Genomic DNA, 112,390 nt, shown 5'->3' on the forward strand with positions numbered 1-112,390 from the left:
CCTCTGTTCTTCTCGCTCAAAGTTCTCGATCATGCGGGTCAGCAGCCGCGAGAGCTCCTCGCGCTCGGCGACGCTCATGCCCGCGCACGCTATCTCGTCAACCTCCGCCCCACAGCAGGCAACGCGCTCGGCGGCCTCCCAGCCGCCGTCGGAAAGCCTGACCTCGAGCGCACGCCGGTCCCCCTGCTTGGGACGGCGCTCGACGAGCCCCGACTCCTCCATGCGCGTCAGGACGCCCGTGACCGTTGCCCGGTCCATCACGCACGCCCGTGCGATGTCGCGCTGAAGGCAGCCCTCGTGCTCGGCCAGGTGCTCGAGAACCTTGGGCTGGCCCGGCATGAGGCCAAACGCCCGCGTGCGCGACGTCATGGCGCGGTTTGAGTGGTTGAACGCCATGAGCAGCAGATGGTGGATCGTGTCGGTCTCCACGGTGCCTCCGCGTCAAGGTTGTTAGGATAGCAACGGTTAGTATACTAACAGTTATCGGGAAGATGCGTGCCGACCAGTTGAAGCCCGTCGTGACAACGGGCGGCCTTCGTGTGCAGCGGGCCGCTATCGCAATCTACATGGCGCCCTCCGCCCATGCGCGCAGCTCGTCCGCATCCAGGCGGCCGTTGAGCAGCCGGCCCTCGAGGACCGTGGCTTCCGGCACGAGCGCGGCCATGCGCTCCGGCGCGCGCCCAAGGCCGCTGCCACCGCTCGTGGCAAACGGGACAACGGTCTTGCCGGCAAGGTCGTGGGCCTCGGTCTCGAGGAAGGTATCAATGATGCGCGGCTCCACGTACCACCAGATGGGGAAGCCCACGAAGACGGTGTCATACGCGTCCATGCTGTCCACGCGCCCGGCGATGGCGGGGCGGCTGCCCTCGTCCGCCATCTCGCGCGAGCTGCGGCTGCTCTTGTTGTTCCAGTCGAGGTCCGCGGGCGTGTAGGGCCGCTCGGGCGCGATCTCAAAGAGGTCGGCTCCGATGGCGCCGGCAAGCTCGCGCGCGACGCGAGCCGTGGTGCCGGTGGCGGAGAAGTACGTTACCAGAGCGCTCATTATGCTACCCTTCCTTTACGTGACGATACGTCACTTGTAAGGATACCCAACGTCGCCGGCGTCGAGCCGTGAAAAGCAGCGCGCCGTCAGGCTGCGCGATGGCCCGCTCTGCGCCGGCGGGCTCGAATCGTATGGGGGCATGCATGATGGACGGCCGCTGCGAGGCGCGTGGATTGGCGGGGCCCACCGCGCCCGTCATCTACGTCATTGACTCGCCGGAGCACCCGATGGACGTGGCGGTGGCCGCGGAGGGGCTGCGCTCGCGCGTGGTGAGCGTGCCGGTTGCGGACTGGGGCGGCGCGCTCACGCCGTGGCCCGCCCCCGCGCTGCGCCCGGGCGAGAAGGACTTTGGCGGCCGGGCGGACGAGACGCTCGCTGCGCTTGCTCAGGAGCTCGACCGTGCGTCCGGCCCCCGCGCCATCTGCGGTTACTCGCTCGGCGGACTCTTTGCGCTCTACGCGTTCGTGCGCGAGCCGCGGCTTGCGGCCTGTGCCTGCCTCTCGGGCTCGGTCTGGTACGAGGGCTGGGTCGACTGGCTGCGCGCAAACGCACCAGACTGCGCCGGGCGCTACGCGTTCTTCTCGGTGGGGAAGAAGGAGAAGCGCGCGGGTCTGCCGTTTCGCCACGTGGAGGAGGACCTTGCCGCCTGTGCGGACGTTCTGCGGGCACACGGGTGCCAGGTCGAGGCGGCGCTCGGTCCCGGCAACCACATGCAGCACGTGACCGAGCGCCTTGCGACGGGCCTTGCCGCGCTCGACACGTTTCTCGCCGACGCCGGGCGGGGCGGCGCGGTCCGTCCCTAGCCTCGCCGTATGAAGTGCATGACGAGTGCCACCATCACCTCCTTCTCCTCCGGCTTTGACTCGGCGATGAGGATGGTCATGGCCACGAGCGCGCTGTCGTCGATGGCCTTCTCGCCCGTGGGCGTGAGCAGCGCCCCGTTTCGGTCGAGGAAGTACAGGAAGACCGCGGCGGCGATGCGCTTGTTGCCGTCGAGGAAGCTGTGGTCCTTCACGACGAAGTAGAGCAGGTGGGCCGCCTTCTCCTCGAGCGTGGGATAGAGGTCGTGTCCGTCGAAGCTCTGGAAGACGTTGCCGACGGCACCCCTGAACGAGGCGTCCTTCTCCACGCCAAAGAGCGTGCTCTCTCCGCCAAAGCGCAGGGAGTCGATCACCTCGCGGCACTCCTCGTAGGAGATCGCGCGTGTGGAGGGCGTGCCCTCGGGCGCCGTCACGCGGAGGTGGTCGTAGTCGTCCAGCAGGTCGAGCGCCCCGGTGTAGCTCTGGACGATGTCGAGGATTTGACGGGACTCCAGGCTCTCGGGGACGCGCGCCATGATCTTGGTGACCCGGCCCAGCTGCTCGAGCCGCCGCTCGTTCTCCGCGTGGCCGGTCACGATGTAGCGACGCAGCACGTCTGTGGCCCAGCGGCGGAACTCAACGCCGCGTACGGACTTCACGCGATAGCCGACGGAGAGGACCATGTCGAGGTTGTAGTGCTCGGTCTGGTACGTCTTGCCGTCGCGGGCAGTTGTCGCAAATTTTGCGACAACTCGATTCTCGGACCCCGCAAGCTCCTCCCGTAGCGCGTTGGCGACGTGCTTGCCGATGGTCTTGACGTCGCGCCCAAAGAGAGCCGAGAGCTGCGCGCGGCTCAGCCAGACGTCCTCTCGCTCCGGGTCGAGCCTCACCGGCAGCTCAATCGCCCCGTCGGCCGACTCAAACAGTACGATGCCCTTCCCTGCGTCCATGCGTGCCTCCGTTCTGCCGCTCCTTCGGTAGAACAAACGTACGCTATGGACCGGATAGTAATTGACCGGGGGTCGCCGCGTCGTCAGCCGCGCAGCGCGTCCACCACGTCCGCCGCGCTTGCGTCGAGAAGGACGCTCCGCTCGGCGATCTCCGCCGGCGCGCATGCCTCGCCAAGGTTCACGCAGGCATAGGTGGCATGCGGGTTCTCGGCCGCCATGCGCCAGAACGGGAACTTGATGATGACGGGGGTGTTGCCGCCCACGCCAAGCTCCAGAAGGATCAGTCGCGACCCCCGGTGGCGGCGAACGAAGTCCTGGTAACGCGCTGCGGCGGCGTGCCAGCCCTCGTCCTCCACGAAGGTGTCGTCCGCGCGCAGGTTCATGGTCATGGGCGCACCGCAGATCGGGCAGCGCGGCACGAGCTCCGCGGGCACGCGCATGTTGCGCTGCTCGGCGACCATGCACCGGACCTGCGCCTCGTTGTCGTAGGTGCGCGCGTGGCACGGCACGCTGCACTGCCAGAGGCCGTAGTCGCCCTGCGCGTAGAAGAGCCGTTCCTTAGGGAGGCCCGCGCGCTGGAAGCAGTGGTCCACGTTGGTGGTGAGGACAAAGAGGTCCTTCTCGGCCAGCAGCTCAAGAAGCTGCTCGTAGAGCGGGGTGGGCACCGGGTCGTAGCGGTTGATCTTGATGTGGCGGCTCCAGTACGCCCAGCGCTCCTCCTCCGTCGGGAACGGGAAGAATCCGCCGGAGTACATGTCCGGGAAGTCGTACTTCTCGATGAAGTCGGAGAAGTGCTCGCAGAAGCGTGCGCCGGAGTACGTGAGTCCGGCGGCCGTGGAGAGGCCGGCCCCGGCGCCCACAAGCACGGTGTCGGCCGCGTCAAGCGCCGTGGCGAGCCGCTCGAGCTCCGTCGAGAAGCTCCTGGTAGATGCGCTGGTCAGCGGGGAGAAAAACATCGAAGATCACCTTGAGCCCGTGGTCGTTGTTTGCGAGGTGGTCGAGGACGGTGCGCACGGCGATGCGCGCAGCCTCCTCCTGCGGAAAGCCGAAGACGCCCGTGGAGATACAGCAGAACGCGAGCGTCCGGAGCCCGCGGCGCGTGGCCTCCGCTAGACATGCCTGGTAGCAGTTGGCGAGAAGGTCCCCATCGTGCGGCGTCGGCCGTCCGCCCCGCACGATGGGCCCCACCGTGTGGAAGACGAGCCCGCTCGGCAGGTTGTGTGCGGATGTGACCTTGACCTGGCCCGTGGGCTCCGCGTGGCCCTGCGCGGCCATGAGCTCGGCGCAGTCCAGGCGCAGCTGCATACCCGCAAACGTGTGGATTGCGTTGTCGATGCAGTGGTGGCCGGGCACAAAACAGCCGAGCATTTGGTCGTTGGCGGCGTTCACGACGGCGTCCGCCGCGAGGCGCGTGATGTCCCCGCGCCAGAGGGCCACGCGGGAGAGCGCGGGGTCTGCGGCGTCAACGGCCGGCAGCGCCGCCGCGTCCACCGCCCCGCCGCGCTCGCGCAGACGCTCCGCGAGGTAGGCGTCCTGCACGGCCAGCACCTCTGCCGCCACGGGCGCGGGCGAGCGAACGTTCATGAGCGCGCGCAGGAGGGCCCGCTGGCCGTCGGTGCCCTCCGGCACCACGATCTTCTCGCCATCCGCGCGCTCGGCGAGCAGTGCCTCGATGAGGTAGATCCTGCGTTTGTCCTGGGTCATGACCGTCGCCCCGCCCTTCTTGCCGTGTCGCTACTTGCTCACCACGGAGACGCGCTCGCGCACGTGCTCGCCGCTCTCGAGGAGGTCCACGATCGCGATGGCGTAGTCGGCGTAGCTCACCGTGGACTGACCGGCAGCGTTGAGCGTGAGCTCCTCGCCGGCCAGCGTGTACTCGCCGGTGCGTGCGCCGTCCGCCTGGAAGTCCGCGGCGGGGGAGACGTAGGTCCACGCCACGTCCGCGCGCTCGCGCAGGTTGGCGAGGGCGGCGCCGTGGGCGGCCGAGAGCGGCTTCCAGTCCTCGGGGAAATCGGGCCCCTGGTCAACGGTGGCGGCGTGCTCCGGGTTCACGAAGAGGCTGCCCGCCCCGCCCACGACGACGAGGGGCGTGGGCGTGCCGGCCACGCAGTCAGCCAGGTGGATGGCCACGTTGGTGATCGCGGGGATGGTCTCGGGCGTCCAGCCGCCCGCGGCGTCCACCACGGCGTCAAAGCCGACGAGGTCGGCGGCGGTGAGCTCGAGCGCGTCCTTCGCAAGGGCCTTCTCGGCGGCCGTGCGGTTCTCGCCGCGCACGATGGCGGTGACGTCCATGCCGCGTTCCACCGCCTCCTTCACCACGAGCTGGCCCACGCGACCGTTGGCGGCGACGACGGCGACCTTGAGGTTCTTCTGGGGCATTGCGGTTCCTTTCTCTTGCGCTTTTGGGGACAGCGGTATAGTCTCTCCATTGGTGCACAAGAGAAAGTAGGCACAATAAAGTGCGGTAAGTACCTTTTGGTAACTATTGGTGGTGAGCAGCGATGAACGAGAAGAACTTCAAACAGCGAGAATGGCCGGCGTGCCCGGTGGAGACCACGCTCTCGCTCATCGGCGACAAGTGGAAGGTGCTCATCCTGCGCGAGCTCCTGGGTGGGACCAGGCGCTTCGGCGAGCTTCAGCGCGGCGTCGGACGCGTCTCGCAGAAGGTGCTCACGAGCCAGCTGCGGGCAATGGAGGCCGACGGGCTCGTCCGCCGGGAGGTCTTTGCCGAGGTGCCGCCGCGCGTGGAGTACTCGCTCACGCCGCTGGGGGAGAGCCTCGCCCCGGTGATCGCTGCGCTCAAGTCCTGGGGCGAGAGTTTCAAGGCGCAGTTCGCGTGACGTGACGCGTCCCAGACGAGAACGCGATCTTGTCGCGTCAGAGCAGCGCGGGCTGCAGGCGGCGGAGCGGCCTCTGCGCGCCCTGGGTCACCGTGTCCTCGGGGCGCAGGTGGCCCAGGAGCAGGGGCGACTCCGGGTCGTGCTGCGTGCGGTAGTTCCGGAGCGCGCGCTCGGGGTCCTTGTTGGCGTAGCAGTAGCGACAGCCGTTGGGACAGGAGTCGTACGCGCCGATGTCGCGGCTCTCGATGCAGCCGCAGCCGGCGCGCTGGCCCTTGTGCTTGCGCGGCGCGAACTTGATACCGTTGGCGGCGCCCAGGATGTCGAGCGTGGTGCAGCCGCTTGGGTGGATGCCGTAGGCGCTCCAGTCGCCGTTGGAGCCGCAGGTCTGGAGCCAGATGCCGTGTTCGGCGGCGATGGCCCCCATGCCGCGAGCGAGCCGGTCCATGTCCTCGGGGCCGATGGGGGCGAGCTCGGGCATGTTGAACCGCAGCTTCTTGTAGAGCTCCACGAACGAGAAGATGCAGCGGTCCACGTGGCCGGAAAGGCGGCCGCACAGGTGGTCGAACGTTTCCAGATGGCGCTCCACGGTGTAGGCGGGCGTGAGGAGCACCGGGTCGTAGCGCCAGGCGATGCGCCGCGCGCCCACGATCTTCTCGAGGTCGTAGAGGGTCTCCACGGAGTCCTCGATGCTGGGGACGCGCGGTTCGACGTCTGGGCCGTAGGCGGTGATGGTGTAGTGGAAGTAGGTGTTGAAGCGGCCTGTGATCTCGTGCAGGCGCGGCAGGATGGGCGCGTAGTTCTTGGAGCAGAAGATCACGACGTCAACCACGTCCGGCGTGAGCTCGTAGCGCGTCACCTTGGTGGGGAAGAGCGGGTTTCTTGCCAGCGCGAACCCCTCCTCAAAGCGCCTGAGCAGCCAGGGCGTGTACCACTGCGCGGTGTCCGTGCGCGCGCCGGTGTTGATGATCATGCTGCCCCCTCGTAATACCCTCTTACAAGAACAAGTGTTCTTACCATGATAGCGTGAGGGGCGTGTCGGCTCAACCATGTGGGCGGGCCCACGTCCGCGATTGGCGCCTCGCAGTGCGACGCGGAGGCCCCGGAGCCCGCATGATTTGGTGAATGGATAATATACTAATATACGAAATCGGCGACCTACTCCTGATGCCCGTGAAAAAGTACCCAACAGATGAGGCTCTAGGAAGCACTAACAGGGGTTCTCCGTTTCGAGCCTCATCTGTTGGGCACTTTTTTGCGGTGTGCTCAAGTATGGGGGTACAACCCGTCTGCACGTTATCCTAGATTCGTGCGCGGGGCAGGGAAAAGGTGCGATGGCGCCCGCACATTCGTAGAGAATCGAGGCGGAATGGCGCGCCAAGCCCCCTAAAAACGACGGCTGCCGACGAGAGGGGAGACATGCTGGGTCGTAACAGCCGGGCGGGCATCGCGCTCGCGCTTCTTGCCGCGGCGCTCTACGCGCTGAGCACGCCGTTCTCAAAGCTGCTGCTTGGCGGCGTTGCCCCCAACATGATGGCGGCCCTGCTCTACCTGGGCGCCGGCGCGGGGATGACGGTCCTTGCGCTCGGGCGCCGGGCGATGGCCCGCGGGGATGCCGCGGCGGGTAACCCGCTCGTGCGCGAGGACGCGCCCTACGTGCTCGCCATGATCGCGCTGGACGTGGCGGCGCCCATCCTGCTCATGGCGGGGCTCTCGCTCTCCTCTGCAGAGACCGTCTCGCTGCTCAACAACTTCGAGATCGTGGCCACGGCCGTCGTGGCGCGCCTGGCCTTCGGGGAGCGGGTCGGCGGGCGGGCGGCCCTGGGCATCGGCGTCATTACCGTGGCATGCCTGCTGCTCTCGTGGGACGGTGCGGGCGTGAGCCTCTCGACGGGGTCGCTGCTCGTTCTGGGCGCGTGCGTGTGCTGGGGCGTGGAGAACAACTGCACCAACCGCCTCTCGGAGCGCGACCCGGTCCAGGTGGTCGTTGCAAAGGGCTGGGGCTCGGGTGCCGGGGCGCTCGTCGTGGCGCTTTTTGCGGGGGACGCGCTGCCAGCGGCCGCTGACGCCGTCTGCGCGCTGGCGCTGGGCTTTGTTGCGTATGGCCTCTCAATCGCCTGCTACGTGCGGGCGCAGCGCGAGCTCGGCGCCGCGCGCACGAGCGCCTTCTACGCCGTGAGCCCGTTCATTGGGAGCGCGCTGGGCCTCGCGCTGTTCCAGACGCCGCTCGCGCCGACCTTCGTTGCCGCGCTCGCGCTCATGGTGGTGGGCACGTGGCTCACCGCGCCGCGCCTGTAGTTTAGGGTAGTTTGGGGACGGGTTATTTCTCTCAGAGTTTTTGGGACAGGCCTGGGGCGCAGCATCGCCCCAGGCCTGTCCCAAAAACTCTGAGAGAAATAACCCGTCCCCAAACTACACTCCCGCCGCTCCCGGCCTATCGGCGCATGTAGAGCAGCGGGTAGGGGCGACTCTCCTCGTCCGTCTCGGTGCGCTGGTACGTGGAGAAGCCCATGTGCTCGTAGAAGCCCACGGCCTGGGGGTTCTGCTCGTTGACGGTGAGCTCGGTGACGCCGAGGTGCTCGATGCCGTATGTGAGGAGCATGCGGCCAAGCCCCTGCCCGCGCACGTCGGGGTCGAGGAAGAGCATCTCGAGGCGCCCGCCCTCAACGCCCATGAACCCCACGGGCGCATCCTCCCTCTCGGCCACGACGAGCGTGCCCACCCCCGCGAGGGCCTGCGGGACAAACGGCTTGATCTGGGCGACCTCCGCGTCGGAGAGAAACGCGTGCGTGGCGCGCACGGAGCGCTCCCATACGGCGACGAGCTGCTCGACGAGTCCTGGCGTACGGTCGGGTGCGGTACGAAGCTGAACGTTGCAAGACACGTGGGCTCCTTTTTTGGAAGGTGTCTGCTGAGATGGGGCTCAGGCCCCGCCGTGCATGCTACGGGATCCGGGCGCGGCGCGGCCAATCTCCCCGCGCCCGTTAGCGCGTCATGAAGAAGAGGGCAATGTTGCTCGCGAGGGAGAGGACCGGCACCACAAAGCAGAGGAGCGTGCCCGTGATCGAGCAGAGCATACCGATGGCGGTGGTGAGGTCCTTGCGGTAGTCGGCCTTCTTGGCCTTGCGCGCGAGCACGATGCCCGCGATGCCCACAAAGCCTCCCACGACCTGCAGCCAGATGAACGGGGTGAACGCCGTGGCAAGCGAGAAAACTCCGAGCACGATGGAGGCGATGTCCATGGGACCTCCCGGGAAGAGTCAGCCAGTAACGTCATGATACGGCAAGCGCCGCCCTGCGGGGCAGGAGCAAAACGCGAGGTCGTTGACAATGACCCTGCGTCGTCTCGTAGTGTGGGCCAAAGATGCGGGCGCAGCAGGCGCCCTGTAAGAATCGAGGAACGCGCATGACACGAAGAGGCTGGCCGCGCACGACGTGGATGTGCTGTGAAGCGGCGAAATGCTGTCTTTGAAGTAGCAATTTGGGTACGTGTTAGCTGACTGAACAAAGAGGGGCCCTGTTCCCTGGTGCGCGGGCGTTTCGCCGGCGTCGCGGGGAGGGGCCCGAGGGGAGGGCTACGATGCCAGAGTACTGGACCGTTGGGGAGCTTGCGCGCCGCGCTGGGGTGACGGTTCGGACCATTCAGTTCTATGACCAGCAGAAGCTGCTGGCGCCCTCTGCGAAGGGCCCGCAGAACCGGAGGCTCTACTCCGAGGAGGACGAGCGGGAGCTCCAGCGAATCCTGGTCCTCAAGTTTCTGGGGAACTCGCTCTCGGACATCCGGAGGGTCGTCTCGCACGAGCTCGACGGCGAGGAGCTCGAGGGGCTTATCGACCAGCAGGTCGAGGTGCTCGGGCATGACCTCGCGCGCCTCATGCGCCGCATGGCCGCGCTCCGCGCGATCCGCCGTCGCGTTCGGCAGGGGGACGACCCCGACTGGGCCGAGATCGCCCTCACCATCGACCCGTCCGGCTCCCAGCCCTCCGCGATGCGCCACTCCCAGCACGAGAGCGCCGGCGTGGGGACGGGCGCGGTCGCGAGCGGCGAGGGGGGTGCCCAGTGGCGCGGCGTCATCGTGAGCGCCCTCGGCCTCATGGCGGCCGGCGTGCAGCCCGACGACCCGTGGGCCCACGAGCTTGCGGCTCGCTACCAGGCCCTTTGCGAGCGCCTGGGGAACCACCTCCCCAGAGAGTTCATCCCGCTTGACGGGAAGATGCACGAGGACGCCGTCGCGGGGGATGACACCATCGAGGAGCTCCGGCGCTCCGTGGACGAGTATCTCGCGCTGGCGGGGGCGCCGGCGGCGGCCGTTGCGCTTGCCGGGCGGGAGTAGCCGCCTTCCGGTGTCGCCGCTTTCCGGGCCTCACGGCGCGGGCGAGAAGTACCTCGTGTGCCCCCAGGGCGTGGCACCATGTGCCCCCAGGGCGTGGCGCCTCCGGGGCCCGCGGGCTCAGGAGGGCCCCATCCCCGGAAAGCCCGTCTGGCGCAGCGCCTCGTAGAGGACGATCGCCGCTGCGTTTGAGAGGTTGAGCGCGCTGATGCGATAGTCCTCCGGATCGACGAAGTTGCCGCAGACGTCCTGCCTGAGAAGCGCCCTGTGGTCTTGTCCCTCCGCCGGCGCCCAGTCGTCCGCGTCCCCGAGCGACTGGGCGTCGGCCAGCATGGGGATGCGCTCGCAGCACGTGGGGTGCGCGGCGAGCAGCCCCTCGGCAAGCCCCGTGCTTTCCCGGCCAAAGACGAGGAAGTCGCCCGTGGCGTAGCGCGCCTCGGCGTAGGTCTTCCGGGCCTTTTTGGTGAGGAGGTGCAGCCGCGCGTCTGCGGACCTCGTCGCGAGGTCGTTGCGCGCAAGGAAGTCCTCCCAGCTCTCGTAGACGGTCACGTCGAGGCTCCGCCAGTAGCCGAGCCCCGCGCGGCGGAGCGCGCGCTCCTCGAGGGAGAAGCCAAGCGGCCCGACGAGATGGAGCCGCGACCCTGTGACCACGCAGGTCCGGCCGATGTTGCCGGTGTTTGCCGGAATCTCCGGCTCAACGAGCACAATGTTGAACACGGCATCCCCCTCCCGCCGCCGCGCGGCGCATCCGGCCGGCCGGCGCACGGGATGGATTTGCGCCCGCCGACTCCCGCTATACTGGTCCGTGCAACGAAAGCTGACCCGAAGGGAACCACATGATCAAGGACCTGGTGCACGACGAGGCCGTTCTTTCCGTTCCGTGCGAGCCCGCGACCGTTGAGGACGCGGCCGTCGCGCAGGACCTGCTCGACACCCTCGCCTCGATCGAGGACGCGGCCTGCCTGGCCGCCAACCAGATCGGCGTGACCAAGGCCATCATCGTCTTCCAGGACGAGAGTGGCAAGGCGCACGTCATGTATAACCCGCGCATCCTCATGGGCCTTGCCGCCACAAAGGTGCCCGAGAGCTGCCTCACGCACGAGGAGGAGACGCGCGTCACGCGCTTCGCCAAGATCAAGGTTGCCTTTGACGAGCTCGTCGACGGCGCGTTCAAGCCGCGCAAGCGCGACTACCTGGGCTGGGAGGCCCAGATGATCCAGCACATGGTCGACCACTGCAAGGGCAAGCTGATCTAGGTGGCCGTCCGCGCCGCCTCCGCGGCGCCCGACCACATCGAGGTTCGCGGCGCGCGCGTGCACAACCTGCGGGACGTGAGCGTTGACGTGCCCCTGAACGAGCTCGTGGCCGTGGCGGGCGTCTCCGGCTCCGGCAAGAGCTCGCTCGCGCTGGGCGTGCTCTACGCCGAGGGCTCGCGACGCTACCTCGAGTCTCTCTCAACCTATACGCGCCGGCGCATGACGCAGGCGGGCCACGCCGCCGTGGACGACGTTCGCTACGTCCCGGCGGCGCTCGCGCTTCACCAGCGGCCCGCGGTCCCGGGGGTGCGCAGCACCTTTGGCACCATGTCCGAGCTCCTCAACAGTCTGCGCCTGCTCTTCTCGCGCGTGGCGAGCCACCGCTGCCCGCACTGCGGCTCCTACGCCCCTCCCTCGTTCGCCGTGGCCCTGGACCAGCCCATCGTCTGCCCTGCCTGCGGCGAGAGGTTCTTTGGCCCTGGCGCCGAGGACCTTGCGTTCAACAGCGGCGGCGCCTGTCCCACCTGCGAGGGGACGGGCGTGGTCCGCACGGTCAACGAGGCCGCTCTCGTGCCTGACGAGAGCCTTACCATCGACGAGGGCGCGGTGGCCCCCTGGGGCAGCCTCATGTGGGACCTCATGAAGCAGGTCTGCGGCGCCATGGGCGTGCGGACGGACGTGCCCTTCCGCGAGCTCACGCCTGAGGAGCGCGACATCGTCTTCCACGGGCCGGCCGAGAAGCGCCACATCCTCTACAAGTCCAAGAAGGGCGACGACTTCGCCGAGCTTGACTTCACCTACTACAACGCGGTCTACACCGTTGAGAACGCGCTTTCCAAGGTCAAGGACGAGAAAGGCCTCAAGCGCGTGAGCCGCTTCCTCACGGAGGGGCCCTGCCCGGACTGCGGCGGAACGCGCCTCTCGGACGCGGCGCGCGCCCCGCGCGTGGCGGGCATCTCCCTTGACGCCGCTGCGGCCATGACGCTCTCCGATGCGGCGGCGTGGGTGTCCACGGTGCCGGCGGGCCTGGACGCCGAGCTGCGACCCATGGCGCAGAGCATCTGCGAGTCCTTCCTGCACACGGCGCGGCGCCTGCTGGACCTGGGGCTCGGCTATCTCGCGCTCGACCGCGCGGGATCTACGCTCTCAACCGGAGAGCGCCAGCGCGTGCAGCTGGCCCGCGCCGTCCGCAACCGCACGACCGGCGTGCTCTACGTGCTCGACGAGCCGTCGATCGGCCTTCACCCCGCCAACGTGGACGGCCTTCTCGGCGTCATGCGCGACCTTCTGGCGGACGGCAACTCCGTCGTCATGGTCGACCACGACGCGCACATCCTCGCCGAGGCCGACCACCTCATCGAGCTGGGCCCGGGCGCCGGCGCGGACGGCGGGCGCGTGGTCAGTCAGGGGACCGTCGCCGAGGTGGCGGCGGATCCGGCGTCGCGCATCGGCCCGTACCTTGCGGGCGAGAAGGACCGCGCCCTGCGGCCCCGCGCGGAGGAAGGCGAGCTCTTCGACCTCGGGCGCATCGCGTTGGGGACCGGTACGCTCCATACCGTGCGCCCGCTCCACGTGGAGGTACCGCGCGGCAGGCTCGTGGCGGTGACGGGCGTCTCGGGCTCGGGAAAGACGACGCTCGTGCTGGAGACGCTGGTGCCGGCGCTTGCCGCCGCGGCGGCGGGGGAACCGCTGCCCGCGCACGTGCGCTGGGTGGACGCCGAGGGCGTGCGACGCGTGAACCTCATCGACGCCACGCCGATCGGCATCAACGTGCGCTCCACCGTGGCCACCTACGCGGGCGTCCACGATGAGCTGCGCCGCGCCTATGCCCGCACGGAGGAGGCGCGCGCCGCCGGCTACAAGGCCGGCGACTTCTCCTACAACACGGGGTGCCTGCGCTGCCCCACCTGTGACGGCACGGGCGAGGTGTCGCTTGACGTGCAGTTTCTGCCGGACGTGGACATTCCCTGTCCGGACTGCCGGGGCTCGCGCTACGCCCCGGCGGCGGACGGCGTGCATCGCCCGCGCTCGGGCGAGCCGGCGGGCACCGGCCTCACGCTGCCGCAGCTCATGGCCCTCTCCGTTGATGAGGCGCTTGACGCATGCTCCGACCTGCGGCGCGTTGCCGCGCGGCTTCAGGTGCTGCACGACCTGGGCCTGGGTTATCTCACGCTCGGGGAGGCCACGCCGGCGCTCTCCGGCGGCGAGGCGCAGCGCCTCAAGCTTGCGAGCGAGATGGGGCGCGCGCAGGACGACGCCGTCTTCGTCTTTGACGAGCCCACGATCGGCCTCCATCCGCTCGACGTGCGCACGCTGCTCGGCGTGTTCCAGCGGCTTGTTGAGGCGGGCGCCACCGTTCTGGTGGTGGAGCACGACCTCGACGTCATCCGCTCTGCGGACTACGTGATCGACATGGGGCCCGGCGGTGGCGAGTCCGGCGGCCGCATCGTCTGCGCCGGCACGCCCGAGCAGGTCGCCGCCTGCCCGGAGAGCGTCACCGGCCGCTACCTGTAAAAAGAGTCGGGCGCGGAGCCGCGAGGGGGGGCGGTGCAAGGGGGACAGTCGGTGCAAGGGGGACAGTCACTTTTGCACAAGTTCTCAGTGTGCAAAAGTGACTGTCCCCCTTGCACCGACTGTCCCCCTTGCACCGCCCCCACCTCAGCAGCGATGGGCGCTGGGGCAGATGTCCTCGAGGACGCAGCCGTCGCAGTGCGGGCTGCGCGCCGTGCAGGTGTCGCGCCCGTGGCGGATCCACTGGTGGTTGACCGGCCCCCAGAGCTCGCGCGGCAGCAGGCGCAGCAGGTCCTGCTCGGTCTTGAGCGGCTCCTTCTCGTGCGTCTTGGGCGAGAGCGCGAGGCGATGCGCGATGCGGTTGACGTGCGTGTCCACCGCGATGCCCTCCACGATGCCAAACCCCACGTTCATCACGATGTTGGCCGTCTTGCGCCCCACGCCGGGCAGGCGCGTGAGCTCCTCCATCGTGTGCGGCACCTCTCCGCCGAACTCGCTCACGATCATCTGGGCGCACTCAACGCAGTGTCGTGCCTTCGACTTGTAGAACCCCAGGCTGTGGATGTACTCGGCGATCTCCTCGGGCGTGGCCGCCGCCATCGCCCCCGGTGTGGGGAAGCGCTCAAAGAGCGCCGGTGTGACCTTGTTGACCTGGGCGTCCGTGGTCTGTGCGGAGAGCAGCACGGCAATGGTCAGGCGAAACGGGTTCGCATGGTCAAGAAAGCACTCGACCGGGCCGTACTTCTCGTCAAGGCGGCGGCACACCTCGACGGCGCGCTCCACCTTGGCCTTCTTGGTCTCTCGGGGCATGGGTCCTCCCTCCCGCGTTCGTCCCATCATACCTGAGGGGCTCGGCGCCCGGCGCGTGCTAGCCCTGATACGCGTCGAGGGCGGGGATGAGGTCGCCCACGGAGTCGAGCATCCAGGTGCCGCCCTCCTGCCGGTAGCCAAAGCGCTCGTCGCGCTTGACGGCAACGGGGATGCCCGCGCCGCGCGCCGCCGCGATGCCGGCGTCGGAGTCCTCAACGGCTACGCACGCCGAGCCCGGCAGGCCGAGCAGCCCCAGCGTGTGAAGGTAGATGGCAGGGTTGGGCTTGGACTCGGTGAAGTCCTCTCCGCTCACGATGACCTCAAAGCACGTCGTGAGGCCGCAGTCGCGCACGACGCGCTCGATCTTCTCGCGCCGAGACGAGGACGCCAGGGCCACGCGCACGCCGCGTCGCCGCAGCTCGGCGATGGTCTCGCGGACGCCGGGGTTGATGAGCGTGCCGTAGTCGGTGATCTGCTCGAACGCCTCGCCGGTTGCGGCGGAGGGGCCGAGCTCGAGGTCGCGTTCGGAGAGACGAGGCGCCCGCGACCACCAGAGCCCGATCATCTTCTGGTAGATGCCGCCCGCCCCGCCCGCGAGCCGGTGCAGCTCCTCGTCGGGAATCTCGAGGCCGCGCTCGCGAAAGAACGCGCGCAGCACGTCCTGGTAGGCACGCTCGGTGTCCACGAGCACGCCGTCCATGTCAAAGATGACCGCCTGGGGGTTCATGGGGGTTCCTCTCGTCGCTTTTCCGCCGCATATTCTAGCGGCTCGGCGGCGAGCGGTCGGGTTGCGCGGACGGGCGTTTGCGGGACGTTCCGAGTACGTTTTGCGAGAAGTTCAAAATAGGTTTGTGGTAGAGTGGCAGCATTGAACTTTTTTGCGTGAGAAGTTCAATTTTGACCTGAAATTGAACTTTTTGGAGGGATGCATGGAGCAGACCGTCTTCTCGGAGCGCCTCAGGCAGGCCATGGCCGAGAAGGGCCTCAAGCAGGCCGACCTTGTCCAGGCGGCCGCCACGCGTGGCCGCAAGCTGGGAAAGAGCCAGGTCAGCCAGTACGTGAGCGGAAAGGTCGAGCCTCGGCCCGGCGTCTGCTCCCTGCTTGCCGACATCCTGGGCGTTGACGCGAGGTGGCTCGCAACGGGCGAGCGCGCGCGAGCTTCCGCGCGGCCTGAGACCGCGAGCCAGCCCGCCTCCGCCACCACCCGTCAAAGGAGCACCTCAATGCGCGAATTCAAGAAGTCCGCCAAGCTCGACAACGTCCTCTATGACGTCCGCGGCCCCGTCGCCGACGAGGCGGCCCGCATGGAGGACGAGGGCGTCCGCATCCTGAAGCTCAACATCGGAAACCCGGCGCCGTTTGGCTTCCGCACGCCGGACGAGGTCGTCCACGACATGCGCCAGCAGCTGCCCGAGTGCGAGGGCTACTCGGACTCCCGCGGCCTTTTCTCCGCCCGCAAGGCCATCATGCAGTACGCGCAGCTCAAGCACCTGCCCAACGTGAGCATGGACGGCATCTACACCGGCAACGGCGTCTCCGAGCTCATCCAGCTCTGCATGAACGTCCTGCTCAACACCGGCGACGAGATCCTCATCCCGAGCCCCGACTACCCGCTCTGGACCGCGTGCGCCACGCTTGCCGGCGGCACGGCCGTCCATTACCTCTGCGACGAGCAGGCCGAGTGGACGCCCGATCTTGCCGACATCGAGTCCAAGGTCACGAGCAACACCAAGGCGATTGTCATCATCAACCCCAACAACCCCACGGGCGCCGTCTACCCGCGCGAGGTTCTCGAGCAGATTGTGGAGATTGCCCGGCGCCACCAGCTCATGATCTTCTCGGACGAGATCTACGACCGCCTCTGCATGGATGGGCACGAGCACGTCTCCATTGCGGCGCTGGCGCCGGACCTGCCGTGCGTCACGTTCTCGGGCCTCTCCAAGTCTCACATGGTGGCCGGCTACCGCATCGGGTGGATGGTCCTCTCGGGCAACAAGCGCTGCATGAGCGACTTCATCTACGGCGTCAACATGCTCTCCAACATGCGCCTGTGCTCCAACGTGCCCGCGCAGTCCATCGTTCAGACCGCTCTCGGCGGCTACCAGAGCGTGGAGCGCTACGTGGAGCCGGGAGGGCGCATCTACGAGCAGCGCAACTTTGTCTACGAGGCGCTCAACGCCATCGACGGCATCACGGCGGTAAAGCCCAAGGCGGCGTTCTACATCTTCCCCAAGATCGATGTGAAAAAGTTCAATATCACCGATGACGAGCAGTTTGCCCTCGACCTGCTGCACGAGAAGCATATCCTCGTGACGCGCGGCGGCGGCTTTAACTGGTCGGAGCCCGACCACTTCCGCATTGTCTACCTGCCCCGCATGGAGGTCCTGCGGGAATGCATGGAGGATCTGGCCGACTTCCTCGAGCACTATCGCCAGCGTTAGGCCAAAGGCAAGGGCTCGGAGCCGCCCTTTGGCCGCGGTTTTAAATGTTAGGTACTTTTTCGGGCGCCTCTCAAGTACTGCTTGGGAGGTGCCATTTTTCTACCTGCGCAAATAGGAGCCTATAAATGTTGGGTACTTGCCCGGCGCTCAAAAAAGTGCACAACACTCGCTGAGACAATGCGCGTCGGCCCCGAGGCGACCCCGGAAGCCCTTCCGCCCCCCCCGAGGCCGGCGAGGGCTCAGCCAAAGACTCGCTCCACGCGCCATACGTCGTCAAAGCTGATGCGGGTGCGCACGACCGTGAGCTCGCGCGCCGCAAGGTCCACGCTCGTGACCAGGCCCTCCCGCGTAACATAGGCCCCGTCGGCATAGTGCGTCACGCGCACGAGCTCCCGCGGCCGTATCCGCGCGAGCTCGGAGGAGATGCGTGCCGCGTCCTCCTCGGAGGGGTCGCGCCGCGGCTCGACGACGCGCTCCTGCGCGCGCACGAGGTCGTAGTAGCCGGTGAGCGCCGCGAAGGGCATGAACTGCGCCGCGCGGTCTGCGTGGCGCCCTGACGGCGAGGATGCCCCGGGGCTACTCATGGTGCCCTCCCACCTGCCGGTTGCGCTCGCGCGCCGTTGCGCCGGGGCGCCAGCTGATACCCCGTACGAGGGCGTTTTTTCCAAAGCGCCGCTTGACCGCAATGGTTGCCTCGGCGAGGCGATGCTCGGCGGCCTCGGCCTCGGGGCTCGAGAAGAGGGTGAGCTCGGCGAGCTCCTCCGGCACGAGCCCGCCTACGGCAAGGTTGAGCCTCCTCACGCCGCGGTTGGGGTCCACGATCTCAGAGAAGAGGGAGAGGAAGGCGGCCGTGAGGGTCTCGCGCGAGTTGGTGGCCGCGCCGATGCCCCGGGAGGCGCTCGCCCCCTCGCCGTGGCGCCCGACGACGCGCGTTCCGTGCTCCCCCGTAAACGTTTCCGCCGGCATCTCCGAGGAGCTCCGTTCCCCAAGCTCCTCCAGCGGCCCCCGCTCGCGCGCGTACCCCACAAAGAGCGAGACGTGGTTGCCGGCGAGCCCCTTCTCCACGAGGTCGAGCGCGAGGGCGTCCACCATCTCGCGCAGGACCACCCGTGCCTCCTCGAACGCGTAGTCGCGCATGAGGACCTGCCCGGAGCACACCGAGCGCGCCTGCGGGCGGTACGCGTGAATCTCCGCCATCGTGCAGGGCTCGATGCCCCAGGCATGGTCTATGAGCAGCTCCGCATTGATGCCAAATTCCTCGTAGAGCGCCCGCTCGGGCAAGAGGGCCACCTCGCCCATGCACCGTGCTCCCATCGCCTCGAGCCGTCGCGCGATGCCGGGGCCGATCCCCCAGATGTCCGTGATTGGCTGGTGCGGCCAGATCAGGCACTTGTAGCGCTCCTCGTCGAGCTCGCCAATGTTGTCTCGCGCGTGCTTGGCGGCGACGTCAAGCGCCACCTTTGCGAGGAAGAGGTTCGTGCCGACGCCCGCGGTGGCGCAGACGCCCGTCTCACGGCGCACCATCTCGATGAGCTCGACCGCAAGCTCGCGCGCGGTCTTTCCGTAGAGCGCGAGATAGGGCCCAACGTCGATGAAGACCTCGTCCACCGAGTAGACGTGGATGTCCTCGGGGGAGAAGTACCTGAGGTAGCTCGCGTAGATGCCGGCCGAGACCTCCATATAGCGACGCATGCGCGGCCGCGCCATCTCGTAGGTGATGCCGCGCGGAATCTCAAAGACGCGGCAGCGGTTGCGCACCCCCGCGGCCTTCATGGCAGGTGAGACGGCAAGGCAGATGGTCTTCTCGCCTCGTTTGGGGTCGGCCACCACGAGCCGGTGCTCGAAGGGGTCCTCCCCGCGGTCGACGCACTCGACGGAGGCGTAGAAGCACTTGAGGTCGATGCAGAGATAGGAGCTCCCCATGGTCCCTTCCAAACAGGCGTTCGTGTCATAGGACCATGATGCGCCGCGCCCCGGACACAAATTCACGCGTCCGGGGCGCTCACAATTTCGGCAACACTTGTTCGGTTTCATACGGGGTGGCGTGCGAGGGGCGTGCGAAGGGGACAGGCACTTTTGCACGCCCTGCGTGCAAAAGTGCCTGTCCCCTTCGCACGCCCCTCGCACGGCCTCGGGCCTAGAGGTCGTCGACGAGGGCGGTCGCCTTGGCGTAGGCGGTGCTCTTGGCCTCGAAGAAGTCGGTCTTCACCATGTTGGCGTTGCTGTACTGGGAGACCCAGGCCATCTCCGCCGGCTCGCGGTCGCACCCCTCGAAGAGCGTCCCAAAGCCGAGCGAGTGCCAGCGGAGGTTGCCAAGGTAGCGCACGTACTCCTCGACCATGTCGCCCGTAAGGCCCGAGATCTTGTCGCCGATCACGTAGCGCCCCCAGGCGATCTCCTGGCGCACGCCCTCCTCGAGCATCTCGCGCAGGACGTCAACGCGCTCGGGCGTGAAGAGCTGGGGCTCCTCGCGCTGGAGCTCCACGATCATGTTGCGGAAGAGCCACAGGTGCGTGTTCTCGTCGCGGTTGATGTAGCGGATCTCCTGGGCGCTGCCGGGCATCTTGCCGTTGCGCGCGAGGTTGTAGAAGAACATGAAGCCCGAGTAAAAGTACACGCCCTCGAGGATGAAGTTGGCCATCATGACCTTGAGCAGGGTAAAGGCGTCCTTGCGCTCCATGAACTCGTTGTAGCGCTCCCCGATGAAGGTGTTTCTCGCCAGCAGGCGCTCGTCGGTCTTCCACTGGTAGAGGATGTCGTTGCGCTTCTCGGGCGAGCAGATCGTGTCGAGCATGTAGGAGTAGCTCTGCGAGTGGACGCACTCCTGGAAGGCCTGGATGTGCAGGCACAGGTTGACCTCGTTGGCCGTGACGTACTCGCCCACGTTGGGCAGGTTGGCCGACTGGAGCGAGTCCAGGAACACGAGAAACGAGAGGATCTTGTCGTAGGCCGCGCGCTCCGCCTCGGAGAGCAGGGGATAGTCCTTCACGTCCTGGGAGAGGTTGATCTCCTCGGGGATCCAGAAGTTGTTCATCGCCTGGCGGTACCAGTCGGAGACCCAGGGGTAGCGCAGGTTGTTGAAGTCGTTGAGGTTGGTGGTGTTGCCGCCGATCATCCGGCGCAGCCGCACGTCCGTGTCCCCCTCGGGGTTGAACAGCGGCGTCCTTGTAAGCTTCTCGGTCACGATGGCCTCCTGCGTCTGGAAACGGTTGTAAGGGTCCGGCTTGAGAGGCCGCTAGCTGCTGCAGCTCTCGCACTCCTCGACCTCGAGCGACTTGCTGCGCACGTAGTAGATCGTCTTCACGCCCGCGCGCCACGCCTCGAGGTAGAGGTCGAGCACCTGGCGCATGGTGTAGTCGTTGGTGATGTAGAGGTTCACCGACTGCGCCTGGTCCACGTGGCGCTGGCGCACGCCTGCCGCGCGCACGCTCCAGCGCTGGTCCACGAGGTGGGCGGGCTTGTAGTACCAGTAGGTCTCGGGCGAGAGGTCGGGCGCCACGCGCGGCAGCATGGATCCCTTCTTCTCCTCGAGGAAGAAGCGGCGCATGACGGGGTCCACACCGGCCGTGGTGCCGGAGATGATGGAGGTCGAGCTCGTGGGCGCCACGGCGAGCAGGTAGGCGTTGCGCAGGCCGTGCTTGGCCACGCGCGCCGCGAGCTCGCGCCAGCGCTCGGACGCGTAGCCGCGCTTCTCGAAGAAGGCCCCCGTGGCCCAGTCGCTGCCGGGGAAGAGCGGGTAGGCGCCGCGCTCCTCGGCCAGGCGCTCCGAGGCGTCGATGGCGTGGTAGGCGATCCGCTCGAAGAGCTCGTCCGCAAAGGCGAGGTGCTCCTCGCTCTCCCAGCGGATGCCGCGTCGGGCGAGCAGGTGGTGGTAGCCCGAGACGCCGAGCCCCACCGAGCGGTAGCGACGGTTGGTGAGCCGGGCGTAGGGCAGGGCGTAGAAGTTGAGGTCGATTACGTTGTCAAGCGCGCGCACGGCGGTCTCCACCACCTCGGCGAGCACGGCGTCGTCCCCTACGGGGATGCGCCCCAGGGTGAGGCTCGCGAGGTTGCAGACCACAAAGTCCCCGGGACGGGTGGTCGTGACCACCACGGTCTCCCCGCCCTCCGTCACGACCTCGCGGCTGACCTCCTCTATGGCGGAGGTGTTCTGCGCGATCTCCGTGCAGAGGTTGGAGCAGTAGATGACGCCCGCGTGCGGGTTGGGGTTGGCGCGGTTCACGGCGTCGCGCATGAAGGCGAAGGGCGTGCCCGTCTCGACGGCGCTCCGGAGCACCAGGCGCACGACGTCTTTGATGGAGATGACGCGCTTCTTGATGCGGGGGTCGGCCACGCAGTCCCGGTAGCGGCGCTCCCACTCCTCGCCAAAGCTGTCCTCGAGCGCGTAGCCCTTGTGCGTGAGGACGTCGTGCGGGCACATGAGGTACCAGTCCTGGTCCAGGTCCTCCTCGGCCATCCGCCAGAAGAGGTCGGGCCAGCAGACGGCCGGGAAGACGTCGTGGGCCTTCATGCGCTCGTCGCCGTTGTTGGTGCGCAGCTGCAGGAACTCCGGCAGGTCGCGGTGCCAGGCGTCAAGGTAGACGGCCACGGCCCCCTGTCGCATGCCGAGCTGGTCCACGGCCACGGCGGTGTCGTTGATCACGCGGATCCAGCGGGTGGTGCCGCCCGCCACGCCGGAAAAGCCGCGGATGGAGCCGCCCTGCGCGCGGACCTTACCGAGGTACATGCCCATGCCGCCGCCGTACTTGGAGACCTGGGCAAAGTTGTCGATGCTGCGGTAGATGCCCGTGAGGCTGTCCGGGACGGTGTCGATGAAGCAGCTGGAGAGCTGGTGCTGGGGCTTGCGCGCGTTTCCCATCGTGGGCGTGGCCATGGTGAGGCGCAGGGTGGAGAGGGCGTCGTAGAAGCGGCGGACCCAGCCCATGCGGACCTCGGCGGGCTCCCCCATGGCAAGGTGCAGCGCGATGCCGAGGAACATCTCCTGCGGGCTCTCCAGCGCCACGTGGTCGTGCGAGCGGATCACGTAGCGCTTGAGCAGGAGGTCGAGCCCGGCGTACGTGAAGAGGTCGTCGCGCTCCGGGCGGATGAGGGCGGCCGCGCGCTCAAGCTCTGCGGGGGCGTAGCGCTCGAGGATGTAGGCGCCGTAGAGCCCCTCGTCCGTGAGGTGGCGGACCTTGTCGGCAAAGCCGGAGATCCCGCGGCGCGCGCAGGCGTCCGCGATGGAGCGCCGCGCGGAGAGCGCGAGCAGCCGGCCGGCGACCATCTCCCAGCGGGGAGCCTCCTGGCTCGTGAGCTCCACGGCGGAGCGGACGAGCGCGGAGAGCCGCTCGTCGGGGATCATGCCGTCCTTGAGGAAGCCGCGCAGGCGGGCGAGAAGGGCGGGCAGCGCGTAGGCCTCGTCGGGATAGTCGCGCTGGACGCGGGAGAGGACGTCTGCGAGCTCCCCCGCGAGCCCGGCGTCCTCGCCCGCGACGGCGCGCACCACCTCCTCGCGCGCCGAGCGCAGCTCCGAGCGGCGGTGCCGGTAGAGGATGTAGCGCTTGGCGGCGTCGTAGTGCCCGCGCTCCATGAGTGCGCGCTCCACGAGGTCCTGGATCTCCTCCACGCGCGGCCGCTCGCCGAGCCGGCGCTCGACGGTCGCGAGCACGGCCTCGAGCTCGGCGCGGGGCGGGACGGCCTCGGTCTCGGCAAAGGCGCGCGCCACGGCGGAGACGATCTTCTCTCCGTCGTAGGGCTCGCGGCGACCGTCGCGTTTCTCGATGATCACGGGGTCTCCCGTCTGTCGTCGTGGTTGGTGCGCCTAATGATAGTAAATAGGTGGCAATTTGGGGTGGACGGTTCGTGAACGCCCGGCGCGCCCGTGGTACGCTTCGCGCATGAGGGCGTGGAGAGGGGTCGCATGAGGGCGTTTGTTGCGCTGGAGCTGCCGGGGCCGTTTGCCGACGAGGTGGCGGGGCTCGCGCGCCGCCTTGGGGACAGGTGCGCGGGGCGGTTCGTGCCTGCGGAGAACTACCACCTCACGCTGGCGTTTCTCGGCGAGGTGGGGGAGGCGCAGGCGCGTCGCGCCATGGAGGCGCTCGACGCGGCGTGCGCGGGCGCGGCCCCGGTGCGGCTTTGCGCCCGCGGCCTGGGGACCTTTGGCCGCGGGCGCGACGCCACGCTCTGGTTGGGGGTCGAGAAGGACGAGGGGCTGATGGCGCTCGCGCGTCGCGTGCGCGCCGAGCTCGCCGCCCGCGGGGTCGCCTATGACGAGAAGGGCTTCCTGCCGCACGTCACCCTGGCCCGGCACGCCCGCGTGCCCTCGGGGGACCTCGGGGGCCTTGCGCTCCCCCTGCCGGACGTGGCGCGCAGGGTCACGCTCCTTCGGAGCATCCTCGGGCCGGAGGGCGCCCGCTACAAGCCGCTCTATACCGTTGGGCTGTCCTAGCGGCAGGCCGCCCGGCCCGTGCCCCCTGGGCCTCAGGCGTTGATCCGCGCGAGGAAGAGGTCGCCGTAGCGCTCGGCCTTCTTGGCGCCCACGCCGGAGACGCCGAGGAACTCCTCGAGCGTGCGCGGCCGCTTGGCGCACATGTCCACGAGCGTGGCGTTGGAGAAGATGAAGTACGACGGCACGCCCTGCTCGCGCGCGAGCTCGCCGCGCAGCTCCGTGAGCTCGGCGTAGAGAATCTGCCCGACCTCGTCCAGCTCGGAGACGTCCGTGGCCGCACGGGTCTTCTCGGGCGCTGCCGGAACGCGCGCCGCCTTGGGCACGCCGCGCGCCACCTTGAGGACGAAGGGCCCGTCCCAGGGCGCCTCCCGGCGCAGGAACGCGCCAGACGAGCCCGTGAGCGCGATCGTGGGGTAGTCCCCGCCCGTCCGCGCGAGCACGCCGCGGAAGACCAGCTCGTCAATCAGCTCGCGCACCCGTGCGGCGGGGACGTCGGCCATGATGCCGTAGGTGGAGAGCGTGTCAAAGCCGCGCGAGAGGACCTTCTCGCCACGCGAGCCGCGCAGCACGTCCGCGATCATCGCCGCCCCGGCCGACCTCCCGCGCTGGGCGATGCGCGCCACGCAGCTCACCACCTTGAGGGCGTCGGTGGTGGCGTCCACCTCCTCGAAGTCCGTGAGGCAGTTTCCGCAGTTGCCGCAGTACGCCGGCGCCTCCTCGCCAAAGTAGCGCAGGATGTGGGCGCGCAGGCACTCGGTGGTGGTGGCGTAGAAGACCATCTGGCGCAGGCGCTCGGCGTCGCGCTCCGCGAGCGCCTCGACCTGCTCGTCCGTGAGCCCCTCGCGCGGCTCGCTCCGCGAGAGCAGGAACTCCGCCGTGTGCACGTCGCCGGGGGAGTAGAGCAGGAGGCACTCCGCCCTGGTGCCGTCGCGCCCGGCGCGCCCCGCCTCCTGGTAGTAGTTCTCCAGCGAGAGGGGCAGGTTGTAGTGGACCACGTAGCTCACGTTGGACTTGTCGATCCCCATGCCAAAGGCGTTGGTGGCCACCATCACGCGGGCACGGTCGTAGAGGAAGTCGTCCTGGTTGCGCTCGCGCTCCTCGGGCGAGAGCCCGGCGTGGTAGCGCGTGGCGAGAAGCCCCTCGTCGCGCAGCTCGTCGCAGACCTCCTCCACGGCGCGCCGGCTCGAGCAGTAGACGATGCCGGAGCGCTCGGCGCGCTGCCGGCAGAAGGCCACGAGCGTGCGGTCCTTCTCGGCGCGTCCGCGGGGGCGGGAGACGGCAAAGGAGAGGTTGGGCCGGTCAAAGCTCGCTATGACCACGAAGGGGTCCACGAGCCCGAGCGCGCCCACGATGTCCCTGCGCACGGCGCGCGTGGCGGTGGCCGTGAGCGCCATCACGGGCGGGCGCGCCGGAAGCGCCCCCAGGAACTCGATGATCCGCTGGTAGCTGGGGCGGAAGTCGTTGCCCCACTGCGAGATGCAGTGCGCCTCGTCCACGGCGACGAGCGCCACGCCGCGCGCGGAGACCGTCTCCACGAAGGCCGGGTCGTCGAGGCGCTCCGGCGCCACGTAGACGAGCGCGAGCGCGCCGGAGGCGATGCCGTGGAGCACGTTCGCGCGCTCGCCGCCCGAGAGCGTCGAGTTGAGGTACGAGGCGGCGACGCCCGCCTGGCGCAGGGCCCCCACCTGGTCTGCCATGAGCGAGATGAGCGGCGACACCACGAGCGTGAGCCCGCCCGTCCGCGCGGCGAGGGCGAGCGCCGGCACCTGGTAGCAGATGGACTTGCCGGCCGAGGTGGGCATGACCGCCAGCACGTCGCGCCCACAGAGCGCGGCGTCCACGATCTCCGCCTGGTGAGGGCGGAAGCTCTGATAGCCAAAGGTCTCTCGCAGGATGTCCAGGGCGGTTGGCGGTGTGGTCATGGGGCTCCTCGCGACGCGTGCCTTAGGCCATGGTACGCCTTGGGCCGGACAGGCGCGCCAGGTGACCGCCCGCGACCCCTTACGCGGCGCTTACATCGCGCGCGTCCCTCCTCGATAACCTGAAAAAGTTCAGACCAATTCATGGCACGACCCCGAAAACGGGACGCCTTGCGCGCACTCTATCGCCGAGGGGGGACGATGAGACGGGACAAGGACCTGACCGCCCGCGTGAGGGCCGCGAAGGGCGACGCGCGCGCCGCGGACGGCCTGGTGCGCGCCTATCTCCCGTTCATCAAGGCGGAGGCGGCCCGGTTTGTGGGCCATCCCGTGCGGGAGGGAGACGACGAGCTGGGGATTGCCATGTTTGCTTTCCACGAGGCGGTGCTTGCGTACGACGAGGCGCGCGGGGCGTTTCTGCCCCTCGCGGCCATGAGCGTCCGGAACCGGCTGATCGACTATCGGCGTCGGGAGCGCCGCCATGCCGAGGTGACCTCGCTCGACGAGCCGGGCCACGGGGGAGACGGCGAGGACGCCCGCCCGCTCGTGGAGCGGATTGCCTCCGAGCGCGACGAGATCTCCGAGCGCGAGGCGCGCCGGGCGAGCAGGGCGGAGATCGCCGAGTTTGCGGCCCAGCTCGAGGGGCTCGGCGTGAGCCTTTCGGACGTGGCCGAGAACAGCCCGCGCCAGCGGCGCACCCTGGAGGCGTGCCGGAGCGCGCTCGCGTACGCGCGCGGCCGGCAGGACCTGCTCGACCGGGTGGCCCAGACGGGAAAGCTGCCCATCGCGGAGCTCGCACGCGGGGCGGGCGTTGAGCGCAAGACGCTCGAGCGGCACCGGCGCTACCTCGTGGCGCTGCTCGTGGCCTACACCAACGGCTACGACATCATCCGGGGGCACCTCTGCAAGATCGTGGGGCCGACGGGAGGTGACGTGCGATGAGCTACCTCATCCTGGAGTGCGCCACGAGCTATGCCGTGGCGCTCGACGACGAGGGCCGCTTCGTGAGGGTCCCCAACCTCGGCTACGAGGTGGGACAGGAGGTCGACGATGTCGTCATCTTTGAGGGGAGCCCGTTCGGGGAGGCCGACGTCGTTCCCTTCGAGGCGCGCCGGGCGAGAAGAACGCGCAGGCGCCGCGCAGCGCTCGTTGCCGCGGCGGCCTGCCTCGCCGTTGCCGTGGTGGCGGGCGCGGCCGTCTGGCAGCTGCCCGTGGGAACGGTCTACATGAGCATCAACCCCGAGGTGAGCATCGAGGTCAACCGCCTTGACCGCGTGGTGGGGCTCGACGGCGAGAACAATGACGGCGATGCCCTCATCGAGGGGTTCGCATACTACGGGCGGACGCTCGACGAGGTCTCGGACGACCTCGCGGACCGTGCCGAGGAGCGGGGCTATCTCGATGACGGCGGGACGATCGAGCTCACGGTGGAGTCCGACGACGAGGAGTGGAGGACTGCGACCGAAGACCGGCTGATCGTGGAGCTCGAGGTGCACCTTGACCATCGGGTGGTGGTGACGGGCGCCGCCGGTGGCGAGGACGCCGCGCCCGCGCCTCAGGTCGAGCAGGTGACGCCCCCCGAGCCCCCGACTGAGATGACCGTGCCGCCTGCGTTCGATGACGACGACCGGGGCGAGGCCGACGACGATGACGGGACCGACGACGATGACGGGACCGACGACGGGGACGACGATGACGACAGCTGGGATGACGACGATGACGACAGCTGGGATGACGACGATGACGACGAAGATGACGACTAGTCTGACCTGACGTTCTTCTCGCCCGGAGGGTTCCCGAAAAAATATTCTCGCGGACCCCGGTTTTGAGACGGTGCCCACGCAACCTCTCACTGCAAGGCAAAGAAGAGGCTTTCCGACACCCAAGGAGGACACCATGAAGACCACGAGCCTGAAGCGCATCCTCGCCACCGCCACGATGGGCGCCGCCCTTGCGGCAGTTCTCGCCGGATGCGGAACCACCCCCGCCGCGCCTGCCGGCCAGGCGACAGGTGGCGTCGGTGAGACCCCGGTATCCCAGGCCGCGGGGACGCTGCTTCTGAGCGTCAACCCCGAGATTGAGATTGAGTACGACGACGCCGGGCTCGTCACCGAGGTCGAGGGCGCGAACGACGAGGGGCGCGGCGTCGTGAGCGGGTATGCGGGCTACGAGGGCCGTGCGTGCCGCGAGGTCGTCTCCGAGCTCGTGGGCAAGATCTACGAGGCCGGTCACTTCAACCAGACCGTCGACGGGCACGACCGCAACGTGGTGGTCAAGCTCGAGCAGGGATCGGGCTATCCGGGCGACGACTTCCTGCGCGGGATAGAGGATGACGTCCGCAGCACGGTGGGCGGCTTTGGCCTGGAGTCCGACGCGCTCGCCGTGGCCCCCGAGCAGCTGGATGACCGCGGCTACATCGGCCTGGACGCCGCAAAGGACATCGTCCTCTCGCAGCTGGGGCTTACTGAGGCCTCGTTCAACGACCACGAGTACGAGCTCGACGACGGCGTCTACGAGATGGAGTTCACCTCCGGCGGCGTGGAGTACGAGTACGAGGTCGACGCCCGCACGGGCAAGGTCCTCGAGGCGGACATCGACGGCAACGACGACTGGGACGACCGCGACGACTGGGACGACTGGCACGATGACCGCTACGACCGCGATGACGACTGGGACGACGCCGACGACCACGATGACGACTGGGACGACGATCGCGATGACCGCGACGACTGGGACGACGACCTGGACGATCGCTATGACGACTAACCTCTGACGGCAACGAAGCGCGCGGGCGCCCCTCGGGGCGCCCGCCTCAGCTCGTGTCGGATGATTAACGCGCACTCGTGCAGAGGTTCTTCTCGCTCAACTGGGGAAACGCAAGAAGAGCGTGCACGAGTGCGCGTGAATTGCGGGGCGGGTGGGCCGCACTGCCGCGCCGGCCGCGCTCCCTAGAACGCCACGCCCAGGGCGATAAGGGCCACGCAGCACGCGAGCGCGAGCCCGTCGCGCGCGGCGAGCGGGTAGCGCTTGTAGCTGCTCTCGCGCGTGCGAAGGTAGAAGCCGCGCTGCTCGGCGGCGAGCGCGGTGGCGTCGGTGCGACCGACGGAGCTCACGAGCAGGGGGACGCAGAGGGGCAGCATGAGCTGCAGCTTCCTGAAGGGGTTCTTGGTGTCGTACTGCACGCCGCGCGCGGTCTGCGCCTCCATGATGGCGTTCATCTCCTGGGAGAACACGGGGACGAAGCGCAGCGCGGTGGTGAAGGTGAACGCGTAGCGGTAGGGGACGTGGAGCACCTCCACGCACGCGTTGGCGAGGTCGGTGAGCTTGGTCACCATGAGGACGAGCACGAGCGGCAGCGCCACGCCGAGCAGGCGCAGGCAGACCTTGGAGCCCGTGACCAGGCCGTCGGTGGTGACGAACCCCCACACGGGCGTGCCGGTGCGCACAAAGACGAGCTGCAGCGCGAGCATCACCACGGCAAGCGGGACGAGGAGCTTGAGGAGGGGCACGAGCCTTCCCGCCACCCCCGCGTACGCCGCGAGCGCAAACGTGAGGGCGAGAAGCCCGAGGAGCATGACGTAGGTGTCCGCGAGGAAGGTGGCCGCGATGATGGCGGCGGCCAGCGCGAGCTTGGCCACGGGGTTGAGGCGGTGGAGGAGCGACTGCCCGGGGACGTAGTCGATGACGTTAATCATGGCTGACCAGCTCCTTCACGAGGTCGACGATGCCCGAGACCTGGCTCACGCCCGCAAACTCGCGCGAGACGTCGCGCGCGAGCATGGTCGAGAGGGCGATGATCTGCGGGGGCTCCACGCGGGCGCGGTCCATGAGCTCGACGTTCGCAAAGACCTCCGGGGTCTCGCCCTGCCCGAGGATGCGCCCGTCCGCCATGACCAGGAGCCGCTCGGCAAAGTCCGAGACGACCTCCATGTCGTGGCAGACCATGATGACGGCGCACCCCCGGTCGGCCATCTCGCGCACCGTCTCCATGACGGTCATGCACTCGCGATAGTCCAGGCCGCTCGTGGGCTCGTCAAGCAGGACGACCTCGGGCTCCATGACCACCACGGAGGCCAGGGCCACCATCTGCCGCTGCCCGCGCGAGAGCGAGAAGGGCGCCTCGTCGGGGGGCAGCCCAAAGCGCTCGGCCACCGCGCGCGCCCGGTGGCGCGCCACGTCCGTCGCGACGCCGGTGAGCTCGAGCCCAAAGGCGATCTCGTCGAGGACGGTGTCCTTGCAGATCTGTCGGTCGGGATTCTGGAAGAGCGTTGCCACGTGCGCCGCGATCGTGCTCGTCGGGGTGTCCGCCATGTCGAGCCCGGCCACGACGATCCGGCCGGACGACGGGCGCAGGAGGCCGTTCAGCAGCTTGGTGAGCGTGGTCTTGCCCGCGCCGTTCTGCCCGACGATCCCCACGAGCTCGCCGGGGTAGACGTCAAAGGTGAGGTCGGTCACGCGGGCGCCGCTTCCGGGATAGGTGAAGCAGACGTCGCGGAAGCTCACGCACGGCTCGGCATCCACGGCGCGCGGCCGGGGGCTCGGGGCGTGCGGCGACCCCGCGCGGAAGGGGGCGATGTTGGCGCCGCGACCGGTGCGGCCACGAACGAGCTCGGCCACAAGCCCGGCCGCCTCGTCGACGCTCAGGCACGGAGGGGTGGGCGGGAGTATGCCGTGCTGGACAAGGCTGTTGGAGACGCGCGCCACGCGCGGGCTGTCCACGCCAAGGCGCCTCAGCTCGTCACCATGGGAGAACACCTCGCGCGGAGTCCCGTCGAGCTCGAGCCGCCCGTCGCCCATGACGAGGATGCGGTCGGAGAACTCCGAGAGCAGCGCCACCTTCTGCTCGATGACCACAATGGTGATCCCCTCCTCCCGGTTGAGACGGCGCAGCGTCTCAAAGACGAGGGTCGAGGACGCCGGGTCGAGCGCCGCGGTGGGCTCGTCGAGCACGAGCACGCGCGGCCGCATGGCGAGGATGGCCGCAATGGCCACCTTCTGCTTCTGCCCGCCGGAAAGGGTCGCGATCTCGCGGTCGCGCAGGGACGCGATGCCGCAGGCCTCGAGCGCCGCCGACACGCGCCCCTCAATGAGGGCGTGGTCCACGCCAAAGTTCTCCAGGCCAAAGAGCAGCTCGTCCTCCACGACGGAGGCGACCATCTGGGAGTCGATGTCCTGCGCCACGCTGCCCACGACACGAGAGATGTCCGTGAGCGTGGCGTTGCAGGTGTCGACGCCGTCCACGAGCGTGGTGCCAAAGAGCGAGCCGCGATAGTGGTGGGGGATGGCGCCGCTCATGAGCGCGGCGAGGGTCGACTTTCCCGCGCCCGAGGGGCCGATCACGCCGACGAATTCCCCCTCGCAAACGGAAAGGGAGACGTGGTCGAGGGCTCGCTCGCCCTCGTCCGCGCCGCCCGCGTAGGAGAAGGAGACGTCGTCAAGACAGATAATCGTCGATCCGGATGCCATGGGTGCCTTTCCGATGACCGCGCCCGGTGCGGGCGCGGCGCGTGCCTGGTCAAAAGTGAGGGCGCGCCGTCCACGTCGGCGCGCCCCCTATGGTAGCGCTTGCTAGTCGGCGAGCTTGAGCGCCTTTCGGATGGGGAGGTAGAGCGCCTGGACGAGCACGGCGTTGAAGACGCCCGTGAGCAGGACCACGGGCAGCATCGCGGCCGCGAGCTCGCCGGCGGCGCCCACCATCGCGATCTTGATGAGCATGAAGATGACGCCCGAGACCACGGTGGTCACAAAGGAGCCGATGAGCGGGATGGCCTTCTTGGCGGGGCTCTTCATGCCGGCGCGCACGATGAGCGCCATGAGCACGGCGGCCACGCCCTCGGCCGCAAAGTCGATGAAGGGGGAGGTGGTGGTGATCTGGATGACCGCCGCGGAGATGAGGCCGATCACGAGGGCCTGCCCCACGTTGGGACGCACCACAAGGATCGTGAGGCAGAAGGCGGAGATGATGAACTCGGGGCTGATGAGGCCGCCGGAGATGCCGGAGATCGCCTTGCCGACGGTGAAGTTGAGGATGAAGCCCGCGGCAAGAAGAACGGCAAGGAGAACGAGGGACTGGACGTCGAGCTTGCCGTGGTCGGGGGCGGCGACGGTGCGGGCGGCGGAGTTCTGGGACATGAGGGTTCCTTTCGTGAGGGTGGGGTGTTCGTGGTGGTGCGGCGTGCCGGGTCAACAGAAAAGGGCTCCCGGTCATCCGGGAGCCCTGTCAGCGCGAAGAGATATGGCGCGTGAGACTCACCATCGACCGAGCGAGGAGAAGCTGCGCCACCACCAGTTCTGGGACGTGCGTGCGTTGCGGGTGACGACGATGCGGCTCATCTTCTGGCGCTCCTCTCTTGGTTGGGTGACGATGATGGGGACACCATACCGCCCGCCCCCGTCCGGCGCAAGAGTGTTTTCCCGTCCGAAACAATGCCCCATCGGCGTTGGAAGTGATTGCGGCCTGCGGATTGGGGCATAATGTTGACCGGTTAACATTCTCCGAGGTCGTGAGGCCGAGGGGCAGAGCCAGGGGGAGGGGAGACGTGACCGAGAAGCGCTTCGAGGACTTCGTGGGCATCATCGGTGCCCTCAACAAGGAGATTCAGCGCATCAAGACGGCCGAGGCCCGGCGCCTGGGCTTCCGCGGGGCCGACGTCATGTGTCTCTACTACCTGGTAAAGCACCCCGAGGGCCTTACGGCCGCCGAGCTCGCTCGCATGGTCGACGTGAGCCGCTCGGCCATGTCGCGCACCCTCTCCCACCTGGCCGAGGACGGCCTCGTCGAGGTGGGGGACTCCGATGACGAGGCCTCCCGCTACCGCGCCCCCATCCGCCTGACGGAGCGCGGTCGCGAGGCGGCCCGCCCGCTCGACGAGATCATTCACCGAGTGCTCGACGAAGCCGGCAGCGAGCTCGACGTCCGCGAGCGCCTGCGGATGTACGATTCCCTCAACCACATCCTTGACCGGCTCAGGTCCATCTCGCGCGACTAGACCGCCGGTCGGACGCTGAAAGGAAGGCCCATGCCCGTTCGCATCATCACCGACTCCGGCCTCGACGTCCCCGAGGCATGCTACGAGCGCCTCACGGTGCTGCCCCTGGGCATCACCTTTGGGACGAAGACCTACGCCGACGGCGTCGACCTCACCAACGAGCGCTTCTACGAGCTGCTCATCGAGGGCGACGAGCTCCCCAAGACGAGCCAGGTCACCCCGTTCGCGTACGAGCAGGTCTTCGAGCGCGTGCGCGAGGCGGGGGAGGAGGCCGTGGTGATCACGCTATCCTCCAAGCTCTCCGGCACCCACCAGAGCGCCGTGACGGCGGCGGCCGACTACCCGGAGATTCACGTGGTCGACGGCAAGAACGTCACCATCGGGCAGGGCGTCCTCGTGCTCTACGCGCTCCGCCTTGCAGACGAGGGCCTCTCCGCGGCCCAGATCGCCGCGCAGCTCGAGGAGGCGCGCGAGCGCGTCTGCGTTGTCGGGCTGCTCGACACGCTCGAGTACCTGCGCCGCGGCGGGCGCATCCCCAAGAGCGTGGGGGCGATCGGCGAGCTCCTCTCCATCAAGCCCGTGGTGGGCATTGTCGACGGCGAGGTCGTGATGCTCGGCAAGGCCCGCGGCTCCAAGAACGGCCGCAACCAGCTGCACCAGCAGGTCGAGAAGCACGGCATCGACTTCGACATGCCGGTGCTCCTGGGCTATGCGGGCCTCTCCGACAAGCTGCTCATGAAGTACCTGGACGACAACCGCGCCATCTGGGAGGGCAAGGTGGACGAGAAGGACCTCCCGATCTGCTCGGTCGGCGCGACCATTGGCACCCACGTGGGCCCGGGTGCCATCGCCCTCGCGTTCTTCTGTAAATAGGTAAACGGGGCCGCGGGGACGGGTTCGCCCCCGCGGCCTCGGTCAAGGAGCGGGGGCGGGGCGCTCGTGCGGCGCCCCGCCCCCGTCGTCGGAAGCAGCTGTGACGTGCCGTGCGTCTACGCGACGCGCTCCACCGTGGTGCCGGAGCGGAGCTCCTCGGCGACGGCCATGTCAAAGTGGCCGGTGGAGGCGGAGAGGCAGTTGGCGCTCGCGCAGCTCATGGCATAGGCAAGCTGCTCCTCGACCGCCATGCCGCGCGCCATGGCCACGGCGAAGGCGCCCACCATCGTGTCGCCGGAGCCCACGGGGTTCACGACCTCGATCTTGGGCGCGCGGCCGCGGAAGACGCCCTCGTCGCAGGCCATCACGGAGCCGTCGCCGCCCAGGGAGACCACGACCTTCTCGATTCCACGGCTCTCGTGCACCTCGCGCGCGGCGGCCACGATCTCGTCGATGGACTCGGGCTTTCGGCCAAGAATCGCGCAGATCTCGTCCGTGTTGGGCTTCACCATGGTGGGGCGGGCGTCGAGGCTGTTCACGAGGAGCGCGCCGGAGGTGTCCAGGATGGCGGGCTTGCCGGCCTCGCGCACGATGGCGACGAGCTCGCGATAGATGTCGTCGCCCGCGCCCGCGGGGGCAGACCCGTTGAAGGTGACCACGTCGGCGCGCGCCGCAATGTCAGCCACCTTCTCGCGCATGGCGGCGACCTCCTCGGGGCTCACGGGCCGCCCGGGCTCAAGGAACTCGGTCGAGCGGCCGTCGGGCTCGAGCACGTTCACGCAGCAGCGCGTCTCGGAGACGGCGTGAACAAAGTCATGCTCGATGCCGTCCGCGTCGAGCAGCTCGCAGAGGAGCCGGCCGTTGTTGCCGCCCACAAAGCCCGTTGCCACGATCTTCTCCCCGCAGGTCGCAACCGCGCGCGCGGCGTTGAGACCCTTGCCTCCCGCGTTGTCGATGCACGTGGCGACGCGCATGACCGAGCCGGTCTCGAGCGGGCACGAAAGCTGGTACGCCTTGTCAATGGAGGTGTTGAGCGTGACGGTGGCGATCATGGCGTCTCCTTTTGAGGGTCGGGTGGGCTACTCTGCCATCTTATCGTCCGAAGGGCGGTTGGGGTAGGGGCGCGGCCTCCCCCTCCGCGCGTTTCTAAATCCATTCTGAAAACTTACTGATAGAGTTGTTACTACCAGTTAATGCTGCGTACATTTGTTAGAAAAAGCGATAAAAGCGCTAAAAATATGCCCTCTGAGCTGGTTAAACGTCATTCTGCCGCTCATGGCTCAAAATCGACCGTTCAGGGCTCTCTCCATAGAGTGTCGATATTTGTGGCGAAGACGTGTATAGTGGCTACTGTGCGCTTTTTGCCGCCAGGCACCGAAAGAAGTACCGAGTTCCTAGTTGGATTTGGACGCGAGGAGAGGCATGCACACGTTTGAGATTCGCGACCAGTTCATGCTGGATGGGGAGCCGTTCAGGATTCTGTCCGGCTCTATTCACTATTTCCGCGTCCATCCGTCCGACTGGCACCACTCTCTCTACAACCTCAAGGCCATGGGCTTCAACACGGTTGAGACCTATGTCCCGTGGAACCTGCACGAGCCGCGCCCCGGCGAGTTCAATTTCGAGGGCATCTGCGACCTCACCCGCTTCCTTGACGAGGCGGCCGAGCTCGGCCTCTGGATCATCGTGCGCCCGTCGCCGTTCATCTGCGCCGAGTGGGAGTGGGGCGGCCTTCCCGCCTGGCTCCTCGCGGACCGCTCCCTGCGCCCGCGCTCGCGCGATCCCAAGTTCCTCGCGCGCGTTGCCTCTTACTATGATGCGCTCATGCCGCTCCTGGTGGAGCGTCAGGTCACGCACGGCGGCAACATCCTCATGATGCAGGTGGAGAACGAGTACGGCTCCTACTGCGAGGACAAGGAGTACCTGCGCTCCATCCGCGACCTCATGCTCGAGCGCGGCGTTGACGTTCCGCTCTGCACCTCCGACGGCCCGTGGCGCGGGTGCCTCCGCGCCGGCACCCTCATCGATGACGACGTCTTCGTCACCGGCAACTTTGGCTCGCGCGCGGGTGAGAACTTCGCCCAGCTCAAGGCCTTCCATGAGGAGCACGGCAAGAGGTGGCCCCTCATGTGCATGGAGTTCTGGGACGGCTGGTTCAACCGCTGGGGCGAGAACGTCATCACCCGCGACGCCCAGGACCTCGCCGACTCCGTCCGCGAGCTCCTCGAGCTCGGTGGCTCCATCAACCTATACATGTTCCACGGCGGCACCAACTTCGGCTTCATGAACGGGTGCTCCGCGCGTCACACGCATGACCTCCACCAGGTCACCTCCTATGACTACGACGCCCCGCTCAACGAGGAGGGCAACCCCACCGAGAAGTGGTACAAGCTCCGTGACGTGGTGCGCGACCTCTTCCCGGACGCCTGGACGGCCGAGCCCCTCATCAAGGATGCCGTGGCCCTCGAGGGGGTTGCGCTCAAGGAGCGCGCGGGCCTCTTCGAGAACCTCGACCGTCTCGCCGAGCCGGTGAGCTCGCTCTATCCCCAGCCCATGGAGGACATGGGCCAGTCCTACGGCTACACCCTCTATCGCTCCTCCATCGAGCGTGACACGCTCGAGCCCGAGCGCATCCGCGTGGTGGACGGCCGTGACCGCGCCCAGGTCTTCGTCAACGGGGAGCTCGTGGCCACGCAGTACCAGGAGCACATCGGCGAGGACATCCGCTATGCCCTCCCCCAGGAGAACAACCAGCTTGACGTCCTTGTCGAGAACATGGGCCGCGTGAACTACGGCCACAAGTTCCTCGCGGACACGCAGCACAAGGGCATCCGGACCGGCGTGGCCGTTGACCTCCACTTTATCCTGGGGTGGGAGGCCTATTGCCTTCCCATGGATGACGTCGCTAAGATTGACTACTCCGCCGGCTGGAGCGAGGGCACGCCCTCGTTCTCCCGCTTCGAGTTCACGCTCGACGAGCCGGCCGACACCTATCTGGACACTACGGGCTTTGGCAAGGGCGTCGCGTTTGTGAACGGCGTCAACGTGGGGCGCTACTGGGAGATCGGCCCGATCTCCACGCTCTACGTTCCGCACGGCCTCACGCGCGCCGGCGCGAACGAGCTCGTTCTGTTTGAAACGGAGGGACGTGTCGGAGACACCATCTCCCTGCGCTCCGAGCCCCTCATCAGGCATCTCGACAAAGAAGGAGTTGAGTAGACATGATCGTTGGAGCCCGCGTTGACTTTCGTCTGATCCACGGCCAGGTCGGCAACCTCTGGGCCAACGCCCGTCAGGTGAGCCGCTTCATGGTCGTCGATGACGACGTTGCCACCGATGACACCCAGAAGCAGGTCCTGCGCATGGCCACGCCTGCCACCTGCAAGCTTTCCGTCCTGCCCGTCGATAAGGCTGCCGCCAACATCGTCGCCGGCAAGTACGACACCCAGCGCCTGTTCATCGTTGCCAAGAAGCCCGAGGTCTACGCCCGCCTGGTTAAGGCCGGCGTGAAGATCGACGAGCTCATCCTGGGCAACATGACCACGATGAACAGCGTCAAGAAGTACGGCCTCAACCTCAACTGCGATCAGGGCGACCTCGACGCCTTCGCCGAGCTCGAGAAGCTGGGCGTCAAGATGGTCGTTCAGCTGACCCCGCAGAACAACCCGGAGCCCTTCAAGCTCTAAGTGGCGCTACGCCGTGAGGGGAGATGCACGGCACCATATAGCGTAGGTATGTACGGTAACGTTCGAGTAAGTTAGAAGGAGGAAAAGAACCATGATTCAGTGGTGGCAGATTCTTCTGCTCACGCTCTACGCGGCCTTCCAGATCATGGACGAGCTGCACTGGTACTCCAGCGCCGGCTCCGCCGTGTTCTCTGGCTTCTTCACGGGCCTCGTCATGGGCGACATGGCAACTGGTCTTTTCATCGGTGGTAGCATGCAGCTCACCATCCTCGGCGTCGGCACCTTCGGCGGCGCCTCCCGCATCGACGCCAACTCCGGCACCCTCGTTGCTACGGCCTTCGCCGTCAGCCAGGGCATGGACCCGGAGCAGGCGCTCGCCGCACTCGGCGTGCCTGTGGCCGCCATCCTCGTCTACACCGACATCCTTGGCCGCTTCGCCAACACCTTCTGGGGTCACGCGTGCGACGCCGATGTCGAGAAGATGAACTGGAACGCCTACAACGTTCACTACTGGATGGGCGCTGTTTCTTGGTGCCTCTCCCGTGCCCTCCCGGTCTTCCTGGCCCTGGCCTTCGGCCAGCCGGTCGTTGAGGCCATCACCACCGCCCTCAACGGCGACTTCAAGTGGCTCGGCGACGGCCTCACGGTTGCTGGTGGCATGCTGCCCGCCGTCGGCTTCGCCATCCTGCTTCGCTACCTCCCGGTCAAGAAGCACATTGCCTACCTGATCCTCGGCTTCGTGATCGCCGCCCTCCTCGGCACCGCCTTCACGAGCATCGTCACCCTCGGTGGCGACGCCGCCAACCTCGCTGCTGGCCTCAACGGCCTGCTTGGTGAGGACGCTGCGGTTGCCGTTGGTGGTGGCTACAAGAGCCTGTCGATGCTGACGATCGCCCTCATCGGCTTCGCTCTTGCCTACATCTACTATCAGCAGCACCAGAACGCGCCTGTCGCTGTCTCTGCTGGCACGGAGGGAGATGACGACGATGAGCTCTAAGACTGGCTACAAGCTTACCAAGGCTGACTTCCAGCAGATTAACCGTCGTAACCTGGTCGGCTTCCAGGCTGGCTGGAACTACGAGCGCATGCAGCACTCCGGTTACCTCTGGATCATCCTTCCGCAGCTTCGCAAGATCTACGGGGACAACACCGAGGAGCTGAAGCAGGCCTGCCGTACCCAGTGCTCGCCGTTCTTCAACACCTCCAACTTCCTCAACACGATCATCACGGGCATCGACCTGGCCATCGAGGAGACTGACGGCATCGCCGGCATGGAGACCGTCGCTTCCCTGAAGACCGGCCTCATGGGCCCGCTCGCCTCCATCGGCGACTCCATCTTCGGCTCGCTCCTGCCGACCATCTTCGGCGCTCTTGCCGCCAACATGGCCATGCAGGGCAACCCGCTCGGCATCTTCATCTGGATTGCCGTCAACATCGTGGTCGACTGGTTCCGCTGCAAGCAGACCTACATCGCCTACGATCAGGGCATGAAGCTCGTCACGACCATGTCTGACAAGCTCAACGCCATCACCGACGCCGCCACCGTCATGGGCGTCTTCATGGTTGGTGCCCTCATCTCCACCAACGTCGGCATCGTGTTCAGCTGGGTCCCCGAGATCGGTGGCGTTACCGTCAACATCCAGGACATCCTGAACAACATCTGCCCGAAGCTCGTGCCCGCCGCTCTTGTCGGCTTCGTGTACTGGCTCCTCGGCAAGAAGGGCATGACCTCGACCAAGGCGATCTTCATCGTCCTCGTCATCGGCATTGTCCTTGGTGCCTTCGGCATCATCATGAAGGGCTAGGCCTGAGTGATTCTCAAGCGGTGCCCGGTCTCCCGGGCACCGCACCTAGTCTTCGTGACATCAGTGAGCGGGCGCGCATCTCACGACCGGCCTCGTGCCTAGGTCCAATCTCCCGAGATGCGCGCCCGTTCTTCTATAGAAAGGCAGCGTCTTGGAACCCGGGGTTATCGTTTTTATCGTCATCATCTGCGTCTACGCGCTGGGCAGCGAGCTGTTCAGACGCTACTACGAGGCCAAGTACGAGGGCTTCTTCAACACGGGCCACTATGGTGAGGCGCTGGCCGCCCTTGACAAGATCCCCGCGCGCGTGACCATGTCCACCTATCGCCAGTACTATCTGCGGTTCGCGTGCTATCAGGCGATGGACGACGAGGAAATGGCAACCCGCATGATCGAGCTGCTCGTTCGCATGCGCAACTCCGCCAGGCGCCAGGCAACGCTTTTGCCCGTTGCCTTCAACTACTTCACGCAGATTGGAAACAAGGAGCGTGCCAAGGAGCTCCTGTCAGACCTCAAGGCCTGCAAGGCGGCTGACAAGGCGACCATCACGGACTGCCAGCTGACCTACGACATCGTCTTTGGCAAGCGCTACGACTACATCGATCAAATGGAGAAGATGCTCGACAAGGCTGCCCCGAGCCTTCAGGGCAAGCTCTGCTTCCTTTTGTGGAAGCAGTACGCCAACAAGGGGAGCAAGACCCACGCAAAGCAATACAAGCGTCGCTACGAAGAGCTGACTAATTCGTCGAAATCGCAGGGTGAGCGCTAAGCTCACCTTAGGAATAGCTATACTGCTGGTAATCTGGTATCAACCAGTTGTCGTTTGGGTCTTCCGAGTGCGCTCGGAAGATGTCGAAGGGAGAACCAAAATGATCGGCTTCATCCTCACCGGCCACGGCCACTTCTCCAACGGTCTCAAGAGCGCTGTCGACATGGTCGCCGGCCCGCAGCAGTCGTTCGAGATCGTCCCCTTCGAGGAGGCCGCCGCGGGCGAGTACGCCTCCAAGCTCCGTGACGCCATCACTGCCATGCGCGGCGAGTGCGACGGCGTCCTCGTCTTTGTCGACCTCGTGGGCGGCACCCCGTTCAACCAGTCCATGATGGTTTCCAACGACGTCGACAACGTTGCCGTGGTGGCTGGCACCAACCTGCCCATGCTCATCGACATCGTCATGGCTCGCTCCGACAGCTCCACCCTCTCCGACCTCGTTGCCGAGGCCGTCGAGGTGGGCAAGGAGGGCGTCTGCCACATGTCCCTCCAGGGTGGCTCCTCCGACGACGAGGACGACGAGATGTAAGGCCCCTTCATCTTCTGAAGGGACTAAGGGCGCGATGGCGCTCGGAGAGCGAGGGGAGGCGAAGTGACGCCCAGGGGTAGGAAGCAGCCGCTGTACGACCAGCTGGTTGACATCCTGACTGAGAAGATCGAGCAGGAGTACCGCCCGGGCGACCTGCTGCCCTCGGAGCGTGAGCTCTCCGAGCGCTATGGCCTCTCGCGCACGACGGTAAGGCTGGCCCTGCAGGAGCTCGAGCAGCTTGGCATGGTCGTTCGCCAGCACGGGAGGGGGACGTTCGTGGCCGACCGCTCGGCCCAGACCACCAACCTCCTCCAGGTCTACAGCTTTACCGACCAGATGCGCTCCATGGGTCGTGACCCCAAGACCACGATTCTCGAGTTCACGGAGCTTGACGCAGACAAGAAGCTCGCCGAGCGGATGGGCGTGCGACTGGGGGACCGCCTCTTTAAGCTCAAGCGCCTGCGCACCGCCGACGGCATTCCCATGATGGTCGAGCTGAGCTATCTTCCCGTGCGGAAGTTCCTCACGCTCAAGCGCCCCCTGCTCGACAGCATGCCGCTCTACGAGATTATGGAGAACGTCTACAACGAGAAGATTCGCGTGGCCGAGGAGGAGTTCTTCGCAAGCGTGGCCAGGCCCTCCGACGCACACCTCCTCGACATTGCAGAGAACGCGCCCGTGCTCGACCTCGTGCGCACGACGTACAACATGAGCAACGAGATCATCGAGTACACGCTCTCGGTCGCGCGAGCCGATCAGTTCAAGTACAAGGTGCTTCACCAGCGCCTGCCCTAGCCTTGGTACGAAGGTGCGGTCGGGCCTCTGGCTCGGCCGCAGGGGAAGAAAGGAAACCGCCCATGTTCGAGAAGTCCACCGAAGAGCTCAAGGCGCTCGGCGCGGACATCACCACCGCAGAGATCAAGCAGCAGCCCGAGCTCTGGCTCGACACCCTCAAGATCTACCAGGACAACCTCGAGGCCATCGAGAAGTTCCTCGCCGACGCCCGTGGCATGGGCGAGGGTCGCCTCTCCGTCGTCTTCACCGGTGCCGGCACCTCCGACTACGTTGGCGACACCGCGGCCCCCTACCTGCGCCACGCCGGCGACACCTCCCTCTACGACTTCAAGCCGATCGCGACGACCGACATCGTCTCCGCGCCGTGCGACTTCCTCAACCCCGACGAGCCCACCGTGCTCGTGTCCTTTGCGCGCTCGGGCAACAGCCCCGAGTCCCTTGCCGCGGTGCAGGTTGCCAAGACCTTCGTGAAGAACGTCAAGTTCCTCAACATCACCTGCGCCCCCGAGGGCAAGCTCGCCGTTGAGTCCGCCGATGATCCGGACGCCCTCACGCTTCTCATCCCGCGCGCCAACGACAAGGGCTTCGCCATGACCGGCTCCTACAGCTGCATGACGCTGCTCACCACCCTCATCTTTGACGCCGCCACGATCGAGCAGAAGACCGCCTGGGTCGAGCAGATTGCCAAGATGGGCGAGGACGTCGTGGCCCGCGAGGCCGAGATCGCGGCCTTCCTTGCCGGCGACTTCAACCGCGTGACCTACCTCGGCTCCGGCTCCTTCGTTGGCCTTGCCCAGGAGAGCCAGCTCAAGATCCTCGAGCTCGCCCACGGCCTCGTCGCCACCTCCTGGGACAGCTCCATGGGCTATCGTCACGGGCCCAAGTCCTTCGTTGACGACAAGACCCTCGTCTTCGTCTTCATGAACAACGACGCCTACACCCGCCAGTACGACCTCGACATCCTGAACGAGATCAACGGCGACAAGATCGCGCAGAAGACCATCGCTGTCCAGCAGGACCTTGCGCCCGTCTTCGAGGGCGAGTCCTTCACCTTCGCCGGCTTTGACGCTCTGCCCGAGGGCTACCTCGCGCTTCCGTTCATCATGGTCGCCCAGGTGGTCTCGCTGCTGAACTCCGTGCGCGTGGGCAACACGCCGGACACCCCCAGCCCCACCGGCACCGTCAACCGCGTGGTCAAGGGCGTGACCATCCACCCCTTCGAGGTCTAGGGGTTCTTCTCGCCCAAGCGGCCTTATACGTAGCGCCACGGTGCCCGTCTGCATGTGTGATGCGGGCGGGCACCGTCTCATAGGGGGCGTCGCTGGGTACGTACGGAACAGGCACGCAAGCGCCGGGGTTTCCCGGCTGGAAGTAAGGAGAGATTCATGAGCACCTTTGCCATCAAGGCCGACAGGTTCGTGCTTCCGGGCGCGACGATGCAGGGCGGCTACCTCACGGTGACGGACGGCGTCTTTGGCGCCTGGACGGCCGAGGCTCCGGACTGCGAGATTCGCGACTACACCGGGTGCATCGTGGGGCCCGGCCTCGTTGACACGCACATCCACGGCTTCTTCAACCACGCGACCAGCGACCGCAACGCCGAGGGCATCAACGTCTCGAGCGTCGAGCTGGCCCGTCGCGGCACCACCGCCTGGCTGCCCACGACCTTCACCGAGTCTGTCGAGGACATCGCCGCCTCCTGCGAGGCCATCGCCCAGGCGGACGAGAGCCGCGGGGAGGACTTTGTCGGCGCGCGCATTGCGGGCATCTACCTTGAGGGCCCGTTCTTCACGATGAAGCACGTCGGCGCCCAGAACCCGAAGTTCCTCATCGACCCGAGCGTCGAGGTCTTCGAGCAGTGGCAGGAGAAGGCCGGCGGTCGTATCGTGAAGAGCGCGCTCGCCCCCGAGCGCGACGGTGCCTGCCCGTACTGCGCGGCCCTCGCCGCCATGGGCGTCGTGACCGCCATTGGCCACTCCGATGCGACCTACGACGAGGCCATTGCCGCCGTGAACGCGGGTGCGAGCTGCTTTGTCCACACCTACAACGGTCAGCGCGGCCTGCACCACCGCGACCCGGGCGTGGTTGGTTGCGCCATGACCTCCCAGAACACCTACGCCGAGATCATCTGCGACGGCCGTCATGTGGTCCCCGCGGCCATCAAGGCGCTCGTCGACGCCAAGGGCTGGGAGCACACGGTCCTCATTACGGACTGCCTGGGCTGCGGCGGCATGCCCGAGGGCGAGTACATGTCCGGCGGCATGCCCGTGGTGATGAAGGGCGGCCTCTGCTACCTGCGCAACGATGACGGCACCACCGGCTCGATCGCCGGCTCCGTGCTCACGCTCGCGGAGGGCGTGAAGAACGTCGTCGACTGGCAGATCGTCACGGACGAGCAGGCCATCCGCATGGCAACGGAGGTGGCCGCCCGCTCGGCGCACGTCGAGGACCAGGTGGGCCTCATCCTTCCGGGCCGTCCCGCGGACCTGACCATCTTCCACGCGGACATGACGCTTGCCGGCACCTTTGTGGGGGGCACGCTCGTCGAGTAGCGGGCTTTTTCTCGCGCAGGGGAGGGGTCGGACGCAGGTCGTTCGACCCCTTTTTTGCAGGTCTTGCTTCGCGCGTGGCCCGTGTGGCTTGTGGGAGCATCCGCTCGCAAAATAATCTGCCCGCTCGCCGATTGCAGAACGGGTGCGGACGCTCGAGACAATCCGGATTCCTATATTTTAAAAGTTCTGAAAATGTGGGGTTTCTGTCAAAAAAGTGACCTCGACGTTGAAAGGGGAGATGCATGAGGAGACGCCTGAAGGGAGTGGTTGCGTTTGCGATGGCGACCCTGATCGCCATGGGCGTGTCGGTTCCGACGGCCTACGCCGAGTACGCCGGCAAGAAGCCGGAGAACGGCACGACGCAGGAGCAGCCCTTCGCACCCGGCACGGGCGGGAGCACCAACTTCCGCATCCCGGGCATCGTCACGCTTGACGATGGCACCATTGTGGCCGCGACGGACGCGCGCTGGAACCACGCGGGTGACGGAGCCGGCCTCGACACCATCGTGAGCGTGTCGAAGAACGGAGGCGCCGACTGGACCTACACCTTCGCCAACTACCTCGGCGACAACGGCAACACGTACAACAACCAGTCGACGTCCTTTATCGACCCGGCGATCGCCACGGACGGCACGACGGTCTACCTGGTCGCGGACCTCTTCCCCGCGGGCATCGCCCTCAACACCTCCGTCTCCTCCCCGGTTGCGGGCAAGACCGGCTTCACGGAGGACGGCTCCGGTCTTCTGCTTCGTGTGAACGGTCACGAGACGATTGACCGCAACTATGGCGCGACGGTCGCCGCCAAGGCCTATGACTACTACCTTGACCTTGAGACGTACACGATCCACAAGGTCTCCGACGATTCCGTGGTCGAGGGCTACACGGTCGACCCTTACTTCAACGTCACCGATCCCGAGGGCAACGAGACCAACCTCTTCTGCGCGGACGCCCCGTTCCAGGTCTATCCGACCGACTACCTCTATCTGACCACCTCCACCGACGGCCTCACCTGGTCCGAGCCGACGCTCATCAATGCCAAGAAGGCAAACGAGCAGACGCTCCTTGCGGGCCCGGGCAACGGCGTCGTGCTCGATGACGGCACCGTCGTCTTCAGCGTCTACGAGTTCACGTCCGGCAAGCAGGAGGCGGGCATCATCTGGTCCACCGATGGCGGCGAGACCTGGCATCGCTCCGCTCCTGTGACCTCCTACGACGGTGGGCACTGGTCGAGCGAGGCGACGGCGGTCCAGATTGACGACACGACCATCCGCCAGTTCTACCGCGACGGCTTCACCACGCTCTACTACACGGACTACACCAAGGGGGAGGACGGCACCTGGGTTCCCGGAGAGGCCGTGAACACGGGCCTGACCAAGCGGAACAACAACCAGCTCTCCGCCATCAAGTACAGCGAGCAGATCGACGGCAGGGACGTCATCATCGTCTCCACCGCGTCCAACCCCGGCGACCGCAGGGGCGGCAAGCTCTACGTGGGCTTTGTGAACAATGATGCCGAGCACACGATGGACTGGCAGTACGGCTACGCCGTGAACGACTTCGACGACTACTACGCGTACTCCTGCCTCACCGAGCTCAAGGACGGCTCCATCGGCCTGCTCTACGAGAAGGCCTCTGCCGCCGAGACCTTCGTGACCATTCCGTTTGACGACCTCATTTCCGATAAGGCCAACCTCGACTACGACCAGCGCTCGGTCGAGCTCGACGAGGGGGAGAGCGTCACGGTCAACGACCCCTCCGGAGACTACTCCGACACTGACACGAGCTCTCTGAACACCAAGATTGCGACGGTGGAGGTCAAGGCCGGCGCGCTCAACGCGACCTCTGCGAAGGTCGGCAGCGCCGCGGGCGTCTACGAGGGCTCTTCCGTTGGCCTGGACGACTGCCTCTTCACGTTCACCGCCGAGGGCGATAACTACATCGTGAGCGGCACGGACGCCGACGGCAACCCCGTCTACCTCGATCCGGGCCAGGGCAGCGCCGGCTACCCGGTCAAGACGACGAACGCCCACCAGATCACGGTCTCCGCGGGCGCCGAGGCCGACACCGTCTACCTGCGCGACACCGCTGGCTCCTACCTCTTCTTCTACAAGAACTCCCTGCAGTTTGACCGCGTGAACGCCCTCTCGCAGGAGTCCTGGAAGAGCTACTGCTCCGCCCTGCTCTACCGTCCCGCCGTGGAGGACGAGGCCTCGAGCGAGGAGATTCCCGGCTACGTCAAGGTGACCGACTTCGACAACCTTGGCGGCGGCGAGTACCTCATCGCCTTCAAGGCTGACAACGGCAACTACTACCTGCTCTATCCCAGCGCCTCCACGGCACACAAGTCCGCTCAGGGCGCGCAGGTTGTCCCCGGCGGCCCCTCGACCGACATCGTCTTCACGGGCGTTGCCCCTGGCAACACGGGCGTGCTCGTCGGCAACACCTACTACGACGTGACCGTCAACAAGGTGTATGACTTTGTCCCCACCGAGGACGTCTCGGTCACGGTGAGCAGCGAGGTCACCAACGTGACCGCCACCGAGGGCCCCGCCTCGTATGCGAACGACGAGAACGAGAGCACCTTCTGGCACTCCTCGTATACCGCTGCCGGCAGTGCCGAGGACCTCTGGATCATGCTTGACCTTGGCGAGCAGACCGCCATCGAGGGCCTGCACTACCTCCCGCGCCAGAGCGGCGAGAACGGGACCGTGACCGAGGGCCGCGTGCAGTACAGCGCTGACGGCGAGAACTGGACGACCGTCGCCGAGGTCTCCTGGCCTGACTACTTTGACAAGTCCTGGCGCATCGTCGAGTTTGAGCCGGTGACGGCCCGGTACGTCCGCCTGCAGGCCGTGCACACCTACTCGAACAGCGACCCCCAGCACGACGGCTTCATGTCCGCGGCCGAGGTTCGCGTGGTGAGGTCCGACGAGGTCGTCCCCGTGCCCGAGACGCACACGGCCACGTTTGATGCCAATGGCGGCACCGTCGACGTTTCCTCCATCGAGGTTACGCAGGGCGAGGCCTACGGCGAGCTGCCCGTGCCCGTCCGCGAGGGCCACGAGTTCCTGGGCTGGTTCCTCGGCGACGACGAGGTGACCTCCGCCACCGTCTTCGGCGGCACCGGCGACGTGACGCTCGTCGCCAGGTGGGAGCCCATGTCCTTCTCCGCCGCGCTCGACGCCAACGGCGGCGCCGTCGACCCCTCCTCCGTCGAGGTCACCTACGGCGAGGCCTACGGCGAGCTGCCCGTGCCCGTCCGCGAGGGCCACGAGTTCCTGGGCTGGTTCCTCGGCGACGACGAGGTGACCTCCGCCACCGTCTTCGGCGGCACCGGCGACGTGACGCTCGTCGCCAGGTGGGAGAAGAACGAGACCGTGGACCCGGATCAGCCCGGAACCGAGGACCCGGACAAGCCTGGCACCGAGGATCCCGACCAGCCCGGCACGACCGATCCTGACAAGCCCGGCACCGAGGACCCGGACAAGCCTGGCACGACCGATCCGGACCAGAAGCCCGGCTCCGACGTCAAGCCTGGCACCGGTTCTGACACCAAGCCTGGTACCGGCACCAGCAAGCCCTCCGGCACCCAGAGCGTGCCCGAGACGGGCGATCCGCTCTCGCCGACCTCTGTGGTTGCCTACGTTGTCGTGGGCGGCGCCATCCTTGTGGGCGCGGGCATCGTGCTCCGTCGCATGAGGGGCTAGGCGTAACACGCCCTTTTGCCGGGCGGGGTCGGACGTCGTTCCGACCCCGCCCGTTTTTTGTGCCGCGGTGGTCCGGCGACTCGCGGTGCAACCGTCTCTCCCGATGTGTCCCTAACGGTTTTGTCACGTTGTCGCGCGGCGGCTATCCCACCGTCAACCTTGGGTATGATGCTCACAAGCAGAGGGGAGGGCGTATGCTGGGGCGCGGGGCAAGGAGGAGCAAGAGACGAAGGCCCCGGCGCCGCGGGGTTCTTCTCGCCCTGCTTGTGACCATTGCGCTGGCAGACACCGCCACGCTTGCCGGCGCCGCGGTGCTGCACGCCCGGCGCCTCGAGCGCGTCACCGGCACCAACGCCGTTACCGCCCCCACCGTTTCCTCGGAGAGGCGAACGGGCTCCTTTGGAGCGACCCTCGAGTATGCGGCGCTCTTCTCGCACGACGGTCATCGCGTAACGTCTGATGTGGCCTGGGATGACGCGTGGTTCTTCCAGGACCCGACGGTCTACAACCACGAGCTCGCGCACACCTGCGCCGTGCTCTCCGCCATCGCCAACGCCGAGAGCGCCTACTACCAGCAGGGCTCAACCGCCCCCGCCTTTGCGGAGCACGCCTTTGCCGAGCTGGGCTTTGACGAGGTCTGCACGGCGTCCTACCGCTATCGAAGCGAGGTTCTTGACGAGGTCATCGGCGTTCTGGACGGCACTGACGTGGTGGCCTACACGCTGGCAACCAAGCGCGTGCGCAACCCAGAGACGGGCGCCGAGAAGGAGCTCTTTGTCGTGGTGGTGCGCGGCTCGTACGGCTCGGAGTGGCTCTCCAACATAAAGATCGAGGGCGCCTCGGGCGTGGCCGGCGCGGAGGGGGATGGGGATCACCTCGGCTTCACGCTGGCCGCCAACGAGATCGTGGCCGACCTCGAGGAGCGGGCCGCCGCCCTGGCCCCGGACGTCGAGCGCGCCTACCTCTTCTGCGGGCATAGCAGGGGAGGTGCCGTGGCCAACCTCCTGGCGAGCTATTCCGATGACATGGCGGACGGGAGCCGGGCGCTGGCCACGGCGGGCGACGTGCGCGCCTACACGTTTGCCACGCCCAACTGCACCTCGTCCGAGACGGCGCGCGACGCCTCCTACGACAACATCTTCAACCTGCTCAACCCGTCCGACCTTGTTCCCCAGCTGCCGCTCTCCTCGTGGGGCTATGCGCGCTACGGTCGCGACGTCTGGCTTCCCGGTGCGGGGGACGCCGCGCTTGACGCTCGCTGGGACGCCGTCTGCGCCTCCTATGAGGCGACGATGGGCACCGCGTGCCCCTCCGACCCAGAGGACCGCGCGGCAGTGTCCGCCTTTGTGCGGGACATCGGCGAGCGCGTCTCTGACTTTGACGAGCTCGTCTCCCCCGGGGGCCTCCTGGAGCTTGCGGGGGCGTGCATGAGGATTGACCTGCCACGCCTGCTGGCCAGCCACTACCCCAACACCTATATCGCCTGGCTTGACGCCACCACGGAGGATGACCTCGCGTTTGGTTAGTCCGGCCCCCGTATCTGTGCTACCATGTCACGCTAGGCGATGACGGAGAGGTCTGGGCGTCGCGTTGCCAGCGGACAGAGATGGGGGTCACCGGCTGAGAGCCCCCTCCAAGGCAGAGGCCCGGAGTTCACTCCACCAGCTGCGACCTGAACGGTCGTGCGGCGTGCGGAAGGGACAGTCACTTTTGCACGCTTGGGAGGTCACGTGCAAAAGTGACTGTCCCTTCCGCACGCTCAGTAGGGAAGCCGGGGGTCCCACGGCACGGGGCAAGAAGAGGGGGCGCGCGGGGGAGAAAACCCGTGGCGCCAACCGAGGTGGTACCGCGGATCTTCCGTCCTTGGGCAGCAGACACACTGCCAAAGGGCGGTTTTTCGTTAGAGAAGGGATGTACGCAATGGCAATGTCCGACGACCTCAAGGCCATTGAGGCCCAGGTAGCGGAGGGGCTCACCGCGGCCGAGAGCATGGAGGCCCTCGAGGCCCTGCGCGTGAGCGTGCTCGGCAAGAAGGGCTCGCTCACCCAGATCATGCGCTCGATGGGCAGCCTCGCCCCCGAGGAGCGCCCCGTCATGGGCCAGCTCGCCAACACGGTGCGCGGCAACGTGGACGCCGCGATCAAGGCGCGCCGCGAGGAGCTCTCCGCCGAGCTCCTGGAGCGCAAGATGGCTGCGGACGCCGTGGACGTCACGCTGCCGGGACGGCGCCTCTCCCAGGGCACCCAGCACCTGATCAGCCAGATCCGCGAGGAGGTCGAGGACATCTTCTGCGGGCTCGGCTACACCGTCGAGGACGGCCCCTACGTGGAGACCACCTGGTACAACTTCACCGCGCTCAACGCCCCCGAGGACCACCCCAGCCGCTCGGCCAAGGACACCTTCTACGTGGTCGACAACGCCCCCGAGGGCAAGGAGTCCCACGTCCTGGGCGAGTCCGACGTGCTGCTGCGCACCCAGACCTCGGGCGTGCAGGTGCACGTGATGGAGAGCAAGAAGCCGCCCATCTACATGATCTGCCCGGGCACGGTCTTCCGCCCCGACACCGCCGACGCCAACCACCTGCCGCAGTTCACGCAGGTCGAGGGCCTTGTCGTGGACGAGGGCATCACCTTCGGCGACTTCAAGGGCACCATGGACTACTTCCTGCGCGAGATCTTCGGCAAAGATCGCGCCACCCGCTACCGCCCGCACTTCTTCCCCTTCACCGAGCCCTCCTGCGAGGTCGACGTCTCCTGCGGCGTCTGCGGCGGCACGGGCTGCCGCTTCTGCAAGGGCACCGGCTGGCTTGAGATTATGGGTGCCGGCATGGTCGACCCCAACGTCTTCGAGTACTGCGACATCGACCCCGAGAAGTACACCGGCTTCGCCTTTGGCATGGGCGTCGAGCGCATCGCGTGCCTGCGCTACGACCTGCCGGACCTGCGCATGCTCATGACCGGCGACATGCGCTTCCTCCGTCAGTTCTGAGGCTTCCCCGGGCGCCCGATCTTGGCGCTCAAGCCTTCGGCCGCCGCACGTCAGGCGTGCGGCCTCGGCTTTCGCGCCAATCTCGGGCATCAGGGAAACCCTCAGACCGGACCCGAAAGAGTTTCTCGGTAGTTTTGCACTGATCGCGCGAAAAGGAGAAGAACATGCGCGTCTCATATGAGTGGCTCAAGAGCATGGTCGACGTGCCGGCGGACCCCGCCGAGCTCGTGGCCGCGCTCACCCGCACCGGCACCGAGGTCGAGGGCGTGGAGAAGGTCGGCGCCAACCTCGAGCACGTGGTCACGGCCCAGGTCGTGAGCAAGAAGCCCCATCCCGACTCCGACCACATGTGGCTCTGCCAGGTCAGCGTTGGCGACAAGAACGTGGACGAGAACGGCAACCCCGTCCCCCTGCAGATCGTCTGCGGCGCCCAGAACTTCAACGAGGGCGATCACATCGTCTGCGCCATGATCGGCGCGGTTTTGCCTGGCGACTTCAAGATCAAGAAGAGCAAGCTGCGCGGCGTGGAGTCCTGTGGCATGAACTGCTCGGCCCGCGAGCTGGGCCTGGGCTCCGACCATGAGGGCATCATGATCCTGCCCGAGGACGCGCCGGTGGGCATGGACCTCACCGACTACCTCGGCATGTCCGACACCGTGATCGACTGCGAGATCACGCCCAACCGCCCCGACTGCCTCTCCATGACCGGCTTTGCCACCGAGGTGGCAGCCATCCTTGACGAGGAGACCCACATCGAGCTCCCGCACGTGAAGGCCGAGTCCGGCCCGGACGCCGCCGAGCTCGTGGACGTGACGATCGACGACCCCGAGCTCTGCAGCCGCTACACCGCGCGCGTGGTCCGGGGCGTCAAGATCGGCCCGTCGCCCGAGTGGCTCGCCCAGCGCGTGGCCGCTGCGGGCGGGCGCTCGATCAACAACGTCGTGGACGTGACCAACTACGTGATGTACCTCACGGGCCAGCCGCTCCACGCCTTCGACCTGGGCGCGCTTTCCGAGCGTGACGGGCGCCGCCACATCGTGGTCCGCGCCGCGAAGGACGGCGAGAAGCTCGTGACGCTCGACGGTCAGGAGCGCACGCTCACCTCCGACATGGCCGTCATCACCGACGACGGGCACACGCCCATCGCCCTTGCGGGCGTCATGGGCGGCCTTGACTCGGAGATCACCGAGGGGACCGTCGACGTTCTTCTCGAGAGCGCGAACTTCTCGAGCGGCCACACCTCGCGCACCAGCCGCAACCTCGACCTCATGAGCGAGGCCTCCATCCGCTACGAGCGCAAGGTTGACGGCACCAACTGCGCCAACGTGGCCGAGATCGCCGCCGCGCTCTTTGAGGAGTGCTGCGGGGCAGAGGTCTGCCCGGGCATCGTGGACGTCTATCCCGGCAAGGAGGCCGACGCCCCGGCGCGCATCGAGTTTCGCCCGTACCGCGCCCGCGCGCTTGCCGGCGCCCCCATCACCAACTCGTTCATCACCTCGCGCCTCGAGCGCCTCGGCTGCACCGTCGAGAAGAGCGACGTCGCGCACTACGTGGTGACCGCGCCCACCAACCGTCCCGACCTCACGCGCGAGGTCGACCTCATCGAGGAGGTCGTGCGCCTCTGGGGCGAGGGCGACATCGAGCCCACCATCCCCGCCGCCAAGAACCACGCCGGCGGCCTCACGCCCGAGCAGCGCCGCGTGCGCAAGATCGGCCAGGTCCTGCGCGCCTGCGGCCTCTCCGAGACCTCCACGTACTGCTTCGCCGCGCCGGACGACCTCTCGCGCCTGGGCATTCCGGAGACCGGGCGCGGCGTGCCCGTGAAGATCCTCCGCCCGCTCGTGGCCGAGCAGTCCGAGATGCGTCGCGACATGCTGCCGGGGCTTCTGCGGTCCGTGGCCTACAACCTCGACCACGGCGTCCCCAACGTGGCGCTCTACGAGATCGGCCGCGTCTTCTTTGGCCACGAGCACAGGAGCCAGCCCGACGAGCCGAGCTTCGTCTGCGGTGTCCTCTGCGGTAAGCGCGCGGACGATGCCTGGAACCAGCGCTTTGACGAGTACGACTTCTTCGATGCCAAGGGCGTGGTCGAGGAGCTGCTCGACGCCCTGCGCGTGTCCAAGGTCCGCTTCAAGGTGGCCGACCCCGAGCAGTATCCCTGGCTCCAGCCCGGCCGGGCGGCCGAGGTCGTGGCCGGCGGCGGGCAGGTCGTGGGCTGGGTGGGCAACGTCCACCCGCGCGGCCTCAAGGCGATGGGCATCGAGGCGCCCGTGGTCGCCTTTGAGCTCTCGCAGGCGGCGCTCCTGCGCCTGGCGGTCGACCAGCTGCCGTACCAGGACGTCCCGACGCTGCCGGGCGTGGACGTGGACCTGGCCATCGTCGTTGACGAGTCCGTGACGGCCGAGACCCTCATGCAGCGCATCTCGTCCGCCGGCGGCAAGCTCCTCTCCGACGTGCGCCTCTTCGACGTCTACCGCGACGACGAGCGCGTGGGCAAGGGCAAGAAGTCCATGGCCTTCTCGCTCACCTACCGCGCGGCCGACCGCACCCTCACCTCCGAGGAGGTCGAGAAGGCGCACGCCAAGCTCGTGACCAAGGTCTGCAAATCCACGGGCGGCGAGGTCCGCTCCTAGCGGGAGGCCCTTTGCGGCGTACGTTCGGTGCGCCGAGGCCGCGTTTCCAAGAAGCTCGTCCAGTGCGCGCCGGATTGCCGGGTCCGTGCGCGCACTGGGCGATTCTTTTGACCATACGGACGAGAAGAACGTCGAGTGCGCGCTGGCGGGCGCGCACTCGACGCGTTTTGTGGAGCCGGGCGGGGATGGCGGAGCCAGCCGTCACCCTCGCCCGGCCGTCCCTGCCGCGCGGCCGCGGTGTTTGCTAGCATGGTTGGTATGCCGAGCTGGAACATACATACCGCGCACGTCGAGCGGCTCCTCCGGGAGGAGGGGGCCCGCGCCCTGGGCATCCGTGACGAGAACGCGTTTCTCATGGGCAACCTGGCCCCGGACATCTACGTGGGGTACATGGTGCCAGACACCACCTACCGCATCGACTACAAGCTCACCCACCAGGCGCTGCGCGAGCACATCCCGCTGCCCAGCTACGACGAGTTCTGGAACTTCTACGTGGTGCGCCAGGAGCACGTGAGCGACCTCACGCTGGGCGCCTGGGCGCATCTGGTCGCCGACCACGTCTACAACGCCCATACGCGCCGCTATCTCGAGCACATCGGCGTGGCGCCCGGGGAGCGCGCCCGTGTGGGCAAGCAAGCCGACTTCGCGCTCTTTGGCCGCACGCTCGACATCTCGCTCAAGCCCCGCGTGGACGAGGCGCTCGTGGAGGCCTGCGCCGCCTTCCCGCCGTACACGATCCTGGAGCGCGACGTGCGCGCCGCGGCGGCGGCGGCGAGCCGCATCGTGGACGAGAACCGCGCGAAGCACGTGGAGGGCGAGCCTGCCTACCAGCTTCTCTCCGCCGCGTTCTTTGAGACCGCGCGCGACGAGGCGCACGCGACGATCGTGCGCGGCCTGCGCGCGTACGCCTCCCGCGCGTAGCCGCGCGCCGGGGCGTCCTTCTCGCGAGAGGGGCCGCCGCGGCCCGCGAGGCCGCCGCACTGAGCGGGGGCGCCCCCCTGCGGTGCGGGTCACGCCCGCTCCGTCTGCCGCCCGTCGCGTCCCTTCCGCGTAGACCCCGCCCCTGAGGCCCTTGCGACCGACTAGAATCATACGTAGCGTGTGTTGTCGGCGCGGGCTGGCCCGCGCCTCGAGAAATGGGGGAGAACGACATGGACGCAGCCATCCGCGACGCGGTCGAGCTCTGGAAGGACAACGTGACCGAGCCCGACCTTGTGGTCGAGCTTGCCGAGCTCATGCAGCCCGGCAACGAGGACAAGCTCTTCGACGCCTTCTACCGTGACCTCGCCTTCGGCACCGCCGGCCTGCGCGGCACGCTCGGCGTGGGCACCAACCGCATGAACGTCTACGTGGTCGCGCAGGCCACCCAGGGCGTGGCGGACTACCTGAACGCCCACTACGAGAACCCCACGCTCGCGCTCGCGCGCGACTCGCGCAACAAGGGCGAGGACTTCCAGCGCGTGGCGGCGGGCGTCCTTGCCGCCAACGGCATCCACGTCTACGTGTACCCGCGCATCGAGCCCGTCCCCACGCTGTCCTTTGCGGTGCGCCACCTCGGCACCTCCGCGGGCATCGTGCTCACGGCCTCCCACAACCCGGCGCCCTACAACGGCTACAAGGTCTACAACGACAACGGCGGCCAGATCACCGACGAGGCCGCGGCGGAGATCTCCGCGAACATCGCCAAGGTCGACCCGTTCAACGTGCGCATCATGGACTTCGAGGAGGGCATCGAGCGGGGCCTCATCGAGTGGACGCCGGAGGAGGTCCTGGACGCCTTCATCGAGAGCATCAAGAAGGTCTCCGTGCCCGGCTTCAAGGCCTCCGAGGACTACTCCGTGGTCTACACGCCGCTCAACGGCACGGGCATGGAGCTCGTGACCCGCATCCTCAAGGAGCTGGGCGTCGACAAGGTCTCCGTGGTGCCCGAGCAGGCCAACCCGGACGGCAACTTCCCCACGTGCACCTACCCCAACCCCGAGTTCCGCGCGGCGCTCGACCTGGCGCTCAAGCTCGCCGAGGAGGTCAAGCCCAACCTCGTCGTGGCCACCGACCCGGATGCCGACCGCATGGGCACCGCCATCCCGCACGACGGCGACTACGTGCTGCTCTCCGGTAACGAGATGGGCGTCCTGCTCATGGACTGGCTCGCCACGATGGCCGCCGAGCGCGGCGAGGACGTGGCCCGCAAGGTGGCCGTCTCCACGATCGTCTCCTCCTCGATGCCCGACGCGCTCGCGCGCGACTGGGGCTTTGAGATGAGGCGCGTGCTCACAGGCTTCAAGTACATCGGCGACCAGATCGACCAGCTCAAGGACGAGGGCGAGGAGGACCGCTTCCTCATGGGCTTCGAGGAGTCCTACGGCTACCTCGTGGGCACGCACGCCCGCGACAAGGACGCCATCGTCGCCACGATGCTCTGCGTCGAGATGGCCTCCTACTACGCCGAGAAGGGCATGGACCTCTACGAGGCCATGGATGCCCTCTACCAGAAGTACGGCTACTACCTCAACGGCACCGTCAACGCGAGCTTCCCGGGCGCGGCGGGCGCCGACAAGATGGCCGCCATCATGGCCGGCCTGCGCGAGAACCCGCCCGCGGAGATCGCCGGCTACAAGGTGACCGGCATGACCGACTACGCCACCGGCCCCGAGATGCCGCGCGTCTCGGGTCTCCAGAAGGAGGCCGCGCAGACGCTGCCGCCTGCCAACGTCATCGAGTTCCGTCTGGAGGACGACAACAAGGTCATCTTCCGTCCGTCCGGTACCGAGCCCAAGGTGAAGGCGTACCTCTTCTCCAAGGGTGCCACGCGCGCCGAGTCCGAGGCCGTCCGCGACAAGCTCCAGGCCGCGGCCGAGAAGATCCTCTCGTAGGACGGTTTTTGCAGGAGAAGGCCCCGCCGACTTCCCCAGCAGGTTTTCCGCAGAGCGCGGTCCTGCGAGGAAGTCGGCGGGGCCTGTTTTATCGGCCGATCAGCCGGCGATGACAGGGCGATGCCCCGCCGGGCTCCTACTCGGCGTCGCCCGACGAGCCGAGGGTGAGGGCGTAGAGGTTGTCGCAGGCGGAGGCGATGGTGCCGGGGGCCCACGGGCGCGCGCTCACGTCGGGGGAGGTGGGGTCGTAGACGTCCACGCTGCCGTCCCCGTTCTCGCCCACGATGACGATCCAGTGCGCGCTCTCGGTGAGGGTGTCGGCCTTGGCCTCGGCGAGGATGTAGATGCCGCTGTCGAGCACCGCGGGGATGTTGTCCGCGTTGGAGGCATAGACCTTGCAGGAGAGCCCCAGGTCGCCCGCGTGGTCCTCGAGGTAGCTGCCGTCCATGTGGGCGTCTCCGCCCGTGAGCTCCGCCTCGGTCACGGCCGCGGCGATGTCGGCGGGGGACTGATCGGTCTTGCCCGTGAGGCCCATGTAGACCATGGAGAGCGCGGTGGGCCCGGAGCCGGTGAGGGCGAGCGGCCCCTCCGCGTAGTCGACGGCGCCCCAGCGAGCGTCCCAGCACCAGAGCTGGGGGACCGTCCCCTGCGTCACGGCCTCGCCGTAGGGCTGGGCAGTCTTGTCCAGGGTGGGGTAGGACGCCACAAAGCCCACCGCGTCGGGGACCCTGAGGGCAAGCTCGAGGAGCCCCTCGTCCTTGTACTGGCTCGCGTTGGCGGCAATGGTGGCAAACTGCTCGTTCTGGTTGAGGCGCTCGGCAAGCCGCTTGGTGAGGTCCTCGCTGACGCCGGCGGCCACGCGGGCGTCGACCTCGTTGACCTCGCCCTGGGCGGGCTCGCTCGCGGAGCAGCCCCTCACGCAGCTCGAAACTCCCACGACAAGAAGAACCACGAGCACAAGGGCGAGCGCCCCCAGAATGATCAGGCGCCGGTCAACTCCTCGCCCGCCGCCGCGACCGCCCTGAAAGCTGAGGGGGCGGGTCTGGATGGGACGTCCCCCGCGCGACCTGCCGCCGCGCCCGCCGCGCAGGTTGCCGCCGCGGCTCCGGGTTCCCGTTGGCCCATGATAGACGGTCTGACGCGGAACGCGTGCCTGTCCCCCCACATATTGGCGAGAAGAGCCGGGGTGTGAGGGAAGAGACGGCCGCGAGCGCCGGTCAAGGTCGTGATTCGTCATATGAGCCACTCCGTGAACGTGTGTTGCAACAGAGAAGAGTCCTTATCGCATGATACGGCACGCATGCTGCGAAACCCTTTCCCTATGAATGTAATATCGGGGAGCGGTAGGTATCAAAACCTGTCAATCAATCATTGAGGGCTAAAGCGGTGCCGCAAAAAGGGCCCCGGGGGGCACAAAAAACGGGCGACCGGAGGTCCGGCCGCCCGTCAAAGGTGCTCTGTTCGCCCTGCCGCCTCTAGGGGTAGCGTCGGCTGCGGGTCGGCGTCACCGGGTCGGGGTCCGGGACCGAGGGGTCGGGGTCGGGCTCCGTGGGCTCTTCCGGCGTGGTGGGCTCCGTGGGCTCCGTCGGCGTGGTGGGCTCTTCCGGCGTGGTGGGGACCGTGGGCTCCGTCGGCGTGGAGGGCTCTTCCGGCGTGGTGGGGACCGTGGGCTCCGTCGGCGTGTAGGTGGGCTGCTCGACGACGTTCTGGCTGGTGTCGTCCTGGTTGGAGTTCTGGTTGGAACCCTGGTTGGAGCTGCCGTTGTAGCTGCCCGCGGCAAACTTCCAGGTGCTGTTGGACTTGTAAGTGGCGTCGTGGTCGGAGGTCGGGAACTCGGCGCGCTCCGTACCGGCGAGCACCGTGTTCATGTACTCCGTCCAGATGGGCTGGGCGGTGTTGGCGGTGGTGGCGTAGGAGCCGTAGAGGTACAGCGGCGTGGAACCCTCGATGTTGCCCACCCACACGGCGGTGGTGAGCTGCGGGGAGCCTCCGCAGAACCAGAGGTCGGCGGCGTTTTCGGCGGTACCGGTCTTGGCGGCGATGGGCTGGCTGGCGGTGTAGTGCGGCTTGGCGTAGTTGGTGGTGTAGCCGGCGTTGAAGACCCCCTCGAGGACCTCGATGGCGTCGCAGGCCACGGCGGAGTCGATGACCTGCTCGGCGTCGTCCTGGTGCTCGTAGACCACGTTGCCGTTGCGGTCCTCGATCTTGGTGATGGCGATGGGGTTGCGGTGCACGCCGCCCGAGAGGATGGTGGAGTAGCCCTCCGCCATCTCGAGCGGGGTGACCGGGGAGGTGCCCAGCGTGGAGGCCGGGAAGGGCTCGATCGTGGAGTCAATGCCCACGAGCTTGGCCGTCTCGATGAGCTTGTCGACGCCGATGGCCGTGATGACCTGCGCGTAGCCCGTGTTGGAGGAGACCTCGGTGGCGCGCGCCAGGGTGACGGTGCCGTACTGCGAGTTGTAGATGTTGCTGACGGGCCACGTGCCAATGGTGAGCGGGGAGTTGCAGTTGATGAGGGTCGAGGGGCTCATGCCGTCGAGCATGGCCGCGAGGAGCGTGAAGGCCTTGAACGTGGAGCCCGCCTGGCGCCGAGCGATGGCGGTGTTGACCTGGGACTCGCCGGCCTCGGCGTTGTTGCCGTAGTGCTGGCCGCCCACCATGGCCACGATGTGGCCGTTGGAGTTGTCAATGGAGACGAGCGCGGCGTTGACCTTGGGGTCGTTGAAGAGCGTGGTGACGTGCTGGGAGGCCTCCTCGGCGGCCTGCTGGTAGGCGGGGACGAGGGTGGTGTAGACCTTGAGGCCGCCCTGCATGACGGTGTCGGAGGAGAAGTCCTGGAGTAGGAGGTCCTTCACGTAGTCCGTGAAGTAGGGGTAGGTGCCCTGGGAGTCGGCGAGCTCGCCGGGGTTGAGGGTGATCTCCTCGGCGCAGGTGGCGTCGTACTCCTCCTGGGTTATGTGGCCGGCCTCGAGCATGCGGCGCAGCACGAGGTTGCGGCGCTCCTTGCAGCCCTCGGGGTTGACGAAGGGGTCGTAGTAGTTGGGGGAGTTGGGAAGGCCCGCCAGGATGGCGGACTCGCCGAGCGTGAGGTCGCTCGCGTGCTTGTTGAAGTAGGTGATGCTCGCCGCCTCGATGCCGTAGGCCCCGTTGCCGTAGTAGATGGTGTTGAGGTACATGTTGAGGATCTGCTCCTTCGTGTACTCCTTCTCCATCTGGATGGCGATGTAGGCCTCGCGCACTTTGCGCTTGAGGGACTGCTCGAACTGCTCGTCGGACAGGACCGTGTTGCGCACGAGCTGCTGCGTGATCGTGGAGCCGCCGCCCGCGTCCCCGGAGCCCGTGATCTGGCCCACGACGGCGCGCAGGATGCCCTGCGGGTCGACGCCGTTGTGCTCGTAGAAGCGCTTGTCCTCGGTGTCCACCACGCCCAGCTTGACGTAGTCGGAAATCTGGTCGAGCGTGACCGAGCGGCGGTTCTGGAGGTAGTAGGCGGCGATCTCGTTGCCGTCCGCGTCGTAGACGCGCGTGGGCTCGGCGACGAGGTAGGCGTCGGCCGAGGTGTAGTCGGGCAGGTCCTGGAGCCAGGTGCTCACCACCCCGCCCAGGGAAAGCGCAAGGGCGACGATGAGCAGCGCGATGAAGCCAAACGCTCCGGCCAGGCCAAAGCCTGCGATGTGCGTCTGGGAGTGCTTTCGAGCGCGGCGGGTTCTGATCCCCATCTACTCCTCCTGTCTGGGAGATCGGTCCACAACTGTCCAACATTATAGTTGGTACCGGGAATGCGTTCCCAGACGGAGCATCGCCGTGTTGAGACCGTGGACGCGAGGTTCTTCTCGCCCGGCGCCCGCGGCGCCGCGGACGACGGAAAGGACCACGTTTTCCGCCCCTTTTTCGCGGCCCTGCGGTATGCTGATGTGTCATGTGGGCGCCCTGCGCGGCGTTTGGATACGCGAAGACCCTATGGAGGACAGAGATTTGCTGCCAGTCGACGAACAGCTCAAGGTGATCACGTCCGGGACGATGCAGATCGTGCCGCTCGACGAGCTCAAGAAGAAGCTCGAGAAGGGCGAGCCCCTGAACATCAAGCTGGGTGTCGACCCCACCTCCCCGGACCTGCACCTGGGCCACGCGGTGCCGCTGCGCAAGATGCGCCAGTTCCAGGACCTCGGCCACAACGTGACGCTCATCATCGGAAACGGCACGGCGCTCATCGGCGACCCGTCCGGCCGTGACTCCACCCGCCCGCCCCTCACCGAGGAGCAGGTCGAGGCCAACGCCCAGACCTACGTCGAGCAGGCCATGAAGGTGCTCGACCCTGAGAAGACCACGGTCCTGCACAACGGCGAGTGGCTCAAGGGCCTGAACCTCGCCGAGATGCTCAAGATCATGAGCCAGTTCAACGTGGCCCGCATCCTCGAGCGCGAGGACTTCCACAACCGCTACACCGAGGGCAAGTCCATCGGTCTGCACGAGTTCATCTACCCGGTGCTCCAGGCCTACGACTCCGTGGTCATCAAGGCCGACCTCGAGATGGGCGGCAACGACCAGATCTTCAACCTCCTCGCCGGCCGCGACCTCATGCGCGCCATGGGCATGGAGCCGCAGGTGGCCCTCACGATGCCGCTTCTGGTGGGCACCGACGGCCACAAGAAGATGTCCAAGAGCTACGGCAACTACGTGGGCCTCACCGACGAGCCGGCCGACATGTACGGCAAGGTCATGTCCATCACCGACGAGCTGGTGCCGCTCTACTGGCGCCTGTGCTCCACGGCCGACATGGACAAGCTCGACGCCATCGACGCCGCCTTCGCGGACGGCTCCGCCGACCCGTACGCGCTCAAGCGCGAGCTTGCCGCCAACATCGTGGACCTCTACCACGGCGAGGGCGCCGGCGCCGCGGCGAGCGCCGCCTTTGACGCGCAGTTCAAGCGCGCCGAGGCGCCCGAGGACATGCCGGAGTTCTCCCTCTCCGTGGCCGAGGTCAACGACGAGGGCAAGGTCTACCTGGGCAAGCTCCTCGTGGAGGTGGGCATCGCCAAGTCCGCCGGCGAGGCGCGCCGCCTCGTGGACGGCGGCGGCGTCAAGATCAACGGCGAGGCCGTGGCCCCCAAGTGCTACAACGTCGAGGCGTCGCTCTTCTCGGCGGGCACGACGGTCCAGTCCGGCAAGAAGCGCTGGGCGCGCCTGGTGTAGGGACGCGTCCTGCGCCCTTCCTGCCAGCACAACGTCATGAGCACGCACAGTTCCGTAACTACCTTTCCCATCTGCGGATGTATGAAGTGAAACGGAGCTGTGCGTGTTGTTCTGTAAGGACGGAGGAGACGGTAAGGCCATGACAAGAAGGACCACGTTCCTTGAGGCCCACGGCGTGCCGGAGCTGCTGGCGCCCGCGGGCGGGCCGGAGCCGTTCAACGCGGCGCTCGCGGCCGGCGCCGACGCCATCTACTGCGGCCTGGGCAACGACTTCAACGCCCGGCGCGGTGCCAGGAACTTTGACGAGGAGAGCTTCGCCGCCGCGTGCCGTCGGGCGCACCTGGCCGACGCTCGCGTCTACGTGACCGTGAACGTGGCCGTGTCCACCGAGGAGCTGCCGCGCGTGCTGGGGCTCGTGCGGAGCGCGTGGCTGCTCGGGGCCGACGCCTTCATCATCCAGGACTGGGGCCTTCTGGCGGAGGTCCGCCGCCGGTGGCCGCAGATAGAGACCCACGTCTCCACGCAGGCCAACGTGCAGGACGCCCGCGGCGTGGCGTGGTGTCGCGACGTCTGGGGGGCGGACCGCGTGACGCTCTCGCGCGAGCTCTCCCTGGCCGAGATCTCTCGCATCGCCGAGGAGGGCGTGGAGCTGGAGTGCTTCGGGCACGGGGCGCTCTGCTTCTGCTACTCGGGCGTGTGCCTCATGAGCTCGCTTTCCGGCGGGCGCTCGGCCAACCGCGGCCTCTGCGCGCAGCCGTGCCGGCTGCCCTACGACCTCGTGGACGAGGACGGCCGCGTGATGGAGATTCCCGGCGTGGCCACGCAGGGGCTCGTCGAGAAGAACCGCGGGGTCGGCGGCACCCGCCTGCTCTGCCCCAAGGACTACTGCACCGTCGACCATCTCGCCGAGATGCGCGACGCGGGCGTGGGCTCGGTCAAGGTCGAGGGCCGCATGAAGGCGCCCGACTACGTCTTCTCCGTGATCTCTGCCTACCGCGACGCGATCGACGCGCTTGCCGCGGGCGCGGACGACCCGGCCGCCGAGGCCGCGCGCCACCGCCGGCTCAAGCGCGCCTTCAACCGCGACTTCACGGACAGCTACCTCTGGGGGCGCTCCGACAACGACATGATGAGCTACGAGCGCTCCAACAACCGCGGGGAGCTTGTGGGTGAGGTCGTGGGGTCGCGCGCGCTCGAGGACGCCGTCGTGCGCCGCGGGGGCGGGCGCGGCGGTCGCGAGCGGCTGCGTCGGCACACCCGCGCCGACGTCGACGTGCGGCTTGACGCGCCGGTGGGGGAGGGCGACCTCCTGGAGCTGCGCCCCGCCGACGACCCCACGCAGTTCCTCACCGTCCACGCGCCCGCCGACGCCGCCGCGGGCGAGACGATCTGCTGTCGCGCGGCGCGCCCGATGCCCGCGGGCTCGCTCGTGCGCGTGATCCGCTCGCAGCGGGCGCTCGACGAGGCGGCGCGCGTGGCGGACCGGGACGTGGTCCGGCGACGGGCCGTGCACGTGCGCGTGACCGCGCGGCTCGGGGCGCCGTTCGCCGTGGAGCTCACGTGCGCCGATGGCGCCACGACGGCGCGGGCGGAGGGCTTTGTCGTGGAGGCGGCGCGGACCCGCGCCGTCTCGGAGGCCGACCTCGTGGAGCACGTGGGCCGCATGGGCCAGAGCGCCTTTGAGCCCGTGAGCTTCTCGGTTGAGCTGGACCCGGGCTGCGGCATGTCCTTCTCGGCCGTGCACCAGGTACGTGCCGAGGCCTGCTCCCGTCTTGAGGAGGCGCTGCTCGCCCCGTACGCGAGCAGGGAGGCGTGCAAAGGGGACAGTCACTTCTGCACGCCCGTGCCGGCGCGTGCAGAAGTGACTGTCCCCCCTGCACGCCCGTGCGTGTGCGCGCTCGTGGTGACGCCGGCCTGCGCCGAGGCGGCGCTCGCGGCGGGCGCCGAGCGCGTCTACGCGCCCGCCGACGCGCTCGCGCGCGGCGCGTGGCCCGCCTGCGTCATCCCCTGGCTCGACGAGGTCTGCCGCGAGGCGGACCACGACCGGCTCGACCCCTGGGTGCGCCTGGGCGAGCCCGTGGCCGTGGGCAACGTCTCCGAGCTCGCGCTCGCCGCCGAGCGAGGCGCGCTGGCCGAGGTCCGCTCCTGCGTCCCGGTGCACAACGAGGCCTGCCTCGGCGCCCTTGCGGACGCGGGCGCGGCCGGCGTCTGGCTCTCGCCCGAGCTCACGCTCGAGGAGGTCTGCGCCCTCGCGCGCGCGTCCCGCGTTCCGGTGGGCCTTGCCGTCTTTGGCCGCGAGCGCGTCATGACGAGCGAGCACTGCGTCCTGCAGGCGCTCGGCCGCTGCCGGCACGACTGCGCCCGGTGCCCCGAGCGCGCCCGGCGGCTTTCCCTGCGCGACATCGACGGCCGCGACCTGCCCGTCCGCACGGACATAAACGGTCGCTCGCGCATCTGGTCGGCCCACCCGCTTGACGCGACGCCGCAGACGGCCGAGCTCGTGGCGGCCGGCGTGGAGCGTCTGCTCGTGGACGGCGAGCTCATGGACGAGGGCGAGGTCACCTTTGCGGTGGAGCGCGCCGTCCGTGCCCTCGCGGCCGCCCGCGCCGGCCGGCGCCCGGCCCAGCGCGTCGCCGGCGCGACCTCCGGTCATCTTTTCGCGGGCATTGGGTAACATGTTCTGCGGACACATCCCAGCTCGCGGGTCCCTCCGGCCCGCGCGCCCCTGAAGAAAGGACCTCCCATGGCCGTTGACCGCGCACTTCTCGACGCAACCCTCGACGTCATCCGCCAGAGCCTCCAGGCCGACGGCGGCGACGTGGCCCTCATCGACGTCACCGACGACGGTGTGGTCACCCTGGAGATGCAGGGCGCCTGCGCCGGCTGCCCGCTCTCCTCGCTCGACATGTCCGAGGGCATCGAGCGCATCCTCATGGAGCACGTGCCCGGCGTGACGCGCGTCCAGCCCGCCGCCTTCTAGACGGGCGAGAAGAACGTGTTCCTGAACGAGCTCTACCACGCCCTCGACCCGGTGGCCTTCTCGCTGGGGCCGTTCACGGTGCGCTGGTACGCCCTGGCCTACCTGGCCGGCTTTGTCCTTGCGGGCGTGGTGATGTGGCGCACGCAGCGCCGCTGGAGGCTCGGCCTTTCCGTCGACGACGTCTTCTCCATCATGATGGGGATCGTCTTTGGCATCATCGTCGGCGCGCGCCTGTTCTACGTGCTCTTCTACGGGGCGGGCTACTACCTTGAGAACCCGCTCGAGATCATCATGCTGAGCCACGGGGGCATGAGCTTTCACGGGGGCCTGGTGGGCGCCGTGGTGGGCGGGTCGCTCGTGTGCCGCCACTACGGGATCTCCGTGGCGTCCGTGTGCGACCTCGGCGTCATCGGCGCGCCGCTCGGCCTGTTCTTTGGCCGCTGCGCCAACTTTGTGAACGGAGAGCTCTGGGGCAAGGAGACGGACCTCCCCTGGGGCGTCATGTTTGAGACGGGCGGCGCGGTCTACCGCCATCCCTCGCAGCTCTACGAGGCCGTCCTCGAGGGTCTTGTGATCTTTGCGGTGCTCTATGCGCTCTCGCGCCGCGTGCCGCCGCGCCCGCAGGGCACCTTCACGGGCTGGTTCCTCACGCTCTACGGTGTCTTTCGCTTCCTAATCGAGTTTGTCCGCGTGCCGGACGCCCAGCTCGGCTACCTCTTCGGTCCCATCACGATGGGCCAGCTGCTGAGCCTGCCGCTCGTGCTTCTGGGCGTGGGAATCCTGGTGGCCGCCCATCGCCTGGGCCGGCCCCAGCGGGGTTACCTGGACGGCCCGCGCGCGTAGCCGGCCTGGCCGCGCGCGGTCTGGGGCCGCGGGCTTCTCGTCCGTTCTTCTCGTCTGGCGCCCGCGTCCCTCTCACCCGGTACCTGCGGCCTTCTTGTTCGGTGTCGTCGTTCTTCTCGTCCGGCACCGTCGATTAACGCACAAAATCTGACACAGTTTTTTATATCCGCAGGTAAAAATAACGCACATGTCAGATTTTGTGCGTTAATCGACGGCGTCGCGCTGCCCGGACGCCGGGACCGCACTGCCCGAACGCCGCGCTGCCCGGCCGGCCCATCTCTCAGGCCTGTGTTTTTTAGACACGTTGTCTAAAAACCGGCGCGCGAGTTGCTAGAGTACCTCTGTCAGAAACGAGCGAAGGCAGGTGCGCATGGCAGAGGCGAGAAGAACCCTTTCGGTCGGCATCGACATCGGGTCCACGACGGTGAAGGTGGTCGCGCTCGCCGATGACGGCGCCACGGTCTTCTCGCGCTACGTGCGCCACGGGGCGCGGCAGGCGCGCACGGTCGCCTCCGTCCTCACCGAGCTCGGGCAGGCCTTTCCGGGCGCCGTTTTCCGGGCGGCTCTCACCGGCTCGGGCGCGTCCACCCTGGCCGACGCCCTCGACCTGCCCTACGTGCAGGAGGTCGTGGCCAACTCCATCGCCGTCCGCGCGCTCTTCCCGGAGGCGCGCACGGCCATCGAGCTCGGTGGCCAGGACGCCAAGATCATCTTCTTCGAGCCCGACCCGCGCACGGGCGAGCTCACGGTCTCCAACATGCGCATGAACGGCTCGTGCGCGGGCGGCACGGGCGCCTTCCTGGACGAGATCGCCTCGCTGCTCAAGGTGGCGCCGGAAGGCTACGACGCGCTTGCCGCCGCCGGCACCACGGTCTACGACATCTCCGGCCGCTGCGGCGTCTACGCCAAGACGGACATCCAGCCCCTCATCAACCAGGGCGTCTCCCGCGAGGACATCGCGCTCTCGTCGCTGCACGCCGTCGCCAAGCAGACGATCGGCGGCCTCGCGCAGGGCCTCGACGTGGTGGCCCCCGTGGTCTTTGAGGGAGGCCCGCTCACGTTTGACCCCACGCTCGTGCGCGTGTTCTCCGAGCGGCTCGGGCTCGCCCCGGACGAGGCCATCGTCCCGGAGCACGCCGAGACCATCATGGCACGCGGGACCGCGCTCGCCGTGGGGCAGCTCTTCGCCGACCGTCCGGCGGACCTCGACGTGCCCCGTGCCGTCGCCGTCCTCCAGGAGCTCGACGGCCGCCCGGCGGAGCGGGAGGCGCCGGCGCCGCCGTTCTTCTCGTCCGCCGAGGAGCGCTGGGACTTCGAGCGCCGCCACGCCGCGCCAGAGGACCCGACCCCGGCCGCGCCCGTCGACGGTCGGCTCCAGGTCTACCTGGGAATCGACTCGGGCAGCACCACCACCAAGTTTGCCCTCGTTGACGCGACGGGCGCCCTCGTGGACTCCTTCTACGCCTCCAACGAGGGTGCGCCGCTTGACGTGGCGGCCCGCGCCCTGCGTGAGCTCGCGCGCCGCCACCGCGCGGCGGGCCACGAGCTCGAGGTCCTGGGCGTGGGGACGACGGGCTACGGCGAGCTCATGTTTGCCAAGGCCTTTGGCGCGGACCATCACGTGGTGGAGACCGTCGCGCATGCCCGCGCGGTCCGCGACCTCGTGCCCGACGCCACCTTCGTGCTAGACATCGGCGGGCAGGACATGAAGGCCATCTGGCTCGACAACGGGGTCATCACCAACGTCGTGGTCAACGAGGCCTGCTCCTCCGGCTGCGGCTCGTTCCTCGAGACCTTTGCGCGGACGCTCGGCATCCCCGTGGAGGGGATCGCCGAGGCGGCCTTCCGCTCGAGCGCGCCCGCTCACCTGGGCAGCCGCTGCACCGTCTTCATGACGAGCTCCATCGTGACCGAGCAGCGCAACGGCAAGTCCCCGGACGACATCATGGCCGGTCTCTGCCGCTCGATCATCGAGAACGTGTTCACCAAGGTCGTCCGCGTGCCGAGCATGGACGCGCTGGGCGAGAAGATCGTGGTGCAGGGTGGCACCTTCCTGAACGACGCCGTGCTGCGCGCCTTTGAGCAGCGCGTGGGCCGTCCCGTCACGCGCTCCCCGCACGCCGGCCTCATGGGGGCCATCGGCGTGGCCCAGCTCGTGCGCGAGCGCGCCGAGGAGGGCATGCGCGCCACCGGCTGCCGCCCGCGCACGGCCTTCGTGGGGTTTGACGCCCTGCGAGAGTTCTCGTACGAGACCGAGACGGGCCTTACCTGCCCCTTCTGCCAGAACCACTGCAGTCGCACCCGGATCGTGTTCTCCAGCGGGGAGTCCTTCGTCACGGGCAACCGCTGCCCGCGCGGCGAGGTCGTGGGCGACCCGCGCGACGAGGGCGTCCGCGCGCAGGAGCGCAAGGTCCGCGAGCGCACCGCCCGCGTGCCCAACCTCTTTGCGGAGCGCGAGCGGCTGCTCTTCCGCGAGTACCCCGTGGAGCCCGTGCGCGACCTCGGGGACAAGGCGCCCGTGATCGGCCTGCCGCGCGTGCTGGCGCTCTGGGAGTGGGCGCCGTTCTGGACCACCCTCGTGCGCGCCGTGGGCTACCGCGCGCACCTCTCGCGGCGCAGCACGCGCGCGATCTACGAGCGGGGGCTTCCGGCCGTGACCTCGGACACGGTGTGCTTCCCGGCCAAGCTCGTCCACGGCCACCTGCGCGACCTGGCGGACGCCGGCGTGGACCGCATCCTCATGCCCTCGATCACCACGGTCCCCTCGGACAACGCCGCGCCCACGAGCCAGTCCATGTGCGCCGTGGTCAAGGGCTACCCGCTCGTGGTGAGAAACTCCGACAACCCGGAGCGTCGCTGGGGCATCCCCTTTGACGCGCCGCTCTTCCACTGGTACAGCAAGAAGGACCGCGAGGGGCAGCTCATGGACTGGCTGCGCGCGTGGGCGGGCGTCACGCGCGTGCAGGCCCGCTCGGCGATTCGGCAGGCCGCGGCGGCCCAGCGTGCCTTCCGCGAGGAGCTGGAGCGCCGCGGGCGCGAGGTCCTCGAGCAGGTGGGTCGCGACGGCGGCTACGCGGTGGCGCTGGCCTCGCGCCCGTACCAGAACGACGCGCTCGTGAACCACGACCTGCCGGGCCTCTTCGTGCGGATGGGCGTACCCGTGCTCACGGCGGACGCGGTGCCGGGCGTGCACGACGTGGACCTCTCGGCCAGCCGCATCGACGTGGTGAACAACTTCCACGAGCGGATGCTCGGCTCGGCCGTGATCGCCGCGCGCGACCCGCGCCTGGAGTACGTGCAGCTCGTGAGCTTTGGCTGCGGCCACGACGCCTACCTCTCGGACGAGATCGTCCGTCTCATGCACGAGGTGGGGGAGAAGGCCCCGCTGATCCTCAAGCTGGACGAGTCCGACGCCACGGGCCCGCTTGGCATCCGCGTGCGCTCGTTCGTGGAGACGGTGCGCGAGCGCCGGGCGGCGGCGCGGGCGGCCGGCGGCGCGGCGGACCCGCGCCCGCTCTCGGACCCCTATCCAGTTAAGTTTGAGCGCGGGGACGAGAAGGTCTATGAGGTGATCGTCCCCAACACCAGCCACGCGTTCTCGCGCCTCATGGCGGCCGTGGTGAGCCGCCAGGGCCTGCGCGCCGTGCCGCTGGAGATCGGGCGCGAGGAGGCCATCCGCCTCGGCAAGCGCTACGTGCACAACGACATCTGCTTCCCTGCGCAGATCGTGATCGGCGAGATCCTGGCCGAGCTCGAGCGCGGCGGGCACGACCCTGACCGCACCGCGGTCATGATGGCCAAGTACGTGGGCGACTGCCGTCTCACGCACTATGGCGCGCTGCTGCGCAAGGCGCTCGACGACGCGGGCTACCCGCAGGTCCCCATCATCACCAACGACGGCGCGGACTCCCATGACCTGCACCCGGGCTTTCGGCTGGGGGTTCCTGCCTCCACGAACTTCGTCCTCGGCATTGCCATGGTGGACGTCTACGAGGCGCTGCTGCGCAAGGTGCGCCCGTACGAGACCGAGCCGGGCGCCGCGGACGCCGCCTTCGAGCGGGCCATGGACGGGCTCATCGAGGGCATCTCTGCGCACGGCGCCCGTGGCGCGCTCGACGCCTTCCCGCGGGGCCTCGAGGCGCTCTCGGCAGTGCCGCACGACCGCTCCCACCTGCGGCCGCGCGTTCTTATCGTCGGCGAGTACCTGCTCAACTTCCACCCCGGGGCCAACCACGAGATCGAGCGCTACCTCGAGGCCAACGGCCTGGAGGTCGTGGAGGCGCGCATGGCCGACGTCATCCGCAAGAGCTACTCCTACAAGCACGCGCAGGCCCGCGAGTACCATGTGGACATCCCCGGGCGCGAGCGCGCCTGGAACGCGCTGGCGGACCGGATCTTCTCGACCGCCCTTGCCCTGGTCGACCGCGTGGCGCGGGACTTTCCGCTCTACGAGCGCCCCGCGAGCATGGCCCAGCTGGCCGAGAAGAGCGACCCGATCATCCCGCACACCTTCGACGCGGGCGAGGGCATCCTCATCCCGGCGGAGATTCTGGAGCAGGCCGCGCGCGGCGTGCGCAACTTCGTGATCCTGCAGCCCTTTGGGTGCCTGCCCAACCACGTGGTGGGCCGCGGCATCATCAAGCGTGTGAAGGAGCTCTACCCGGACGCGCAGGTGCTGCCGCTGGACTACGACCCGGACGTGAGCCAGGCCAACATCGAGAACCGCCTGCAGATGCTCGTCATGGACGCGCGCCCGGACGTCCCGGCGGACGAGGCCGCGGGCGCGGCGCCTAAGGGGGAGCGGTGAGCGCACGCACGGCCGAGCGTATGAAGGCGAGGCTCGCGGACGCCCTCTGGGACTGTCTTGCCGAGCTTCCGGTGGGGGAGATCTCCGTGGGCGACGTCATCGAGGCGGCCGGCGTGAGCAGGGGCTCGTTCTACTACCACTTTGACGACCTCGACGAGCTCCTTGCCTGGGCCATCCGACAGGAGGTCATGAACTCGGACCGCAAGGGCCACTCCTTCGCCCTCCTCCTCGCGCGCGCGGAGCCCTCCGGGAACGCGCTTGTGCAGCGCGCCATCGCGCGCGTGTGCCTGCTGCTGGACAAGGGTGGAATGAGCCCCGTCTTTGACGTGGCGCTCGACGCGATGCGCGAGGTCTGGGTTGCCGTGCTGGAGCCCGAGGGCGGGCGGCTTCCCGACGGGGTCGTCGCCCAGCTCGAGTATGCGGTGGGCGGAAGCGTGGGGATGCTCGCGCGCGCCAGCCGCTCGACCGAGGCCAAGCTGCGCGCGTCCTCCGCGTTCATCCGGGCCTGCAACCGGACCCTCGTGGAGCGCATCGCCGACGAGCTTGGTGTGAGCGCGGCCGAGCTGGTCGCGCGCCTCGAGCACGTCGGCGGCGCATAGCGCGGGCGGCAGCCGGCGGGCGCGCGTCGGGCGGTGGTTCTTCTCGCCCGCGGGCGCGCGGGCCGTTCGTCACGTCGTCTCCGGTGCCGCTGTCCCGCCCTGCCGCCCGGTGCCCCGACGGGTTACGTACACTCCGGCCGGTTACGTACAGGAAAAGGCGTCCTTCTCGATAGGGTGTTTTGCATTTCTGCAGGTAGATGACGTACGGCCGAGTGTACGTATCCAGCCAAAGTGTACGTAACCGGAAAACGTGTACGTAACCGAGTGGGGATGTATGTATCCGGGAGGACGATTGCCGGGCCGGGACCAGGATCAGCCGAGAAGGACTTTCATGTCGTCAATCGGCCTCGTCCCTCATCTGGTTGCGTACATTTCCGACGGTTACGCACACTCCGGACGGTTACGTACACGCTTTCTGGTTACGTACACCCAACAGCAACCCGTCTACCTGCTGGAATGCAAGATGTCGCTCCGATGAGGGTGCTTTTTCGTGTACGTAACCGCTCAGAGTGTACGTAACCACCCGGAGTGTGCGTAACCGCGGGGAAGGGGCGGCCTCCGGCCCCGGACCTCCGGCCCCCTGGCCCTCGGCCCGCGGCACCGGGTCCTTCTCGCCTGACGCGCGGCTGCTAGCTGCGGGCGGAGTCCTCGGGCGTGATCGTCATGGACTGGAAGCGGTTGGCCATGTAGTCGTTGCCGTAGTGCTCGGCGTAGAACTCCTCTACCGGGGAGCTCGGCGGCAGGCCGCACTCGCGCTGGTACCAGCACTCGAGGGACTGCAGCGTCATGACGGCGTTGACCAGCATGAGCGTGGCGCAGAGCGCGGTCACCGAGTAGCGCGCCTGCCAGGGGATGAGGTTGATGAGCTTGAGCAGCCACGGCAGGCAGAACTTGATCCAGACAAAGCCCAGCACGCCCCACATGCACATGAAGAGCGTGCTCGTGCGACCGCCCATGAGCGCGGCCACCGGGTCCGGGAAGAGGCCGAGGATCGTGGAGCCCGAGTAGTCCCAGGCCACGGCGCCAAAGCCCACCTGCATGAACCAGGAGACCGCCGCCTCGAAGAGCCCGCCGATCACGGCGGACACGAGGAAGATCACGACCGGGTTGGCCCGGTAGAAGCGGTTGAGCGCCACCGTCATGAGCACGGCGCCCACACCGTAGATGGGCGAGAAGGGCCCGTAGAGGAGCCCCGCGCGGTCCTGGTAGACGCCCGGGTCCACCACGACCATGTGCCAGATGACCTCCAGGACGAGCCCCAGCACGCTGCAGACCACGAAGACCCAGAACAGGTTGAAGAAGTCCAGCTCGATGAAGCCGCGGTCGCCCTTGGCGCGCCCGAGCGTGCCGTCCTCGGCGTCCTCCTCGAGCTCCATGTCGCGCAGCTTGCGCTGGAGCCGGCGCTCCGAGATGAGCGTGGGGTCTATGGTGGCGGAGATCACCACGAGGACGAGTAGCCGCACGCCGTCGTAGACGAGGTTCTCGCCAAAGCCGTTGAGCATGATCTCCAGTAGGAGGTTGGTGATGCCCACGCCGATGAGGCCGTAGGCGATCTGTGCCACGTGCCGGCGGCGGTTCTTGAGCACGAGCACGCCAAAGAAGACGTAGCCCACCGCGCCGAGGGCGAGGAAGACGACCTGCGCTATGGTGAGTGACATCGTGAGCGTGACGTCGTGGTGCTCGCGGAAGAGGCTGGCGCCGTACTGGGCGAGCGGCACCGCGATGAGAGCCATTAGCGCGAGCACGGCGACGGCGGTGACGAGGCAGTAGATGCCGTAGAGCTTGAGGGCTATGGATATGCGGCGATTCTCGGCGGGTGCTTCGGGGTTTTCCATGGGGGCTCCTTCACGGGGCGGCAGTGGGTTCATCGTACCCCGTTTGCGGACGCGCTATCCGGTGAGCGCATCCACGAGCCACATGCCCCCGTAGCCGAAGAACCATCCCGCCGCGGCGCCAATGAGCACCCAGCCTGCGGTGCGCACGACCTTCATCCAGCGGGGGATGAGCCGCTCGCGCCGGCCGCGCTCGGTGTCGCGGTCAACCGGCTTGCCGTTCCAGAAGGAGATGATCTCCTGATAGGTGACGAGGTCGTGCTCTTTCTTGATGCGGTCGGCCCACGCGGAGGCAAACATGACGATTCCCCAGAGCACAGCCGCGAGTGCCACGGTGGGGAGCGTCTGCATGACGGAAAGGTCCCAGACGGTCATCTGGTAGGTCCACCAGACCAGGGCGAGCAGCATGAGCACGATGAATCCCGTCATCGTGTAGCTCAGGTGCTTGAGCAGCTGCATGTCCTTCTCGACAGCTTCCTTCATGGTGTCCACGTCTCCTCTCACGAGCTCGTCGATGGTCGTGCCAAAGACGCCCGCAAGGAGCAGCAGGCTCTGGACGTCGGGGTAGGTCTTGTCGTTCTCCCAGGAGCTGATCGTCTGGCGGCTCACGTAGATGCGGCCCGCCAGCTCGTCCTGCGAGAGCTTCAGCTGCGCGCGATGCTCCTTGATGCGGCTCCCGAGCTCCATGTCTGCCTCCCTCCGACTTTGGCGCGACCCCTGTCGAGAAGAACGTGACGGTTCGGGCGGAATCGTACCATCAAAGGTGGACGACATCGCGGCGCGGGCGGCGGCCCGGGGCTGTCAAAAGGTCTTGACAGTGGCGCTGAGCTGGGGTTCTTGAGAATGAAACCCGTTCGGCGAGGCGCCTGGGACACCTCCCGATTTCTCGGACGTCGGTGTCGGCCCGCTCGAGGGCGCATGCTGCGTCCGCGAGAATCTGCGCGCTCCTGTCTCGCCGCTGCGAAGGTTCCAGGCTCGTGGCCGCCACCCATGAGGATGGCGCCAAGTGTAGCGGGGCGCAGGGCGAGAAGAGCCTCCTACTGGAAGAGTGGCACCCTTCCCAGCAGAAAGTCCTCTACGGGAAACTCGTCTGAGCCGACAACGAGCGCGTAGGTCCCCGGATACCTCTGAACGAACTCACCAAGTCCCTTGAGGCTCTTGACGCGCCCGCTCTTCACCTCGATGGCGGTCCTTTTTCTGCCTTGCGTCACAACGAAGTCCACCTCGGCCGATCCCTCTCTCCACCAGTTGACCGAGAAATGCTCGGTCTTCGACCGGGCGAGGAGGTAGGTGCCGACCGCGGTCTCCACGAGGTGGCCGCGGCGGTCGCCGTCCTCGAGCAGCCTCGCTCGACTCTCTCCCGAGGAGACCACCATAAGAGATGTGTCGTGCACGAGCAGCCTCGGCGAGCTGCCGCGCTCTTTGAGAATCTTCTCGCCATACTTCCTGAGGCCGCTCATAAGTCCTGCATGCGAGAGAAGCTCCAGATAGCGTGCGATGGTGTCTGTGTTGCCCCGATCGTCGAGCTGGCCCAGAAGCTTGCGATAAGAGATTTCCTGGGCAGAATACGTGGCGCCCACCTCAAATAGCGCCCGGAGAAGGGCGGGCTTGCGAACCGTCTCCATCTCGAGGATGTCCTGCGTCAGCGTTGGCTCGATGATGGCATCGCGCACATAGGCGCTCCACCGGGGCTCGTCATCGCGGAGCTGCACCGCTCCGGGATATCCGCCAAAATAGAGGTACTCGTCCAGCGTGCAGCCAAAGGCCTCTCGGCATTCGCCGTAGGACCACTGCGTTGAGGGAATGAGCTCGTAGCGACCCTTGAGGGACTCGGACATGCCCTGCTTGAGGGTGAGCGTAGAGGAGCCTGTCAGAACCACCTTTACATTGTGCCCGCGTCGCGTGTCCTCATCCCACAGGTGCTTCACTGTTGCAGACCAGTCGGGGACCTTCTGGACCTCATCGAGCGAGAGGATGGCCTCGCCCTCGTCTGTCGCGACCTCACGAGCGGACTGCCAGACTTCCTCAAGTCTGCGAGACCGTCGGTCCCGTGGCCGATCGAAGGCGAACTCAACCTGGGGTGCCTCTACGTGAGAGAGAGCCTGGTTTACGGCGGTGCTTTTGCCCGTCTGCCGCGAACCTACCACGATTTGGATGAAGCGTCGCGGTTCGCCAAGGCGGCCCGCCAACAAGCCCACGCAAGCTCGCTCGTACATGAGACCCCCTTTCCAATGTCCCCATTATCTCGATGTATTGAGAATAACCTATCAATTTCTCGTTATTGTTATTTTGATAGGATAACCTATCAAAATCAAGAAAAGGCAATTTTGATAGGTTACCTGACGATTGGGCCCTGTTGCTGGTCGCGAGGAGTTGAGATCGGCATGAGCTTAGCGAGGCGCCTTTTTGCGTGAAAGGTGCTCCACCGCCTCGGCGATCTCCTGGTAGCGGGGGTCGTCTCCGGCGAGGTCGCGCCATTCGGGGGAGGTCACCCGCTCGGCAGTCTGCTGGCGCAGGGTGCGGCGCAGGTCGTCCAGCTGCCGCACCTTGTGCTCGGCCCAGGCCTCGCCGGCTCGGGCGGGGTCGAGGCGCACGGCCATACGGTCCCAGAGCGGGGAGTCGGACGGGTCCGTGCCCGTCGGGCCGGCCGCCACGGCGTCGACCGCCCGCGCAAGCGCAGCGAGTGCCTCGTCCTTCTCGCCCGCGCGACGCAGGGTCTCTGCCACCTCAAAGGCAATCGTGGCCGAGAAGAACGGGTTCACCGCGCCCATGCCGAGCGCCGCAAAGACCGCCTCGGCGGCGTCGCCTGCCGCCCGTGCGAAGGCAGCGTCATCCCGCATGCCCACCTCCTGCACGAGCGACGAGAGCACGAAGTTCGCCGCGCGCAGGCGCTCCGCCTGCAGGAGGTCGAGCGCATCGTCATCTCGCCCGAGCTTGCGGTAGGCCGAGGCAAGGAGCATCGTCGGGGCGCCCGCGTCCTGGCGGCGCACGAGCGGCTCCAGGAGCGCAGCAGCCTCCTCGTGCCGCTCTGCCTGAAAGAGCGTCGTGGCCTTCTGCTGCTGTGCGAGGTAGAGGGTCGCGGGGTCCGTTGCCACCTCGAGCACGCGGTCGAGCAGGGCGAGCGCCTCGTCCGTGAGCGCGCTGGCGTCCGGCAGGGCGTCCGCCGCACCGTCCTTCTCGCCTGCCGGCGTGAACGGCGTGACCATGCCGGCCGCCCACACCGTGAGGAGCGACGCCAGCATGAGGAGGAGGTTCACGTCCGAGTAGTGCTCGGCGGCAAGTTCGTGCAGCCGGTCGTGCGCGGCGGCGAGGTCCTTCTCGCCCAGCGCATAAACCTCGGCGTAGAGCGCGGCGGACTCCTCTTGGGTGAGCTCGTCGCGCCAGTCAAAGAGCTCGTCCAAAGAAAGCGAGAAGTACGCGGCGATGCGCGGCAGGAGGCTCACGTCCGGAAGGCTCTGGCAGAGCTCCCACTTGCTCACGGCGGCCTTCGAGACGCCCAGGTGGGCGGCCAGCGCCTCCTGCGTGACGCCCTTGCGACGGCGCTCCCGCGCGATGGTGCGCCCGATGTTGATGATTTCGCTCATGATGTTCCTCTCGACGAGACGGACGGGCGGCGGCCGGCTGCCGTCTCCAGTATGCGGTCGAGCGGGAGTGGAATCAAAGGAGCGCTGGTTGACGTTTTGCACGCGGGGTCAACGGCCGCTCGACGCGAGGGCTCAAAAAAGACGGCCCAAACGGAATCGGCTGTGCTAGAAACCCCGGCAAGACAGCAAGCGCCCGATTTCCTTTTGGAGCGCATCAAGCACAACAGCAATCAAAGACCACATCAGTAGCCCGCCGGGGTTTATCCATTGTGTAGTAGGCCTGCGTTACACAAACGCGGGCCTACTTTTTTTGTGTAAGGAGGAAGAACATGCTGCTCTTACTTGGCACCACCCTGACCGCAAGCTTCTTTGACAGCCTGAACCCGTCCGCCATCGCGCAGCAGATGCTGCTCCAGGCCATGGTGAAGAGAAAACGCCACATCTGGTTCTTCATCCTTGGCATTGGGACGGCAAACCTGCTGATGGGCCTGGCCATCTACTACGGGATCGCCACGTGGGCGTCTAAGCTGCTCGCGCAGATCGCTGGCTCCTACCCGCTGCAGGTGTATGGCGCGGCGGCGGTGGGCGGCGTGGCCCTGCTGGTTGCCGGGCTGCGGCTCGTTCTTGCGACAAGGCGCAGCAACGCCGAGAAGGGCGAGGCCGGGTGCGAGGAGGCCGGCGAGGCAAAGGCTCCCGCCCAGCTCTCGCCCGTGTCGCTCTTCATTATGGGGGCGGCGTTTTGCATGGTGGGGCTGACGAGTGCCTTCCCGTACTTCGGCTTCCTGACGCTCCTGACGAGCTACGACCCGGTGTTCCCGGCGGCGATGCTGCTCATTGGGGTCTACAACTTCATGTACGTGCTGCCCCTCATCCTGCTCTACTTTGGCTACAACCGCCTGCAGGGGACGACGGCCATCATCAAGCTGGAGAGCGTGCTGGAGAAGGTGCCGTCCTACATCGTCCCGGTGGTGGTGAGCCTGGTGGGAGCCCTGCTGGTCTACTACGGCGCGACGTCGCTGCTTTCCGTCTAGGGCACAACAGCTCAGGAGGTGTCTCATGAATAGAATCGTTACCATCAGCCGGGAGTTCGGGAGCGGAGGCCGCGAGGTCGGCCGGCGCCTGGCGGAGGCGATGGGGGTCGCGTACTACGACCAAGAGATCGTTGCCGCCCTCATGCGGCGCTCAAAGGTCGCCGAGGAATACGTCCGCTACATGGAGGAGCAGCGCCCGCTGCCGCTGCTTCCCATCACGACCGCGCGCACGTTTGGTCTGCCAACGAACCGGGCCGTCACGGAGAACCTGAACTTCTACCTGCAGGAAAGCCGGGTCATACAGGAGGTCGCGGAGGCGTCCGACTGCGTGATCGTGGGGAGGTGCGCGGACTACGTGCTGCGCGACCTGAGCCCGGTGCGTCTGTTCGTCTACGCGGACATGGAGCACAAGATCGCCCGCTGCCAGGAGAAGGGCGACGACGCGGAGGGGCTCACGGTTCCCGAGCTGCGCAGGAAGATCGTGTCCGTGGACAAGAGGCGCGCGGTACTACCAGTTCTACACCAGCCAGCTCCTGGGGAGGAAGGAGCACTACGACCTGTGCGTCAACACGTCGCGCCACGCCCAGGTCAAGGACCTCATTCCCAGCCTGGCGGTGCTGGTCGAGCGGTATGCCGAGGGTGGCGGCTGCTAGCGAATGGAGACAGCTCAAGCAGGTCTGCCTGAGGCATAATGCCGTTAACGGCTTCGACGAACCAGGCGAGGGGAGGAGCCCATGAACCACGTGACCGACCGCATTCGGCACGAGCTCGAGGCGCTCGCCGACCCCACGTACCGCGACTTCCAGGCGAAGCTCGTGCCGACCGTTGACCCCGCGCGCATCCTTGGCGTGCGCACACCGGCGCTGCGCGCCTACGCCCGGCAGCTCGTCCGCGAACGCTCTGCCGACGCGCGTGTCTTTCTCGCCGCGCTTCCCCATGAGACCTACGACGAGAACAACCTGCATGGCGAGCTCATTGGCCGCGTCGCCAAGACGCCCGCAGAGGCGTTCGGACTGCTCGACGCGTTCCTGCCGCACGTCGACAACTGGGCGACCTGCGATCTCATTCGCGTTCCCGCCTTCAAGCGCGACCTGTCGGCAGTGCTCGAGCGCATCCGCAGCTGGATCGCCGCGGAGCCGGAGTACGTGGTGCGCTTTGGAGTGGTCCAGCTCATGGCGCTCTTCCTGGACGACGCGTTCGAGCCCGAGCACCTCGAGCTCGTGGCCGCCATCGGCCGTCCCGAGTACTACGTCAACATGGCGCGTGCCTGGTACTTCTCGTTTGCCCTGATCAAGCAGCCTGCGGCGACGATGCCTCTCTTTGAGCGGCGGCCCTGTGCCCTCGACGCTTGGACGCACAACAAGGCGCTCCAGAAGGCGCGCGAGAGCCGCCGCATCACCCCGGAGCGGAAGGCGTACCTGCAGTCGCTCAAGGTGTGAGCATCCCAGTGGACCAAGTGACGGCGTCATTCCCAAAGTCGTGACGTTTTTGTGACCCGCCCCCGGCGGCATGGAATAATGCTCTTATCAATCAAGCGCGTATAACGGTTCAGCGCGGGGCATGCAGGTGCCTCGCGCTTTTTTTGCGCGCGCGTCGAAAGGAGTCCGGTTTTGCAGTATTACATGCGCCTTCCCCGTGGCAAGCGCGAGTTCTGCCTCTTCATGGCTGTTATCTCAGTGATTTCGGTCAACATCATCGCGCCCGTCATCACCTGCTTTGAGATGGGCTTCTCGCTGGACACGTGGGTGGCCGCCCTGCGCGTCATGCCCCTCATCTGGCTCGCCGTCATCGCATGCGTACTCATCACCTACTACCCGGCGGAATGGGTGACGGCGCGCTTCCTTGAGAAGGATGACTCCTACAATGCGCACATCCTCGTGAACATCCTGGCCACGGTGTGCATGATGTCGGTCATCCTCACCGTCGTGGCGCCCTGGATCGCCTCCGGCCAGGTCTCGATGGAGCCCGTCGAGCACTTCTTCTTCCGCTGGCCGCGCAACTTCGCCGTGTCGTTTGCCGTCGAGGCGCTCGTGGCGCAGCCCATCGCCCGCGCTGTGATGAACCGGCTGCACCTCGCGCTCGATGCGCGGCGCGAGCCAGCAGTGGCGTAGCAAGAGCGCCCTTTATGGACTGCGGCATGCCAAGCCGCTTCCATGCAACAGCTACGCAGGCGGCGGTGCCAACACGGCATCGAATGACTTCGCAGAACTTGACGCACGGAGCCGCCCATGGCGTGCAGGTCGTCCGCCGGCATCTCGGGTATGTACACCTCCTCGTAAGGGTATGTACACTTCCCAATCTGGTCGTTCTTCTCGCACAAGGCACTGACCTGCGGTTTTGCGAGAAGAACCATCCGGCGGGGTGTACATACCCGGAAGGAGGGTGTACATACCCTCAAAAGACGGGCGCGCCCGCAGGGGGGGCAGCGCGCAGGCGCCGCGTCACGCGCACGCGTGGACCGCGTCGCGCAGGAACTGCGTGGCGCCCGGCGCCGCCTTCTCGTAGTAGGTGCGGAACCGCTCGTCGGAGACGTAGCCGTCGGCCAGGCCCTTGTGGGCCTCAGGAGTGTAGGTGCCCTCCGGCCAGTACATGCGCAGCCAGTGGCCGTGCATCGCCACGAGCTTGCGCGCCTCCGGGCCTGCCGGATTGCCCGCCTCCATCGCGCGGCGCAGCTGCTCCTTGATAGCGAGCTCGAGCTCGTCGGCCTGCAGGTGCGCCGCCTCGCCCATTGCCACGTACTTCTCGTTGGCGGCGTCTGCCGCCTCGTTGCCGTAGGCCGCGCGGACCTCCGTGCCGTAGGCCTCCTCGTTCTCCCCTACCTCGCGCCAGCGCTTGAGATGCGGCAGCAGCGTGGCCATGAGGGAGACCGCCTCGTCGAGGGAGACGCCGAGGGCCTTGGCCTCCATGGGGGCCGTGGCCTCGATGAACTCGTCCATCGTCATGCCCTTGGCGGTGAAGTCGCCGTGGTCGTAGCAGTACTTGCAGAAGTCCGCGTTCCGGGAGCCGTCCGCCTCGGTGCCGTGCAGCTCCTCGTCGGGGATGGGCATGCTGCAGCACTGGCAGTAGTAGCTCATGGGCATGTCGAAGAAGCGCTCGAGCGGCACGCCAAAGGTGACGCAGATGAGCTTCACCATGTCGATCCCGGGGGTTGTCTCGCCCGCCTCCCAGCGGCTCACGGCCTGCCGCGTCACGTAGAGCCTGTGTGCCATCTCCTCCTGCGTGAGGTCCGCCTCTTTGCGGATGGCGGCGATGGTGTCCTTCATGGGCATAGGGTCCCTCCTTGCTCGGGTCTCTCGGTAGGGCAATTGTCACCGGGCGGGCGACGCCGCACAAGAAACGGGCTGTTGCGCGACTCCGGCTTTCTCGCTCTCTTGTGAGGATGGGGCCTATCTCCAGCTTTCTAGTGAAGGATTCCATACTTTACCGTCGGCAGAGCCGTCGAGCACCGGGTCGAACAGGGCAGTGGCGAGCGTGGCGGCAGCAGCGATGTCCTCAATGTCAGAGGCAAGGGGAACACTCATGCACAACTTCTTGAATCTGGTTCCTCCCATGCCAGACCACTCCGCAGGAATCTCAAAATGATCGGGCAAGGGCATTCTTCTTGCAAGGCATTCCAGCTTTATACGCCGAGATAGCTTCGTGCCGTCAATCGTGCTGCTTCGGGCGTATACCACAACATCAGCCAAATCCTTCTGTCTCGAAGAGGGCCTACCACAGTGTCGCTCCATGATGCCGCAGAACTTATCGGCGAGAGAGCTCTCCGCGGTACATACGCGGTAGGAGCATATTGGAAGGTCTCGCACAGCAATTCGGTCGGCTGGAGTAACGGTGTCGAAATCCTCTTGGGGGATGGTGTCAATCACAAGGTCAATAGAAATATCCTGAAGACTCTTGTTTCCCAACCGGACGTGGAATCTCACGTTCATGCCAGAGCGATACTCGTCCTCCGCCTTGATGAGACTCATTCCGGCAAATGAGAACGTGACGAAGTCCTCCAGATTAAGGGCAGCCAGGTGCTTCAGATCATCAACGGCTTCCTCGAGATTGTTGCCAGTCGATAGGAGGTCTATGTCACGCGTCGCACGAGCGTCAGTCGTACGCGCGAGCACGCTCAGACCTCCTTTGAGCAGAAAGTGAGAGCCAGGGTCACTAAAAACTCGACAGAGGAACCGATGAAAGAAGAATCCCGCATAAGCTCTGCCGGTATCCATCGGCGATGCCTTTGCTGCAGCCTTAATTGCCTTATCAAGATCATCTGAAGTCTTATATGTCATGGAGGTTGCACTCCTCGAATGCTCGACGCACTTTGCGAGCTCTTCCAGGCGTGAGCCCTTCTACGATGGCGCGCAGCCTCTTAAGGTCAAGGCCCTTCTCTTGAGCGTCATGGTAAGCATCTCGCACAAGGGAGAGCTCTTCATCGTCGAGCACAAGGTCAATGATGGTGCGCTCTGGCTTTGTTGCGGCAAACCCGCACCCAAAATCGACGTCTTCCCGAGAAATCTGCCGGACAGAGATGCGCACATCAGGGTTTCTGGTTTTGAGCCGTCTGGGAGCATACATACAGATAGGCGTTAGGAAGAAGTCGCCGATGCCAATAAGGGACGCCGCCGTAGTTCCGCCAACAACGATGCCATCCCACGCGTCATACGCCATCCGTTCGTGAAGCATCTTCTCGGGAGAAGTCAGCTTCCATGCGGCAGCAATCTCGTCTGCAGGGGAGGAGGTCACCGCCGCCGAACGGTATGCTCCGTGAGCCAGCCTTACGAGCTTTCCGGCGTTGCACGCCTTTGCGAGGGCGCTGCGAGATATGCCGACGCGCGCCGCTTGGGCAGTTGTAAAGACGCCTTCAGATGCGGAAAGTGAATCGATGAACGGCGTCTGTCTCTGTCTACTCATGTTCCAATTGTATCCTATTAGGCTACTTTTGCGGCACATATTCAACCTTCTCGAAGTTAATTCCCTACCAGCGCCGCCTCATTTCCGGTAGCCACTCGTTCTTCTCGTCAAACTGCTCGATGGTTTTCTCGGCCATAGCTGAACCCCCGTCTCACTCACGGCAAACTAACCTGTGCAGACTGTGAGTTCCGGACTCTTGGGGTGCCGGAAGATGGGCGTACCAACCCACCCGAGACCAACAAGTGTGACCAGTCCCTACTACCCCTGGTCACCCGCCGGCGCGTACCATTGGGGGCCTCCGCGCCGCTCTTGTCTCTCTCGTGCCCTGTAGTCAGTATAACACAAATAGGAACATTAGTTCTTCTTTTTGGTATTGGATATCAACTTTTCCAACCGTAGATTCGCAAGAAGCTGGCGACCAGGGGCTGCGGCTTTAGGCTAGACCGCAAGACCTCGGCGGACGCGGAAACGCCACGATCTCTCTCCGATATCGGCAGATTAAGCCTACTTCAAGCCCACTTCTTCGACGGATAATTTGCCGGTATCGGAACTGGCGGCGGTGGCCTCGTTGCGGCCTCTCCGGGTGTGTACGAAGTTGTAGAGTTGACGTTCTTCTCGCCGACGTGTTGACCTGTGGAAACGCTGAGAAGGACCGTGTATCAGAAACTCAATCTCGTACACACCCGGAGGGGTAATCCAAAATCCGGCTGTCACGTTTGGCGCGCGGCCGTGTGTACTAGGTGACGGGGCGGCGGCCGGGCCCCGGACGGTACATTCGACGGACGCGAGAGGAGGCGCTCCCGATGCAGATCCCCCGAGACGCGCTGGACCGGGACCCTGAGCGGCTCGTGCGCGACTACGCCGACCTGGTCCTGCGCGTGTGCTACACCTACCTGCGCTCAACGGCTGACGCCGAGGACGTCTGCCAGGACACGCTCGTGAAGCTGCTCCTGCGCGAGGAGCCGTTCCGCGACCCCGGGCACGAGCGCGCGTGGGTCGTCCGCGTGGCGATAAACGCCTGCAAGAACCTGCTGCGGGACTACGGCTCGCATCCCGAGGCGGACCTCGCCGCCGTGCCGGAGCCCGCAGCGGCGGAGGCACCGGATGAGGACGCGCTCCGGCGGCGCGACGACCGCGTGCTCGCCGCCGTGATGGCGCTCCCGCTCCCGCAGCGCGAGGCGGTCTACCTGCACTACTACGAGGGCTACCCCACGCGCGAGGTCGCGCGGATCGTCGGCGCCACGGACGCCGCCGTGCGCCAGCGCCTGAGCCGCGCCCGCGCGAGCCTCAGAGACGACTTGAAGGGAGACCACGATGACTTCCCCGCTTGATTCCTACACCGCCTCGATGGACAGCCTGCACTTTTCCGACGAGGCAAAGGTGCGCATGGCTGAGAGCCTGCGCGCGGCCGCAGCCGCAAAGAATGCCGAGAAGAACGCGCAGTCTGCAGCCCCTGTCGAGGTCCTGACCGTGTCCGCGCGCCGCCCCGCTCGCCCCCGTGCGAGCCGCTGGGCGCGTGTCGCCGCTGGGCTTGCCCTGGCGCTTGCGTTGGGCGGGGGCGCCACCGTCGCCGTGGCGGCGGGCGTGCTGCCCAACCCGGCCGACGTGCTCTCGGACGTCTTCGGCGGCGCGCCGGCCCAGACCGAGCTCCTGAACGAGGTGGGCCGGCCGATCGGTGCGAGCGCGACCTCGAACGGCGTCACCGTGACGGCCGAGGCCGTGGCAGGCGACCGGTTCAACTACGCCGTGGCCTACTCGATTGAGTTCGAGGATTCCGCCGCGCTCGAGGGGATCGAGTTCCACGAGGGCGGCACGCTGACGTACGTGGGGGACGCGTTCCTGCGTGTGGACGGCGCGATGAGCGGCGGCGGTCTCGTCCGGCTCTACGATGCCGATCCCGGTGACAACACGCTGCAGCTCGTGCAGGTCATGGGGGTGCAGACGTGGAACGACGCGGGTATCGTGGGCCGCACAGCGCGCTTCTCGATGAGCAAGCTCGAGATCTTCACCGATGAGGGGGAGTTCAAGACGCTGGCGGCCGGTGACTGGAATCTCAAGTTTGAGATGAACTACGTGGACACGACCGTTGACCTGCCGGCGAGCCAGACAACAACGTGGCAGGGCTCGGACGTTACGATCGACGCCGTGGCGGTGTCCTCCCTCGGTGTCACGGTGGACTACACGATCGACCGGCAGACGCGCGACCTCGCGCTTCCCGGCGAGGTGAGCGAAGAGGCCCTGGCCGAGCAGGCTGCTGTGACGGGCCTCCCCGTGATCGTGACCTTTGCAGACGGGACGACGTTCGACGCCACGGACGCCAACGGTTCTTCGACGAAGCGCAGTGACGGCACGACCACCGTCTCCAAGGCGACGATCTACGACCACATCGTGGACACGGATGACATCGTGAGCGTGACCGTGGGCGACGTGGAGATCCCCGTGAACGCTGCGTAGAGCTGCAACAACCGTGCGCTGCAGGAGGGGCGAGCCGTCCGAGCGGCCCGCCCTTCTCGCCCGGCAAGATACTTTCCCGAGCGGATCGCCGCACGTGGCGGTCCGCGCTGAAAACTCGCTCAAAGTCTCGCTTTCGCCGCGGAATCCGAGACTATGAGTGAGTTGGCGCAGCAAAACTCGTTCAAAGTCTCGTTCCGACCGCCAAAACCGAGACTTTCAGCGAGCTGCCGTCGTCCAGAGAGCGAGGGCGGTTTTGACACGCTGGATGAGGATGTCGGCAGGGCAGTTGCCAACCTGAAGCGACTTGCTGATACGGCTGACGGGGGCGACGCAGACAATGCGCGCCCCGAGGGAGGGGGCCGACAGTGATCTCCGGGGTCGTGCTTGCGCTTGCAAGCGTCATGTCGCTTCTCGCGGGTATCAAGATGATTGCGAGAAGAACGTGCTCTCCGCTCAAGGCCATCCATCGGAGCAACCTTACGTCGGAGGACGAGCGGCGGCTCTCGCTTGTGTGCGGGCCGGCGCTTCTGGTGGTCGGGGTCTCGTTTGCCGTGTCGGCATATCTCGCCGTCTTCGTGGGGGATGCGGCCAGCGGTGCGCAGGCGGTTATCGGGGCCGTGGGGATTGCGCTTCCAGCTCTGGTCATCCTGCTCGCCATCAGGCGCTACAACGGGTCGGCCACATCCTAGCCGCGCGAATCGCGCTCAGGGCTCTTCCTGTCGGAGTCGTACCTCTCCGCCAGCCTCTTGAGCTCGTCTACGGCCTCCTCGTCCTTCTCGCCCATGTCGGGCGCGTCGAAGGGGCAGTCGGGCAGGTCCGTGTACCAGATCTGCGTGCCGCCGAGGGAGTTCTTCTTCCAGTAGGGCCAATGCGGGACGTCCATCCTCTCCTCCTCCTTTCGGGGCATCAGGCGCCGGGTCCAAGGCCGCACCTGCGCTCGAGCTCTGCCACGAGGGCGTCGTTGTCGGTCACCGAGACGATGGCGTCGCCGTCATAGGGCGCCTCGATGTAGACGCGGTCGAGCGAGTTGGCCGTTCCCGCCAGGAACGTCCTGGTGCGCCGGACGCCCCTCACGTGGGCGTAGGGGATCGCCGAGCGCGTCCCGGCGTACACGACGACGAGACGGTCTTCGTAGAGCTCGACGCGGTTGCTGCGGACGGGCAGGGCCGCCAGGGCGACGAAGGCCGGGACGGGCAGGAGCGCGAGCCAGCCCCACGGGGACGAGGGGCCCGCGCCCGCGAAGCACACGACGCACCCGACGGAGAGGCCGCCCGCGACCACCGCCATGACGGCTATGAACCACGGGTCGGTCCTGCCGGGGAACACCCGCTCCGTCCGCTCGTTCTTCTCGCCCATCGCAGCCTCCTCTCGGACGTTCTCCCTAGCGGCCCTCGCGCCGCCAGACGAGGAAGCTGTAGACGCCCACGACGAGGGTCGCGACCAAGACCGCCGCCATGCCAACCCAGAACGACGCCTCGGGCGCCACGGACGAGAGCAGGGCGGCGACGAGCATCGCCGCGCCCGCGACCACGAAGACGGGTCCGGCGAAGCGGTGCGTGTGGCGCCAGTTGTCCTCGCTCGCGAGCGTCCAGGGCGTGCGGATGCCGAAGGTGTAGTTGGGCTTGACGCGCGGCAGGTAGTTGCCGAGCGCGATCATGAGGGCACCGAGCGCGAAGAGGATCGCCGTCGAGACGAGCGAGCCTCCCTCGGGCACGAGGCCAGAGGCGGTGAGCGGCGTCATCCACGAGACGGCAACCATGAAGAGGGTGATTGCGGCGCTCATGCCCAGGTAGACGCCGCGGAAGCGCTCGAAGTTGCGCCCTTTGGGGTCGAGGCGCGGAACGGCGAGCATGACGAGCGCGACGACGAGGGGCATGGCCGCCATGACGAGCGTGCCCGCCTTGTCGCCCCAGCCGTCGACCGCGCCGTCGGCGCCCCAGTGCGTGGGCACCGTCTCCGGCATGGCGGGGTAGGCCAGCAGCGCGTACGCCGCCAGGTGGACGACCACCACCGCGAACAGGACGACCCAGAAGGCGCGCTCCCCACGCCCAAGCTCAATCTTCATCCGAAGCCTCCGTTTCCGTGAGCCCGAGGAACCATGAGATGAGGCCCTGCAGGACGGTGGTGTCCAGCCGGTAGAGGACGTTCCTGCCCCGGCGCTCCGCCTCCACGAGTCCCGCCTCGCGCAGGACTTCGAGGTGGTGCGAGAGCGTCGCCTTGTTCTGAGGGAAGTGCTCGCCGATCTCTCCCGCCGTCATGTCCCGCTCGCCGAGAAGCTCGAGGATGCGGCGGCGCGTGGGGTCAGAGAGCGCCTTGAACCCGTCGCCGACCATCTCGCCTCCTCTTGCTCGCGGGCCTCTTGCGGTGGAGTATACCCCTGACTGTTCGATGGATGTCGTACAGTTCGACATTCGTCGAAATGATTCTCAGTTTGACGGCGCAGAGAGGCGGGGTGTGCGGCGTCTCCCTCCGGGTGTGTACGAAGTTGCAGAGTTGATGTTCTTCTCGGCAACGCGCTGACCTGAGGAAACGTGATTGCTAGGTACCGTATTAATTTGCAACTTCGTACACACCCGGGAGGAAGGGGCGCAGGCGGCCCGGAGGGGATTGGAGAGTGAGCCCGGGATGGGTCGGCAAGCTCCCCCAAAAAACTCGTTGACGCCAGATACTATGCGTCATATAGTGTGTGTAACACAGTATATGACGAGGGGAGGTGTGCGGATGGAGGCCCAGATGAAGCGCGGCTTCCTGGAGGCCTGCGTGCTCGCGGCCGTCTCAGGCGAGGAGTCCTATGGCTACCAGATCGTCAAGGACGTGCCCGCCGGCATGGGGCTCACGGAGTCCACGCTCTACCCGCTGCTCAAGCGCCTGGAGAAGGCCGGGTGCATCACGGCGCGCTCCGCCGAGCACAACGGGCGGCTGCGCCGGTACTACCGCATCACGGACGACGGCCGCGAGCGCATCGAGGAGTTCCTGGCCGAATGGCCGTCCGTGCAGGAGATCTACCGTTACGTGGAGGGGGCGCATCATGACGCGCGATGAGTTCCTGGGCCGGCTGGGCGAACTGCTCGCCTGCCTGCCGGCGGACCAGGTTGAGGAGACCAAGCAGTTCTACGCGGAGGCCATCGCCGACCGCATGGAGGACGGCATGAGCGAGGAGGAGGCCGTGGCCGCGATGGGCGCGCCCGGCGAGGTGGCGGAGGCCACGCTCGACGACCTGCCCGCCGTGCCGCGCGCCATCGCAAGGACGCGCCGGCGCAGCACCGCGCTCCTGTGGGTGCTCACCATCGTGGGATCGCCCGTGTGGGTGCCGTTGCTGATCGCCTTTGCCGCCGTGGCCGTCACGATCTACGTCTGCATCTGGGTGCTGGCGCTCTGCGTGTGGGTCATCGCCGCGTGCTTCGGGGCCGTGGGGGTCACAAACCTCGCGCTCATGACCGTGGGCGTCAAGGTCGGCCTCATTCCGTACGCACTCGTGACGCTGGGATGCGGCATCGCACTTCTTGGCGTGGCGCTTCTCGTGGGCGCGGGCGCCTGGGCGGTCTCCAAGCAGATCGGGCGCCTCTCGGCGCTCTGGGCAAGAAAGGCGGTCTCGCCCTTCTGGAAGGGCCGGGGCGAGAAGAACGATGGGGCCGCAGCGGCCCACCTTGGGGCATAGGGAGGAGCGGACATCATGACCAGCGCGAAGAAGATCTACCTTGCCGTGGCGGGAGGGCTCGTGGCCGCGGGCCTTGTCCTCGCGGGCATCGGATATGTTGCCTCGGGCTGCGACCCGGCCGTGTTCTCGACGCAGCTTGACGCCCGCAATGGGGAGGTCATTCTCGGAGGAGTTGAGGTGGAGGGCCCCATTGGCATGTACAACCTCGACCGAATCTTCGGTTTGGGCCAGATTGACATCGCGGCCCCCGAGGCGCCGGCGTAGTCCTTCGCACCCCCGAAGAGGGCGCGTCTGTAGGAGGAGTTACGTATCCGCAAAGGCTGCCTTTCGAGAATATATGACCAACATCTTGGTTATACTTTCCCTAACGAAAGGAGGCGTCATGACAACGCTGAGCGTCGATCTTGACCAGGCTGTGCGCATGGGCATCGCTGAAGCAAAGGCCCACCTCAGCAGCATCGTGGAGCGTGCCGAGAAGAACGGCGAGGCCGCGGTTCTCGAGCGCTACGGACGTCCGGCGGCGCTCGTCGTGCCGCTGCCGCGCACAGGAGGCGCGGAGCGTCGGGCGCGCGGTCTTCTCGCCGAGTACGCTGATGCGGACAAGCTCGCCCTCGAGGAGGGGGCCTTTGCTCGGGCGATGGCGGTGAAGCATGGAAGCCCTGCTTGATGCCAACGCCGCGCTTCGCTACCTGTTGGAGGACAACCCGGAGCAGGCGGAGGTGACGGCGACGGCCATAGCGCGGGGTGCGGAAGTCACCATCGAAATGCTTGCCGAGTGTGTGTACGTGCTCTCGGGCGTCTACGGAGTGCCCCGGTCGCGCATCGCGGAGAGCCTGGGCATCCTGCTCGAGGAGGTGTCGTGCCGGCGCAAGAACGTGGCCGCCGCGGCGCTCGGGCTCTACAGCGGCAGCTCGTTCGACTTCGTGGACTGCGTGCTGGCGGCGGAGCGGCAGGAGTGCGGCCGCGAGGTCGTGACGTTTGACAAGCGGCTCGGCGCGCTGCTGGGCAAGGTGGGAGACTAGCGCGCCAGCTCTCGGACGGCGTCGGCCACGCCGCCCTCGCTCGCGAGGTTGACCGAGAGGCTGATGGGCACCACCCTGAGGGTGACCACGTCGGAGCCCTCGTAGGTGACGACCTCAAGGCCCTTGTACTCGCCCACGTCGTCCGCGGACTGCCCGAGCCTGACGGTCTCGGGCTCCCAGACCTCCACGACGTACTCCTCCGGCGCGTCCGGCGCGGGCGCCATGCCGCTCACCTGCGAGAGGGGCGAGAAGAGCCCTTCGATCCGCGCCTGGTCCGCGACCTCGGCGAGCTCCTCGCCGGTCGCGGCGTCGCGCACCACGGCGCGGACGGTCTTGCCCCAGTCGATGCCCCCGAGCGTGCGCGCGACCTCGGTGGCGTCCTCGGCCAGGCCAAGGACTGCGCCCGCGGGGTCGTCCGGCCCGCCGTCCTTCTCGCCCAGCCCAAGGCACCCGGCAAGCGAGAGGGACAGCGCGGCGGCAAGGGCAAGCGTGACGATGCGGGAGCGGTGCATTGAGCCCTCCATTCTCAGTCACCAGATTGTGTGCCCAGAGCTCCTCCGGCGTCAACCCGGTAAGCACCTCTCACAAGTCTTAGAGTTTCCAGCAGTTAACAATTCTCACAAGATAGTTTACTCTGCCTAACAGATGTAAAACGGACGTGAGGAGCGGCAGCGCGTGATGATCGACCGGAGGCTCGTCGGCGTCGTGCCGGGGAGCATGAGGTACGTGTGTGCGAGCGTGGCCCTCCAGTGGGCGTCGCTCGTGGCCAACATGGGCATGGTGCTCGTCATCTGCCGGACGCTGTCTGCGCTCTGGGCGGGCGCGGCGGGCGAGAAGGACCTTGTGCTTCTTGCCATCTGCGTGGTCGCGGCGGCCGTCGTGCGCGGACTTGCCGCTGTGGGCTCCGCGCGCATGGGGTTTCTCGCCAGCCGTGAGGTCAAGCGCACGCTGCGTCACCGCATCTACGAGAAGCTCCTGCGCCTGGGACCAAGCTACCGCGAGAACGTGCGCACCTCCGAGGTCGTGCAGGTGGCGGTGGAGGGGTGCGACCAGCTGGAGACCTACTTCGGCGCGTACCTGCCGCAGTTCTTCTACGCCCTGCTCGCGCCGCTCACGCTCTTTGTGGCCCTGGCCTTTGTGAACGTGCCGGCGGCCGTGGTGCTTCTGGTGTGCGTGCCGCTCATCCCGGTGGCCATCGCGGCGGTGCAGACCTGGGCAAAGAGGCTGCTCGGCCGCTACTGGGGCCAGTACACCGAGCTCGGCGACACCTTCCTAGAGAACCTTCAGGGCCTCACCACCCTCAAGGTCTACCAGGCCGACGAGTTCAAGCAGGCCGAGATGAACGAGCAGGCCGAGAAGTTCCGGCGCATCACGATGCGCGTGCTCACGATGCAGCTCAACTCCATCACGATCATGGACCTCGTGGCGTACGGTGGGGCAGCCGCGGGCGTGGCGGTGGCGCTCACGCAGATGGCTGCCGGCGCGGTTGACCTGGGCGGGTGCCTCGCCATCATCCTGCTGGCGGCGGACTACTTCATCCCCATGCGCCAGCTGGGGTCGTTCTTTCACGTGGCCATGAACGGCATGGCGGCGAGCGAGAAGATCTTCCGGCTGCTGGGCCTGCCGGAGCCGCCGGCGGGCGGGGAGGAGTTTCCGGAGCGGCGTGACGTGCGCGCCCGCGACCTGCGTTTCTCCTACGACGGCGAACGCGAGGTGCTCTCCGGCGTGAGCCTCGACGTGCCGGCGGGCGGCTTCGTGGCCGTGGTGGGCGAGTCCGGCTGTGGCAAGTCCACGCTCGCGGCGCTCCTGCTGGGGCGGTTGCGCGGGTATCGGGGGTCACTCACGGTGGGCGGCGTGGAGGTTGGCGCGCTCGACGCGGCCGACCTTCTTGCCCACGTGACGTACGTGGGGCACGAGAGCTACCTCTTCAAGGGAACGGTGCGGGAGAACCTGCTGGTCGCGGCGCCGGGGGCGACAGACGGCGCGCTCTGGGCCGCGCTCGAGGCCACGCGCCTCGCGGACTTCCTGCGCGCCGAGACCGGCCTGGACACGGCGCTCGCGGAGCGCGGCTCCAACCTCTCCGGCGGCCAGCGCCAGCGCCTGGCCATCGCCCGCGCGCTCTTGCACGAGACGCCGGTCTACGTCTTTGACGAGGCCACCTCCAACGTGGACGCGGAGAGCGAGGACGCCATCATGGCGGCCGTGCGCGGGCTGGCCGGGCGCGCGACGGTGATCCTCATCTCGCACCGCCTGGCCAACGTGGTGGAGGCGGACGAGATCTTCGTGCTCGACGGCGGACGCGTGGTGGAGCACGGGCGCCACGACGAGCTCGTTGCCGCGGGCGGCCGCTACGCCACGCTCTGGCGCGCCCAGCGCGAGCTCGAGGAATACGGCGAGACGAGGGGGATGGTCGCATGAGGGTGATGCTTCGGCTCGTGGGGCTGGTGCGGCCGCTCACGGGGTTCATGGTGCTGGCCATCCTCATGGGGCTTCTCGGCCACCTGTGCGCGGCGGCGATTACGGTGCTCGGCGGCTACGGCGTGCTCGCGGTGCTCGCGGGCGGCGCGGCGGCCCCGCTTGGTGGCCTCATCGTGGCGATGGCGGTCTGCGCCGTGGCGCGCGGCCTTTTGCGCTACGGCGAGCAGGCGTGCAACCACTTCATCGCGTTCAAGCTGCTCGCGCTCGTCCGCGACCGCGTGTTCCGGGCGCTGCGGCGTCTTGCCCCGGCCAAGCTCGAGGGGCGCGACCGTGGCGACCTCATCTCACTCATCACCTCGGACATCGAGCTCCTCGAGGTCTTCTACGCGCACACCATCTCGCCCGCCGCGATTGCGCTCACCTTCTGCGCGGGGGCCTGCGCCTTCATCGGAAGCTTCCACCCGCTGCTCGCCGTCGTGGCAGCGGTGTCGTACCTCGCCGTGGGCGTGGCGTGCCCGCTCGTTGCTGCGCGCCTGGCCGGGGACGCCGGCGCACGTTTCCGCGCCGGCGCGGGCGAGCTCTCGAGCTTCGTGCTGGAGAGCCTGCGCGGCCTGGACGAGATCCTGCAGTACGGCGCCGGCGCCTCCCGTCTGACCCAGATGGACGAGCGGTCCCGCGCGCTCGCCGCGGACGAGGAGCGCATGAAGCGCTCCACCGGTCGTGCCACGGCGCTCACCAACACGGTCATTCTCGCCTGCGACCTGGCCATGCTGCTCGTGGCGGCGGCGCTTCACCGCGCCGGTGCCGTGGGCTTTGACGGCGTCCTCATTCCCGTGCTCGCGCTCATGAGCTCCTTTGGCCCGGCGGTGGCGCTCGCGAACCTGGGCTCCACGCTGCAGCCCACCCTCGCGGCGGGGGAGCGCGTGCTCGCCATCCTGGACGAGGAGCCGGTCACGCCGGAGGTCACGGGCCAGGAACAGGTGGGCTTTGACGGCGCCGCGGCCAGCCACGTGGGCTTCTCCTACGGAGACGAGCGCGTGCTCATGGACGTCTCGCTCGAGGCGCCCGCCGGCAGGGTCGTGGGCATCACCGGGCGCTCCGGCTCCGGCAAGTCCACGCTGCTGCGCCTGTTCATGCGGTTCTGGGATGCGGGCGAGGGAAGCGTCACGGTCTCCGGGCGCGACGTGCGGCGTGTGAACACGGCCAACTTGCGCGAGCTGGAGTCCCTCGTCACGCAGGAGACGCACCTCTTCCACGACAGCATCCGCAACAACCTGCGCATCGCGCGGCTCGACGCCACGGACGATCAGATCGAGGCAGCCTGCCGCAAGGCGTCGGTCCACAACTTCGTGATGAGCCTGCCGGTCGGCTACGACACGCCCGTCGGCGAGCTCGGCGACACCCTCTCCGGCGGCGAGCGCCAGCGCCTGGGACTTGCGCGCGCCTTTCTTCACGACGCCCCCTTCATGCTGCTCGACGAGCCCACGAGCAACCTCGACAGCCTGAACGAGGCCGTCATCCTGCGCTCCATTGCCGAGGAGCGCGCCGGGCGGACGGTGCTTCTTGTCTCCCACAGGCCGTCCACGATGCGAATCGCCGACACCGTGGTCTCCGTTGAGAACGGGAGGGTCAGCTGATGGCGCGCACGCCCGACACCGCGCGCGTGACGGCCAAGCGCGAGCGCGAGAATCGCATGGTGTCCGAGATGATTGCGCTTTACTGCCGCAAGCGCCACGGCACGCACGCGGGCGAGCTCTGCCCGGAGTGTGCCGAGCTCGCGGAGTACGCGCGGCAGCGCAGCGATCGCTGCCCCTTCATGGAGACCAAGACCTTCTGCTCGAGCTGCCGTGTGCACTGCTACCGGCCTGAGATGCGCGAGAAGATCCGCGAGGTGATGCGCTTCTCGGGACCGCGGATGATCTTCCATCACCCCGTGGCGGCCGTCCGTCACGTTATCGAGACGTGCAAAGGTGCCTGTCACTTTTGCACGCCCGTGCAAAAGTGACAGGCACCTTTGCACGTCAGGGGCAGTTGCGCACATCGAAAGGAGACACATGAAGGTGAAGAAGGTTCTGCTCGTTGCGCTGGGCTGCGTGGGGCTCGTGCTGGGAGCCATCGGAGCGGTGGTGCCGCTGCTGCCGGCGTTCCCGTTTCTGATGCTCGCGGCGTTCTGCTTTGCCAAGAGCTCGGAACGACTGCACGCGTGGTTCTGCGGCACCAGGCTCTACAAGAGGAACCTCGAGAGCTACGCGGCGGGCCAGGGGATGGACTGGGCCACCAAGATCCGCGTGATGGTTACGGTGACCCTGCTCATGACCATCGGCTTTGTCATGATGCGCCAGGTGCGGGTGGGGCAGATCGTCCTCGCGTGCGTGTGGGCGTTCCACATCCTGTACTTCTGCTTCGGCGTGAAGACCCGCCGCGCGCCGGCCGAGGCATGAGCGGCGGGTAAGAAGAGCGCGGGCCCGTAAGGGGAGGTTGCCATGATCAACGTCATCATCGTCCTGGCCGTGGCGGCGGTCGTTCTTCTCGCCGCCCGCCGCTACCTGCGGACGCTCCGTCGGGGCGGCTGCGGGTGCGGGTGCGGGGGCGGGGGAGAGTCGCATGTCGCGCGCCCCACGGTGCCGGACACCAACGAGGACCACTACCCCTACGCCGTCGACCTCACCGTCGAGGGCATGCACTGCGACCACTGCCTCGCTGTCGTGGAGACCGCGCTCGACGGGCTCGGCGGCGTGTGGGCGCGCGCGAGCCTGCCCGACCGCGTGCGCGTGCTCTCCAAGGACCCGATCGACCCCGCCGCGCTTGCGGCTGCCGTGGAGTCCGCCGGCTACCACGTGGTGGGATAGCGCGCGGGTTCTGGACGGTTCTGCTCGCCGGAGCGTCCACGGCCTGCGCGCGGCCACAAGTTGTGAAGAACCCGTGTGGTATGGGCTAAAAGTAAGCCTAATCAAACTCTCGAGTCAGAAATGCGGCCAGAAGGGTATCGCTTGAGCAAGCCCCAACGGGCAGCCACCAATCAAAGGAGCCAAGCATGTCCCTCATCAACAAGGAGATCTCCGACTTCACCGTCCAGGCCTATCAGAACGGCGGCTTCCACACCGTCTCCAAGGCGGACGCCCTCGGGCACTGGAGCCTGTTCTTCTTCTATCCCGCCGACTTTACCTTTGTCTGCCCCACCGAGCTCGAGGAGCTGGCAGAGAACTACGACGCCTTCAAGGCCGAGGGCTGCGAGGTCTACTCCGTGAGCTGCGACACCCACTTCGTGCACAAGGCGTGGCACGACGAGTCCGAGCGCGTGGGCAAGGTCACCTACCCCATGCTGGCGGACCCGGCGCACGTCCTCGCGCGCGACTTCGAGGTCCTGATCGAGGACGACGGCCTCGCCGAGCGCGGCGCCTTCATCGTGGACCCCGAGGGGCGCGTCCAGGTCTACGAGGTCACGGCCGGCGGCATCGGCCGCAACGCCAAGGAGCTGCTGCGCCTGGTCCAGGCCGCCAAGTTCGTGGCCGAGCACGGCGACCAGGTCTGCCCCGCCAAGTGGCAGCCGGGCGCCGAGACGCTGAGGCCCAGCCTCGACCTGGTGGGCCAGCTGTAGGCGCACGCTGTGCACGAAGACTCGGACAGGGCCGCGACCGGGCATCCGGCCGCGGCCCTCGTACATAAGGAGCAAAGAATGAGCGAGAAGAACCTTGGCGAAAAGAATGCGAGCGAGAAGAACGTGGCGGCCCGGCCCGACCCCAAGAGCCTCTACGACGCCGTCATCATCGGCGGCGGCCCGGCCGGTCTCACGGCGGCCCTCTACCTTGCGCGGGCGCGCTACCGCGTGCTCGTGGTCGAGCGCGAGACGTTCGGCGGACAGATCACCATCACGAGCGAGGTGGTGAACTACCCCGGCGTCCTCTCCGCGAGCGGCGCCGAGCTCACCGAGACCATGAGGCGGCAGGCCGAGTCGTTCGGCGCGGAGTTCCTGCTCGCCGAGGTGACGGGGCTCGACCTGGCGGGCGACGTCAAGCGCGTGAGCACCTCGCGCGGGGAGCTCTCCTGCCTCGCGGTCCTTCTCGCCACCGGGGCGAGCCCGCGCCGCCTGGGGTTTGCCGGCGAGGAGGAGTTCCGCGGGCGCGGCGTGGCCTACTGCGCCACCTGCGACGGCGAGTTCTTCACGGGAAAGCGGGTCTTTGTGGTGGGCGGCGGCTTCGCCGCGGCCGAGGAGAGCGTCTTTCTCACCAAGTACGCGAGCCACGTGACCGTGCTCGTGCGCGAGGACGACTTCACCTGCGCGCCCGCCGCGGCCGAGCCCGCGAAGAGCCACCCCAAGATCGACGTGCTCTACAACAGCGAGCTCGTGGAGGCGGGCGGCGACGAGGTCGGGCTCCGGTACCTGCGCTACCGCAACACGCGCACCGGCGGGGAGACCAGCTACGAGGCTCCGGCGGGCGAGACCCTCGGCATCTTCGTCTTTGTGGGCTACGCGCCGGCGACGGGGCTCGTGCGCGGGATAGCCGAGCTCGACGAGCGCGGGTACGTCCTCACCGACGAGCGCCAGATGACCTCGGCGGACGGCCTCTTTGCCGCGGGCGACGTCTGCGTGAAGACGCTGCGCCAGGTGGCGACGGCCGTGGGGCAGGCCGCCCAGACCGCGACGGACATGGAGCGCTACCTCAAGGCCGCGCAGGAGCGCACGGGCCTCGTGCCCCAGGCGCCGGCGTCGCGCCCGCGTGCCTCCGAGGAGCCGAAGGGGGAGCGCCCGGCCGCCCAGGACGACGGGTCGCTCCTCACGCCGGAGATGAGGGCGCAGCTCGACGCGGTCTTCTCGCGCATGGAGCGCCCGCTCGTCCTGCGACTGCACCTCGACGATGGTCCGGTCTCGGCCGAGCTTCGGGCCTACATGGAGGAGCTGGCCGCGCTCACGGACAGGCTCTCTGTGGAGGTGGCGCCCGCGGGCGAGCTGCCCGCCGAGGAGCTGCCCTGCGTGCGCGTGTGCCGCGAGGACGGCGCGTGGACGGGCCTTGCCTTCCACGGCGTGCCGGGCGGCCACGAGTTCACGAGCTTCGTGCTCGGGCTCTACAACGCGGCCGGCCCCGGGCAGCCCATCGCGGACGCGGACCGCGCCGCGGCGGAAGGAATCGCCGAGGACCTGCAGATCACGCTGCTCGTCTCGCTCTCGTGCACGATGTGCCCGGACACCGTGGTGGCCGCGCAGCGCATCGCCGCGCTCAGCCCGCGCGTGACTGCGGAGGCCTACGACGTGGCGCACTTCGGCGCGCTGCGCGACCGCTACCGCGCCATGAGCGTGCCGTGCGTGGTCATCCGCCATGCGGACGGTCGCGAGCACGTGACCTTTGGCAAGAAGGGCGTGGCGCAGCTGCTGGAGGAGATCGGGCGGTAGGCCGGGCTCGGGAGGGGCTGGCGAGAAGGGCGTCGAGCTCCGCGACGTACGCTTCTCGTATGCCGAGGGTGGCGACGAGGTGCTGCGCGGCGTCTCCCTCCGCATGGAGCTGGGCATTGTCTGCCCGGCCCATCAAGATGACGCGCGGCGGCTGCCTCACGAAGAGCCCCACCAGCGAATTGCGCCAATAGGCCACCAGAACTTGCGGTAATCGACTAGTAGAACATGCGATAATTGACCAGTATCGGGTAGACGACAGGGAAGGGGGCCAATATGATCGAACGTGAGATGACGGCAAAGCTGCTCGAGCTCGCCGGGCAGTATCCCATCGTGTCGATTACCGGTCCCAGGCAGAGCGGTAAGAGCACCCTTGCCAAGAGCTCCTTCCCTGATTACGAGTATCTATCCTTCGAGAATCCTGATGTCCGGAGTTCGTTCGAGGATGATCCGGTGACCTTTCTCAGACGTCATGGGTCGCACGTCATCTTTGACGAGGCGCAGCGCGTCCCAGAGCTCTTCTCGTATCTGCAGGGGGTCGTCGACGAGTCGGGACAGCTCGGGCAGTTTGTCATCACGGGCTCTCAGAACTTCCTGCGCGTTGCTCGCATTCTGGGTTTGCTGCAGGGCGTCGAGGACGCAACCGACCCGCTGAACACGCCTATCGGCCGTGCACGGGCGGAGCAGGACGTGCCCAAGCGCGTGAGGAGGTGAGGGCATGCAGCTCGACGTTACCGTTCAGATCGAGGGCGAGGACGTCCTGGCGGGAAGGCTGTATCAAAACGTTCGTCACGGCGATGAGACGGCGACCTTCTCTTATGCGACCTCTTATCTGGATGACGCCCGCGCCTTCACACTAGCGCCGGACATGCCGCTCGGCCCGGGGACTTTTCACTCCGGGAGACGTCCGGCTGGAGGCTCTCGCCCGCATTCGACGTGAACCCCACGCCAGGCTCCGAGCCCAAGTTCCTCGCGACTGGCCTCGAGTTCGGCGCGCGTGAAGCAGAACCGGAGCTGGCGTTCGAGGTTCTCGACTTCTTCCGTCTGAGTCTCGCCGAGGCGCGTGACGTCGCGTCCCGTATGGCGTCGGCCCTCTCTGGTTGGCGCAGGCAGGCCCGAGCGGACGGCATATCCGAGGCGTCCATCGACTACATGGCAGACTGTTTCGAGGCCGGTGTTCGTAAGTTGAGGGCGCTCTCTCGGTAGGCGCCATCACCTCACGGAAGTCTGAGGGCAAGAACCATCGCGGCGAACATGACCGTGAAGACGAGGTTGCTCCACCCGCCAAAGAGGACGCAGCGCGCCGGCTGCGGCACGCGCATCCACGCAAGGCCGAGAAAGCTCGTGACCAGCGGCGTGAGGACGACAAACCACGCGGGAAAGACCGTCTGTCCCAGCACTATGGCAACGCCGAGCACAACAAAGCCCAGGTACATGGGTACGGTGGCAAACCGCATGACAAACATGATGTTGCCAGCGACCTCGTCATACAGCTCTTCTCGCCCTGCCTTGGCGATGACGGAGAGATAGACATACTGGGCGTGATAGGCGCCGCCGCAGATGAGGGCAAGGGCGAGCAGCGCCGCGGCCAGCCAGACGAGCCAGTCCATCTCTCCGCGCGCGACGAGCGCAAGCCCGGCAAATCCGAGCACGTACAGGAACGCCGCGACCGGCCCAAGCACTCCTCCAAGGCGCACGCGACCGGCGGGCACGTCGCGCATGATGCGCATGTACGGCCTGAGCGTCCCGTCCATGTCGTAGGCGCCGGGCGTGAAGTAGAGCAGCATGTCCCCGGCAAACATGAGAAGCGAGCCCAGGAGTCCCAGGGCGAGAAGAACGAGCGTCAACGGCATGGCGCATCCCATCCATCGCGGGCGTCAGATGGTCCCGGAGCCCTCTCGGCTCCGGGACCTCGGCTTGAGCCATCACGCCTCGACGAGGCTCCTTGCGGCCGCCTCGAGCTCGGCGACGGCATCGTCATCGGGGGCCTCGTTGGCGATCACGGTGCAGACTACGTTCACGCCAGCCCTCTCCGCGTCTGCCCGCCAGGTCTCCATCCACTCGCCGGTGCCCCAGCCGTAGCTGCCGAACAGCACCACGGGCTTGTCGCCCAGCGCGCCCACGCACGCCTCCCAGACGGGCTCGAACTCGTCGGACTCCAGCTCCTCGGCGCCCATGGCGGGGCAGCCAAAGGCGAGCGCGTCATAGTTGGGCACATCTTCCGCCGAGAAGTCTGCGACGGGCACGACGCGAGCTTCGGCCCCCGCGTCGGCGATGCCCGCCTCGAGCGCATGGGCCATCTCCTCGGTGTTGCCCGTTCCCGTCCAGTACACGATCGCGATGTTCTTGCTCATGGAAGTCTCCCTCCGTCGTGCGGGCTCAGCCGCCCCTGTTATGCCGTTGCCATCCGGAGAAGCCCCCGCAGGGGCGTTCCCTCGGAGTAGAGCCTCTTGATCTTGAGCTCCTCGCGCTCGAGCTCCTTGAAGCGCCGCAGCGCCTCGTCTACGTCTCCGTAGACCTTCCAACGTCCGCACGCTCGAGCCCCCTGGCCCCCGTCTGACATGAAGCCGTCGACGTCCTCGATGGGATAGCCGAGGACAAAGCCGATCTCGTGGGGAAAGGGGGCCCTGTTGCCGTAGTAGGCGCGCAGGCGGCGCCGGAGCTCTCCCATGAGTGCTCCGCTGCGAGAGGGGAGGCGGTTCTTGGCGAGAAACGGCCTCGCGTCTGCGCCGGAGAGAAGGCGCCGGATGTGGCGCGGGCGCCAGACGAGCAGCATCGCTCGCCCTTCTCGCCATCCCAGCAGGGAGACTCGCACACCGAAGCGTCGGAGGTGCCACGCGTAGGTCCCTATGAGGGTCTTTACATGAAGGCGGCGCATGGATGCCGGGCGCGCGGCATCGTCGGGCGGCATCCGAAAGCCAAAGACTGCGGCGGGCTTGCGTCCCGCAAGCACGATGCCCGCCTGACAGACGAGACAGCGCACGAACCTCGCCTCAAGATGCTCCTGAGGCGAGGCGTCGCTGGCGTCAATGGCAAGGCAGATGTCCATTCCCTGACCCATACGCCTCCAATAGTTAGCTAGTACTAACTCTAGTGAGCATAGAGTAAACCAGAGCTAACATATTGTCCATGGTCCAAAAGGGGCTGTCCCCTTTTGGATCACAGCGCCCAGTCCGCGCTCTCGGTCTGCAGGCGCACCATGCGGGCGAAGAGGCCGCCCGCGGCGAGCAGCTCCTCCGGCGAGCCCTGCTCGGCCACGCGGCCGTCCTCGAGCACCACGATCTTGTCCGCGCTCATGACGGTGCGCATGCGGTGCGCGATCACGATGACGGTCTTGCCGGCGAGGAGGCGGCTGAGCGCATCCTGGACCTCGGTCTCGTTTTCCACGTCCAGACTCGCCGTCGCCTCATCGAGCAGCACGATGGGCGCATCCTTGAGCAGCGCCCGGGCGATGGAGATGCGCTGGCGCTCGCCGCCGGAGAGGCGCGCGCCGTTCTCGCCGATCATCGTGTCGTAGCCCTGCGGCAGGCGGCTTACGAACTCGTCGCAGTTGGCCGCCCGCGCCGCCGCGAGCACCTCCTCGTCGGTGGCACCGCGGCGTCCCAGGCGGATGTTGCCCATCACCGTGTCGTCAAAGAGCAGCACGTCCTGGAAGACCACGGAGAAGTCGGCGAGAAGGACCTCGGAGTCCACGGCCGCCACGTCCACGCCGCCCACGGTGACGCGGCCCGCGTCGGCGTCCCACAGGCGCGCGGCCAGGCGGGCGCAGGTGGACTTGCCGGAGCCGGACGGTCCCACGAGCGCCGTGACCTCGCCCTCGCGCGCCGTGAACGTCACGCCGTCGAGGACCTTCTCGCCGCCGTCATAGGAGAAGGACACGTCCTCGAAGGCGACGTCATGACCTGCCGGCTCGTACTTCTCGCCGCCCTGCGCGAGCGGCTCCTCGTAGAAGCTCTTCATGCGCGCTGCGGCCGTCTTGGCCGAGAAGAGCTCGGCGATGAGCATGAGGCACTGGTCGAAGGGTGCGTAGATGCGGCTCACCACCAGGAGGAACGCGAAGAGTGTCATGAACGTGCAGGAGCCCTCCAGGATGAGCGAGGCGCCCACGAGTACCGTGGTGGCAAGGCCCAGGCGCAGCACGATCTGGGCTCCGTTGACGGCGATGCCGCACGCGATCTCCGAGCGGGCGGCCTGGCGCTCCGCGGCGTCGACGTCCGCATGGATGTGCTCGAGGTAGCGCTCCTCTTGGTTGGTCGCGCGCACCTCGCGCACGCACTCAAGCGCCTCCTGGATGTCCTCCGAGGTGGCAAGGCCGCGCATGCGCGTGGCCTCCATCATGGGCTGGAGCGCGCGGCGCGCGCCGAAGAGGATGGCGAGCCCCACCGGGCAGCTCCAGAGCGACGCGAGCGCGAGCCGCCAGTCAAAGGAGAACAGGCAGACGGCCGCCACGGCGAGCGTGATGTAGGCGCCGTAGAGCTCGGGCAGAACGTGGCTGTAGGCGTGCTCGGTGGTCTTGACGTCGGTCATGAGGGTCTCGGTGAGGTCGGCGAGGTCGCGGCGGCCGAAGAAGCCCAGGGGCAGCTTGCGCAGGCGCTCGGCGAGACCGATGCGCTGCCGGCCGCTCTCCTTGTAGATGACACCGTACTGGTAGTAGTAGGCCTGGTACTCCGCGATGAAGAGGACGACGATGAAGGCCACGAGCCCTGCCGCGTAGGGTGCGAGCCCAGGCAGCGGCGCGCCCTCGGTGAGGTGCGCCACGAACGCCTCCATGGCGAGGTAGGTCATGCCCACGCCCGCGAAGACGGCGAGGTTGGCCACGGCCGTCCATGCGGCGCCGCGCTTGACGTTCCTCACGCCCTCGTCGGTGAGGGCGTACTTCTCCTTGATGCTCATCTACTCAACCTCCCGTGAGACCGTGCAAGGGGGACAGTCACTTTCGCACGGCGAGCTCGTGCGAAAGTGACTGTCCCCCTTGCACGCTGTCCCCTTTGTCTCACCGCTCGTGATGCGCCAGCTCACGGACTTCTCGTAGTCGGCCCACATGCGGGCGTAGAGGCCGCCCGCCGCCAGCAGCTCGTCGTGCGTGCCCTGCTCGACCACGCGCCCGGCATCGAGCACCACGATCTTGTCGGCGTTCCGCACCGTGGAGAGGCGGTGCGCGATCATGAGGACGGTGCGGGGCGAACCATTGCGCCCGCGGGCGAGGCGCTTGAAGGCGGCCTGGATCTTGACCTCGTTCTCCGGGTCGGCGAAGGCCGTCGCCTCGTCGAGCACCACCACGGGAGCATCCTTCAGGATGGCGCGGGCGATCATGAGGCGCTGCACCTCGCCGCCGGAGAGGTGCGTCCCGCCCGTCCCCACGAGCGTGTCGGCGCCCTGGGGCAGCTTCTCCAGGATGTCCGCGCACTGGGCGGCCTCAAGGGCGGCGAGCGCCTCCTCGCGGGTGGCCTCGGGGCGCGCGGCGCGCACGTTCTCCAGGATCGTCTGGCGGAAGGGCCGGTTGGCCTGGAAGACAAAGGCCACGCGGTCCATGAGGTCGTGCGGGTCCATCTGGCGCACGTCCACGCCGCCGAGCGTCACGCGCCCCGAGTCCACGTCCCAGAAGCGCGGCACGAGGCTCGCCGCCGTGGTCTTGCCGCCGCCGGAGGGGCCCACGAGCGCCACCGTCGCGCCGGCGGGCACCTCAAAGCTCACGTGGTCGAGCGCCGGGGCGTCCGAACCCTCGTAGGAGAAGGTCACGTCCTCGAAGCTGATGGCATTGCCCTCGGGCGCGCGAGGCGCGGCGGGAGCGGCGATCACGGGCGCCGCGAGCACCTCGTCCACGCGGCTGACGGCGTCCGCCGCCGACTGGAACGCCTCGGACATGAACATCACGCGCGTCATCGCGGTGGGGATCACGGCCGAGAAGATCGCGTAGAACGCGACGTTGGCCAAAAAGCGCGCAAAGTCCCCCTCGCCGGGCGCAACGAGGATCGCCACCGGCACGAGGAAGATCGCGACTCCGTTGATGATGGTGAGCGAGAGCGACTGCGGCGTCTGGCACCACTTGACGGCGTAGTCCTGCGCGAGCCGCGTGAACTCCTCGATGGCGTCATGGAACGCGCGGAAGCTGTAGACCGTCTGCTGGAACACCTTGACCACGGGGATGCCGCGCACGTACTCGGTGCCGGTCTTGTTCATCTTGACGAGCGACTCCATGTAGCGCGTCATGAAGTCCATGCCACGCCCGCCCATCATGTAGAACATGCAGCCGAGCGAGATGATCACCGCGACAAGGCACGCGAGACCGAGCCGCCAGTCAAAGACGAAGAACAGCACCAGCATGCCCAAGATCATGGCGATGCTGCCCGCGGTGTCCGGGAGCTTGTGGGCAAGCAGCCCCTCGGTCTCGGCGGCGCAGCCGTCCACGATGCGGCGAAGCGCGCCGCTCGCGTGCGTGTCGAAGTAGCCGAGGCTCGCGTGCATGAGGTGGTCCGTGGTGCGCTTGCGCATGTTGGACGCGCAACGGAAGGCCGCGAGGTGCGTGCACATGAGGCCGGCGAAGTAGAGAAGGATGCTCGCGGCCGCAAGGCCGAACGCCCACCAGCCGTACGCGGCGATTCCGGTGGCCGCGCCCCAGTCGGGCGCCACGGCGATGAGGTCGCGCGCCACGAGCCAGACGCAGACGTACGGGCCAAAGCTCACGAGCATAGATACCGCCGAGAGCGCGCAGCCCAGGTACGTGAGCGCTCGGCGCGGACCGGCGAAGGCGAGCAGGCGGCTCACGGCGCCCTTGCCGCGGGCGCCGCCCGTCCCGGTCACTTGAGAGTCAGACATCGAAGCCTCCCTGTCCTCGAGTCTTGATTGACGTTCCGCCGCACCGTATCATGGGAGCCGTTGATTGTTAGCTGTGGCTAACTAACATCGGACGATTCCTCAAGGGAGATGGACGAACCCTCAAGATGACGGGCATGGGCGACATTCCCCGAGAGCTCGCCGCGCTCTTCGAGCCGCAGGTCGAGCAGCTTGGCATACGGCTCGAACGGCGCGGTGGCATCTGGGTGGGCGAGGCGTGCAGCTCCGTGGCGACGGGCTCGATGTGGCTCTGCGCGCCGTCGCCGCATTGCCTCGTGCTCTGTCACGACGTCATCCCGCTTGAGGACATGCCGCTCTTCGAGGGGTCGCTCGGGCCGTACGCCTGTGCCTGCACGATGGGAGACGACGCGGTGGCGTGCTCTCGGGACTGCGGTCTCCCGATGCACCTTCTCGGCTGCGATGGCCGCCGTCTGCGGGACGAGGTCGCCACGTTTGTCGAGCACGGCCCCCGCTCGCTCTCAAGCCGCCTGCTCGCCGGCCACGTCTACCGTTCTCGCTCCATCATCTTTCTGCCAGACCTCTTCGACGAGCTGGAGCGTCGCTATCCGGGGGAGTTCCGCGGGCTCTTCTCGGCCTTTGGCGGCGCCTGGGACGAGGGCGCAGAGCTCGCCATCCGGCGGGCGCTTGACGCCATTCCCTCGCGCGCTCCGCTCCACCATGGCTGTGGGCTCGGACTCCTCTCAAGCGTTACCGCCCTTATGGCGCAGCTCGCCTCGGGCCGCGCGTCGCGTCATGGGGAGTCGGAAACGGAGGGGCTTGCGCGACGGGCGCGGGAGATCGTGTCTGCCGCCATCGAGGGGGCGGGCGTGCCCCCCTCCGTTGGCGGGCTTGCGCGAGAGCTCTACGTGAGCAGGTCGCGACTTTGCGAGGTGTTCAAGCGTGAGACGGGGCTGAGCGTGGGCGCGTATGCGCGAAAGCTGAGGCTGGAGCGGGCGTGCCGTCTCCTTGGGGACGAGAGCCTCGCTGTTGCCGAGGTCGCCGCACTTCTCGGCTATCCGAGCATCTCGGCGTTCTGTCATGCCTTCACGTCCGTCCTGGGCAAGTCTCCGAGTGCATGGAGGGAGCGTGCCGGCGCGGCCGATGGCGCGCCCGCTCCCGAGGGGCCCTTGGGCGGAGCGGGGGACTAGCGCACCAGCGCACGGACGGCGTCGGCCACGCCGCCCTCGCTCGTGAGGTTGACCGAGAGGCTGATGGGCACCACCCTGAGCGTGACCACGTCGGAGCCCTCGTAGGTGACGACCTCAAGGCCCTTGTACTCGCCCACGTCGTCCGCGGACTGCCCCAGCCTGACGGTCTCGGGCTCCCAGACCTCCACGACGTACTCCTCCGGCGCGTCCGGCGCGGGCGCCATGCCGCTCACCTGCGAGAGGGGCGAGAAGAGCTCTTCGATCCGCGCCTGGTCCGTGACCTCGGCGAGCTCCTCGCCGGTCGCGGCGTCGCGCACCACGGCGCGGACGGTCTTGCCCCAGTCGATGTCCCCGACCGTGCGCGCGACCTCGGTGGCGTTCTCGGCCAGGTCGAGGACCGCGCCCGTGGGGTCGTCGGAGCCGCCGTTCTGCTCGCCTAGCCCAAGGCACCCGGCAAGCGAGAGGGACAGCGCGGCGACAAGGGCAAGCGAGACGACGCAACGGCGGCGCATGGGGCCTCCTCACGTGGCGGTTTACTTTGCGGCCATTGTCTCACACGCAACGGTGTCGTCCCCGCATCCGCTACAATGGCTGGGCTCAAACCATACCGTGGAAAAGTGACTGTCCCCTTTCCACATCACAGGAGGACGCGCATGCCAAGCCTTGAGGAGGAGATCTCTTCTCGCCGCACCTTTGCCATCATCTCGCACCCGGACGCGGGCAAGACCACGCTCACGGAGAAGCTCTTGCTCTACACCGGCACCATCCAGAGCGCGGGCTCGGTCAAGGGCAAGAGCTCGGCCAAGCACGCCGTGTCAGACTGGATGGACATCGAGAAGGCCCGCGGCATCTCCGTCACGTCGTCGGTGCTGCAGTTCACCTATGGCGGCTGCTGCGTGAACATCCTTGACACCCCGGGCCACCAGGACTTCTCCGAGGACACCTACCGTACGCTCATGGCCGCGGACTCCGCCGTCATGGTGATCGACGGCGCCAAGGGCGTGGAGGCGCAGACCGTGAAGCTCTTCAAGGTGTGCGCCCTGCGCGGCATTCCCATCTTCACCTTTGTGAACAAGCTCGACCACGAGACGCGCGATCCCTTTGAGCTCATGGAGGAGATCGAGAGCGTGCTCGGCATCGGGACGTACCCCATGAACTGGCCCATCGGCAACGGGCGGACGTTCCGTGGCGTCTTTGACCGCGCGAGCCGCCACGTCCTCGCCTTCGAGGGCGACGGGCGCGCCAATGCCACGCGCCGCGTCGAGGAGGTCGAGGCCGAGCTCGGCGACCCTGCGCTCGACGAGCTCGTCGGCGAGGAGAACCACCGCACCCTCATGGACGACATCGAGCTCCTGGACGGCGCGGACCACGAGTTCGACCTCGAGGCGGTGCGCACGGGAAAGCTCTCGCCGGTCTTCTTTGGCTCGGCGCTCACCAACTTCGGCGTGGAGCCGTTCCTGCGCGACTTCCTGCGCCTGGCGCCCGCGCCCTCCCCGCACACGGACGCCCTCACGGGCAACCTGGTCGAGGCGGCGGACCCGGATTTCTCGGGCTTCGTCTTCAAGATTCAGGCCAACATGGACAAGAACCACCGTGACCGCATTGCCTTTCTGCGCATCTGCTCGGGCAAGTTCGAGCGCGGCATGGACGCCTGGCACATGCAGGGCGGCCGCAAGATCAAGCTTGCCACGGGCACGGCCATGATGGCCGACGACCGCGCAACGGTCGACGAGGCGTATGCCGGTGACATCGTGGGCCTCTTCGACCCGGGGATCTTCTCGATCGGCGACACGCTCTGCAAGATGGGCACGCGGGTGCAGTTTGCCGGCATCCCCACGTTTGCGCCGGAGCACTTTGCGCGCATCTCGCAGGTGGACACCCTCAAGCGCAAGCAGTTCGTGAAGGGCATGGAGGAGCTCGCGCAGGAGGGTGCCGTGCAGATCTTCCGCGAGCTTGGCGCCGGCATGGAGAGCGTCATTGTGGGTGTGGTGGGCACGCTGCAGTTCGAGGTGCTCGAGCAGCGCCTCAAGAGCGAGTACCACGTGGAGGTGTACCGTCAGGGCCTTCCGTACAACGAGGTTCGCTGGATTGACAACGCCCCTGATGAGCTGGACGTTCGTTCGCTCAACCTCACGCGCGAGACCCTGCGCGTGGAGGACATGCGCGGCGGCAGGCTGCTTCTCTTCACGAGCCCGTGGAACCTCAACTGGGCGATCGAGCACAACCCGGACCTGCGCCTCTCCGAGTTCGGCAACGTCACGTTCTAGCGTTTGGGGACGGGTTATTTCTCTCAGAGCTTTTGGGACAGGCCTGGGGCGGTGAAGCCCCAGGCCTGTCCCAAAAGCTCTGAGAGAAATAACCCGTCCCCTTTTGACCTTTTGATCATTTGGCGGTGGCGCAGCCGATGGCGAGGCCAATCGCGGCGGGGATGAGGCCGTACATGAAGACGGCCAGGTTGGCCGGTGCGATGTTGGTGAAGCCGAGGGCGTTCGAGAGGCTGAACGTCGCCACGGTGTGAAGCACGTAGAGGACGGCGATTGCAATCAGCGCAGCAAGGCGCCACCACCCGAGGTCAGCCACACGGCCAATGAGAAACGCCGAGACGATGTCCGCAATCGGGAGGACAATGTGGAGCGCCAGAATCACGTAGCCCATGATGCCCCCGCCGCCGAGAGCGCCCGTCGCGAGGGACCCCCAGTACAGGGCAAGGCAGGCGAACCAGACCACGCCGTAGATGATGGCGGGCTTGACGAGGTGTCTCTTCTCCATGGGGCACCTCCTCGTTCGTGCTGATGCAATTAGTCTACCCAGGAGAAAAGTAGTCCTTTCCTAGCTTGTTAGCGTCTGAGCAGCCAGTCGATTGCGCTCAGCACCTTGATTCCGTCGCTGGTGGTCCCGAGGCCGTATCGATCGAGGGTAATTACGCGCTTGGGGAATGCGTCGGTGATGGAGCGGAGCGGACCCAGCTCGTGTTCGCGTGTGGCGGGGTCGACCATCGTTTCGCAAACCTGGATGTAGACGGTCTCGTCGGCCCTTCTCGCCACAAAATCGACCTTGCCCGCTCTGAATGTTCCCACCTCAGCGGAATGGCCACGTCGAACGAGCTCGTTGTGGACGACGTTTTTCAGCTGGAAGCCGGTGTTGTCCGCCGAGAAGCGCGTCACGAGATTCCTGATGCCCTGGCCAATGGGATAGAATAACCTTCTTGAACTATTCGAGTTTCAATTATATCTGAAAGAATCCGGGACGCCCTGCCACTCATCAATGATATGGGACAGCTGTCCCCCAAGGGCAAGGGTTATATCGAGCTGCGCCATTTGCCGCATGCTTACGTAAAGAGGCTCGCATGGCAACCTCAGGAGTTTTCGGATGCTGCTTGGACGAGAAGATCCGCCAGCGTGCGTGACGCCTCTCTACTCCGTCTCGGGACCCATGAGGCGGCGCTTGTAGACGAACCTCACGACCAGCAGCGCCGTGCACAGGAAGAGCAGCGTGCCCACCGCAGAGAGCATGGCCTCGCGTCCAACAAGGGCGGTTATGACCACGATGACGGCGGAGAGCGGCGGAATGAGGTGGACGAAGGTCCGGGCGACCTCGCGCGCTAGGTATGCCTCGAGCTCGTCGTTCTCTGTAGCAAGAAGGGCGCGCAGTGCGGCGTCATCTGCGAGGGCGCCCCGGAGCTTGCGAATCTGCTTTACGGTAAAGCCCGCGGCAAAAGCGAGAAGCCCGATCAGGAAGCCCGCGACAAAGCTCGTGACGAAGTCGCTTCCCCCGGCGGGTAATATGTTGGCTACGGCCATGACGACGATAATAACCATCGCGCCCAGGATGATGCCGAGCGAGATGCGCTCGCGACGCAGGCGGAGATGGATGTCGGCGCGCAGGGTTTCGACGGTCTTCTTCATGGCGATCACAACTCCTCGTCTATCTCAGAAAAGTCAAAGACGTCTTCGATTGCAAGGCCAAAGTAGCGGGCGATCTTGTAGGCGAGAGGCAGCGAGGCGGTGTACTTCTCGACCTCGATGGAGGTGATGGTCTGCCGCGTGGTGCCCACCGCCTCAGCGAGCTCGGCCTGACTCATCTTGCGCTCGCGGCGCAACTCGCGGATGCGCGTTCGCATGGCATCACCTTCCTTGCCTCGAACAATCTTGCTAAGCATGCTTTGCAATTTAAGCATAGCATGCTTTGCATACAATGACAAGTACGCTTTGCAAATAGCGCGTAAAGACCGGAGCGAGTTCCGAGTTCCGTGCGCGGTGGTCGCGCGACCATCGGTCCCTGCATCGCCACGCATGTGGGGGAGGGGGGCAATCGGGGTCATGAGCTATCCGGCCTCTCTTCACAGCTCGGCACTCAGGAGCGAGGAGATGTTCTTGTCGCTGTAGGGTCTCGCAGCGCCTTGGGCAGCCCAAAATGCTCATGGTCTCTTGCTGGATCACTGGCTCCTGACTGCTCTGCGGGGCTGTCCAGCTAGAGGGCGCTGTGCTTAGCACAAGATAATATATGACCCGAATTCAGGTCACTATTGAATAAATCTGTCTCGAATTCGGGATAGATTGCTATAATGACAGCGAATTGCGAGGAGATAGGAGATGCCATGGCGCTGCGTGAAGTAATACGCGAAGTAGTGGCCGAGGGCATGACGAGGCCGATCCCCCCTGTGGTTCCGCGGGACGTTGCCATCCCGCACCTCGCCGAGCGCGCTTCGGTCATTAAGGGCGTTCGTCGTAGTGGGAAGACGTTTAGGATGTTCCAGCGCATGGGGGAACTCGTCTTGAAGGGCGTCCCCCGCGACCACATGCTCTTCGTTGACTTTGAGGACGATCGTCTCGATGGCGTTTCCGACAACGTGATAGGTGACGTGGCCGAGGAGTTCCTTCGCGAACTTGGGACCGCACTGCCAGAGAAGCTCTATCTGTTCTTCGACGAGGTGCAAAACGTCGAGGGGTGGGGCAGGCCCTTGAGGCGTCTTACGCAGAACCCACGCTTCGAGATATGCGTGAGCGGCTCGTCGGCAAAGATGCTTTCGGAGGACGTGGCGACCGAGTTCAGGGGGAGGGGAATCTCCGCCGAGTTGCAGCCCTTCTCGTTTAGGGAATTCTTGCGCTTTCGGGCGCGCGAGCCCAAGGGAATCGTCTCGCCTGACGAGGCGCGCGAGTTTTCGCTCCTCTTTGAGCGGTATCTGCGCATTGGCGGTTTTCCTGAGGTCCAGGATGCGGACGTCGCGACACGCATAACGGCCCTTCAGGATATCGTCTGGACCATAGCGGCTCGCGACCTTGCTGAGCGGCACAGGCTTCCCATGCTGGGAACAAGAAAGTTCGTCCAGAGGGCTCTTCGCCTCTCAGGGCGAGAGTTCTCTGTGCGCAAAACCTATAACGATCTCCACAGTGCTCAGATTCCGCTGTCAAAGGCCGATGCCTTCTCGCTGCCTGAGCACTGCGAAGATGCCTATCTGTTCTTTCTCGTATCCCGATTTGGCGCGGATCTCACTGAGGCCACCCGAGGAAAGAGGAAGCTCTACGCGATTGACCCGGGATTGCAGTTTGCCTTTGGCCCGGCCTCCTCTGCAGATGAGGGGCAGAGGCTTGAGGACGCCGTCTACCTGGAGCTTAGGAGACGCTGCTTGGGAGACCGGAGGACCGGCATCGGGTTCTATCGCACGAAGGAGGGCTTTGAGGTCGACTTTGCCGTGGGAGACGTTGAAGAGCGGTCGGTATCGGAGCTGTACCAGGTGGCCGCTCACGCCGAGGAGGCGACTACGTTTACGCGCGAAGCCCGGGCTCTGAGCGCCGCTCTTGACGAGACGGGGCTTTCTGAGGGAACGCTGCTGGTCATGTCGGCGCGAGACGTGCCCGAGCCCGAGGATGTTCGTATACGAGTGCGGGACGCATGGCGCTGGATGCTTCAGCTGGACTAGTGCTATGGACATGTCATTTTGAATGAAGGAAACGCTTGGAAGCTCAAGCTCGTGCGCGCGGGGCGGCTTCGCGGCGTTTCTCGCAATGAGCTTTCTCATGGGTCGAGCTTGCCGTTCTACTCCGGCTCGCAGACCGACCCCATGCAGGAGAGGATTCCGGCCGAGTATCTGGGTCGCGTCTCCGGCCTCTACAGTGCCATCATGTCCTGGGCAATCCCCGTCATCCGCCACACCGAGTAGCGTCACGGGTCAGCGGTTGCGCGCCACGCGCAGGTCGAGCTCGCGCAGAAAGCGGTCCTCGCCGTCAAAGGTTCGGGGGATGTCCAGGTGATAGGCTCTCGTGCCGCGTGGCGTGGCGCCGTGGCCGTTGACCTTGATGCACCAGCGGCCCAGCTCGTAGCTCGTGACGCCGTCGAGGTCCCAGGTGCTCGTGCTTGCGAGCTCGCCCGAGCCTGAGGTGAGCGCGTAGGAGAGATGGCCGTCATCGAGCACGATGGTCTGTGTGAGGCTCGTGCCCGAGCGGTGCGCCCACCAGCCGGCGGCGACGGGCCAGGCAAGGATGCCCAGGCCGATCACACCTGAGACAAGTCCGTGCACCAGCGGAAATGCGTCGAAGAACGCGAAACGCGGACCCTCGGGCACGAGCACGACCGCTCCGAGAGTGGCAAGCCCCACGACAATCATGCCAAAGCAGAAGTTGCGTGCAAAGGCGACGTAGGGACGGCGCTTCTCCTCGTTTCGGGGGAACGCGAGGGCGTCGCCGCGCTTCACCGCCGCGGCCGTGCGCGCGTCGAGCGACCAACCGTCCGAGGCACCCTTCGTGCGCCACTCGCGCCTGAAGCCAACGAGGAAGTGCACGAGGTAGGCAATCGGCATGGACAGGCAGAAGACAGCGACGGTTCCGAGCGTCATCCAACACATGGTGTCAAAGAGCGGTGTCCCCACGGACAGGAAGACGGCGATCACCTCGCAGCAGACGGCGAGAAAGGCGAGAAGAACGGCGACGCGCGCGACGAGGGCGGCTCGACGCGAGAGCTCGTAGGAGCGCCCCGCGTGCAGTCCGCGGTCGGCTGCGACACCCTTGAGTAGGGCGTCGCTGGCTGAGTCGCTCGAGGCGACGCCGAAGATGATGAGCAGGTTGAAGAGAAGGCGCGCGGGCAGCGGGACCGCGACGGTGAGGCCGGCACGGTAGTCGGCGAAGGACCGGAGAATGTGGTGGACGCACACGACAATGGGGTAGGCCGCGAGCGACAGCGCGGCGAGCAGCATCGCGACTTCGTAGCTGGGCACGACGAAGGTGAGCGCGTTCAACGCGACAAACGTGAGCAGGTAGCCCGCCGTGTGGAGGAGGACACGCCTGACGGCATCGCGAGGACCTCGCACGTTCTTCTCGCCCATGAAACCTCCCAGTTTCGATGCCTTCACGGTATCCCATTGCGCGACCCGCCCACGAAACCCTTACGGACCCCTGACGTGACAAGGGGACGGAGGTGTTGTCACCGCCCTGTCCTCCTGTCACATGGTCGATAAGCCTCTCTGCCTGCGGCGCGCAACCGGTGGGCGCCCTCTGGTTGCCGCGAAATCTGCCAAATTGCTTACCGTCGGTTGGTAGAATTGCGCCGTGCGCGCCCGCAGACTAAGGGTGCCGGCAGACAGCGCACACTCCCGACGAAGGGTAGACCATGAGCTTTCGCGACAACCTTCAGCACCTGCGCGCAGAGCGCAACATGACCCAGGAGCAGCTGGCCATGCTGCTCGGCGTCTCCCGCCAGAGCGTCACAAAGTGGGAGGCCGAGAGGAGCCAGCCGGAGATGGACAAGCTCCTCAAGATGTGCGAGATCTTCGATTGCACGCTCGACGAGCTCGTGACGGGCGACCTCACTGGCCGCGCCGCGCCCGCGACGGCCGCGCCCATCCCCGCCGGCCCGCCCACCGACGTCTGCGGCTACGAGGAACACCAGCGCATGATGGCGCTCAAGGTTCCCACTGGCGTGGCGCTCATCCTCCTGGGTATCGCACTTGGCCTGCTCTTTGAGGGTGCCGTCGAGCTGGCGTCCTGGAACGGGCGTGACGGCCTCTTCGTGATCATCGTGCTCGTGGGTATACTCGCGGGCCTCGCGTTTCTCGTGCCCGCCGGCATGGAGCACACGGCGTTCCAGAAGGCGCACCCCTACGTGGAGGACTTCTACACCGACGAGGATCGCGCCGCCGCCCGCCGGCAGTTCTCGACGGCGCTCATCGCCGGGCTCGCGCTCATCTTCGC

General features: G+C 67.0%; 107 protein-coding genes (2 of these 107 cut by a window edge). 61 read left to right on the forward strand and 46 right to left on the reverse strand.

The genetic code is table 11. The features are described 5' to 3' along the window. Both B5F84_RS00830 and B5F84_RS00835 read right to left on the reverse strand, forming a co-directional pair. Nucleotides 1-429, reverse strand: the 5' portion of a protein-coding gene (locus tag B5F84_RS00830; RefSeq protein WP_087319722.1) for a MarR family transcriptional regulator. It extends 15 nt beyond the left edge of the window; the window shows 429 of its 444 coding nt (coding positions 1-429); its start codon is at nt 427-429; its stop codon lies beyond the left edge, outside the window. A 133-nt stretch (nt 430-562) separates the two neighbouring features. Further along, nucleotides 563-1,045 carry a flavodoxin gene (locus tag B5F84_RS00835; RefSeq protein ID WP_087319724.1) on the reverse strand — a complete coding sequence of 161 codons (483 nt, stop codon included), beginning with the start codon at nt 1,043-1,045 and terminating at the stop codon, nt 563-565. A 128-nt stretch (nt 1,046-1,173) separates the two neighbouring features. On the opposite strand from B5F84_RS00835, the gene B5F84_RS00840 reads away from it, so the two are divergent. After that, a complete protein-coding gene (locus B5F84_RS00840; RefSeq protein WP_087319726.1) occupies nt 1,174-1,845 on the forward strand; it encodes an esterase in 672 nt (223 codons plus the stop codon). Here B5F84_RS00840 and rhuM read toward each other — a convergent pair. From rhuM to B5F84_RS00860, 4 genes are all read right to left on the reverse strand, one after another. Next, the gene (gene rhuM / locus B5F84_RS00845; RefSeq protein ID WP_087319727.1) at nt 1,842-2,792 is read right to left on the reverse strand and encodes a RhuM family protein; all 951 of its coding nucleotides are present in this window, start codon (nt 2,790-2,792) and stop codon (nt 1,842-1,844) included. The two genes, B5F84_RS00840 and rhuM, sit on opposite strands and share 4 nt — an antisense overlap. Before the next feature lie 83 nt (nt 2,793-2,875). Beyond that, the gene (locus tag B5F84_RS00850; RefSeq protein ID WP_087319729.1) at nt 2,876-3,748 is read right to left on the reverse strand and encodes a Sir2 silent information regulator family NAD-dependent deacetylase; all 873 of its coding nucleotides are present in this window, start codon (nt 3,746-3,748) and stop codon (nt 2,876-2,878) included. Continuing rightward, a complete protein-coding gene (locus tag B5F84_RS00855; RefSeq protein ID WP_087319731.1) occupies nt 3,672-4,496 on the reverse strand; it encodes a protein-ADP-ribose hydrolase in 825 nt (274 codons plus the stop codon). Before B5F84_RS00855 ends, B5F84_RS00850 begins: the two co-directional genes overlap by 77 nt. Nucleotides 4,497-4,526: 30 nt before the next feature. Continuing rightward, complete coding sequence (locus B5F84_RS00860) at nt 4,527-5,171, reverse strand: NAD(P)H-binding protein (RefSeq protein ID WP_087319733.1); 645 nt, start codon at nt 5,169-5,171, stop codon at nt 4,527-4,529. A gap of 122 nt (nt 5,172-5,293) precedes the next feature. Between B5F84_RS00860 and B5F84_RS00865 the strand changes: the two genes are divergently transcribed. Continuing rightward, nucleotides 5,294-5,632, forward strand: coding sequence for a helix-turn-helix domain-containing protein (locus B5F84_RS00865; RefSeq protein ID WP_087319734.1), 339 nt, complete (start codon nt 5,294-5,296; stop codon nt 5,630-5,632). Between the two features lie 37 nt (nt 5,633-5,669). On the opposite strand, the gene B5F84_RS00870 is transcribed toward B5F84_RS00865, so the two are convergent. Further along, nucleotides 5,670-6,602 (reverse strand): DUF1848 domain-containing protein, encoded by a 933-nt coding sequence (locus B5F84_RS00870; protein ID WP_087319736.1) that lies wholly within the window; start codon nt 6,600-6,602, stop codon nt 5,670-5,672. A 446-nt stretch (nt 6,603-7,048) separates the two neighbouring features. Between B5F84_RS00870 and B5F84_RS00875 the strand changes: the two genes are divergently transcribed. Then, nucleotides 7,049-7,927, forward strand: coding sequence for a DMT family transporter (locus B5F84_RS00875; protein ID WP_087319737.1), 879 nt, complete (start codon nt 7,049-7,051; stop codon nt 7,925-7,927). 136 nt (nt 7,928-8,063) lie between these two features. Here the strand turns inward: B5F84_RS00875 and B5F84_RS00880 are convergent, their stop codons facing one another. Together B5F84_RS00880 and B5F84_RS00885 are read right to left on the reverse strand one after the other, a co-directional pair. Continuing rightward, a complete protein-coding gene (locus tag B5F84_RS00880; RefSeq protein ID WP_087319738.1) occupies nt 8,064-8,513 on the reverse strand; it encodes an acetyltransferase in 450 nt (149 codons plus the stop codon). A 100-nt stretch (nt 8,514-8,613) separates the two neighbouring features. Further along, entirely contained in the window at nt 8,614-8,871 is a 258-nt protein-coding gene (locus tag B5F84_RS00885; protein ID WP_087319740.1) for a hypothetical protein, read from the reverse strand. Nucleotides 8,872-9,209: 338 nt separating this feature from the next. Between B5F84_RS00885 and B5F84_RS00890 the strand changes: the two genes are divergently transcribed. Beyond that, the gene (locus tag B5F84_RS00890) at nt 9,210-9,962 is read left to right on the forward strand and encodes a MerR family transcriptional regulator (protein WP_087319742.1); all 753 of its coding nucleotides are present in this window, start codon (nt 9,210-9,212) and stop codon (nt 9,960-9,962) included. A gap of 117 nt (nt 9,963-10,079) precedes the next feature. Here B5F84_RS00890 and B5F84_RS00895 read toward each other — a convergent pair whose 3' ends face one another. After that, nucleotides 10,080-10,676: a tRNA (cytidine(34)-2'-O)-methyltransferase gene (locus B5F84_RS00895; protein ID WP_087319744.1), complete on the reverse strand. Its 597-nt coding sequence runs from the start codon at nt 10,674-10,676 to the stop codon at nt 10,080-10,082. 119 nt (nt 10,677-10,795) lie between these two features. Between B5F84_RS00895 and B5F84_RS00900 the strand changes: the two genes are divergently transcribed. Both B5F84_RS00900 and B5F84_RS00905 read left to right on the forward strand, forming a co-directional pair. Further along, nucleotides 10,796-11,215: a peptide deformylase gene (locus B5F84_RS00900; protein ID WP_087319745.1), complete on the forward strand. Its 420-nt coding sequence runs from the start codon at nt 10,796-10,798 to the stop codon at nt 11,213-11,215. Further along, nucleotides 11,216-13,729: an excinuclease ABC subunit A gene (locus tag B5F84_RS00905; protein ID WP_087319747.1), complete on the forward strand. Its 2,514-nt coding sequence runs from the start codon at nt 11,216-11,218 to the stop codon at nt 13,727-13,729. Between the two features lie 144 nt (nt 13,730-13,873). Here the strand turns inward: B5F84_RS00905 and nth are convergent, their stop codons facing one another. Both nth and B5F84_RS00915 read right to left on the reverse strand, forming a co-directional pair. Further along, on the reverse strand, nt 13,874-14,536 hold the full coding sequence (gene nth / locus B5F84_RS00910; protein ID WP_087319749.1) for an endonuclease III: 663 nt from the start codon (nt 14,534-14,536) through the stop codon (nt 13,874-13,876). A gap of 58 nt (nt 14,537-14,594) precedes the next feature. Then, a complete protein-coding gene (locus tag B5F84_RS00915; RefSeq protein ID WP_087319751.1) occupies nt 14,595-15,263 on the reverse strand; it encodes an HAD family phosphatase in 669 nt (222 codons plus the stop codon). Nucleotides 15,264-15,465: 202 nt separating this feature from the next. Between B5F84_RS00915 and B5F84_RS00920 the strand changes: the two genes are divergently transcribed. Continuing rightward, nucleotides 15,466-16,977, forward strand: a complete 1,512-nt coding sequence (locus B5F84_RS00920) for an aminotransferase class I/II-fold pyridoxal phosphate-dependent enzyme (RefSeq protein ID WP_087319752.1) — start codon at nt 15,466-15,468, stop codon at nt 16,975-16,977. Between the two features lie 239 nt (nt 16,978-17,216). On the opposite strand, the gene B5F84_RS00925 is transcribed toward B5F84_RS00920, so the two are convergent. The 4 genes from B5F84_RS00925 to B5F84_RS00940 form a co-directional block, all read right to left on the reverse strand. Beyond that, on the reverse strand, nt 17,217-17,561 hold the full coding sequence (locus B5F84_RS00925) for a hypothetical protein (RefSeq protein ID WP_087319754.1): 345 nt from the start codon (nt 17,559-17,561) through the stop codon (nt 17,217-17,219). Then, nucleotides 17,554-18,900, reverse strand: a complete 1,347-nt coding sequence (locus tag B5F84_RS00930; RefSeq protein WP_087319757.1) for a DNA repair protein — start codon at nt 18,898-18,900, stop codon at nt 17,554-17,556. Before B5F84_RS00930 ends, B5F84_RS00925 begins: the two co-directional genes overlap by 8 nt. A gap of 214 nt (nt 18,901-19,114) precedes the next feature. Beyond that, nucleotides 19,115-20,161 carry a ribonucleotide-diphosphate reductase subunit beta gene (locus B5F84_RS00935; RefSeq protein ID WP_087319758.1) on the reverse strand — a complete coding sequence of 349 codons (1,047 nt, stop codon included), beginning with the start codon at nt 20,159-20,161 and terminating at the stop codon, nt 19,115-19,117. Nucleotides 20,162-20,212: 51 nt separating this feature from the next. Next, nucleotides 20,213-22,744 (reverse strand): ribonucleoside-diphosphate reductase subunit alpha, encoded by a 2,532-nt coding sequence (locus B5F84_RS00940; RefSeq protein ID WP_087319761.1) that lies wholly within the window; start codon nt 22,742-22,744, stop codon nt 20,213-20,215. A 132-nt stretch (nt 22,745-22,876) separates the two neighbouring features. Between B5F84_RS00940 and thpR the strand changes: the two genes are divergently transcribed. Beyond that, nucleotides 22,877-23,404, forward strand: coding sequence for an RNA 2',3'-cyclic phosphodiesterase (gene thpR, locus B5F84_RS00945; RefSeq protein WP_087319763.1), 528 nt, complete (start codon nt 22,877-22,879; stop codon nt 23,402-23,404). A gap of 32 nt (nt 23,405-23,436) precedes the next feature. On the opposite strand, the gene recQ is transcribed toward thpR, so the two are convergent. Next, entirely contained in the window at nt 23,437-25,326 is a 1,890-nt protein-coding gene (gene recQ / locus B5F84_RS00950; protein WP_087319766.1) for a DNA helicase RecQ, read from the reverse strand. 198 nt (nt 25,327-25,524) lie between these two features. Between recQ and B5F84_RS00955 the strand changes: the two genes are divergently transcribed. The 3 genes from B5F84_RS00955 to B5F84_RS00965 all read left to right on the forward strand — a co-directional run bounded on the left by B5F84_RS00955 (nt 25,525) and on the right by B5F84_RS00965 (nt 28,089). Next, a complete protein-coding gene (locus tag B5F84_RS00955) occupies nt 25,525-26,265 on the forward strand; it encodes a sigma factor (RefSeq protein WP_087319768.1) in 741 nt (246 codons plus the stop codon). Next, complete coding sequence (locus B5F84_RS09530) at nt 26,262-27,086, forward strand: hypothetical protein (protein WP_087319769.1); 825 nt, start codon at nt 26,262-26,264, stop codon at nt 27,084-27,086. The genes B5F84_RS00955 and B5F84_RS09530 overlap by 4 nt, the downstream gene beginning before the upstream one ends. 133 nt (nt 27,087-27,219) lie before the next feature. Continuing rightward, on the forward strand, nt 27,220-28,089 hold the full coding sequence (locus B5F84_RS00965) for a PepSY domain-containing protein (protein ID WP_087319771.1): 870 nt from the start codon (nt 27,220-27,222) through the stop codon (nt 28,087-28,089). Nucleotides 28,090-28,271: 182 nt separating this feature from the next. Here the strand turns inward: B5F84_RS00965 and B5F84_RS00970 are convergent, their stop codons facing one another. The 3 genes from B5F84_RS00970 to B5F84_RS00980 form a co-directional block, all read right to left on the reverse strand. Continuing rightward, entirely contained in the window at nt 28,272-29,018 is a 747-nt protein-coding gene (locus B5F84_RS00970; protein WP_087319772.1) for an energy-coupling factor transporter transmembrane component T, read from the reverse strand. Beyond that, the gene (locus B5F84_RS00975; protein WP_087319774.1) at nt 29,011-30,789 is read right to left on the reverse strand and encodes an energy-coupling factor transporter ATPase; all 1,779 of its coding nucleotides are present in this window, start codon (nt 30,787-30,789) and stop codon (nt 29,011-29,013) included. Before B5F84_RS00975 ends, B5F84_RS00970 begins: the two co-directional genes overlap by 8 nt. A gap of 102 nt (nt 30,790-30,891) precedes the next feature. Beyond that, on the reverse strand, nt 30,892-31,455 hold the full coding sequence (locus B5F84_RS00980; RefSeq protein WP_087319775.1) for a hypothetical protein: 564 nt from the start codon (nt 31,453-31,455) through the stop codon (nt 30,892-30,894). A 407-nt stretch (nt 31,456-31,862) separates the two neighbouring features. Here B5F84_RS00980 and B5F84_RS00985 point away from each other — a divergent pair, with 407 nt between their 5' ends. Both B5F84_RS00985 and B5F84_RS00990 read left to right on the forward strand, forming a co-directional pair. Continuing rightward, nucleotides 31,863-32,312: a MarR family transcriptional regulator gene (locus B5F84_RS00985; RefSeq protein WP_087319777.1), complete on the forward strand. Its 450-nt coding sequence runs from the start codon at nt 31,863-31,865 to the stop codon at nt 32,310-32,312. 30 nt (nt 32,313-32,342) lie between these two features. After that, entirely contained in the window at nt 32,343-33,185 is an 843-nt protein-coding gene (locus B5F84_RS00990; protein ID WP_087319780.1) for a DegV family protein, read from the forward strand. 116 nt (nt 33,186-33,301) lie between these two features. Here the strand turns inward: B5F84_RS00990 and B5F84_RS00995 are convergent, their stop codons facing one another. Continuing rightward, the gene (locus B5F84_RS00995) at nt 33,302-34,237 is read right to left on the reverse strand and encodes a 1-phosphofructokinase family hexose kinase (RefSeq protein WP_087319782.1); all 936 of its coding nucleotides are present in this window, start codon (nt 34,235-34,237) and stop codon (nt 33,302-33,304) included. A gap of 370 nt (nt 34,238-34,607) precedes the next feature. Between B5F84_RS00995 and B5F84_RS01000 the strand changes: the two genes are divergently transcribed. The 15 genes from B5F84_RS01000 to B5F84_RS01070 all read left to right on the forward strand — a co-directional run bounded on the left by B5F84_RS01000 (nt 34,608) and on the right by B5F84_RS01070 (nt 55,522). After that, nucleotides 34,608-36,404: a beta-galactosidase family protein gene (locus B5F84_RS01000; protein ID WP_087319784.1), complete on the forward strand. Its 1,797-nt coding sequence runs from the start codon at nt 34,608-34,610 to the stop codon at nt 36,402-36,404. A 2-nt stretch (nt 36,405-36,406) separates the two neighbouring features. Then, nucleotides 36,407-36,871 carry a PTS sugar transporter subunit IIB gene (locus B5F84_RS01005; protein ID WP_087319786.1) on the forward strand — a complete coding sequence of 155 codons (465 nt, stop codon included), beginning with the start codon at nt 36,407-36,409 and terminating at the stop codon, nt 36,869-36,871. 91 nt (nt 36,872-36,962) lie between these two features. Continuing rightward, nucleotides 36,963-37,868, forward strand: a complete 906-nt coding sequence (locus B5F84_RS01010) for a PTS sugar transporter subunit IIC (RefSeq protein WP_087319787.1) — start codon at nt 36,963-36,965, stop codon at nt 37,866-37,868. Then, complete coding sequence (locus B5F84_RS01015) at nt 37,849-38,676, forward strand: PTS system mannose/fructose/sorbose family transporter subunit IID (protein WP_087319789.1); 828 nt, start codon at nt 37,849-37,851, stop codon at nt 38,674-38,676. Before B5F84_RS01010 ends, B5F84_RS01015 begins: the two co-directional genes overlap by 20 nt. Before the next feature lie 151 nt (nt 38,677-38,827). Next, nucleotides 38,828-39,445: a hypothetical protein gene (locus B5F84_RS01020; protein ID WP_087319792.1), complete on the forward strand. Its 618-nt coding sequence runs from the start codon at nt 38,828-38,830 to the stop codon at nt 39,443-39,445. 100 nt (nt 39,446-39,545) lie between these two features. Then, the gene (locus tag B5F84_RS01025; protein ID WP_087319795.1) at nt 39,546-39,974 is read left to right on the forward strand and encodes a PTS sugar transporter subunit IIA; all 429 of its coding nucleotides are present in this window, start codon (nt 39,546-39,548) and stop codon (nt 39,972-39,974) included. Nucleotides 39,975-40,037: 63 nt separating this feature from the next. After that, on the forward strand, nt 40,038-40,769 hold the full coding sequence (locus B5F84_RS01030) for a GntR family transcriptional regulator (protein WP_087319799.1): 732 nt from the start codon (nt 40,038-40,040) through the stop codon (nt 40,767-40,769). Nucleotides 40,770-40,831: 62 nt separating this feature from the next. Then, nucleotides 40,832-41,998, forward strand: coding sequence for an SIS domain-containing protein (locus B5F84_RS01035; protein ID WP_087319801.1), 1,167 nt, complete (start codon nt 40,832-40,834; stop codon nt 41,996-41,998). Nucleotides 41,999-42,154: 156 nt separating this feature from the next. Further along, nucleotides 42,155-43,321, forward strand: coding sequence for an N-acetylglucosamine-6-phosphate deacetylase (gene nagA, locus B5F84_RS01040; protein WP_087319802.1), 1,167 nt, complete (start codon nt 42,155-42,157; stop codon nt 43,319-43,321). Between the two features lie 242 nt (nt 43,322-43,563). Continuing rightward, entirely contained in the window at nt 43,564-47,028 is a 3,465-nt protein-coding gene (locus B5F84_RS01045) for a discoidin domain-containing protein (protein WP_087319804.1), read from the forward strand. Nucleotides 47,029-47,222: 194 nt separating this feature from the next. After that, nucleotides 47,223-48,554, forward strand: coding sequence for a hypothetical protein (locus tag B5F84_RS01050; protein ID WP_087319806.1), 1,332 nt, complete (start codon nt 47,223-47,225; stop codon nt 48,552-48,554). A gap of 394 nt (nt 48,555-48,948) precedes the next feature. Next, nucleotides 48,949-50,016, forward strand: coding sequence for a phenylalanine--tRNA ligase subunit alpha (gene pheS / locus B5F84_RS01055; RefSeq protein ID WP_087319807.1), 1,068 nt, complete (start codon nt 48,949-48,951; stop codon nt 50,014-50,016). Nucleotides 50,017-50,180: 164 nt separating this feature from the next. Beyond that, nucleotides 50,181-52,649 carry a phenylalanine--tRNA ligase subunit beta gene (pheT, locus tag B5F84_RS01060; RefSeq protein WP_087319809.1) on the forward strand — a complete coding sequence of 823 codons (2,469 nt, stop codon included), beginning with the start codon at nt 50,181-50,183 and terminating at the stop codon, nt 52,647-52,649. A 258-nt stretch (nt 52,650-52,907) separates the two neighbouring features. Further along, nucleotides 52,908-53,570, forward strand: coding sequence for a hypothetical protein (locus B5F84_RS01065; RefSeq protein ID WP_087319811.1), 663 nt, complete (start codon nt 52,908-52,910; stop codon nt 53,568-53,570). A 230-nt stretch (nt 53,571-53,800) separates the two neighbouring features. Continuing rightward, on the forward strand, nt 53,801-55,522 hold the full coding sequence (locus B5F84_RS01070; protein WP_087319812.1) for a phospho-sugar mutase: 1,722 nt from the start codon (nt 53,801-53,803) through the stop codon (nt 55,520-55,522). A 136-nt stretch (nt 55,523-55,658) separates the two neighbouring features. On the opposite strand, the gene B5F84_RS01075 is transcribed toward B5F84_RS01070, so the two are convergent. Further along, on the reverse strand, nt 55,659-56,474 hold the full coding sequence (locus B5F84_RS01075; protein WP_239378157.1) for a papain-like cysteine protease family protein: 816 nt from the start codon (nt 56,472-56,474) through the stop codon (nt 55,659-55,661). Nucleotides 56,475-56,997: 523 nt separating this feature from the next. Next, nucleotides 56,998-59,241 (reverse strand): transglycosylase domain-containing protein, encoded by a 2,244-nt coding sequence (locus tag B5F84_RS01080; RefSeq protein ID WP_087319814.1) that lies wholly within the window; start codon nt 59,239-59,241, stop codon nt 56,998-57,000. A 256-nt stretch (nt 59,242-59,497) separates the two neighbouring features. Here B5F84_RS01080 and tyrS point away from each other — a divergent pair, with 256 nt between their 5' ends. The 6 genes from tyrS to B5F84_RS01110 all read left to right on the forward strand — a co-directional run bounded on the left by tyrS (nt 59,498) and on the right by B5F84_RS01110 (nt 69,944). Then, nucleotides 59,498-60,715, forward strand: a complete 1,218-nt coding sequence (gene tyrS, locus B5F84_RS01085; protein ID WP_087319816.1) for a tyrosine--tRNA ligase — start codon at nt 59,498-59,500, stop codon at nt 60,713-60,715. 139 nt (nt 60,716-60,854) lie between these two features. Next, nucleotides 60,855-63,389: a U32 family peptidase gene (locus B5F84_RS01090; protein WP_087319818.1), complete on the forward strand. Its 2,535-nt coding sequence runs from the start codon at nt 60,855-60,857 to the stop codon at nt 63,387-63,389. A gap of 69 nt (nt 63,390-63,458) precedes the next feature. Continuing rightward, a complete protein-coding gene (locus tag B5F84_RS01095) occupies nt 63,459-63,695 on the forward strand; it encodes a NifU family protein (protein WP_087226890.1) in 237 nt (78 codons plus the stop codon). A 15-nt stretch (nt 63,696-63,710) separates the two neighbouring features. Then, on the forward strand, nt 63,711-64,538 hold the full coding sequence (gene lgt, locus B5F84_RS01100) for a prolipoprotein diacylglyceryl transferase (protein ID WP_087319820.1): 828 nt from the start codon (nt 63,711-63,713) through the stop codon (nt 64,536-64,538). Between the two features lie 370 nt (nt 64,539-64,908). Continuing rightward, on the forward strand, nt 64,909-69,345 hold the full coding sequence (locus tag B5F84_RS01105) for an acyl-CoA dehydratase activase (protein WP_087319822.1): 4,437 nt from the start codon (nt 64,909-64,911) through the stop codon (nt 69,343-69,345). Continuing rightward, nucleotides 69,342-69,944: a TetR/AcrR family transcriptional regulator gene (locus B5F84_RS01110; protein ID WP_143786022.1), complete on the forward strand. Its 603-nt coding sequence runs from the start codon at nt 69,342-69,344 to the stop codon at nt 69,942-69,944. The genes B5F84_RS01105 and B5F84_RS01110 overlap by 4 nt, the downstream gene beginning before the upstream one ends. Nucleotides 69,945-70,573: 629 nt before the next feature. Here the strand turns inward: B5F84_RS01110 and B5F84_RS01115 are convergent. From B5F84_RS01115 to B5F84_RS01130, 4 genes are all read right to left on the reverse strand, one after another. After that, nucleotides 70,574-71,779, reverse strand: a complete 1,206-nt coding sequence (locus B5F84_RS01115; protein ID WP_239378158.1) for a putative ABC transporter permease — start codon at nt 71,777-71,779, stop codon at nt 70,574-70,576. A gap of 54 nt (nt 71,780-71,833) precedes the next feature. Then, a complete protein-coding gene (locus B5F84_RS01120) occupies nt 71,834-72,463 on the reverse strand; it encodes a helix-turn-helix transcriptional regulator (RefSeq protein WP_087319827.1) in 630 nt (209 codons plus the stop codon). Between the two features lie 350 nt (nt 72,464-72,813). Then, nucleotides 72,814-73,992 (reverse strand): ATP-binding protein, encoded by a 1,179-nt coding sequence (locus B5F84_RS01125; RefSeq protein ID WP_087319829.1) that lies wholly within the window; start codon nt 73,990-73,992, stop codon nt 72,814-72,816. A 174-nt stretch (nt 73,993-74,166) separates the two neighbouring features. Then, on the reverse strand, nt 74,167-75,360 hold the full coding sequence (locus B5F84_RS01130; protein ID WP_087319830.1) for a helix-turn-helix transcriptional regulator: 1,194 nt from the start codon (nt 75,358-75,360) through the stop codon (nt 74,167-74,169). 329 nt (nt 75,361-75,689) lie between these two features. On the opposite strand from B5F84_RS01130, the gene B5F84_RS01135 reads away from it, so the two are divergent. From B5F84_RS01135 to B5F84_RS01150, 4 genes are all read left to right on the forward strand, one after another. Then, nucleotides 75,690-76,391: a hypothetical protein gene (locus B5F84_RS01135; protein WP_087319832.1), complete on the forward strand. Its 702-nt coding sequence runs from the start codon at nt 75,690-75,692 to the stop codon at nt 76,389-76,391. A gap of 25 nt (nt 76,392-76,416) precedes the next feature. Then, nucleotides 76,417-77,076, forward strand: a complete 660-nt coding sequence (locus B5F84_RS01140; RefSeq protein ID WP_204205464.1) for a cytidylate kinase-like family protein — start codon at nt 76,417-76,419, stop codon at nt 77,074-77,076. A gap of 49 nt (nt 77,077-77,125) precedes the next feature. After that, on the forward strand, nt 77,126-77,830 hold the full coding sequence (locus B5F84_RS01145; RefSeq protein WP_087319834.1) for a DNA alkylation repair protein: 705 nt from the start codon (nt 77,126-77,128) through the stop codon (nt 77,828-77,830). Nucleotides 77,831-78,001: 171 nt separating this feature from the next. Next, on the forward strand, nt 78,002-78,502 hold the full coding sequence (locus tag B5F84_RS01150; protein WP_087319836.1) for a hypothetical protein: 501 nt from the start codon (nt 78,002-78,004) through the stop codon (nt 78,500-78,502). 330 nt (nt 78,503-78,832) lie between these two features. On the opposite strand, the gene B5F84_RS01155 is transcribed toward B5F84_RS01150, so the two are convergent. From B5F84_RS01155 to B5F84_RS01165, 3 genes are all read right to left on the reverse strand, one after another. Then, complete coding sequence (locus B5F84_RS01155; RefSeq protein WP_087319838.1) at nt 78,833-79,660, reverse strand: TipAS antibiotic-recognition domain-containing protein; 828 nt, start codon at nt 79,658-79,660, stop codon at nt 78,833-78,835. 117 nt (nt 79,661-79,777) lie between these two features. Then, nucleotides 79,778-80,665, reverse strand: a complete 888-nt coding sequence (locus B5F84_RS01160) for a nucleotidyl transferase AbiEii/AbiGii toxin family protein (protein ID WP_087319840.1) — start codon at nt 80,663-80,665, stop codon at nt 79,778-79,780. Beyond that, a complete protein-coding gene (locus tag B5F84_RS01165) occupies nt 80,655-81,287 on the reverse strand; it encodes a type IV toxin-antitoxin system AbiEi family antitoxin domain-containing protein (protein WP_204205465.1) in 633 nt (210 codons plus the stop codon). The genes B5F84_RS01160 and B5F84_RS01165 overlap by 11 nt, the downstream gene beginning before the upstream one ends. 803 nt (nt 81,288-82,090) lie before the next feature. Between B5F84_RS01165 and B5F84_RS01170 the strand changes: the two genes are divergently transcribed. The 3 genes from B5F84_RS01170 to B5F84_RS01180 all read left to right on the forward strand — a co-directional run bounded on the left by B5F84_RS01170 (nt 82,091) and on the right by B5F84_RS01180 (nt 84,430). Beyond that, nucleotides 82,091-82,618 carry a sigma-70 family RNA polymerase sigma factor gene (locus B5F84_RS01170; protein ID WP_087319841.1) on the forward strand — a complete coding sequence of 176 codons (528 nt, stop codon included), beginning with the start codon at nt 82,091-82,093 and terminating at the stop codon, nt 82,616-82,618. Continuing rightward, nucleotides 82,602-83,741, forward strand: coding sequence for a DUF4179 domain-containing protein (locus B5F84_RS01175; protein WP_087319843.1), 1,140 nt, complete (start codon nt 82,602-82,604; stop codon nt 83,739-83,741). Before B5F84_RS01170 ends, B5F84_RS01175 begins: the two co-directional genes overlap by 17 nt. Before the next feature lie 365 nt (nt 83,742-84,106). Beyond that, complete coding sequence (locus tag B5F84_RS01180; RefSeq protein WP_087319844.1) at nt 84,107-84,430, forward strand: hypothetical protein; 324 nt, start codon at nt 84,107-84,109, stop codon at nt 84,428-84,430. Here the strand turns inward: B5F84_RS01180 and B5F84_RS01185 are convergent. Genes B5F84_RS01185 through B5F84_RS01200 form a run of 4 tightly spaced genes read right to left on the reverse strand, consistent with a single transcriptional unit; the run spans nt 84,427 to nt 86,074 of the window. Continuing rightward, nucleotides 84,427-84,624 carry a hypothetical protein gene (locus tag B5F84_RS01185; protein ID WP_087319846.1) on the reverse strand — a complete coding sequence of 66 codons (198 nt, stop codon included), beginning with the start codon at nt 84,622-84,624 and terminating at the stop codon, nt 84,427-84,429. The genes B5F84_RS01180 and B5F84_RS01185 overlap by 4 nt on opposite strands. A gap of 23 nt (nt 84,625-84,647) precedes the next feature. Further along, nucleotides 84,648-85,097, reverse strand: a complete 450-nt coding sequence (locus tag B5F84_RS01190; RefSeq protein ID WP_087319848.1) for a PH domain-containing protein — start codon at nt 85,095-85,097, stop codon at nt 84,648-84,650. 25 nt (nt 85,098-85,122) lie between these two features. After that, a complete protein-coding gene (locus tag B5F84_RS01195; protein WP_087319850.1) occupies nt 85,123-85,806 on the reverse strand; it encodes an SdpI family protein in 684 nt (227 codons plus the stop codon). After that, nucleotides 85,796-86,074 (reverse strand): autorepressor SdpR family transcription factor, encoded by a 279-nt coding sequence (locus B5F84_RS01200; RefSeq protein ID WP_087319853.1) that lies wholly within the window; start codon nt 86,072-86,074, stop codon nt 85,796-85,798. Before B5F84_RS01200 ends, B5F84_RS01195 begins: the two co-directional genes overlap by 11 nt. A gap of 388 nt (nt 86,075-86,462) precedes the next feature. Between B5F84_RS01200 and B5F84_RS01205 the strand changes: the two genes are divergently transcribed. The 5 genes from B5F84_RS01205 to B5F84_RS01225 all read left to right on the forward strand — a co-directional run bounded on the left by B5F84_RS01205 (nt 86,463) and on the right by B5F84_RS01225 (nt 88,421). Beyond that, complete coding sequence (locus B5F84_RS01205; protein WP_204205466.1) at nt 86,463-86,783, forward strand: PadR family transcriptional regulator; 321 nt, start codon at nt 86,463-86,465, stop codon at nt 86,781-86,783. Further along, nucleotides 86,770-87,399 (forward strand): DUF1700 domain-containing protein, encoded by a 630-nt coding sequence (locus B5F84_RS01210; RefSeq protein ID WP_087319855.1) that lies wholly within the window; start codon nt 86,770-86,772, stop codon nt 87,397-87,399. Before B5F84_RS01205 ends, B5F84_RS01210 begins: the two co-directional genes overlap by 14 nt. Before the next feature lie 15 nt (nt 87,400-87,414). Continuing rightward, nucleotides 87,415-87,663, forward strand: coding sequence for a hypothetical protein (locus B5F84_RS01215; RefSeq protein ID WP_087319857.1), 249 nt, complete (start codon nt 87,415-87,417; stop codon nt 87,661-87,663). A 118-nt stretch (nt 87,664-87,781) separates the two neighbouring features. After that, nucleotides 87,782-88,066, forward strand: a complete 285-nt coding sequence (locus tag B5F84_RS09535) for a type II toxin-antitoxin system Phd/YefM family antitoxin (RefSeq protein ID WP_158094451.1) — start codon at nt 87,782-87,784, stop codon at nt 88,064-88,066. Next, nucleotides 88,050-88,421 (forward strand): PIN domain-containing protein, encoded by a 372-nt coding sequence (locus B5F84_RS01225; protein ID WP_087319860.1) that lies wholly within the window; start codon nt 88,050-88,052, stop codon nt 88,419-88,421. The genes B5F84_RS09535 and B5F84_RS01225 overlap by 17 nt, the downstream gene beginning before the upstream one ends. On the opposite strand, the gene B5F84_RS01230 is transcribed toward B5F84_RS01225, so the two are convergent. Continuing rightward, the gene (locus B5F84_RS01230) at nt 88,418-88,933 is read right to left on the reverse strand and encodes a hypothetical protein (RefSeq protein WP_087319862.1); all 516 of its coding nucleotides are present in this window, start codon (nt 88,931-88,933) and stop codon (nt 88,418-88,420) included. The genes B5F84_RS01225 and B5F84_RS01230 overlap by 4 nt on opposite strands. Before the next feature lie 166 nt (nt 88,934-89,099). Between B5F84_RS01230 and B5F84_RS01235 the strand changes: the two genes are divergently transcribed. The 10 genes from B5F84_RS01235 (at nt 89,100) to B5F84_RS09540 (ending at nt 97,431) form a co-directional block, all read left to right on the forward strand. Further along, nucleotides 89,100-90,839 carry an ABC transporter ATP-binding protein/permease gene (locus B5F84_RS01235; protein WP_204205467.1) on the forward strand — a complete coding sequence of 580 codons (1,740 nt, stop codon included), beginning with the start codon at nt 89,100-89,102 and terminating at the stop codon, nt 90,837-90,839. Further along, entirely contained in the window at nt 90,836-92,476 is a 1,641-nt protein-coding gene (gene cydC / locus B5F84_RS01240) for a thiol reductant ABC exporter subunit CydC (protein ID WP_343225118.1), read from the forward strand. The genes B5F84_RS01235 and cydC overlap by 4 nt, the downstream gene beginning before the upstream one ends. Beyond that, nucleotides 92,476-92,844 (forward strand): nitrous oxide-stimulated promoter family protein, encoded by a 369-nt coding sequence (locus tag B5F84_RS01245; RefSeq protein WP_087319865.1) that lies wholly within the window; start codon nt 92,476-92,478, stop codon nt 92,842-92,844. Before cydC ends, B5F84_RS01245 begins: the two co-directional genes overlap by 1 nt. 49 nt (nt 92,845-92,893) lie before the next feature. After that, entirely contained in the window at nt 92,894-93,280 is a 387-nt protein-coding gene (locus B5F84_RS01250) for a YbaN family protein (RefSeq protein WP_087319867.1), read from the forward strand. A gap of 42 nt (nt 93,281-93,322) precedes the next feature. Beyond that, nucleotides 93,323-93,688: a heavy-metal-associated domain-containing protein gene (locus B5F84_RS01255; RefSeq protein WP_087319869.1), complete on the forward strand. Its 366-nt coding sequence runs from the start codon at nt 93,323-93,325 to the stop codon at nt 93,686-93,688. Nucleotides 93,689-93,873: 185 nt separating this feature from the next. Further along, nucleotides 93,874-94,437, forward strand: a complete 564-nt coding sequence (ahpC, locus tag B5F84_RS01260) for an alkyl hydroperoxide reductase subunit C (protein ID WP_087319871.1) — start codon at nt 93,874-93,876, stop codon at nt 94,435-94,437. A gap of 78 nt (nt 94,438-94,515) precedes the next feature. Further along, nucleotides 94,516-96,228, forward strand: coding sequence for an FAD-dependent oxidoreductase (locus B5F84_RS01265; RefSeq protein WP_087319873.1), 1,713 nt, complete (start codon nt 94,516-94,518; stop codon nt 96,226-96,228). A gap of 273 nt (nt 96,229-96,501) precedes the next feature. After that, nucleotides 96,502-96,939: an AAA family ATPase gene (locus tag B5F84_RS01270; protein ID WP_239378159.1), complete on the forward strand. Its 438-nt coding sequence runs from the start codon at nt 96,502-96,504 to the stop codon at nt 96,937-96,939. Nucleotides 96,940-96,943: 4 nt separating this feature from the next. After that, nucleotides 96,944-97,165: a hypothetical protein gene (locus tag B5F84_RS01275; RefSeq protein ID WP_087319875.1), complete on the forward strand. Its 222-nt coding sequence runs from the start codon at nt 96,944-96,946 to the stop codon at nt 97,163-97,165. Beyond that, nucleotides 97,162-97,431, forward strand: a complete 270-nt coding sequence (locus tag B5F84_RS09540; RefSeq protein ID WP_087319876.1) for a hypothetical protein — start codon at nt 97,162-97,164, stop codon at nt 97,429-97,431. Before B5F84_RS01275 ends, B5F84_RS09540 begins: the two co-directional genes overlap by 4 nt. A gap of 11 nt (nt 97,432-97,442) precedes the next feature. Here the strand turns inward: B5F84_RS09540 and B5F84_RS01285 are convergent, their stop codons facing one another. The 5 genes from B5F84_RS01285 to B5F84_RS01305 form a co-directional block, all read right to left on the reverse strand. Next, nucleotides 97,443-98,078: a DUF6796 family protein gene (locus B5F84_RS01285; protein WP_143786023.1), complete on the reverse strand. Its 636-nt coding sequence runs from the start codon at nt 98,076-98,078 to the stop codon at nt 97,443-97,445. A 72-nt stretch (nt 98,079-98,150) separates the two neighbouring features. Next, entirely contained in the window at nt 98,151-98,579 is a 429-nt protein-coding gene (locus B5F84_RS01290; protein WP_087319879.1) for a flavodoxin, read from the reverse strand. Nucleotides 98,580-98,617: 38 nt separating this feature from the next. Further along, complete coding sequence (locus tag B5F84_RS01295; protein ID WP_087319880.1) at nt 98,618-99,286, reverse strand: DUF3793 family protein; 669 nt, start codon at nt 99,284-99,286, stop codon at nt 98,618-98,620. A 98-nt stretch (nt 99,287-99,384) separates the two neighbouring features. Beyond that, nucleotides 99,385-101,118, reverse strand: coding sequence for an ABC transporter ATP-binding protein (locus B5F84_RS01300; RefSeq protein WP_087319882.1), 1,734 nt, complete (start codon nt 101,116-101,118; stop codon nt 99,385-99,387). Next, the gene (locus tag B5F84_RS01305; RefSeq protein ID WP_204205468.1) at nt 101,119-103,041 is read right to left on the reverse strand and encodes an ABC transporter ATP-binding protein; all 1,923 of its coding nucleotides are present in this window, start codon (nt 103,039-103,041) and stop codon (nt 101,119-101,121) included. It abuts the gene before it with no gap. A 134-nt stretch (nt 103,042-103,175) separates the two neighbouring features. Here B5F84_RS01305 and B5F84_RS01310 point away from each other — a divergent pair, with 134 nt between their 5' ends. Next, nucleotides 103,176-104,207: an AraC family transcriptional regulator gene (locus B5F84_RS01310; protein WP_239378160.1), complete on the forward strand. Its 1,032-nt coding sequence runs from the start codon at nt 103,176-103,178 to the stop codon at nt 104,205-104,207. On the opposite strand, the gene B5F84_RS01315 is transcribed toward B5F84_RS01310, so the two are convergent. Then, nucleotides 104,204-104,719: a hypothetical protein gene (locus B5F84_RS01315; protein ID WP_087319885.1), complete on the reverse strand. Its 516-nt coding sequence runs from the start codon at nt 104,717-104,719 to the stop codon at nt 104,204-104,206. The genes B5F84_RS01310 and B5F84_RS01315 overlap by 4 nt on opposite strands. Nucleotides 104,720-104,860: 141 nt before the next feature. Here B5F84_RS01315 and B5F84_RS01320 point away from each other — a divergent pair, with 141 nt between their 5' ends. Further along, complete coding sequence (locus tag B5F84_RS01320) at nt 104,861-106,474, forward strand: peptide chain release factor 3 (RefSeq protein ID WP_087319886.1); 1,614 nt, start codon at nt 104,861-104,863, stop codon at nt 106,472-106,474. A 115-nt stretch (nt 106,475-106,589) separates the two neighbouring features. Here the strand turns inward: B5F84_RS01320 and B5F84_RS01325 are convergent, their stop codons facing one another. The 4 genes from B5F84_RS01325 to B5F84_RS01340 form a co-directional block, all read right to left on the reverse strand. Continuing rightward, nucleotides 106,590-106,976: a hypothetical protein gene (locus B5F84_RS01325; protein WP_087319888.1), complete on the reverse strand. Its 387-nt coding sequence runs from the start codon at nt 106,974-106,976 to the stop codon at nt 106,590-106,592. A gap of 68 nt (nt 106,977-107,044) precedes the next feature. Then, a complete protein-coding gene (locus B5F84_RS01330; protein ID WP_204205469.1) occupies nt 107,045-107,371 on the reverse strand; it encodes an ATP-binding protein in 327 nt (108 codons plus the stop codon). Between the two features lie 249 nt (nt 107,372-107,620). Beyond that, nucleotides 107,621-108,112, reverse strand: coding sequence for a hypothetical protein (locus B5F84_RS01335; protein ID WP_143786025.1), 492 nt, complete (start codon nt 108,110-108,112; stop codon nt 107,621-107,623). Nucleotides 108,113-108,117: 5 nt separating this feature from the next. Next, nucleotides 108,118-108,327, reverse strand: coding sequence for a helix-turn-helix transcriptional regulator (locus B5F84_RS01340; protein WP_087216979.1), 210 nt, complete (start codon nt 108,325-108,327; stop codon nt 108,118-108,120). Nucleotides 108,328-108,804: 477 nt separating this feature from the next. Here B5F84_RS01340 and B5F84_RS01345 point away from each other — a divergent pair, with 477 nt between their 5' ends. Further along, complete coding sequence (locus B5F84_RS01345) at nt 108,805-110,127, forward strand: ATP-binding protein (RefSeq protein ID WP_158094452.1); 1,323 nt, start codon at nt 108,805-108,807, stop codon at nt 110,125-110,127. A 108-nt stretch (nt 110,128-110,235) separates the two neighbouring features. After that, the gene (locus B5F84_RS09725; protein WP_255375229.1) at nt 110,236-110,367 is read left to right on the forward strand and encodes a hypothetical protein; all 132 of its coding nucleotides are present in this window, start codon (nt 110,236-110,238) and stop codon (nt 110,365-110,367) included. A gap of 9 nt (nt 110,368-110,376) precedes the next feature. On the opposite strand, the gene B5F84_RS01355 is transcribed toward B5F84_RS09725, so the two are convergent. Next, entirely contained in the window at nt 110,377-111,525 is a 1,149-nt protein-coding gene (locus B5F84_RS01355; RefSeq protein ID WP_087319895.1) for a hypothetical protein, read from the reverse strand. A 284-nt stretch (nt 111,526-111,809) separates the two neighbouring features. Between B5F84_RS01355 and B5F84_RS01360 the strand changes: the two genes are divergently transcribed. Then, on the forward strand, nt 111,810-112,390 hold the 5' portion of the coding sequence (locus tag B5F84_RS01360) for a helix-turn-helix transcriptional regulator (protein ID WP_087319897.1). Its footprint extends 415 nt past the window's final position; 581 of the gene's 996 nt are visible here — the first part of the coding sequence; the start codon lies at nt 111,810-111,812; its stop codon lies off the right edge, out of view.

It is taken from the genome of Olsenella sp. An290, assembly GCF_002159535.1.
Taxonomy (GTDB): Bacteria; Actinomycetota; Coriobacteriia; order Coriobacteriales; family Atopobiaceae; genus Thermophilibacter.

Coding starts and splice junctions, on each gene's coding strand:
- B5F84_RS00840 (WP_087319726.1), top strand. CDS start 1,174: ATGGGGGCATGCATGATGGACGGCCGCTGCGAGGCGCGTGGATTGGCG.
- rhuM (WP_087319727.1), bottom strand. CDS start 2,792: ATGGACGCAGGGAAGGGCATCGTACTGTTTGAGTCGGCCGACGGGGCG.
- B5F84_RS00850 (WP_087319729.1), bottom strand. CDS start 3,748: ATGTTTTTCTCCCCGCTGACCAGCGCATCTACCAGGAGCTTCTCGACG.
- B5F84_RS00855 (WP_087319731.1), bottom strand. CDS start 4,496: ATGACCCAGGACAAACGCAGGATCTACCTCATCGAGGCACTGCTCGCC.
- B5F84_RS00860 (WP_087319733.1), bottom strand. CDS start 5,171: ATGCCCCAGAAGAACCTCAAGGTCGCCGTCGTCGCCGCCAACGGTCGC.
- B5F84_RS00865 (WP_087319734.1), top strand. CDS start 5,294: ATGAACGAGAAGAACTTCAAACAGCGAGAATGGCCGGCGTGCCCGGTG.
- B5F84_RS00870 (WP_087319736.1), bottom strand. CDS start 6,602: ATGATCATCAACACCGGCGCGCGCACGGACACCGCGCAGTGGTACACG.
- B5F84_RS00875 (WP_087319737.1), top strand. CDS start 7,049: ATGCTGGGTCGTAACAGCCGGGCGGGCATCGCGCTCGCGCTTCTTGCC.
- B5F84_RS00885 (WP_087319740.1), bottom strand. CDS start 8,871: ATGGACATCGCCTCCATCGTGCTCGGAGTTTTCTCGCTTGCCACGGCG.
- B5F84_RS00890 (WP_087319742.1), top strand. CDS start 9,210: ATGCCAGAGTACTGGACCGTTGGGGAGCTTGCGCGCCGCGCTGGGGTG.
- B5F84_RS00900 (WP_087319745.1), top strand. CDS start 10,796: ATGATCAAGGACCTGGTGCACGACGAGGCCGTTCTTTCCGTTCCGTGC.
- nth (WP_087319749.1), bottom strand. CDS start 14,536: ATGCCCCGAGAGACCAAGAAGGCCAAGGTGGAGCGCGCCGTCGAGGTG.
- B5F84_RS00915 (WP_087319751.1), bottom strand. CDS start 15,263: ATGAACCCCCAGGCGGTCATCTTTGACATGGACGGCGTGCTCGTGGAC.
- B5F84_RS00920 (WP_087319752.1), top strand. CDS start 15,466: ATGGAGCAGACCGTCTTCTCGGAGCGCCTCAGGCAGGCCATGGCCGAG.
- B5F84_RS00925 (WP_087319754.1), bottom strand. CDS start 17,561: ATGAGTAGCCCCGGGGCATCCTCGCCGTCAGGGCGCCACGCAGACCGC.
- B5F84_RS00930 (WP_087319757.1), bottom strand. CDS start 18,900: ATGGGGAGCTCCTATCTCTGCATCGACCTCAAGTGCTTCTACGCCTCC.
- thpR (WP_087319763.1), top strand. CDS start 22,877: ATGAGGGCGTTTGTTGCGCTGGAGCTGCCGGGGCCGTTTGCCGACGAG.
- recQ (WP_087319766.1), bottom strand. CDS start 25,326: ATGACCACACCGCCAACCGCCCTGGACATCCTGCGAGAGACCTTTGGC.
- B5F84_RS00955 (WP_087319768.1), top strand. CDS start 25,525: ATGAGACGGGACAAGGACCTGACCGCCCGCGTGAGGGCCGCGAAGGGC.
- B5F84_RS09530 (WP_087319769.1), top strand. CDS start 26,262: ATGAGCTACCTCATCCTGGAGTGCGCCACGAGCTATGCCGTGGCGCTC.
- B5F84_RS00965 (WP_087319771.1), top strand. CDS start 27,220: ATGAAGACCACGAGCCTGAAGCGCATCCTCGCCACCGCCACGATGGGC.
- B5F84_RS00970 (WP_087319772.1), bottom strand. CDS start 29,018: ATGATTAACGTCATCGACTACGTCCCCGGGCAGTCGCTCCTCCACCGC.
- B5F84_RS00975 (WP_087319774.1), bottom strand. CDS start 30,789: ATGGCATCCGGATCGACGATTATCTGTCTTGACGACGTCTCCTTCTCC.
- B5F84_RS00980 (WP_087319775.1), bottom strand. CDS start 31,455: ATGTCCCAGAACTCCGCCGCCCGCACCGTCGCCGCCCCCGACCACGGC.
- B5F84_RS00990 (WP_087319780.1), top strand. CDS start 32,343: ATGCCCGTTCGCATCATCACCGACTCCGGCCTCGACGTCCCCGAGGCA.
- B5F84_RS00995 (WP_087319782.1), bottom strand. CDS start 34,237: ATGATCGCCACCGTCACGCTCAACACCTCCATTGACAAGGCGTACCAG.
- B5F84_RS01000 (WP_087319784.1), top strand. CDS start 34,608: ATGCACACGTTTGAGATTCGCGACCAGTTCATGCTGGATGGGGAGCCG.
- B5F84_RS01005 (WP_087319786.1), top strand. CDS start 36,407: ATGATCGTTGGAGCCCGCGTTGACTTTCGTCTGATCCACGGCCAGGTC.
- B5F84_RS01010 (WP_087319787.1), top strand. CDS start 36,963: ATGATTCAGTGGTGGCAGATTCTTCTGCTCACGCTCTACGCGGCCTTC.
- B5F84_RS01015 (WP_087319789.1), top strand. CDS start 37,849: ATGACGACGATGAGCTCTAAGACTGGCTACAAGCTTACCAAGGCTGAC.
- B5F84_RS01025 (WP_087319795.1), top strand. CDS start 39,546: ATGATCGGCTTCATCCTCACCGGCCACGGCCACTTCTCCAACGGTCTC.
- B5F84_RS01035 (WP_087319801.1), top strand. CDS start 40,832: ATGTTCGAGAAGTCCACCGAAGAGCTCAAGGCGCTCGGCGCGGACATC.
- nagA (WP_087319802.1), top strand. CDS start 42,155: ATGAGCACCTTTGCCATCAAGGCCGACAGGTTCGTGCTTCCGGGCGCG.
- B5F84_RS01045 (WP_087319804.1), top strand. CDS start 43,564: ATGAGGAGACGCCTGAAGGGAGTGGTTGCGTTTGCGATGGCGACCCTG.
- B5F84_RS01050 (WP_087319806.1), top strand. CDS start 47,223: ATGCTGGGGCGCGGGGCAAGGAGGAGCAAGAGACGAAGGCCCCGGCGC.
- pheS (WP_087319807.1), top strand. CDS start 48,949: ATGGCAATGTCCGACGACCTCAAGGCCATTGAGGCCCAGGTAGCGGAG.
- pheT (WP_087319809.1), top strand. CDS start 50,181: ATGCGCGTCTCATATGAGTGGCTCAAGAGCATGGTCGACGTGCCGGCG.
- B5F84_RS01065 (WP_087319811.1), top strand. CDS start 52,908: ATGCCGAGCTGGAACATACATACCGCGCACGTCGAGCGGCTCCTCCGG.
- B5F84_RS01070 (WP_087319812.1), top strand. CDS start 53,801: ATGGACGCAGCCATCCGCGACGCGGTCGAGCTCTGGAAGGACAACGTG.
- B5F84_RS01080 (WP_087319814.1), bottom strand. CDS start 59,241: ATGGGGATCAGAACCCGCCGCGCTCGAAAGCACTCCCAGACGCACATC.
- B5F84_RS01090 (WP_087319818.1), top strand. CDS start 60,855: ATGACAAGAAGGACCACGTTCCTTGAGGCCCACGGCGTGCCGGAGCTG.
- B5F84_RS01095 (WP_087226890.1), top strand. CDS start 63,459: ATGGCCGTTGACCGCGCACTTCTCGACGCAACCCTCGACGTCATCCGC.
- B5F84_RS01105 (WP_087319822.1), top strand. CDS start 64,909: ATGGCAGAGGCGAGAAGAACCCTTTCGGTCGGCATCGACATCGGGTCC.
- B5F84_RS01115 (WP_239378158.1), bottom strand. CDS start 71,779: ATGGAAAACCCCGAAGCACCCGCCGAGAATCGCCGCATATCCATAGCC.
- B5F84_RS01120 (WP_087319827.1), bottom strand. CDS start 72,463: ATGGAGCTCGGGAGCCGCATCAAGGAGCATCGCGCGCAGCTGAAGCTC.
- B5F84_RS01125 (WP_087319829.1), bottom strand. CDS start 73,992: ATGTACGAGCGAGCTTGCGTGGGCTTGTTGGCGGGCCGCCTTGGCGAA.
- B5F84_RS01130 (WP_087319830.1), bottom strand. CDS start 75,360: ATGAGCGAAATCATCAACATCGGGCGCACCATCGCGCGGGAGCGCCGT.
- B5F84_RS01135 (WP_087319832.1), top strand. CDS start 75,690: ATGCTGCTCTTACTTGGCACCACCCTGACCGCAAGCTTCTTTGACAGC.
- B5F84_RS01140 (WP_204205464.1), top strand. CDS start 76,417: ATGAATAGAATCGTTACCATCAGCCGGGAGTTCGGGAGCGGAGGCCGC.
- B5F84_RS01145 (WP_087319834.1), top strand. CDS start 77,126: ATGAACCACGTGACCGACCGCATTCGGCACGAGCTCGAGGCGCTCGCC.
- B5F84_RS01155 (WP_087319838.1), bottom strand. CDS start 79,660: ATGCCCATGAAGGACACCATCGCCGCCATCCGCAAAGAGGCGGACCTC.
- B5F84_RS01160 (WP_087319840.1), bottom strand. CDS start 80,665: ATGACATATAAGACTTCAGATGATCTTGATAAGGCAATTAAGGCTGCA.
- B5F84_RS01165 (WP_204205465.1), bottom strand. CDS start 81,287: ATGAGTAGACAGAGACAGACGCCGTTCATCGATTCACTTTCCGCATCT.
- B5F84_RS01170 (WP_087319841.1), top strand. CDS start 82,091: ATGCAGATCCCCCGAGACGCGCTGGACCGGGACCCTGAGCGGCTCGTG.
- B5F84_RS01175 (WP_087319843.1), top strand. CDS start 82,602: ATGACTTCCCCGCTTGATTCCTACACCGCCTCGATGGACAGCCTGCAC.
- B5F84_RS01185 (WP_087319846.1), bottom strand. CDS start 84,624: ATGGACGTCCCGCATTGGCCCTACTGGAAGAAGAACTCCCTCGGCGGC.
- B5F84_RS01190 (WP_087319848.1), bottom strand. CDS start 85,097: ATGGGCGAGAAGAACGAGCGGACGGAGCGGGTGTTCCCCGGCAGGACC.
- B5F84_RS01195 (WP_087319850.1), bottom strand. CDS start 85,806: ATGAAGATTGAGCTTGGGCGTGGGGAGCGCGCCTTCTGGGTCGTCCTG.
- B5F84_RS01200 (WP_087319853.1), bottom strand. CDS start 86,074: ATGGTCGGCGACGGGTTCAAGGCGCTCTCTGACCCCACGCGCCGCCGC.
- B5F84_RS01205 (WP_204205466.1), top strand. CDS start 86,463: ATGGAGGCCCAGATGAAGCGCGGCTTCCTGGAGGCCTGCGTGCTCGCG.
- B5F84_RS01210 (WP_087319855.1), top strand. CDS start 86,770: ATGACGCGCGATGAGTTCCTGGGCCGGCTGGGCGAACTGCTCGCCTGC.
- B5F84_RS01215 (WP_087319857.1), top strand. CDS start 87,415: ATGACCAGCGCGAAGAAGATCTACCTTGCCGTGGCGGGAGGGCTCGTG.
- B5F84_RS09535 (WP_158094451.1), top strand. CDS start 87,782: ATGACAACGCTGAGCGTCGATCTTGACCAGGCTGTGCGCATGGGCATC.
- B5F84_RS01225 (WP_087319860.1), top strand. CDS start 88,050: ATGGAAGCCCTGCTTGATGCCAACGCCGCGCTTCGCTACCTGTTGGAG.
- B5F84_RS01230 (WP_087319862.1), bottom strand. CDS start 88,933: ATGCACCGCTCCCGCATCGTCACGCTTGCCCTTGCCGCCGCGCTGTCC.
- B5F84_RS01235 (WP_204205467.1), top strand. CDS start 89,100: ATGATCGACCGGAGGCTCGTCGGCGTCGTGCCGGGGAGCATGAGGTAC.
- cydC (WP_343225118.1), top strand. CDS start 90,836: ATGAGGGTGATGCTTCGGCTCGTGGGGCTGGTGCGGCCGCTCACGGGG.
- B5F84_RS01245 (WP_087319865.1), top strand. CDS start 92,476: ATGGCGCGCACGCCCGACACCGCGCGCGTGACGGCCAAGCGCGAGCGC.
- B5F84_RS01250 (WP_087319867.1), top strand. CDS start 92,894: ATGAAGGTGAAGAAGGTTCTGCTCGTTGCGCTGGGCTGCGTGGGGCTC.
- B5F84_RS01255 (WP_087319869.1), top strand. CDS start 93,323: ATGATCAACGTCATCATCGTCCTGGCCGTGGCGGCGGTCGTTCTTCTC.
- ahpC (WP_087319871.1), top strand. CDS start 93,874: ATGTCCCTCATCAACAAGGAGATCTCCGACTTCACCGTCCAGGCCTAT.
- B5F84_RS01265 (WP_087319873.1), top strand. CDS start 94,516: ATGAGCGAGAAGAACCTTGGCGAAAAGAATGCGAGCGAGAAGAACGTG.
- B5F84_RS01270 (WP_239378159.1), top strand. CDS start 96,502: ATGATCGAACGTGAGATGACGGCAAAGCTGCTCGAGCTCGCCGGGCAG.
- B5F84_RS01275 (WP_087319875.1), top strand. CDS start 96,944: ATGCAGCTCGACGTTACCGTTCAGATCGAGGGCGAGGACGTCCTGGCG.
- B5F84_RS01285 (WP_143786023.1), bottom strand. CDS start 98,078: ATGCCGTTGACGCTCGTTCTTCTCGCCCTGGGACTCCTGGGCTCGCTT.
- B5F84_RS01290 (WP_087319879.1), bottom strand. CDS start 98,579: ATGAGCAAGAACATCGCGATCGTGTACTGGACGGGAACGGGCAACACC.
- B5F84_RS01295 (WP_087319880.1), bottom strand. CDS start 99,286: ATGGGTCAGGGAATGGACATCTGCCTTGCCATTGACGCCAGCGACGCC.
- B5F84_RS01300 (WP_087319882.1), bottom strand. CDS start 101,118: ATGAGCATCAAGGAGAAGTACGCCCTCACCGACGAGGGCGTGAGGAAC.
- B5F84_RS01305 (WP_204205468.1), bottom strand. CDS start 103,041: ATGTCTGACTCTCAAGTGACCGGGACGGGCGGCGCCCGCGGCAAGGGC.
- B5F84_RS01310 (WP_239378160.1), top strand. CDS start 103,176: ATGGGCGACATTCCCCGAGAGCTCGCCGCGCTCTTCGAGCCGCAGGTC.
- B5F84_RS01315 (WP_087319885.1), bottom strand. CDS start 104,719: ATGCGCCGCCGTTGCGTCGTCTCGCTTGCCCTTGTCGCCGCGCTGTCC.
- B5F84_RS01320 (WP_087319886.1), top strand. CDS start 104,861: ATGCCAAGCCTTGAGGAGGAGATCTCTTCTCGCCGCACCTTTGCCATC.
- B5F84_RS01325 (WP_087319888.1), bottom strand. CDS start 106,976: ATGGAGAAGAGACACCTCGTCAAGCCCGCCATCATCTACGGCGTGGTC.
- B5F84_RS01335 (WP_143786025.1), bottom strand. CDS start 108,112: ATGAAGAAGACCGTCGAAACCCTGCGCGCCGACATCCATCTCCGCCTG.
- B5F84_RS01340 (WP_087216979.1), bottom strand. CDS start 108,327: ATGCGAACGCGCATCCGCGAGTTGCGCCGCGAGCGCAAGATGAGTCAG.
- B5F84_RS01345 (WP_158094452.1), top strand. CDS start 108,805: ATGGCGCTGCGTGAAGTAATACGCGAAGTAGTGGCCGAGGGCATGACG.
- B5F84_RS01355 (WP_087319895.1), bottom strand. CDS start 111,525: ATGGGCGAGAAGAACGTGCGAGGTCCTCGCGATGCCGTCAGGCGTGTC.